Genomic DNA, 115343 nt, shown 5'->3' on the forward strand with positions numbered 1-115343 from the left:
AACTTGGATGTCAGGAACACGGCTACAGTGAGGATACCGATCATGATAAGCATAATCCAGGCCATTGCTGAAGCATAACCCATATTGTTAAACATAAAGGCCTGACGGAACAGATACAGCGAGTAGAGCATTGTACCGTCCATTGGACCACCCTCTCCTTTGGAGATGATGTATGCAGGCACAAAGGTCATGAAGGCACCGATGGTTTGCATGATCAGGTTGAACAGGATGATTGGACTAAGCAGCGGCAAGGTGATGCTAAAGAACTTACGTATCGGGTTTGCTCCATCCACCCCTGCTGCCTCATACATCTCGGGGGAGATATTTTTGAGGCCTGCCAGAAAGATCAACATGGAGGAACCGAACTGCCAGACGGACAGCGAGATCAGCATGACCAGGGACGCATCCGGATCACCGAACCAGCTGATTGGCCCGATTCCGATAGCCGTCAATGCACTGTTGATAACCCCTTCATTACTGAAAAGGTTACGCCACATGATCGACACCGCCACACTACCACCAATAATGGATGGGAGATAATACAACGTACGGTACGTTCCGACCATACGGGAACCGGTATTCAGGATCATGGCAACGAAGAGTGCGAAGACCAGTCTCAGCGGAACACCAATGAAGACATACAGGAATGTTACCTTAACCGAGTTCCAATACTTCGGGTCTTCAAAAAACATTTTGGTGTAGTTGTCCATCCCAATCCACCGGGGAGAAGTGAACAGGTTATAACTTGTGAACGACATGTATAAGGACACAAACATCGGGATCAGCGTAAAGCCCAGAAAGCCGATAATAAACGGACTAATAAATGCGTACCCGGTCAGGTTTCTGCGCAACGACGAATACTGCCTCAACGGAATGAACCTCCTTTATTGATCTGCCTGCTTCCGACAAACGGGGATGCACAATTGGACGGGGAAAGGCCCCCGCGGTTAGCGAGCAGCCCCAGTCCCGTCATCCCGGGTGGGATGAGCAAGCAATCATTCAACTGTTATTTATTGTTGGCCAGAACCGCTTCGGCGTTTTTACGGAATGTCTCCGCAGCCTGTTCCGGTGTAATTCTGCCAAAATTCAATTCCTCAACAGCATCTGCCAGAGACGCAATGACTTCAGGTGAACCCACTGGTGGTGGCGGGCTCATTGGTGATGCTTTTGGCTCCATGGCTGCTACAAAGTCAAATACCTGTTTCGTTGGCTCACTCAGTTCAGGTGCAATGGCATCCTTGATTGCGCCGGAGATCGGCACACCGCGCTCACCCTTGATCAGCTTGTTGGCTTCCACGTCATTCACCCAGAAATCAATGAACTTGGCCGCTTCTTCCTTCACTTTCGAGTTCGAAGTGACTGCCCAGTACATACTTGGCTGCATGTAGAGACCCTTCTCCATATCCGGTCCAGGCATAGGAGCAAATTCCAGTGGACGGTTAGCAACTTGCTGTACGGCTACGAACTGGTTGGACCATTGCCAGATTCCGATCCCTTTGCCTTTGACCAGATCGGATTCCTCAATAATCCCCTTCGTCTGGTTAGCGATATCCGGTGATGGTGCCGCTCCTTGTTCGATCATGCGACGCATCAAACCGAAAAACTCGACAAACAGTTTATCATCGTCATATCCAAGTCCCGTACCTTCAGCATTGTAAAGTGACAGGCCTTTGGTCCGCAGGAAATAGTGGAAGAAAATATCCGGAGCTACCCCGCCATCCAAGTACAATCCTTTTTCTGCGGCTTGTTTACCCAGCGCTTCGTAAGACTCCCAAGTCAGATTTTCCGGGAATGTATCTACTCCTGCCTTTTTGAGCAGTGCCGGGTCATAATGAAAGCCCAGTACGTTAACCCCGGCAGGTACACCGTACTGCTTGCCGTTGATTACGCCAGTACTGATGACGTTTTCGGAAACATCATCCACCTTGATCTGATTGCCAAGGTAAGGAGCCAGATCTTCCAGCTGACCATTTTGTGCATATTGGCTGATGTAGGAAATATCCATCTGAACAATGTCTGGCAGCTGGTTCGCTGCGGCTTGTGGAGCGAGCTTTTTCCAGTAGTCATCAAACGAGGCATACTCGACGTCAATTTTGACGTTCGGATTTTTCTCTTTGTACAAGTCAATGACCTTCTGCGTGTATTCGTGACGTGTATCCGAGCCCCACCACGCGATACGCAGCGTCACCGAGCCATCCGCGGATGTTCCTCCCGATCCTCCATCTGAGCTGCACGCCGCCGTAAATACCAGCAGCATAGCCATCATCAGGAATATTGCCTTTTTCACCATGCCAATCTCCCCTTTTTGTGTGGATATGGTTATGTGAACGGGTTATCCTCGCCTTTCTGATAACGCTTTCACAAACTTGATATTGTCATTTTCGCAAATGTACGACCAGAGTTGAATACACAAATCCGTCTTGTTGGTTCAAAAAACAGAGGAGGACAACATTCACCCTTCACGGTGTTGTTTGTCCCCCTCATACAACGTCCAAGGAGCTGCAATTCATTGTTATATGCCGGATCTTCTGTATTCGGTTGGTGTCATGCCGGTCCACTTTTTGAACACCTGACTGAAATATTGCGAATTACCTCCGAAGCCGAACAGTTCCGCAAGCTCGAATACCTTTACATCCCCGCCTCGGCGAATGTGCTCACATGCACGCTCAATGCGCAGACGATTCACATAGTTGGAGAAGTTTTCTCCTGTTACTTTTTTGAAAATTTTCCCCAGGTAATCCGGATTCATATACAGCATTTGATGGGCAACACCATTCAGTGAAAGATCAGCCTCACCGTAGTGTTTATCTACAATATCCATCATCTTCTCCACGGCGGAAGACTGACGGCTTATATGATTTTTATAATAACCAGAGGTCAGATTGGCTGTGCTGTTGGCGATAAAAGACTTCAGTCCGGACAAAGTATCCATGTGAGGAAGCTCTGCCATCCGCTGCGTAAACTCCGTGGCCTCTTCAGGTGGACAGACATGAATCATGGCCGAATAGAGCTGAACAACATAAGATCGGGTGACCTCAATATCAAGCTGCTGCCCGGCTAAGCGCTCAAACAGGCGATCAACTTCGGCACTGGCTTCCTCGCTATTACCCGACTTAATCAGTTGGCACAATTGTTCGGCATCCTGCTCGGCATGAACGCCTTCACATTCCCCGGCAATAGCTACATCATTCTTCGTGATCAACTTACCTTCTCCGATGAAAAAGCGATGGTTCAGACATTGCAGCGCCTCACGATACAGACGCCGTGACTGGACCATGTGGTCCGCTTCGCTAAGTGCAGCCGTCACTTGTAACTTATAGAGCCTGGTAAAAGCCGCTCTCACTTCCTCAATTCTCTCCCTTAAGTCAGCGTAATCAGCTGAATCTTCAAGCAGAATCAGCAGCTTGCCTTCAATGGTTGTGCTTAATAAGACATACGGCAGCAGATCGCTGGCAATGTTCTTGATGGCAAACAAATGACTGTAGTCATGTTCGTCCGAGATATGGAACAATAACAAGCGAACTTGACTTGCTTCAAGTTTCAGATCGAAGAGTTCCTGATAATATTCCAGATCGACCGGACCATATGTCCGATTGGTCATGAATTCGAGCAAAAATTGTTCTTTTACATGAGGAAGTACCCTCTGCAGCCGCTGCTTCATCTCCCCAGCCACATGCTCTTTTACCTGTGCATCCTGATGCTCTTGAAGCAGTTCCGACAGGGCATCATGTATCTGATTTTCATTGCAGGGCTTCAGCAAGTAATGCTTCACGCCATATTGCATGGCCCGGCGGGCATATTCAAACTCTTTGTACCCGGACAGCATGATAAACCGAAGCCCAGGGTAGGCTTCAGAAGCCTTTTCTATAAGTCCTAGTCCATCCAAACCCGGCATGGATATATCGGTGATAATAATATCAGGTCTGGAATGCCCGATTTTGTCCAATGCCTCAATCCCATTCCTGGCGGTGTCCACCAATTCAGTACCGGCTGCCGCCCAATCCACCACTTGGGAGATCCCCTCCAAAATCACACGTTCGTCATCTACGAGCATCACTTTGTACATCGTCATCGTCCTCTCTGATCCAAGGTATTCTGATCGATACTACGGTCCCGGCACCGGGATTGCTGCTCATGACCATACTGCCCTCCTCACCGAAGGTCAGTCTGATCCGTTCCTGGATGTTGGATAAACCTATGCCTTGCCCTCTTGTCTGAATGCGCCCTTCCTGCAATTGCTCCAAAAACTCCGGGGTCATGCCCGGTCCGTCATCCTCTACTTCGATGATAATCTTGTCATCTTCTGCTCTAGCTCGAATCCGAATTTTGCACGGGTGTATACTTGGTTCAAGCGCATAGTGAATGGCATTCTCCACCAAAGGCTGTAACGTTAGCTTCGGAAGACGTGCACTCCCCACCTCAGGAGCAATATCCATATCAAAATCAAGCCTTTCCTCAAATCGTGTGCGCTGAATGGTCACATAACTGCGGACGATATCCAGCTCCCTTTCCAGCGTGATCCACTTCTCGGACATATTCACTGAACTGCGCAGCAGGAAGCCGAGGGCCTCGACCATTTCGGAAATTTGCCGCTGCTTCTGCACTTTGGCCAGCCAGTTAATGGACTCCAGCGTGTTATAGAGAAAATGCGGATTGATTTGTGCTTGAAGCGCTTTCAACTCTGTCTCCCGAATGACCAGCTGCTTCGCATAATTCTCGTCAATCAGTTCCCTGATGCGCTGCAGCATCATTTTGAATGTACGATGGAGCAGCCCAACTTCATTTTGGGAAGATACCGGAACATTGCCCAGAGCAGCCTCCTCCAGTTTATCCAGATCACCCTTTTCAATGTTGCGCATCTTCTTAATCAACTGGGCGATCGGCTGTGTAATGCTTCGAGACAGCTTAGCTCCAAATACAAGTGCCACCAGCAAAATCATAAAGAAAATGACAGTAACCAACTGTTTGACAAACTGTATTTGCTTAAACATCTGGTCAAACGGCGTCATATAAAGGTACACCCAATCCGTATAGGATGAATGCGCACGGGCGACGAAGTTCCTTCCCTGTTCAAACATCGCAATCCCGTAAGGCTGGGTACGCTTCAATTCGGATTCCAACTCGGAATCGGTCACTGACGATTGGGTGGGATAGATGACTTCACGCCCATCGGTAATCAACAGCTGTGAGTCCTCTGCGGGATGCTGCATCTGGTCCTGAACAATACGATCCAGCCGTACACGGATAATCAGTGTTCCCAGCTTCTCCAATGTGAAGGCTCCACCAGTGAAGGACTTGACCTGCCGCACGGATATGAGCCTCGCTTGCTGGTCTCCGCTTGTATACCATGCATTGGATCCTGAATATTGCTGTCCGAGTGCAATCAGTTCTGTCTGCATGGACTCCGATATTCCCTCACGGTTTCCCGCAGCCATAACGTTATGATCATTATCGATAAATATCATGGAATAGATGTACTTCTCTGATCCAGCATATGCGACAAGTCGGTTGGTTATCTTTTTGAGCAGCCCGTTTTTCTCGTATCCGGATTCTGCCTTATCCAACTGCAGAAGATACTGCTGGAGCGCCTCGTCCGACATGACCTTGAAGGAAAGATTGGCGATTTCGCGCAGCTGATTCTCGATGCCCACGGAAGACATATTCAGTACCTGGGACGACTTCTCATAGATTTGGCGATCATAGATTCTGAATACGTATCCTAGGACAGAAACATAAAACGTGAAACTGATCAGCATCAAAAATCCGATGAGAAGAATGGTTTTGTGATGGATCGGCAGCGATGTGAAAGCGTTTTTAATTTTTCTCATCCAAAGCGCTCCTTTGGCCCCGCGAAGGGTGCAGGCAGGTGTGAGAGTCTCGTTCTACTGTAAGTTATTTTCATATTTACACATCCATGGGCAGATGACAAGTCATATTTATGCAACATATAGCGTCCTATTCAAAGGCACTGAGAAAAGAAGCCGGATTGATCGTCAGATCAAACCGGCTTCTCGAATAAAATAACTTCACATTGGTTTACGGATTAACAAATACCGTCTTCAACTTCGCAACATATTGCACATCAAAGCCAAGACCTTCAGCTACCATGGCCAGTGGCACATACGTTTTGGACTCCTTGCCCACCTTGTTCAGGAACGCAGGTGTATCTACGGCAACAGATGCGCCATTCACCTGAACCGCACTTGCACCAATCTTCACAGCTACCTTACGGTCTCCGTATGTAATGGTTGCCGTGGAGGTTTTATTGTCCCAAACCGTGGTAGCCCCTACAGCGTTCACGATATCCTGAATTGCCACAAAATTTTTCCCATTGCGAATGATGGGTTTATACGGCGTGTTCAACGTTTTGCCGCTAACGATGATGTTCATCGGTTCACCTGCTGCAGGCGCGGTCAGTTTTGTATAATCGCCCCAGATCGTTTCTGCAAAGACCTTGGCGATCGCTTCGTATCCAAACTGATTCGGGTGAAAATCACGATCCTTGATCATATGTGTCATGGTTCCCTCACCGCCAACAAACTCCTTGGCTACATGTGCCACTTTTACATCCATCCCCTGTGCGGTGAATTGGGATGCAATGCCGTCAATTGTTGCCGTAAAACCTTTGGATGCTTCCATGAGCTTGGCATATAATGCTTTACCCGCTACTTCAGGCATAGGCTGGTACTGGTCGGCAATGACAATTTTAGCGTCGGGATTAATGACATGAATTGTATTGATTACCTCGCTAACATTCGCGGTATACGCTGCCAGCAGCGCCTTCACCTTAGCTTCCAATTCCGAGTCACTAAGGGTACCGGCTGTACCCAGCAGTTCGGATACATCATTGCCTCCAATGGTAATCGCGATGAGATTGGCTCCTGCTACGCTTTCGCGGATTGCAGCTATGTTGGCTCCCATCTGCCCCGCTCTTGGATCTGGCAAACTCGGCTGAATGGCTTCAGATGTCAATGTTTTGCCTTCATTTATTGCAGAGATAAAGTTCTTCAATCCAATGCTCTTCAAGCCGGCTATACCATAGTTATCCACCTGAATACGACCATGGAGCAGCCCTTGCTCCTGCAAGCGCTCTACATAACCATAAGGCAGGCCCTTAGCATTCGGCTCGTATCCTACCGTAATAGAATCTCCCAAAGTGACGATTCTGAACTCCTTCGTTACAGCTGCAGCATCCTTCTTCACATTGGCGGCCGCGGTTGTTGTGCCGGCAGGTGATGTGCTGGTGCTTGTATCCGCTGCATGTGCCGGTAATGCCGTTGATGCAAGCAGCATCATTCCAGCCAGCATGCATGCTGTCAATGCAGCCGACGTGTTATTCCATGTACGTGTACGCTTCATTCGTGGGAACACTCCTTTTTCTCACATCTATAAGATAATAACTTGAACTTTATTACACAGATTCTTCTCCGGTGGCAGAAGTTCACCCTATTTCTATTCTAGCATTAAAAAGTAGAGATGTCGTATGAACATCAGCCTGCTCACAAAACAACAGACTCCCCTCTGTGGGAAGTCTGTTAAACCTATAGTCATGACTTGTGTTCACTTGTTACAACGATGGTTTAGTGGTCTTTCTTTTCCGTTTCTGCGGAGTTATTTTTCTCGGCAGAACGTTCCAGATAACGATCATAGCGATCGTCCACTTCACGAGCTATACTTCGGTACATCAACGTTTCCTGGACAATCGGGTCCGTTTCCGTCTGAATGCGCACCTCATATTTGGGAGGAATCAGCTGGCGTTCACGCTTGTCCGCGTCGCCGGACTCTTCCATCTCCCCTTCAGTCAGCATTTCACTCAAACGTCGTTCCAGTTCCTTGGATTCATCCATCGTTCATCGCTCCTTCAATTAAGTTCACTCCAGGCCGGTTGCTTTGGCTTGCTTGAGTACATCTGTCAGTGCATCATGAATCTTGCCGTTCGTGGCAACCACATGACTGACCGACAACTGATAAGGCGTACCGATCGTATCGGTGACCTTGCCGCCGGATTCCTCAACGAGTAGTGCTCCTGCCGCAATATCCCACGGTTTCAGTCCGACTTCGGTGTATGCACTGAGGCGGCCCGCAGCAACATAAGCCAAATGCAGGGCTGCCGATCCACCTGCACGCAGGCTGCGTACTTGTGGTGCAAGCGCCTGTACAGCAGCCATATTGATTGGGAGGGCATAACTGGTATCTGCCGGGAAGCCAACTGCGACCAGGCTCTGGCCCAGGCTCTGTTCATTGGATACAGCCATTCGGTTGCCGTGGACGTATGCACCTTTTCCTTTTTCAGCTACAAACAGTTCATCTCTGGAAGGATCGTAAATGACCCCTACAATGACCTCACCATGATGAGCCAAGGCGATAGACACTGAATAAAACGGAAATCCATGGACAAAATTCGTTGTTCCGTCCACTGGATCCACGATCCAAAGGAATTCTTCTTCCTGAGCCTCTTTCAGTGCTTTGGCTGAAGCTTCCGGTCCCGGTTCAACACCCTCTTCACCGAGAATGGCATGGTCGGGAAAGTGGGTAAGAATCAGGCGGCGGATCATCTGCTCCGCTCCTTTGTCCACTTCGGTCACAAGATCCTGCGGCGAATATTTGGTTCCAGGCTCGCCTATGGTTCCGAGACGGCTCTTGATCCATTCACCCGCTTTGGAAGCTGCATTAATGGCAACAGCAGTATAGCTTTTGCTCGTCACGACATAAGGTGTTTTTTCCTTCTCATTCAAAGCGTTCACTCTACTTTCTATATCAATCTACGAAAAGTTAAAATACTTGTTAAAAGTATACGCCTCACTGGTTGTAAAGTTTCTTGCTGCCCAGGCCCCTTTTGACTCTAGGGATGGATAATGACTGTAGATTCGTCGACCCATTCCACGCCTTCTTCATGGTAGAAGGCCAGCTTCTGCATGAGCTGCACCAGTGCTTCATCCTTGCGCTTCGCCTCGATCATGACATCAAGTTCCGGCGTATCTGCAGCAATATGACGCAAAAAGGATAACAGAGGCTCTACTTCAACGCCATCGGCATGCCCACGGATATCCTTCTCGCTCTTCGGACTGGATACGTGAATTTTCGGCGGTAATGGCCGGTCTGCAGGGGAATCCGCCTGTGCCAGCGGCGACTGCCACGTCTTCCATATGTCAGGCCACAAATCCCATGGCTGTTCGCCTTCATTATTGACCCACTGATGATGAATATCCAGCACCATCGGCAGTCCCAGATGCTGACATACGGCCAGCGTTTCGGGAACGTTGAATGTTTTATCATCATTTTCGAGGGTCAACCGTTCCTGGATATCCCGATCAAGCTTCAGAAAATTTTCTTCAAAGCGCAGCGCTGCACTAGGCTTGTCCCCGTAAGCACCACCAATATGTATATTATTCTTGGCAGTGGCATTCAGTCCCATGGCATCCAGCATCCGCACATGATGACGAAGGTCACGCATGGAGTTCAGGAGCACTTCCTCCCGCGGCGTACTTAGAACGGTAAAATGGTCCGGATGGAAGGATACGCGCATTCCGTTCTCCTTCACAAAATCACCAATGGCAGCAAAATCGGACTGGAGGGCCGGGAATGGATCCCAATCCATCAGATCCTCATGTGTCGCCAGTGGAATTAATTTGGAAGAGAAACGATATACATGAATATGGCTGCCCTTGTTATGTCTAAGCAATCGTAACGTATTATGCAAATTCTCGGCCGCAATCCGTTCCAGCTTGCGAATGGCTGCCTCCCTGTCATCAATTTTCTTGAAGCTGGCCATAGTCATCGTGCGGGAAGGAGATGCATTCTCGACCAGCACAGACATCGCCACATAACCAAAACGTACAAGCATGGTGTTCTTCCTCTCTATTAGGGCGGAATTCCTGCCTGGCATCTGCAGCCGTCAGGTTTTCCGGTCACTGTATATAACCAAGTTTTACCCTAAAAGAAAGTCCGTAATCGCTCGCCTTACAATTCCGTTCATTGGTCCCATATGATGAAGTAAGGTTTATCCCTGTGCCTGCTCACCAAAGAACATTTCGTCCGCAAGTGCAGTCTGAACACGGGATTCTTCCTCGTTCAGCTTGCGAATGAGCTGCATCTCCACTTCCGTTACTTCCTGTCCTTGGAAGTTGATCTCTGCAATGGAAGCAACGATCTTGACAATGGCTACAGCCACGTTTTCAGGCGTATAGGCAATAACCTTCTGTCCGGTCGGAAAGACCCGGAAGCCCTGTTTCACCATTTTGCCGCGGCCGTATTCCAGCAGTTCAAACAGCTCCTGCTCGCTCTTGAATTTGCATACGGAATTGAATTCAGTCTGAAATCCCATCCATACCCCTCCTTGAATAGTCTCCTACGTTAAAGTGTGACTAGAATTTCAACATTAGAAATCTAAGCCTGCACGCCGTTCTCATAGTTCAGCGCTTGCTTGCGGTTGTAACGCTCCAATGCCAGCTCAATCATGCGATCCAGCAGTTCCGCATACGATACGCCCGTTTCACGCCACAGCAACGGATACATGCTGTACGGAGTAAAGCCAGGCATTGTGTTTACTTCATTAATAAGCAATGCACCATCGGATTTACGAATAAAGAAATCTGCCCGGGAAATACCATTGCCTTCAATCGCACGGAATGCCTGCAGGGCTGCCTCACGGATACGATCAGCGGCTTCAGAATCCAGCGGAGCGGGAATCAGCATCTGTGATTGGCCATCAATATACTTGGCTGCATAGTCATAATATTCACCAGAGGATACGATTTCTCCTGGCACGGAGGCCATCGGCTCATCATTGCCAAGTACACTCACTTCCACTTCCCGTGCCTCAACAAACTCCTCAATAACAACCTTCGTGTCGTATCGCAGTGCAAATTCGACGGCCGTCTTCAGTTCATCCCGGTTGCGTGCTTTTGAGATCCCTACGCTGGAGCCGAGGTTTGCCGGTTTGATGAAACACGGGTAACCCAGCTGTTCCTCCACTTGCAGAATCATGTCGTGCTCAGTCTGCTTCCACTGGGTCGCATTAAAATAAGTAAAGGCACATTGGTCGATTCCAGCCTGCGCAAACAGTTTTTTCATGACCACTTTGTCCATACCGCCTGCTGAAGCCAGTACACCTGCACCCACATAAGGCATATCCGCCATCTCGAACATCCCCTGGATCGTACCATCCTCACCAAACGTGCCGTGCAGCAGCGGGAACATAACGTCCAGTGCATCTTCCCCGCCATACAGACGTGCAAACAATGCGTTCAGCGCTTCCTGGGTTCCACCTGCTGCCTGCTCCAGCTTCAGATCCTCAATCTGCGCGAATGGCGCGTGCATCACAGATCCCTTTTTCCATGTCCCCTGCTTGGAGATATAGAAGGGAACCAGTTCATATTTTTCATAATCAAAAGCGTTCGTTACAGCAAACGCCGTTTGCAGCGATACTTCGTGTTCCCCTGATTTTCCGCCGTAAACGACGCCAACTGTTAATTTATCCATGCTCATGCGTAACCTCCGATTATCTGTGCATGATGCCGTCATACCTGTATAATCAGCATCAATTTTATTCTTGTCTTAGGGCTTATTTTACACGGAACTGAATGTCCACGTCACCAAATCCCTGTATATCTTTCTTCATTAGAACTCATCTGCAATATGAAAAAGCCGGTACACCGTCCGCTCCGTCCAAGCGTAAGAATCCCGGTAATCCCAATAGCGGTGACGACTGCTGACCGTATGTGCATTGACAAGCGGCATGCCTCCCGCATCAAAGGCCGTCACAACAGTACTATGCTGAAACCTGCCGTCTCCGTCCCAATCGTAGAGAATGACATCGCCAAGCATCAGCTGTTCCGGACGATCCACTTCGGTTGCTGTCAGTCCCCAGCTGCTGCTTCCCAGATAACGCTCCAAACTGTTGGATACGGCCCAGCTGTAGCTCCACATTTCAGTGCTGTTTACATAGCCTTTGTACCACCAGCCCGCTTCTCTTCTACCAGTATAGTGGATGGGTGCTCCCCCTGCAAAGAGACATTGGGAGACGTAATTGGTGCAGTCTACCTCGAATTCCTCAAATGCGGGGTTTCCCGCATTCCACCACCGATCTGCATAAGCAACAGCCAGGTCCCGCCGGTATATTTGCTGCCTGGAACTTCTTCCCTGGCCAAGCACTTCCCTGTTCAGGAGCGGCCGATTAATCGCCTGTACAAAATCCGCTTGCTGAAAGGGTCTCCCTTCCCCTGCCGGACGCCGCTCCGGAACTTCTCTTTCGACCCGTCCAATCATCCAGGTTCCACCCTGCCTAATAAAGGTCAACCGTTCCCGCTCAATCCGATCCTCCCGGTGGGTGATTCCACTCTTCTCGTAGAAAAGCCTGCTATAGAGTTGAACATCCACCACCGACTCTTCCGGACCTTCCGTAACCGTTCGCACAAGCTTGGCACTGGTCTCGCTGCGAAGAGGCACTGCACGCCGTTTACGATACCAATCGTCCAGTCTGGCCATACGCTCTCCCCGCTCCAGCACAAATGCCGGATCCGTGACAATCCTCTCGCTCGTCTGCGGACGATAGTCGATTTCGCATCGGTTGTACTGGTTCACATAGGTGTATAAGGCACTCTTCCATTCCCTTTCCAAGCCTGTGTCCCCCTTTGGCACTTGAGTTCTCTCTGGAAAATTCAGCTGTGCATACTACTATAATTCATATGAGACGTATACCGGTTGTATGTGTTCCGCTCAAGGATCGAGTGCCGAAAATTGGAGACTTGGACAGCAGGAAGTATCGTAACAAGGCAATATTCACGAAAACGCCTTCATTGTTCGTAAAGCTTGTTTGGACAGGCAAAAAGCCCTTTACGTACGGAGGTGAAAACGGTATACTTAATACTAAAGTTGCAATTATGAAATTACGTTTCATCTGATGAAACTACGAACAAGGACACGGAACGATGAAGGCCTGTTCTTCCACTTAAATGAACTTTATCTTCATCTCACCGACACATTTTAAGGAGGTACATGTATGTCAGCCAAGAACCATTTCTCCGCAGCCCGCAGTCTTGAGGTCGGAGGCAAGTCTTACCGCTACTACAGTCTCGATGCTCTTCAGGAAGGCGGCTACGGCGACCTTTCCAAGCTTCCCTTCTCCATTAAAGTGCTGCTCGAAGCAGCAGTTCGTCAGTTCGACGGACGCGCGATTACCGAAGAACATGTGAAACAACTTACCGGCTGGGCAGAAGGCCGTGACAATAACAAGGAAATTCCGTTTATCCCTGCACGTATCGTCCTGCAGGACTTCACTGGTGTACCGGTTGTCGTGGATCTTGCTGCGATGCGCGATACGGTGAAAAAGGCAGGCGGCGATCCAAAACAGATCAACCCGCTCGTGCCAGTTGACCTCGTTATCGACCACTCCGTTATGGTTGATGCATTCGGAACCAACGACGCTCTCGACTACAACATCAAGGTCGAGTTCGAGCGTAACGAAGAGCGTTACCGCTTCCTGCGGTGGGCACAAACGGCATTCAACAACTTCCGTGCTGTACCGCCATCCACAGGGATCGTTCACCAAGTTAACCTGGAGTACCTGGCTTCCGTCGCTGCAACCAAAACGGTTGACGGCGAAACCGTTGTGTTCCCGGATTCCCTCGTAGGTACGGACTCCCACACCACCATGATCAACGGACTCGGCGTTGTTGGTTGGGGTGTTGGCGGAATTGAGGCCGAAGCAGGAATGCTTGGCCAGCCACTGTACTTTGTAACCCCTGACGTTATCGGTTTCAAATTGACAGGCAGCCTGAGCGAAGGCGCAACAGCTACGGATCTGGCACTCACTGTCACTCAAATGCTTCGTAAAAAAGGCGTAGTCGGCAAATTCGTCGAGTTCTACGGTCCAGGCCTGGCCAATATCAGCCTTGCTGACCGTGCGACCGTTGCCAACATGGCACCGGAATACGGCGCTACAATTGGTTTCTTCCCTGTCGATAGCGAGACACTGAACTACATGCGCAGTACAGGACGTTCCGACGAGCAAGTGGATCTGGTTGAAGCTTATTACAAAGCACAAGGCATGTTCCGTACTTCCAGCACGGTTGATCCAGAATTCACAGATGTAATTGAGCTGGATCTCGCTTCCGTGGTACCAAGTCTCGCAGGTCCTAAGCGTCCACAGGATCGCATTGAACTGACGCAAATGAAAGAAAGCTTCAACAGCATCATTCGTACTCCGGTCGATAAAGGCGGATACGGACTGAGCGATGAGAAGATTGAAGAAACAGTGCCTGTGAAGCACCCAGACGGTTCCACTAGTGAACTGAAAGCAGGCGCGGTTGTTATTGCGGCCATCACAAGCTGCACCAACACATCCAACCCAAGCGTTATGCTCGGAGCGGGTCTACTTGCGAAAAAAGCGGTTGAGCGCGGTCTGACCAAACCAGGCTACGTGAAAAGCAGCTTGACTCCAGGTTCCCTCGTTGTTACCGAGTATCTCGAAAAATCAGGCCTGAACGTATACCTCGACCAGCTCGGATTTAACGTTGCGGGTTATGGCTGTGCAACTTGTATCGGTAACTCCGGTCCACTGCCAGACGAAGTAAGCGAAGCGATTGCCGAAAACGATATGACTGTAGCGGCTGTATTGTCCGGTAACCGTAACTTCGAAGGCCGTGTACATGCTCAGGTAAAAGCCAACTATCTGGCTTCTCCTCCACTCGTGGTAGCTTACGCTCTCGCGGGTACGGTCAATATTGATTTTGCTACCGATCCAATCGGTTACGATACGAATAACGAGCCAGTCTTCCTGAAAGACCTCTGGCCTAGCTCCGAGGAAATCAAGGATGCCATTGCAAGCTCACTGAATGCTCAGATGTTCCGCAACAAATACGAAAATGTATTTACAGCCAATGAGCGCTGGAATAACATTCCTGTACCGGAAGGCGAACTGTATGAGTGGGATCCAAACTCCACCTACATTCAGAACCCGCCATTCTTCCAAAACCTTGGCGACAAGCTGACTGATATTGCAGACATCCGCTCTGCACGTGTTATGGCCTTGCTTGGTGACTCCGTAACAACGGACCATATCTCTCCAGCAGGTAACATTGCTACAACCAGTCCAGCCGGATTGTACCTGAAAGAGCATGGCGTTGAGCGCAAAGACTTCAACTCCTACGGATCACGCCGTGGTAACCATGAGGTCATGATGCGCGGTACGTTTGCCAACATTCGTATTCGTAACCAGGTGGCTCCGGGTACGGAAGGTGGTATTACGAAGTATCTGCCAACCGATGAAGAGATGTCCATCTACGATGCTTCCATGAAGTATCAGGATGAAGGTCAGAACCTGATCGTTATTGCAGGTAAAGAGTATGGTACAGGTAGCTCCCGTGACTGGGCGGCTAAAGGTACGTTCCTACTCGGCGTAAAAGCCGTTATCGCAGAAAGCTTCGAGCGTATCCACCGCAGTAACCTGGTGGGCATGGGCGTAATGCCTCTGCAATTCCAGGAAGGTCATGGCTGGTCCAGCCTCGGTCTGAATGGACGTGAAACGTATGACATTACAGGTCTCAACAATGATGTGAAGCCTGGACAAGAGTTGACCGTTACGGTAACCCGCGAAGACGGAACCAAGTTCGACTTCCCTGTTATCGCTCGTCTGGACAGCATGGTTGACGTAGACTACTACCACAACGGTGGTATCCTGCAAACTGTATTGCGTCAAATGATGAAAAAAGCTTAATTGCATTAACGATTAAGCTGATGCATTAACATAGAAAAGCTCCCCGCCCGTGCACAGCACGAGATGGGGAGCTTTTTTGGGTAGCTTTCGTTCAATGATCGACGTAATCTATCTCTGCATATGGGTTGATGAAAAGACGGATAACGTACGTTTTTAAAAATTGATCTTCAATGCCACTTCCGAATCATCAGGCGGTGAAGGAATGCGATATATCCCCCTATGTTTTAATTTCTCCACGTTGATCCAGTCCATGAAGTCATCCCCTCCGTAACTCCTTACAAAAACGGCGTATTCCAAATTGCCCTCATAGTTAATGGACTCTGTATATTCTGTAAACGGGTGCTTTCCCTCTATACTCTGCAAAAAATCAGAAAATTCCCTTCTCCACTCTTCCATCTGTTCTGCATATTGATCGGGGACGTAATAATAGAAACCATCTGGCGTATAGTACGAAATTTTCATTATCATTCTAATATCCTCCTACAATTACAGATTAAAGTTTCAAGATCTCCATACCTTCTTTCAGTTGTTCTGACACAGCAGTGTAATACTCAATGCCATATGCGAGTTCTTGTTTTGTTTTATGTACGAGATAATAGGAATATTTCTGCATCAGTTCAGGTCCGGTCAATTCAATAGGTAAATGAATGATTTCAACGTCCTCCCTGTCGAAATAGTAACGATACCCTCGCTCTGACCGCCCAACATTCATCACTGTTTTTATGACTAATAACTCATCACGTGTGCAGCTGTTAATCAACTCTGATCTTTTCTGTTCTAAAGCACGTACTATTTCTTTGCGGAGTTGATTCCTCTCAGCTTCAGCCATTTCACTTTCGATTTCCATGATTGTTCTCATTCTACCCGCCAAGCTTACAGCTAATGAATATAACAATAAATAGCCTCCTTTGTTAATATATAGTTTGGTAATATTTGGTCCTACTCTACACCAATAGGGTGCCCATTCGCAAACCCCTCTCAAGACTTGTGTTATCAAATCCTGATACAATGACATAAAAAAAAAAATAAAAAAGCTTCCCACCACAGTATTAGAACGTGATGAGGAGCTTAATATGATGCATGTAAGATTGCTCTATTTACTTAAGCTTAGTATCTTCCTAGTGTCCAATATGGTGTGAAGCCTCATCCAGCAGCTGCATTGTACCCATGATCAGGAATAGACATGACATGGCAATCAGCGATCCTCCGACCCATCTCGACATGACCACTCGTTCCGCGATCTGCCGGCTGGAGCCATCTGTTATACTTCGTGGGTACACAAGAAACATCAAACCTGTGCTCATCAATAGTAAAGTGACCAGGATCATAATCTCCCTCCTTATACAGGACTCTCCTTAGGATTATACTCCTTCTTCACCGTTCGGGATTCTCCTCCAATCAACAACCGTTTCATGCCGAGAGCCATTGTAAACAGAATATATCCAATCACCCCGCCTAATGTATTTAGCATCAGATCGTCCACATCGAATATGCCCATGCCAGTGAGCAGCTGTGTTACCTCATAGCCTAAACTTAGAAGTAGAGATGACAGAAATACGTTCGCCCCTGACAGCAGCTTGTTGCCCATCAGCATCGGGATAAACATCCCCAGTGGAATGAAAGCCATCACATTGCCCACCAGATGGATTGCAGTACCTGGACGATGCAGTGACAGGCTGTTCCAATCTCTTGAGATTTCCTGAAATGGTGTCAGATTGACGGTTCGTGTATGAATCAGATCCGGCTGATGAAGGAAAGCCATAAGCTGGACCTTGACTACTTCAAAGTCGACCGCCCCCCCTTTAAAGAGAATAAGCTTGGTTAGCAGATATAAATAGATGATTAACGCGGCAATCCAAAGGATTTTATGTTTGATTTTTCTCTGCCTCATGTTGAAGAACCTCCTTTGTGCAGCCTTGTTACTCCTTTACTGTGACAATGACTCCATCCCTGTTGTCTCCCGATATGTCATAATGGCCATGCTCAGGTATGTAAACGGTCGTATCCCCGGCTGCCCGGTAATAGCGGATATGATACTTCTCACCCTCCACTTCAACCATAATGTTATCTTTCTCTTTTAGCAAATCCAGATACTCTTCCAGCACCAGGTTATTCTTATACATGACAGCACTATGCGGAAGTCCGACATATCGAAAGTGCCAGGGTTCATATTGAATTCCCGTGAGACTCACCTTGTCTTTCGGATAACGTAGGATAAAACCATATTTCCAGGCATTTTTCTCGAGCCAGGCACCTTCTGGCGCTTCATCCATAGTGGTCAGCGTAGAGCCGATATCCATGGATAATCCGAGATTATGCTCACTGTGTCCTGCCGGAAGCGCGTAGTCTGATCCCTTTTCCTGATAAAGTTCATCCTGCTTGGCAAAGTCCCGATATCCGCTGCTGATGAGAAAATAACGTACTCCCTCTTCACCCGCCGCTTCAATCATCTTCTGAAAAGCTTGGGCTACCTCTCTAGAGAGCAATATGTTTTGATCCAACAATCCGTATCCACGGACCAGATCGTCCTGCTGCGCCACATTTATAATATCGGTTCTTATGCCTTCCGGATGAACCGGATAGGTTGTATTAACAAGCAGCAAGTTGCCCTTATGTACTTGATCCTGAATATTACCGGTGATGGATACTGTATACCCCGTATGGTTTTCATGCTTATCCTGAATTTCAATGATCATCTCATCCTTCTGCTGAAAAGATGCCGGCGATCTTGTCATCACATACCCGATCAAAATGATGCATAGCAAAAAGCCCCACTTCTTCATCCTTGCTCCTCCTTTACCTCGTACAATCAAGGATAGAGAAAACTAGTTAAAGAAAAAGCAGGGCATTTTTAAAGTTTTTCTTAAATTTGACGGCAAACCTCATTCCATTGCTGGAAGGCGCACCTCAAATAAGGTCCGTACCACATCACTCTGAGCCGAAATGGTCCCTTCATGCTGTTCCACAATATTTCGGGCAATAAACAGGCCGAGGCCTGTCCCACCCTCCTGAGGGGTCCGTGCACGATCTCCGGTGTAATACATATCGAAAATATGCGGCAAATCTTCCGGGTGAATATGCCCTCCATAGTTAATAACCTGAATGACGACCTGATCTGCCTCCCGGTATCCCTTCAGGTCCACATAGATGCCATCCTTGCCATGGCGTGCAGCATTAATCAGCAGGTTCTCAAACACCCTGGCGAGCAATTCTCCGTCTCCGGAGATGGTCAATTCCGACTCGATAGTTAAGCGTGTGAGCAGACGATTTTTCTCAAATACAGGATATAATTCTTCATTCATCTGTTTCAGCAGTTCGCTAAGATCCAGCCGCATTTTCTGTATCGGCAGCATGCCATAATTCATCCGGGTAATTTCAAACAAACTATCAATCAGCTTCTCCAGCCGCTGGGATTTGGTAAAGGCAATCGATGTAAAGTGTCTGACCTGCTCCTCTGTCAGTTGATCATCCTTCATGAGCAGATCCAAATACCCAAGCACAGAAGTCAGCGGTGTTCGCAGGTCGTGTGCCAGATTAACGACGAGCTGGTCTTTGCTGGTTTCGGCAAAATCCCCCCGTTCTACCGCCTCCCTTAGCTTCTCACTCGCCAAATTCACATCCTCCGCGATTGCGCCCAATTCATCCTTCGAAGAGATCTGGACTCGATGCTGGAAGTCTCCATTTGCCAAATGCCTGATCCTTGTGGAAATATCCTTGAAATAGGTCACGTAGGGCTTGGTAAACCAGAAGAAAAACAGAATGGCGAGCGGGATGAATAAAATGAGGAAGAAATAGATATCTCCAATGCTTTTCATAAAATGGCGATATTCGGCAAGCTGATCTTCTGCTCTCACACCTGAATAATAAGCCTGTAAAAGCTTGTAAATCCCATAAGTGATCGCGCCAGAGGCCAGCATGCTCAGACCCAGCAGCATAATCATGGTTGTCCGAAAACTTCTTTGTTTAGTCATTAAATGTATACCCCACGCCCCAGATCGTTTTGATAAACTTGTTCTTGTCCAGATCTTCTCCGAGCTTTTTGCGCAGGGTTCGAATATGGACCATTACCGTATTGCCGCTCTCGTAATAGGCCTCTCCCCATACCTGTTCAAAAATGCTTTCCGCGCTGAACACCTGCTTGGGGTGACTTGCGAGCAGATACAGAATGTCGAACTCCTTCGGTGTTAGTTCCACCGGTTTGCCGTAGAGTGTTACGCTATGCTGATCCGGCGCGATGACGAGTCCGCCCTTCTCCAGAATGGAACGCTGGACAGGTATAGACTGGCTGAATTGCAAGGAACGACGAAGCTGGGAGTTCACCCGGGCTACAAGCTCCATCGGATTGAATGGCTTGGTCATGTAATCATCAGCGCCCATCACGAGACCCGTAATTTTGTCCATATCCGACGTTTTGGCACTCAGGAAAATGATCGGCATGTGGTGCTGTTCCCGAATCTTGCGGGTGACCTCATAACCGTCCATGCCTGGCATCATGATGTCCAGAACGGCCAAGTCGATCACTTGCGTCTGAATGGCTTGCAGGGCCGACTTGCCATCGTATGCCTTGACGATGTGGTATCCTTCTTTTTGCAAATGCAAAGCAACCAGATCAGCGATCTCCACTTCATCGTCCGCAATCAGAATCGTAATTCGCTTCATTGCTTATCCCACTCCTATATGTGATGCTCAACAATATAACATATCTGAATCCAACATATAAATCATTGAGAGGAAACCTTTTTTATGAAATTGGACCGTTTATTAGCCATCGTTGTACTACTAATCAATCGCGGCCGTGTACAGGCCAAGGATCTGGCAGACACGTTTGAAGTTTCTGTCCGTACCATTTATCGAGATATTGATACCCTGGGCCAGGCAGGTATTCCTGTCGTGACGTACCAGGGCATGAGCGGTGGCATCGGCCTTGCGGAAGGTTACCGCCTGGATCGAAACGTGTTGACTGACCGGGATCTGGCCTCTATTGTTACCGCACTGCGCAGCGTCTCCACATCGCATACCAATGTAGCACGGGAACTGTTGATGGAGAAACTAAGCAGCATTGTGCCGGAATCCAAAAACGATGACTTTCAGGCCGACACGAATCGCTTCATTGTGGATTATTCGATGTGGACCCACCCGGAAGCGCTGCAAAACAAACTGCAAATCATTGAACAGGGACTGGATCAGCTGCGTTCAATCACCTTTACCTATTGCAGCGCCGAAGGAGCCCAAACTCACAGAACCGTCGATCCTCATACCCTTGTTCTTAAAAAGCACTCCTGGTACCTCTATGCGTTCTGTCATGAGCGTAATGAGTTTCGCATGTTCAAACTGGTCCGTATGCAGGACGTGACACTTGCTCATGGAAGCTTTGAACGCAAACCCATCAACCTGCAGGACAGGCCCTGGCAGCAGGAGTGGGCGACTCCAGGGAACACAGTTGCCATGAAAATGAGGTTCCACTCCCGTGTCCGTCATACCGCTGAAGAGTGGTTTGGCATAGAGAACGTGATCCCCGACGGCCAGGGATATTATATAAGTCAGGTGGCTTTTCCGGAAGATAACTGGCTGTACGGGTTCATTCTTGGCTTTGGCGCAGATGCCGAGGTATTGGAGCCTCTTCATATACGTGACGAGATTCGCCGAATTGCAGAACAAATCGTGCAAAATTACGCCGCCCCTTCGCAAACCTGACAGACTGATGTCCAGTTCCTCTCGGTATACTTCATCTATATTCAAGCTGTACATAACGAGGAGGAAATGATAAATGAACGTCGCGATATGCCAGAGCTGCGGAATGCCGCTGACCCCCCCTACCCAATTCGGAACGGAAGCAGATGGAAGTGCAACCCGTGAATACTGCATCTATTGCTACAAAGAAGGCATGTTCCAACAGCCCAATATTACGCTGGAAGGCATGATTGAGATGTGCACCGCGATCCTCATCGAAGAAGGTATGAATGAGGAATCAGCACGGGCAATGCTGCGCAATCAGCTTCCCTTTTTGAAACGATGGAGCCCCTCCAATCTAGAAGGAAAAACCGCATCGGCGGTAAGAAATTACGTAGATAGCACCAAACCTCATTTTACCGATAAAGACCAGTCCATCTTAACTCAACCTGTTCGATATGTTGCACTTCCTGGCAAACGCCTGGCTGGCATATCAGCCAGAACGACCAACGCGATCGAGATGAGCGGCCAAGGCTGCATTCAGGATCTGTGGAGCCGCTACTTCTCGTCAGAGCACATCCCTGCATCGGAAGCACCCCGATACGGCTGCTATACAGATTATACCGATGGTATACACGGGGAATACACCATCCTCGTAGGCCACGAGGTAGCTGCGGATGAAACGTTACCAGCTGGCATGAACTCGGTTGAATTGCCACCAGCAACATACGCCGTATTCACCTCCCGCAAGGGTCCAATGACAGAAGTTGTAGGTGAAGCATGGGGCGCCGTTTGGGGCTGGAGCCATCAGAACGAGCGAACATTCACGGGCGATTTCGAGTTATATGATGAACGGAGTATGGATCCTGCCCATGTTCAAGTCGATATCTATATTGCGGTAAAACAAGCTAGGCCAACTACAGAATAATGATAATTATCATTTACATTTCTTAATTAACGTTGCACAAGCCATCCAGCTCGTTGGATGGCTTTTTTTGGTGCTGCTCCCCTCTCTCGCCTGCAAAACACGTATAAAACGACCCCCATCCCACTTACGACAACCGACTATGGTACCAAGTTAGTTAGCTACAATGATACCTACTCTCCCAGACAATTTGTCTTATTTTCGACACAATTGACATTCCTGAAACTGGGACTATTCACTTAACACCCGATTCGATCCTCCCATATCAAACCTTGTATTTCAGGTTCTTTATTCCTGAATTTCCCTAAAACCGTTTACAACACCTGAATACGGGGTAAAATCACTACAATCCAATTGGAATTACGTCATAAATTCCCGATTTCGTCTAACAAGTCACATGTACCTATATGCGCACTTGGAACGACTACCTGTTCAAATACATAGCCCATATAAGATGAATTTAATATTTACACCCCAACGGAGAGGGCAGGACTCACTGAAGAAGCGAAGCGCTCGCCTTTATCACCGGATTTTCCCCTTAAAGAGGGAATTCAAAAAATCTGGGGATAACAGCGATCGGAAGAGGGTACTGCAATCGCAGTGTTAAGTGTAACGTTTATAGGCTCAACTTATATATCTACCAAAAGGAGGAACCAAGATGATCCGCATGCCTATTCAGCAAATGATCCCGTACCACCATCAATATCCGCGCAACACGGCGACCACTGCTCCCAAAAAGGAGAATGAGAACACTCAAGGTCTATCCTTTCACGAGATTCTGCAGCAAAAAATGGCTCAAAAGAACGCATCTCCTTCCATGCGATAAAATGAAACCTGACTGTATTGGAGTCTGATTATAGAACCGTCCTTCTGCCGTTTGGTGGAGGGACGGTTATTGGCATTGGTTTAAACGCTGTACAGTTCCCGGTCGCGTTCCTATAATGGATTAATATCCGCAGCACTCACGACTCACAAAAAGAAGCATTGGCGAAGGGGATGTCATTATGATCACAATCGGCTGTTATCACGCTCACTACTCCAACATCGCACTCATTGAAGAGGCGCTCGCCCCCTATGAAGTGGAACTTGTGCATTATGTTGATCCCGGTCTGGATCGCCTTAAGCAGGATACGAACTTCTCAGACGCTGTCATTCGAGAAAAGGTATCCCAGACATTAAAGTGGATTGCCCAATGTCATGCAGATGCGATTCTGGTCACCTGTACCCTATTCGCTGCAGTACTGGCGCACGAAGCACAGCAAGTCTCCATCCCCGTTATCGGTATTGATGATCCATTATTGCAGAAGCTGCAGCAGGATTCGCAGGAATACATTCTAGCTTTTACCAATCCTGCAACGGTTGAAGGAACGATGGCGCGGGTGAATGAAGCACTACAGCAAGGTGAAACTAACGGGCAGGCAAACGTTGTGGCTGCTTCGAGAACAAAGGCCGCATTAATTCCTGGTACATTTGAGCTGATCATGCGCGGCGATAAGGAAGGATATATGGAGGCGGTGACAACGGGCTTGCAGCAACTAGCTGCACAGTCACCAGAGAAAACCATTGTAGCTGCTCAGCTATCCATGGCTCCCGCAGCTGCCTTTGCTTCAGCAAATACGGGAAGTGAGATTTACAGCCCGCTCGCATCGCTGGCATCTTATTTGGAGCAGCAATTGAATATCGGTAGGCGTTAGTTAGGGGCCGTTCTTCTCCCAGTAGTGGAGAGAACGGCTTTTATATATCTTAGGCTGCCCAAATTGCGCTGTAATGGCGCTTAGGTTCGGGTTCGGTATTCCTCAGCCTTTTCCTGCATTCCGGCTGCCACAGCCTCATTCTCGGATAATCCTTTGTCTGCGGCAAAGGCACGAATATCCTGCGTAATGCGCATGCTGCAAAATTTAGGTCCGCACATGGAGCAGAAATGGGCCTCCTTGGCCCCTTCAGCCGGGAGTGTCTCATCGTGATAGGACAGCGCACGTTCCGGATCCAGTGACAGGTTGAACTGGTCCCGCCAGCGGAATTCGAAGCGGGCCTTCGACAGCGCGTCATCCCGGCGCTGTGCACGCGGATGGCCTTTGGCCAGATCAGCGGCATGTGCCGCAATCTTGTAAGCAATAACGCCTTCCCGGACATCATCCTTGTTCGGCAGGCCCAGATGTTCCTTTGGTGTCACATAGCAGAGCATCGACGTTCCGAACCAGCCGATCATCGCCGCTCCAATGGCTGAGGTAATATGGTCATAGCCTGGTGCAATATCGGTTGTCAGCGGACCAAGTGTATAAAACGGTGCTTCCTTGCAGATCTCCATCTGAAGGTCGACATTCTCCTTAATCTTGTGCATCGGCACATGTCCTGGCCCCTCAATCATCACCTGCACATCATGCTTCCACGCAATCTGTGTCAGTTCACCAAGCGTAGCAAGTTCAGCCATCTGGGCTTCATCATTGGCATCATAGATGCTGCCCGGGCGGAGTCCATCTCCGAGAGAGAAGGCTACATCATACCTTTTCATGATTTCACAGATTTCCTCAAAATGCGTGTACAAAAAGTTCTCCTGATGGTGCGCAAGGCACCATGCCGCCATAATGGAACCACCTCTGGATACAATGCCGGTCATCCGTTTGGCCGTCATCGGTATGTAACGCAGCAGTACGCCTGCATGGATCGTAAAGTAATCCACACCCTGCTCTGCCTGCTCAATGAGCGTATCCCGGTACAACTCCCAGGTGAGTGCCTCGGCTTCGCCATTCACCTTCTCCAGCGCCTGATACAGCGGCACCGTCCCGATTGGTACCGGAGAATTGCGGATGATCCATTCCCGGGTCGTATGGATATCCTTGCCCGTGGAAAGATCCATTACCGTATCGGACCCCCAGCGTACCGCCCAAGTCATTTTCTCCACTTCTTCTTCAATCGAAGAGGATACGGCAGAGTTTCCAATATTCGCGTTGATCTTTACGTGGAAGTGACGTCCGATCAGCATCGGTTCGCTCTCTGGATGATTAATATTGGATGGCAGAATGGCCCTGCCGCTCGCCAGCTCCTGCCGGACGAATTCCGACTCCACGCCTTCACGAATAGCTGCAAACTCCATCTCAGGGGTAATGATGCCCTGCCTCGCATAGTGCATTTGGGTGACACAGCGTCCGGATTGTGCACGGAGCGGTTTGCCGCGGAGGCCTGGATATTCTTCAGCTCCGGTTCTCTTCCCTCCAGGCTTAAGCCCGTTATCCTCCGGTTTGACGGTACGTCCCTGGTACGCCTCTACATCGTTTCGTTCTGTGATCCAGCGTGCACGCAAAGCTGGCAGGCCTGCCCGGATATCGGCGTGAAATCCGGGGTCCGTCATAGGGCCGCTCGTATCGTACACGCGCAGCGGCTCGTTATGCTCCACCCCTTGGGGTGTATTCGTGTCATGAAGGGCAATTTCACGCTCCGGTACAGCAATGTCCGGCCGTGAGCCCTGAATGTAAACTTTGCGGCTGCCGGGAAACTGTTGCACCCGTCCGGCCGCCACTGTTCTCTTTTCCAACCCCTGTCCTGAATGTTCCTGTGCCGTTGTTCTGTTGTTTGTGTTCATCGCTACCTCTTCCTCCTCGTTGGTCGTCCCATGGATGGGCCAGTTTGATCGCTCGTGCACCCGTTCCATATCATCCACGCATAGGCAAGAAAAGAGCGGCCAACTTCCGAAGAAAGAACATTACAGCGGCATAGCGCAGACAGAATCTGGCACAGGCATAATCGGGTTATACCCAACTCCAGCTCTCCCGCAAAAGAAGGGAACCGCCTCTGCTGCGGTTGATCGCTTGACACTGTATATAAAAAAGCCGGTTCCCGAGGGAACCGGCCTATGTCCATCACCCCATAACAAGCCTGATGCCAAGCTCCCTCAAGTGGAGACATGCCAAAGGCTGGATTATGCAGTGTTCGTGGTTGTATCGCCGATTACTTCCCTACGCTGGTATGATCCAGATCAGGTGCAAAGGGTCCGGAATCTCATGCGATCCCGTCTCAGTCCGGACAATTCGGACTCCCCCAGTAACGTTAACAGTTGCGGTATGTGTACCGCAGTTCCATATTCAATTCATTCCAGCCCCGCTGGGCTGTCCATTACAGACTAGCGCAAGCCAGTCAGAAATACAACCCTTTTTCTTCCAGACACGCCGGATCAGGACAACATGAGACCCATCTGCGCGGCTGCTTCCTTCAGTACAGGTGCATATTCGTGCAAAGTTTCCTGGGACAGGCGGCTAACGGGACCCGATACGGATAGTGCAGCAGCAATATTCCCCTTTCGATCCATAATAGGAACCGATACTGCAGCCGCTCCAGGCTCACGTTCTTCGTAGCTGGTCGCATATCCATTCTCCCGGATATCACCCATCTGGGCCAGATAAACTTCGGGATCGATAAATACGGGCCATTCGGGACCATTCATCAGTTCCTCCCGGTCTTCTTCCGTCGCAAATGCCATGAGTACCTTGCTGGATGCCCCTACGGATAGAGGAAGACGTACGCCAACCGGAGCCACCCGCCGGATGGCCTGATCACTCTGAACAGCCTGAATACGGATACGCTCACTGCCATCCCGCAGGTACAGACTGACCGTTTCTCCCAAACGATCTCTGAGCCGCTCCATTGCAGGAAGCAGCAAAATGGCAGGATCATCACTGCGGGACATATGAGCAGACAGCTCCCAGATTCGAATGCCGAGCCTGTATTTCTCAGTGGCCGCATCGCGAATGACGAAGCCCTTCTCCTCCAGCGTCGCCATCAGACGATGAACCGTACTTTTGTGCAAACCAATCTGGCTCGCAATTTCTGTGAGTCCAAGATCGCTCCGTGTGGTAAAACATAATAATATATCCAGCGCCCGTTCCACAGCCCGGACGGTTAGTTTGCGGTCTTCCATGGCATAATGCCCTCCTCATGTTTCATCACATGAAACTTGGTTACATAAATTATATGAGAAACGATCTCATCTGTAAACCAAAATGAGCCAAATCATGACGATAAGAAGTGTAAATATTTTCTTTTTATAAGACTAAATCCCCTGCAATTTGCACCATCAGGAAATGTTACCCATATATCTTTCGGACTATATAACAATTGCGTAACAAATGCCTCCAATCAATTGACTTTGACTATATGGAAACATACGATAAAGATATATAAGCAAGACTTTGCTGCACAGGCAAGCAAGGACATCAAGCCATATGATCTGATCTGAACTCGTTGTTATCTTCAATTGATCTGAATAAGGAGGGGCAATCATGTTTCCGACATCCCAGAGCGAAGCCCCGCTGCAAACGAAAGTGTCCGACCTGCCTTCTTCGTTATCACCGAGGCTGATCCGGTTCAAACATATTATCGTAGCGTTGCTGCTCTCCGTTGTATTTTTTCTGCTCTTTTGTTTCATTGCCTTACACGGCTATATTGCTTGGGTACTATCCAACCCGACCGTAGCTCCCGTGTTCTCCAATCCAATGCAGGCCAAGAACATGAAGTACGAGGATATCACGTTCCCGGCAGCAGATGGCAGCCGTACGATGCAGGGCTGGTATATCCCCGCAGACACGGATGTCAACAAAACCATCATCTTCAGTCATGGATATGGGGCCAATCGGGAGGAAACCTGGGTTCCCATGTATGACCTGGCTCACTATGCCCACCAGCTCGGGTTCAATGTAGTGATGTTTGACTATGGTTTCGCCTCTCAGGTGAACAAGGCAGTCGCTACAGGGGGCAAAGCCGAGTCCCAGCAATTGCTTGGTGCCATTCAGTTCGCCAAGCAGCGCGGTGCTCAGGAGCTTGTCGTCTGGGGATTCTCGATGGGCGCAGGCACAGCATTACAGACGGGGCTGCTCACCGAGAACGTGGATGCCATGATTCTCGACAGCACTTTCCTGCTAGAGCCGGATACGCTGTATCACAACATTCATAATCAGATCGATCTGCCGCGACAACCCACTTTGCAGATCATGAATCTGTTATTCCCGGTTCTGAATGGCACCGGATTACAGCAGATTCCGTATCAGGAAGTCAAAAAGAAAGACTATCCGTTCCCCATCTTCTTCATTCACGGAACGGAGGATGAGAAGGCTCCATATCCGATCGCCGAGCTTCTCGCCGCCAACCAGACGAACACCTACTCAGAGGAATGGATCGTACAGGACGCGCATCATGAGCTGATCTTCAGGGAACATCCGAAGGAGTATCTCCGCCGTGTCTCTACGTTCCTGAGTCATGTGACGAAGACAAGCAGCGACGATGTGGAAAATACCAATGCCGGAGGAGAATAAAATCTTCCGGTCATCAGAGCCCCCAAGGGGCTCTTTTTTATGCACACATAGGACAACATGGCAGGCGAATATACTTTTGGGACGATTATAAATGGTTAATCACACCGTATCCCTTGAAGGCCGATATTACATTTTAATTGAATGGAGGTTTGCCGCATATGAATTGGTCTGGCTATGGACCCTTGCTGCCTCTGCGCATTCTGGAGGAGATAAGGTTCTGGAAGGAGCAGGAGAAAGAGCATACCCTCGTTATTCGGGCACTGGTTCCCGATCTGGAGCCTACTTATGTGAAGCTGCTTGAAGAATGGGCAGTGACGTTTGAAAATACCGAGAAGGTAGCCAACCAGCTGTTGAAACAGCTGTTACCCGGAACCCATCCCCCTGCCCCTTACATCATCGGAAGCGTAGAACAGCTTGTTGCCTCTTCACGTTCACAATCGCGGGAGTTCATCAGGCAGCTGTACGTCCTGCTTGAGCAAAGTGCCGCTGTGCAAGCTGTCCCGCTCGCTAAGGCAGTCATTCTGCACTTTATCCGTGAATCGGAGTATTTCCTCGGCGTACTCGATACCTTGATTCAGCCTGGAATCATGCGGGATTCGATAAGTGATGCACCCTTTCCTTTGGATAAGTATGTTCAATTGTCAGGACGCACCGAGCGTGAAGCAGCGGAGGAGCCGTCATCCATCGCTGGGAAAACTAACGCTCCGTCAGCTCCATCAGCTCCCGCACCTTCATCTTCTTCTTCACAGGTGCAGTCTTCAGAGGTCTCCGGTCTATCGCCTTCTTCCGGTACTACAGAGAGCATCACCTTACCTTCTACACCTCCTGTGAAGGAGAGACCTGTTCCGATTGGAGGCCACACGCTGCCTCCTCTGCCCTATGCCTATAACGCACTCGAACCACATATTGACGAAATGACGATGCGCATTCATCACGATAAGCACCATCAATCCTATGTGGATGGACTCAATACAGCCGAGAAGAAACTGGCAGAGTCACGTAAAAAAAATAATTTCGAACTCGTCAAACATTGGGAACGAGAACTTGCCTTCAATGGTGCAGGCCATTATCTGCATACGATCTTCTGGACGATCATGAATCCCAGAGGCGGCGGCAAACCTTCCGGATTGCTTGCTGAACAGATCAAACGGGATTTTGGCAGTTATGAGGCATTCAAAAATCAATTCACTGAAGCCGCTAACAAAGTGGAAGGCAGCGGCTGGGCTCTCCTTGTCTGGAGTCCACGCGCTCACCGTTTAGAAATTTTACAGGCGGAGAAGCACCAGAACCTGTCCCAGTCCGACATCGTACCTCTCCTGCCGCTGGATGTATGGGAGCATGCCTACTATCTGAAGCATCAGAATGAGCGCAAGAAATATATCGAGGACTGGTGGAATGTCGTCTATTGGCCTGCGGTGGCTGAACGTTATGAAACGGCACGCAAGCTGTTGTGGCCACCCTACTAGAAACGAAAAGGGAAAAGGGAACAAGAGAAAAGAGATATCTCCAGCCGGTAGACTGCCAGATATCTCTTCTTCATTTGCAATAAAAAAAGCAAGCCTCTTGATTCAAGAAGACTTGCTTGTATTTAGATAAGGTCACTGACGCACTGACGCGTCATGCTAGACTAGGAAGCACAGCCCTCGCACGCAACATAGTTGTCCCCAACCTGTTTGCTGATGGCAATCAGATCCCCCAGCTTGATATCTTCCTCACCCGTGAACTCCAGGTCAGCAATACGTGCAACGATCAAAGCCGCAGCTTCTTCCTTGCTTGTTGCCATTTGGCTGAATTCAGACTTCTCGCCTGAAGAAACAACCTCATATTCAAATGTATATCTTAATGTTTCCATCTTGGCACTCTCCTTCCGAAATCACATCATATCATCTCTATTAACCAATTCCAAGTGTTCTCGAACGATACTAATCGTAGCGCAGTTTCATCTGCTCTGCCGTCTGCCTGACTGCCTCTCGATCAACGGACAATACGCCGTCAGTCTCAGCCATAGGGTATCGATTACGAAGCGTACGGACCAGGGAAGCGGTGTAAGCTGCTGCAGAAGGCACTCCTGCCAGCTCTTGAAGACTCGCCATGGTGCCCGGACGAACATCGGGATACCCTTCCTGCAGGCCGTCTGCTGCATGCTGATAGAACTTGCGTACATCTGCCGCCAGCTTGTCTCCTTGCCCTTCGACGATAATAAAAGCCGTTATAATATAAGCCTTGGCCTGCCTTCGCTGGGCAATACCGCAAAATTTCAGTCCGCCGACACTGACATCATAATCACCGGGGCAGAATGCACCCTCGATCTCTCCAGTTCGTGCTTGATTCGACCATGGTGTTAACGACTCGGCAATAAGAGCTGCCATCTCGCGGAAGTCATCGTGAATATTGATAGCGCGGGCCGGGTTAGGCAAAATCAGTGAAATGTTAACCACGCCCGGATGAAGAGGCACAGCCGCACCTCCCGAGGGACGAACACAGACAGCTGTTCCCTGCTTTCTCATGCCTTCCATTGCCTCTACAGCCTTGGGAAGCCGGCGATCCCGCAGACCTGCAACAAACGCGTCAGGATGACGCCAAATATGGGCAACCGGCAGATGCCCTTCGCCTACACGGCGGCACATCACCTCTTCCCATGCAAATGCCTCTAGCACACTGCTTCCATACCGAAGTAATGGGGTTTCCCAGATCTGTATACGATGCAGCCTGGATGACGAGTTGGATGGAAGCGCCTGCTCTGCTCCAGGCTGTCCGGTATTGTCTGAATTCAAAGGTACACTCATATTTGCTAACCTCCGACTAAACGAATCTGAATCAGGATAAGACAAGGAAAGGGTTTTAAACATCGCTGGATGTACACAAATGCTCATATAAATAAATAAGCCGGTTCCCAGGGAACTCGGCTTATTAGGTGAACCTTTTAATGATTGGACACGGCTTGAAAGCTTGTCCGGTTCGGGTCTTAGTCCTTAACCAGAGACAGAAACTCAGCACGCTGCGCCGTATTGTCCCGGAAGGAACCACGGACCGCGGATGTTACCGTCTTGCTGCCAGGCTTCTTCACGCCGCGGGAGCACATGCACAAGTGCTCACCTTCCACAACGACCATGACACCATGCGGTTCAACAGCCTCGTTCAGGATGTCGGCAATCTGTGAAGTGATACGTTCCTGAACCTGAAGACGACGGGTAACTGCCTCGACCAACCGAGCCATTTTGCTCAACCCGACAATTTTGCCGCTGGGTACATACCCAATATGCACTTTGCCGAAGAAGGGCGCCATATGATGTTCACACTGGCTGTAATAAACGATGTCCTTCACAATGACAAGCTCTTCATGATTCTCGTCAAACGTCACGCCGAGTACATCGCGCGGGTCCACTTCATACCCGCCAAAAATTTCTTCATACATCCGGGTTACGCGTGCAGGCGTCTCAAGCAGCCCTTCTCGCGTACTATCTTCTCCGATCAGTTTGAGGATCTGTTCCACATGGTACTCGATCTTCTCCCGATTGTCGGATACTTTTGAATTCAAATAATCTTTCACGCCAGCCACTGCCGAACGCCTCCTTTCGAACCACTTGGTGTAAGCCTTCTTTCACTTCCGCATTATGCATAATCGATTATGCAATTTGCTTGCTTACAACTATTATTTTCGGCGGCCCGAGTTTTTACGCGCAGGATGTTGCCCCGGCTGAGGCATCTTCGCGCCAGGCTGCTGGTTCTTCATCATCTGCTGGGCGCGCTGCATTTGCTTGCCATTCAGGTTATAACCCATTTGCTTCGCCATTTTTTGAAGCATGTCGGGATCACTTTGCATTTTCTCGAGTTGTTTACGCAAGTAGTACACCCCGATGAAAAATCCCCCGACCAGACCTACAATCAATGTGATAATCGGTATTACTATTTCCATCTCTTAGACACCTCTGTATGCAATCTAAAAAGCCTGATAATCCGTGTCAGCACCTGATGTCCACTTGCCTGCTTGTACACGTGTCACGGACCGGATTTCCTGAAAGTTATCATAGCATTTCCGCACGATTGGAGCAAACGGATTTTCCAGCTAATAGTTAAAAATCGGTGAACCCAAACTTCGCTTCAACCTGGGGGTAAACCTCTCATGAAGCTCCATGTAAACCTAGGTCATAACCGCCTCAATGAAAACGGTTGTTTCCTTGGCCAGATCCACCTCGACCACATCCAGATCATAACGCGTGCTTCCGCGTGCAACCCGAATGACCGGTCTGCCTGGCAGCCCCCGATGCTGCCGGACAATGACTCCAGTTTCTCTGGTGGACAGCCTGACGGCTGTTCCATTCGGATACACAGATACGCTGCGGTTAAATTCAATCAGGATGTCCCGATCCAGCTTCGTACCCGACATGGCCATCATCTCTTCACAGGCTTCATGCGGCAGCAGGCTTTGACCAGACGAGCCGTTGATCAGATTATCATAGATATTGGCGGCAGCGACAATTTTGGCAAACAGATGAATGTCCTTGCCCATAATGCCTCTCGGCAGTCCGGTACCATCCACATGCTCATGGTGCTGAAGAGCAGTATGGGCGACGAGCAGACTGAACTCCCGCTTGGACTTGATGACTTCAAACCCCCGCCAGGTATGGTGAAGGGAAGCATTCGCCGCAGAAGCGCTGCCGGGAGGCTCTCCAACTTTGCCGATATCATGAAGCAGCGCACCCACCGCCAGATCCTTCAGCTGATTGTAGTTCAAACCCAAATTGAGTCCCATCACCGAAGAAAGCAAACATACATTCATGGCATGTACGTACTGGGCGTTGTCCTTGGTTCGAATATCCGTTAACTGGACAAGCAATTCCCGCCCGTTTAATACGTCGTTCAGCAGCTTGTCTATGCTAAGGGCAACCTTTTTCGGGCTCCAGTCTTTCCCGGAGCGTACCGCCTCCAGCGTCATGCTCATTTCATTAATAATGGCCCGCTTCGTGGCTTCATCCAGAATGTCTTCTGTCTCCACGTCTTTATACGCTTCATCCTGGATGTACAGCATGGTTACGCCAATACGCTTCAGCGTATTAACCATAAATACGGTGAGCTGGACTCCCGCAGACAACAAGACTGTTCCATTGCCTGAGTACACGGTTTTGCCCAGACACTCACCCGCCTCCACACTTTCCACGTTTACATACTTCATGAACGTCCCCCGCTCTTACGATTGCTGCTCCAATGCGAGCAATTGCTCCTTGGTTTGCAGACCGCCTACATAACCTACCAGGGTTCCGTCTTTGCCGCTGATGCGGTGACAGGGAATAATGATCGGAATCGGATTTTTGCTAATGGCATCCAGAACTGCGCGAACAGCTTTGGGTCTTCCGATCGTTTCTGCAACCTGCTGGTGTGTTGAGGCCTCTCCATAAGATATATCGGACAGGACTTGCCATACTTGAAGCTGGAACGGTGTTCCGAGCAGATCCATTTCCAACTCGAAGGATTTTCGCTCCCCGGCAAAGTACTGCTGCAGCTGCTTCGCAGCTTCGCTCAGCTTCTCTTCGTTTTTCTCGTATCGGTACTCGCCAATCCAGGTTCGGGCCCATTGCTGCAGGTGAGCCTCACGTACATGAAATGCTCCAAAATCAATATGACAGAGTCCCTTTTCCGTAGCACACAGCGTAAGTGTACCAATAGGTGTCAGCACTTCATCATAAAATACCGGCGTACCATGAAGCCCTGTTACGGGCGAAGGTTTCCACGCAGCCGCTTCCTGCTTCACCGATTGTCCGGATGCATTCGAATCCGTATCGGTTGATTCATTCTTCTGTTCTTCTTGCTGCTTGTCACTCATTAGCCCAACCTGCGGCTTTTCGGGTAAGGACCCGGACGAACTGAGTCGTTCCTTGGCCTTCTGCAGCATGCTTAGTACGTTTCCATCTTGTTCGTTAGCGGCAGCTTCCCCAATTGCTCTCATTGCGTCTTCTCCTCCAATTCTGCTTAACGCCCAGGCTGCGGTTCCCCGCAGCTCGGGACGCGGATCACGCTTTAGTACCTCCGTCAGCTTCGGTACAGCGCTTTTGTCCTTGAAATTGCCGAGTGCTATCACGGCGTTACGCTGAATCGGCTTTTTACCCCGCCAGGCGGCAGAGCTCTGCCCGAAGCGTTCCTTGAACTCACGATTGCCGATGTCCAGCAGCGGTAACAACAGCGGCTTCACAATCTCCGGATCGGGCTGCAGATCGGGATGGTGGTCCCAGTTTTTGCCCCGATTCTTCGGACAGACGATTTGACAAGTATCACAACCATACAGGCGGTTGCCTATTTTCAACATGAACTCTTCGTCCACGAACCCTTTGGTCTGGGTTACAAAAGAAATACACCGCTGTGCATTCAATTGTCCCGGACCCACCAGTGCTCCTGTCGGACAGGCATCGATACATTTTGTACATTCCCCGCAATCTTCCGTTACCGGCGTATCCGGCTGGAAGGGAATGTTGGTCACCAGTTCACCAAGATAGATCCACGATCCAAACTTGGGTGAAATGATGGAACAGTTTTTGGCGCTGAAACCAATGCCTGCTCGCTGGGATACTGCCCGGTCAACAAGTGCCCCTGTGTCCACCATGCTCTCAATCATGGCCTCCGGCACCCGTTCCCGTATAAATTGAACCAGCTTGTCCATGGCTTCACGCAGCACATGGTGATAATCCCTGCCCCAGGCCGAACGGGCCAAAATGCCGCGATATGCACCAGGTTCCGACTTCGGCGGATTAACCATCTTCGATGGATATGCCACAGCGATGGCGATAAGCGAAGCAGGCTCGCCCTCCTTCAAGGCAGGACGCACCCTCTTCTCGATGTCCGGTTCTTCAAAACCGGATGCATAACCGTTGTCCCGATGCTGCTCCAGCAGTGATTTTAACGAAACAAAGGGCTCTGCCGAAGCAAAACCGACATCATCAATGCCCAGCCCGGGGGCAGCTGCCTTGATCTCCTGTTTTAACTGTTCCCACACGGAACCAGCCTGAGCTGCCCCGGTCTGTACGCTCGTCATGTTCTCTTCCCTCTCTTCTTCTCCACTCATATTCACTAAACAGTGAACGCCCGCCTCGCTTGAGAGGACAGGCGTCTATAAAGGTACACTTCCGTGTGTACCGCATTTAAATTGTGATAAGGGTCCATATATTTGACGCAAAATGAAGTCCAAAGTTTCCAAACCAACATTTTACAGTTTCTTAATCTCGGAAAACGGCCAGAAAATAAACTCGGCTTTACCAACAATCTCACTGGATGTGATACTGCCAAAGACGCGACTGTCCTTGCTTTTCCCCTCATGGCGATTATCGCCCATCACAAAATAATGATCATCCTCGAGCGTGATCGGGCCAAAATCAGGATCCTGCACCTCGGTATCCGTATACGTCTCTGCCTGCTGTTCTCCATTCACAAACAAATGGTGGTCACGTACTTCAACCGTATCGCCCGGAAGCCCAACAATGCGTTTAACCAGGAATTCCTTTTTCTCCACACCTTCACTCGGGTCCCGCAGTACAATAACGTCAAACCGGGATGGCTTTCCAATATCATAGACAATCTTGTTGACGAACAAACGATCCCGCTCGACAAGAGTCGGCTGCATGGACTGACCTTTGACCATCGACAGATTAAATACAAACAGATTCAGCAGCATCATGATCACAAAAGCAACAACGATTGTCTTCACCCAGTCCCATAGTTCTGCAGCCCAGGATTTCCCCGGCTGTCCAGACCCTGTCTGGTTGCTTCGATCTTCGGAATTCATACGCTCTGTAGAAGGTATATTGGAGTTCAAAGGGACACCTCGTTTATCAATTTTGTTCCAATAAAGGCGTTCATACTCCCTCTAAGTCTATCTTATTTGCCGGAGTGAAACAATTGGTTATGAACACCAATCACCTCAGGCATAATTCGCGGCTTAGGATCATACAAATAGAAAGGCATATCCCTACGTGGTTACGTTAAAGGGATATGCCTAATATAAAATGAGAATCTGTTTTATTTCTTTTTTAATCATTCAAACCTAGGCTTTGGACAAAATACTAAGTTTCTGAAAGGCACTTAATATTTTATTGGCGCCGTAACCCATAGCTTCATATAGAGGCATGGCTGCTTTGTTGTGCTCATCACCCGCGACCCATATTTGGCTGACTTTCCGCTGTTGGAAACGTTGTTCCATGGCCTCGACAAGTGTTTTGCCGACTCCACGGCGACGATAGTCTGGATGGACCGCAATACGGTAGATGCATCCCTGGTTGTGATCAATCGTACCGATCAAGGCTCCGACGAGGTCTCCCTCTTCTTCCGCAACCATAATCAGGTCAGAATCCCATGACAATTGACGGGCAAACGGGCCCATCGTGTTCTCATAACACTCTTCCGATAGTGCAACCTGGAGAAGCTCCGTCATCTGGCTTGCATCACTCAACTGAAAGGAACGAACGTGCATGTCTTAAATCTCCCTTTTCGTTAGCTTGATGAGGTTTTACAAAAAGGGGCTCCCCTTTTTACCAAAAACCCAATGTTCGAATAATGACAAAAAACGAGAAAATACCGCTTCTTCGTCAATTAAACCATACTTTCCGCCATAAAACACGCATTTTCTTTTGAAAGCGCTTAATTGTAACCGTTTACATCCGAATATTAATTTTTTTGTCTATTAAATCGGCTAATATCACATAAATATATTCATAATGGGTAAAATATGTTTGTTATCCCGAGTCATGCATTTGATCAACGTTGCGGGGGACTTAATAAACAAAAATGTTGCTTAATTAGCCCGGATGCGGTTTAATATTAGTGGCAAGGGTATTATTACATATGTACCTGAGCAGTTTGCATCCCTTCACTGAGTGACTCTCAGCAAGAAATAGATGGTAGTGCTTATCTTCGTCTGAATCTTGCCCGGGAGCGTTCAATTGATTGTGCAAAATGCTTAAAAAAAATTAAAATCTCAGGAGGTATTTTCACTATGGCTTTTCAATTACCGGCACTTCCTTACGCTAACGACGCTCTGGAACCACATATCGATGCACAAACGATGGAAATTCACCACGATCGCCATCACAATACTTATGTAACTAACCTTAACGCAGCTCTGGAAAGCGCTCCTGAACTGCAAGAAAAAAGCTTGGAGGATCTGATCGCTAACCTTGACAGCGTACCAGAAAGCATCCGTACAGCGGTTCGCAACAATGGTGGTGGACATGCTAACCACAGCTTGTTCTGGGAAATCATCGGACCTAACGGCGGCGGCGCTCCTACAGGTGACATCGCAGCTGCAATCGACAGCGAACTGGGCGGCTTTGACAAGTTCAAAGAAGACTTTGCAAAAGCAGCTACTACTCGTTTCGGTTCCGGTTGGGCTTGGCTCGTTGTAGGCAAAGATGGCAAATTGTCCATCACTAGCACGCCTAACCAAGACAGCCCGCTCTTCGAAGGCCTGACTCCGGTTCTGGGTCTGGACGTATGGGAGCACGCTTACTACCTGAAATATCAAAACAAACGCCCTGACTACATCTCCGCTTTCTGGAATGTAATCAACTGGGATGAAGTGAACAAACGTTACGCAGCAGCGAAATAAGACTGCCTGACAATAAGAAGAGCCTGATTCGGTCTTGATGACTGAATCAGGCTCTTTTGTTTATGGGATTATTCCTTTACTTCACCATAAGCCCCAGCAAAGTAACTGCTGAGCAGCTTCAAAAAGACATTAGGGAAGGCCAGCTTGTCCATATCCTTGGGTCCAATCCAGCGATAGATGAGCCCGTCCCCCTTGCCTGTCTGGGTCAGAGCTGAGTCAGGGGAGATATCCGCTGCTTCCGCAAGGATATCTCCGTCCAGATCGGATGCTGAGGGGGAAGCCTCCAGCACGGAAGCCTCCATCTCCTTGGCAGCCGCCTGGGTATCTGCATCATAGGCGGCTCTTGCTTCCGCAGCAATTAGCGGAAGCTCCTCACTGCCCTGGTCCTGCTCGGTGCACTTGTACACCTGCAGGTTCCAAACGATGTGGCTGAACACATGCTCCGCATGGGTAGCCAGCCCCTCCGGGCGGGCAGCGAAGCCCTCCGCCCACAGACTGCCGGCCAGCAATGCCATGGCCGGCTCATCCGCCAGCGGTCCCGCCGCCTTGCCGGCTGCGGCGGGCGCAGCCAGTACATGTGGCAGCTCCCACATGCGGGCCAGCAGGCCCGTCGCTGGGCGCTGGCGCACAAGCACTTGGCCGCGATGCTCGCCGCGGCCCTCGACCAGGGCGACCAGCCGCTGCTCAGGGCGCGGCGGCTTCGCCTTGGTCTTGACCGGCAGCGTGAGCTCCCGTCCGGCGATGCGGCCGGAACATTGCTCCATGACCGGGCAAGTCAGACAGTGCGGCGCTTTTGGCGTACATACCAGCGCGCCAAGTTCCATCAGCGCCTGGTTGAAATCACGCGCCCGCCCTTCCGGAATGAGCTCTCCGGCAAGCTCTTCCATAAGCACCCGGGTGCTGCCCTTCATAATGTCCTCATCAATGAGGAAGTATCTGGACAGAACCCGCATGACATTGCCATCTACCGCAGGCTGCGGCTGGTTGAAGGCAATACTGAGAATGGCCCCGGCTGTATACGGGCCCACCCCTTTTAATGCAAATACGGCCTGTTTATCCTGCGGCATCTCTCCTCCGTGCAGCTCCATCACCTGCTGGGCAGCTGCCTGAAGGTTGCGGGCACGGGAATAGTAGCCAAGTCCCTCCCAGTTCTTCAGCACATCCTCTTCCGCCGCTTCGGCCAGAGCCTGAACGGTCGGAAAATTGGCAATAAACCGGTTGAAATACGGGATAACCGTATCCACACGCGTCTGTTGAAGCATGATTTCCGATACCCACGTAAAATAGGGATTATTGTGACGACGCCACGGCAAGTCACGTCTGTTAATCATGTACCAATCCAGCAAATTCACACTAAAGTGTTGCTTTTGTTCCATTAAACCCATATTTCCGTCCTCTCCTGTTACCTTGCTATTCCTATTGCTCTATTCTTACCGACTATTTGTCCGTCTTCTCCACGATGGCAAAAGCTGCTGCAAGCTCTGTCTGATGCGTAATGCTGAGATGAATATCATACTGCTGGTCATATGGCAATTGAAGCCGTTCCCATGCCTGACTCGACAATGTGGCGACCGGGCGTCCCTTTTCGTCAGGAAGCACCTCGATATCTGTAAAACTCATCACACGGCCGATGCCGCAGCCAAACGCCTTGGACACCGCTTCCTTGGCTGCAAACCGGCCAGACACAAATTCAGTCATCCTTTTCCCTCGTTCAGCTGCCAATTTCCGCTCAGCCGGAGTCAAAATTCGATTCATAAATGCTTCGGCATGACGACCAGACAGCAGCTTCTGCATACGTCCGATCTCCAGTACATCGTTTCCAACTCCATATATCATTAACGATTCACCCGCTTAATCTTTTATGCTGTGTAGAATCTTGAATGGTTTCTATTTATCACTGCTCCGAACACGTATTCTATTGTAGCAGGAGGTAGAGCGAGAAGCGAGTACCTCACCGACATTCCCATTTATGTGAAAATAAGAATCGGGGAAGATATAGCTGGGCTTGCAGCTTCGTCAGATGGAAACCTGGAATGGATCATAATGGATATCATCCAACCGATACTACAGCAAAAAGAGTCACTGCCTGATGCAGTGACTCTTTTTTTCATTAACAAGCTAAATCATTCACCCTGTAAACTTTACACCAAGATTTTAGATGCCTGGGATGGCATTACGTTTATGGTGAGTGCGTGTATAGAATGACTCAAGACGCTCCTGCGCAGCAGGATCAATCTGTTTGCCTTCCAGGTAGTCGCTGTTATCCTCATAGGAAATGCCCAGTTCCTGTTCATCTGTCTGGCCTTCCCAAAGCCCTGCTGAAGGAGCCTTGTCCAGAATTTCGCGCGGAACACCAAGATATGCAGCGAGCTGACGAACCTGACGTTTGTTCAGGCTGCTCAGCGGTGTAATGTCAACCGCCCCATCGCCCCACTTCGTATAGAAGCCGGTGATGGCTTCGGAAGCATGATCCGTACCTACCACCAGCAGGTTTTCTTCAAAAGAAAGTGCGTATTGCATGACCATGCGGGTTCTTGCCTTTACATTCCCTTTGCCTTGTGGAGTCATATGACGTGGGCTGCCCATGGATTTGAAGCCTTGCTCCACTTCAAGCGCGATCTCATTGACCGCATCTTCAATATTGGTTTCCACCACATGCTTCAGGTCAAATGCCTTTGCAACCGCGTAGCTGTGATCGATATCGGATTGCTCACCGTATGGCTGGAACACTCCCAGTGTTTTGTATTCCTGGTTGTTCTCGGCTGTGAGTTCGTCTGTAGCCTTTTTGCACAACGCTGCAGCGACCGCACTGTCAATTCCGCCACTGATCGCAATAAGCAATCCTTTGGTACCGGAATTTTTCACATAGGATTTCAGAAAGTCAACGCGTTTGCGGACTTCCTCTTCTTCATTAATGCTTGGCTTAACCTTCAACTCAGCGATGATCTGTTGTTGCAAACTCATCGTTCAACACACCCCGTTTCTACATAAATGAAATTTGATGTCCAGCTTGAAAGGTCCGAATGCTTCAATAACCTTATTTGCTCAAAATGAAACGCCCCGGCATCGGTCATCCGAAGGGCGGGGCGCTCCTAGAGCTAATTAACGGCAGTAACGGTCAAATGCATTCGTGAGATCAGCCGCAATTTCCTCCGCAGAACGGTCTTCCACTTGGTGACGCTCGATAAAGTGAACGAGTTCACCGTCTTTCATCAGAGCGATGGAAGGTGAAGACGGAGGGTACGGCGCAAAGTACTCACGCGCTTTTGCTGTAGCTTCTTTGTCCTGTCCGGCAAATACCGTATACAGGTGATCTGGTGTAATATCGTGCTGAAGCGCTTGAGATACACCTGGACGACACTGGCCTGCGGCACATCCGCACACCGAGTTAATCACGACAAGTGCTGTTCCTTTAGCATCTGGCAAACTAGCTTCTACTTCCTCAGGGGTACGCAGTTCCTGAATACCCAGGCGAGTCAGCTCATCCCGCATCGGTTGAACCATATCTTTCATGTATTGATCAAATGACATCGACATTCGTTTCACTCCTTATTAATGGTTGTTCTATTATTTCGGGGAACATGTAATTGCCTAAGAATCCACAATCATCAATGCTCCGCCATACAAAACATGGATTTTAATGATGTGCTATCCCTATTATACATCGCCAAGCAATGAAAGCAAGGTTCAGACTCCGCCTGCGGTAAGGCTTCTTTCATATTATTATGTCTTGATCTCTGGCAAAATATGCTGCGCTTTTATCGTTGAAACGAAACCTTGAAGGTCGTGCCCTCGCCTTCCTGTGACTCCACCGTAATCGTTCCGTTGTGTCGTTCCACGATGCTTCGGCACATGGATAACCCGAGTCCGGTCCCTTTGGCTTTCGTCGTATAAAAAGGTTCAAACAGCTTCTCTTGCTTCGGTTGTGCTATGCCTGCACCTGTATCGTGTACACACAGCTCGACCTTGTCATCCACCATCCGCGTTTCGAGCGTCAGAACCCCTTTCTCTGTCATAGCTTCCATGCCGTTACGAGCCAGATTGAGCACTACCTGCTTGATTTCTTTCGTATTCAGGTGCAGCTTAGGCACATTATGGTCAAGCATGAGTTCGATGCTCTGTCCACGCAGATTTGCATCCGCCCATAGCAGCGGGCTCAATTCATGAATAATGTCGTGCAGCTGGGACTCTTCCTTTTCTGAGATCCGATTCTGGGCTAGGGAGAGAAAGTCATTGATGATGCTGTTTGCCCGGTCCAGCTCCTCCAGTACAATCTGATAGTAGTGATCTAGCGACTCAGGACTCTTCTCTTGCATTAATTGAAGGAAACCGCGTACAACCGCCATCGGATTCCGCACTTCATGAGTTATGCTGGCAGCCATCTGCCCCACCAGACTGAGGCGATCCACATTGTCCAGCTCGCTTCGCAGCATTTCCAGCTCAGTAATGTCCTGAATAATGAGCATGGCTCCCGTGACCTCTCTTGACCTTTCGTGTGAAAGAGAATAGATCGGCACGGTCCGTGATTGGAATACATAGGAGCCGTATCTTACGGTCATACCGTTGATTTCCCCATCCACAACCGCCTTACGTATACTGTTCTCCAATCTGTCAGCCTGCCCCTGTTCGACAAACTGGCTGACCGGGAGCCCAATCAGATTGGAAGTGGTCGTACAGGGGAGTTGATTTCTTGCTGTTTGCTCCATGGTATCATTAACAAACTGTACAGTTCCCTCCGGGTCCACTGTAGCGATGGATAATGGAACTGCGTTCAGTATTTGGTGAAGCTTTTCCGTTTCGGATATGTATTGATGATGAACTTCGGACAGATGTTGTTCAAGCCCCTGATGATGATGCATATGCTCAATCCAGAGCATACTAAAGCTGCCTGCAAAAACAGCACCAATGATGTACCCCAGCATGATGCCTATTCCTTGAGCTAGGGATAACGTAGAATTTTCATCCATCAAAGGAATGCACAGCAGGGCGGATACAATCAATTCTGCTGCGATCAACGAGCTGACCATCGTTATTTTGCGTGAACGCGTATAGTGCTTGAATCGTCTGGCCGTCAACCATACAATAGGATAGAGAAGAATGCCTGTTTGAAGGAGAAACTCGTACAAGGTATAGGGATGTCCAATAAGAAAATAAGCGATTACATGGAGAAGGGTAAGCGTGAGGCCTATCACAGGCCGGCAGTACAATATGCTGATGGTAAGAGGTATGACACCCAATGAAATGGGAACGGCCGCGGGACTCGCATAATGGGCAAACAGCAAACAGAGCAGCATGCTGGCCGCACTTGTCACTGCCAGGCTGTTCAGCATCATTCTACTACGATCTGTCTTGGCCTGAACTTGTTTGGGAAGCCCCAGATAAAAAAAGGGAATCAGGAATACCGCAGAACCTGCAAGCAGCACCTGTAAAAGAATGTCCTTTAACGCAACCACCATGCCATCTCCCTCCTCGCCCGCACATTCCCTCATGTATTTCTGATTAAAACATAGGCGACAGTATATTACAATATATCCCTTGAGACTGCATAATAGAACAGTTGCTTTCATTATAAATGGTTAAAAATGTGTACCATTTGTCCTATTATCCTGCATAATTCGATTTTTAACATCCAAGTGTACTATATATAGAAAACGGAAATAGCTGGAATCTATATGTGGTTTATTCAATTTCTTACCAGTGTTCAATTAAGAGTAATAAAGTAGACAAAATCAATGGAAAAAGAGGGTAATAATATATGTACGATGTCATTGTAATTGGTGGCGGTTCCGCAGGCTTAATGGCATGCGTTGCTGCTGCCGAGCACGGAGCCTCTGTGCTTCTGTTGGATAAGGGAGATCAACTGGGCCGCAAGCTCGGAATCTCCGGAGGCGGTCGCTGCAATGTGACCAATGCCAAAGAGACAGATGAATTGATCAGGCATATTCCCGGTAACGGGCGTTTCTTATATAGTTCATTTCAAAATCTGGACAATCAGGGAATTATGCGTTTCTTCGAAAACCTGGGTATTGCCCTGAAGGAAGAAGACAATGGAAGAATGTTCCCGGTTACAGACAAGGCCAAAACGGTGGTCGATGCTCTGGTCGGGAAGGTGGTTTCTCTGGGTGTGGAGATTCGTACCAAAGAGCCTGTCACGGAGCTGATTCATGATGGACAGCATGTACAGGGTGTCAAGCTTGCCTCGGGGAAGACCGTCAAAGCCCATGCAGTCATTGTAGCAACTGGAGGCAAATCCGTACCTCAAACCGGTTCAACCGGGGATGGTTATCCTTGGGCTGAATCAGCCGGACATACAATTACGGAACTTTACCCGACAGAGGTACCCATTGTTTCCGGTGAGAGCTGGATCCAATCCAGAGAACTTCAGGGGTTATCTTTGCGGGATGTAGGGTTATCCGTGCTGGATGCCAAAGGCAAGACTGTGATTTCGCATCGTGGTGATATGATCTTCACGCATTTTGGTGTATCGGGTCCTATCGCCCTCCGCTGCAGTCAATTCATTCGTAAGGTACAAATGAAATCCGGCAGCACTCAGGTCACGATGAGCATTGATTTCTTTCCTGATCTCACTCCAGCTGCACTGGAAAGACAGGTCCAGCAGGTCCTGGAGCAAGAGTCACGCAAGGCAGTTAAGAACATTTTGAAAGCATGGGTACCTGAACGCATGATTCCATTACTGATGAAACGTGCCGAAATCAGCGAAGAGCTGACATTCCACCATTTTCCTAAGGGCATGCTGAGCACGTTATGCGGGCTGATGAAGGCTTTTACCTTCCGCGTGGATGGCACGCGTTCTCTCAAAGAGGCATTCGTCACTGGCGGAGGTGTGCACTTAAAGGAAATATACCCAAAAACAATGGAATCCAAGCTGCTGCCGGGTCTATTCTTTTGCGGTGAGGTTCTGGACATCCACGGCTACACTGGTGGGTATAACATTACCGCTGCATTCTCTACCGGATACACCGCTGGCATGCATGCCGCAGAGTACAAAAACGCCAGTAGTATAAGATAAATAAACATGCCAAAAACAAGAAAACCTCGAAGTGCCCACATGCTGTGGGACCCGAGGTTTTTTGACTATTCATCTGATTATGCTTTTACACTGCCGGAGAATCCATCCACTGAATCGTCAAAGGTTGGGTCATCGTCCCGATTATGCAATCCTTGTTGAAGCCCACTGTTCTGATTTCCATTTGCATAACCTTCTTGCCAATCCTCGTTAATGATATGAGCCGGAATGGATATATCCTGAAATTGATCAAACCCGTCTGTTTCAGCCAGGAACGCTGCGCTTCCTCCGTGTGACTGCACAATCTCCACCGCCGACTGTATATCCTGGCGATCGGTAGGAATGTACAATTCCAGCGGCCCCGATTGATACGGCTTATATCCAAGCTCCTTCAGCGTGGCCTCCGCCGCAAGCAATGCTGAATGGTCAGAAAAATGTACCTGAAGTTCACTATCGTCCATCATTCGTTCTTTTCCTCCTCGCTACAGTTGATCTCTCCTATAGCATGGTCACTAATGGAAAACGATATGCGATTTCTACTGGAATACTTTAGCTTGAACGGGTCATTCGAATCCATCCTCCCACGGAAAGGCAGAAGAGTCCAAAGACCACAACAGCTGCTGCAACAATGACACTTAACAGCCAGCCAAGCCAGGTTATTCCCAATGCCAAACCCATGATAAGGCCCAGCGGGATAAAAAGCATCCGAACCATCGTCAATCCTGCACGGTGCAGAGCAGCCGGGTCATAGGATAGGAGCTGCACGTAGTCTGAAGTCACGAACACATCCCATGAGCGATAAAACAGCAGGGTCAGCATAATAATCAGCAAGCAGCACACGATGACATTAACGGGAAAAGGGGGAAGCATGACTGCTGCTGTGGAGAGACTACCCAGCTGCAAATACAGTTTCATCGTGGAAGAGTCTCGAAAAAAAGCTTTGAAAGCCGTTTCGGCTGTCCGGTTGGACATGGAACGATTGCGCAGAAGCCTGCGCCTTTTGCGAAAAACGACTGTTTTTGTACGAGGAACCTTCGGCTTGGACACAGACTGACTTAACATAAGCGCTGTTAGCTTCAATCGACCTCGTAAATCCTCCCGTACATCCCCCTCAAACGTGCCCTTCATCAACAGCCTCATTTGGATCAAAGTGACAAGGATAAGGATTCCGACAAAGATTCCAGCAAGCTGTCTCCAGATCTCTCCGTCCATCCATGACGTTGTACAGATCGTAAAAAGTCCCAAGGCAATCGCGGCAGGGATGAGTCGAATCCAGCGTCTCCATCCGGTATTTCGCACCTTAATGATGTGCAGAGCGATCGCCTGAATTGAAGCTACTATACCAAACCAGAGCGCAAGGAGCGCGATAGGTGTAAATGACATGTCATAAACACGAGACCACAAGGGTGCGGTCAAGGCCGTAATCACAATCATTTTGCCCAAATGCAGCAAACAGGCCCGGAAAAGCCCTTGCTTCATTAAGGTCCGCATCCATAATGGTCTTGATTTCAGAAACAGCATGTCCGCTTCTTCCACAAAGATCAGTACACCGCCTGAAAGCATAACGATATCGATCAGCCCTGTCAGGACAGGTACAGATAGTTCAGTCGCCCATGTTGGCAGCGGTTTGGTCCATAAACTCGAAAACCACCCAATCAGATACAGCAGCCCCGGAACCAGCAGATACAACCATACGGTCCAGTCCACTGCCAACTTCAGATTATTTAACTGTCCATTGAAATGCTCTCGACGCCTGCGTCTATATAAACGAATTGGTGTATATCGCTCAGAGTTTCCCATCCCTCTATTCACCTCCCTGACTAGGATGTCAGTATATCAAAACAGTCGAATAAGGATAATTCGGGCTGCCCGGCGACAGCGCGAATCTCATCCAGCGTGCCTTCAGCGGCCGATCTGCCTGCTGCAATCAGTACAAACCGGTCACAGATCCGTTCCGCTGTATCAAGTACATGCGTGGACATTAACACCCCTGCCCCGCGGCGGCGTTCCTCATCAAGCAGCTGCAGAAAATCCTTCGTTGCGCGCGGATCCAGTCCAATAAAAGGCTCATCTACAATATATACATCAGGTGAGGCCAGGAAGCCGATCATCAGCATCATTTTCTGACGCATGCCTTTGGAAAAACTGCCGGGAAGATCATCGCGTACATGATCCATACCGAAACGAACCAGCAATTCCTCCGCTCTCGCAACAAATTCCGCTTCCTCCATTTCGTACGCCGCTGCCGCAAGATCAAGATGCTCCCAGAGAGTCATATATTCATAAAAGACAGGCTGCTCTGGGATGTAGGCATATCTGCCCTCTCCTCCAATTGCAATCTCAAACTCGGCATGCTCCAGCAAGCCAAGCATCGTTTTGATGGTCGTGCTTTTGCCCGCCCCGTTTGGACCAATAATACCTACCAGTTCACCTGGATACACCTGGATTCGGATGTTTTGTATCGTCGACTTGCCTGCTTCATATCCTGCCTCTGCTATATGTACGTCCAGTATGGACTGCTTCGATGTTGACTCCTCAATTTCGATCTTCATGGCCTTCACTCCCTGGTTAATGACTTGTCCAGTGTGTTCTCCATTATTGTAATGGAGTTATTAGCTTTGTGTTTGATCATTTTGAGCATCTTTAATGAATTAGAGGTGGACAATGAAAAACCTTTAAACACACAAAAAAAGCAGGGGTTCCGGAGCCCCTGCTTTTTCATGATTATCCAGTGGAAAATCATCTTACCGATTACAACCCAACACCGTTGTGATTTCGCTCGTGGACACATTCTGGTTATGATGGTTGTCAATTAAGTACTGACACAATGGTGCTATTCGCTTACAGCCACTGCCTCACTCGCCACCGTTACATCCATCTTTTTCGATCTGCGTTTTAATACATAGACCAATCCCAGAAGTGTCATTAAAATACCTGAACATACAAAGGCCGGGATAACACCAAACGATGTGACCAGAAATCCCCCTACAACTGGACCCATAATATTGCTTGCTGTCATGACGCTGCCAACAGTCCCAAATACACGCCCCGTCATCGCTTCGGGAGTCCGTTCCTGCAGCAAAATTTGAAAAGGCACCACGGCGAACCCAATTCCGATTCCTGCCAGGGCAAACATCGATATCAGCAGAAGGTTGGCACCCAGACCAGCATGCGGCCATACGCCGACAACAACTCCAGCTGCACCAATGACAAGCCCCGTTATCGATGTGCCCAGCCCCATCTTCAGCACATGTCCTGCTCTTTTCCACTTCCTCACACTCATGGCTGCAATTAACGTTCCAACCCCACTGGCACCAACGCACCACCCCAGCAGATCACTCGAAATTCCGGGCAGCTGTCTGAACAGGACAACGGTCTGGGAATCAGCAAATTGCAGGAACAGAATGGCGGATGCCAGCAAAATGAGAGAAGACCCTACCTGTGGAAGTGAAGCAAGCATACGAACGCCTTCCAGCGTATCCCTCAAGAAGCCACCTTTCTCTCGGGATGAAATGCCCCTTATTTCTTCTCCCTTACTTTCTTGTACGGACGGTCTTACAGATTGGATCACCCGCTTACCCGGAATCCACAGCAAAATAATACCCGAGATGAGAAACGAGGCTGAATCCAGAATAAAACACCAGGTAATCCCAAAGGCTGCCACAAGCAATCCGCCAAGCGCAGGACCTATAATTTTGGACATCTGTTCGATCACCGAGCTGATGGAAACGGCTTGAGCCAGCTGCCCATGCGGCACAAATTCCTTCAACTTCCCGTTCTTGGCGGGTGAGAATACGACATCGAATAACGATTTGAGAATAAGCAATACGTATACATGCCAGATCTGATCGGCAAAAATGAACCCAGCAACAATCACGACTCGTGCACCGTCCGCCGCGATCATCAACCATTTCCGATTCATCCGATCCGCCAGCGCACCTGCAAACGGCCCTGTTATCAGCACAGGCAGTGCCGCACAAAGTGTAGTAAACGTAATTTCCCACGGCGTAGCATTCCAACGTATTCCCACCAACGTCAAGATTGCCAACAAATGCAGCCAGTCGCCCAGATTGGAGATGGCCTGTGCCACCATCAGTGTTACAAACGGACGGTTATGCTTCAGTCCGCTTTGTCCCTTCATTGTCATTTCCATTTCGTTTCTCCTCCACTTGCCGGAATTGTTGATATGGCTTTAATTATATAAATTGGAACTTATTCCAACCTCCTTCCGGAGACGGAGAAGAGCCAACATCCGAAGGATGAACTTTCTCAGGTGCAGGCTGCCTTGGAGAAGGACGAATGCTTAAATTTTAAATGCTAAAAATGCAGATCTTGTGACATATCGCATGTTTTTCGTGGAAACAGAAGCTTACAATAAGGACATGGCGACAATCTGAATCGTCAAACGTAACCTACTCAACCCTATATAAGTTGAATATATCGTTTACATGTTAATCATAACGAAGAGGACAGAAAAAACCTGGAAAAGCAACGTGTTCACCTTTATCACCGGATTTTACCTTTGAAAAAGATTCAAAAAGATCTGGGGATAACAGTGATTGGAGGGTTGTTCTGTCATCGTAGTGGTAGATAGTAACCTTATTATTTCAACTTATATCACTAAAATGAAAAGGCGGGATCAGCATGCTGGAATTACAAGAAATCGGAACCGAACGTTCACTTCATCTGTACCGCACCTTGGCCAAAACATTCAAGAGCGTGAATGAACACGCTGTATCCGGTAGCAAAGTGCACGGCTTCAACCCTACGGCATACGGGGTGCTGGAAGTACTGTATATGAAAGGGGCCCAGCCGATTCAACAGGTAGGCGCACAACTTCTGCTGCAGAGCGGGAACGTAACCTATGTCATTGATAAGCTGGAGCAAAAAGGGCTTTTACATCGCAAACACTGTCCACAGGACAGAAGGATTATATTTGTGGAGCTGACAGAGGAAGGTCACCGGACCATGGATGATATCTATCCAGGTTATGCACACAAGATCGATCGTGCAGTCAGTGGTCTGAGCGAGAGTGACAAGACATTGCTGTCTGAGTTGTTGGAAAGGCTTGCGCTTGGCGCAGACCGTCTATCCGCTAATGGTTGAAGAAATAACCAGGATGAATAGTGAAAAATAAAATAACCGGTTTCGCCCTTCTGCGGCGTAACCGGTTAATGCTGTGGAATCAACCCTACCTTATCCATATCAATACGGCGAGAACAACGATAACAAGGCCTCCGGCTGTTATTATGCTCGGCGCTTCCTTAGCTTACCAATCCATTTCAATATATATTGCCAAAACAAATAAACAAACGTAACGATCAGTACATATACATATGGCCCTGTATGCCGAAAAGCATCCATCCTGAGTACGAAGATTGCGAATAGAAGACCACATCCCGTCCCCAACAGGAAATAAGCTACAATTACATAAATCAACCTTGTACCAGCTCCCTTCATTTTCATTGAAGCAAGCACAGGATCGATGAACAGGGAGAAAGGCAGAATGAGGAATAGCATCGTTGCTGCATTGATCAGCAAACTTATGATCCATATATACCAAAAAGGATAGTAATACGTACCTTCTGCTCGTTCCGCCAAAGTCACCACTCTTGAAATCCCAACGTACAAAGAAATGGTTATGACGGTCAGCAAGGCTGCAAATAATTTAATGGAAAATGGCATGAACCAATTAGATTCAGTCCTTGGCTTATTCAATACACCTCAGCCCCATTCATATCAGATAACTCCATCTGGTACGGCGAAAAGTTAAAAACCTACTGTAAATTATATCAAATTTCCATTTGGAACCAACAAAAAAAGCAGCTGATCACAGCTGCCTTCTTGTGAAAATCAATGCTTTATCTCGTTGTGCTAATCAACAAAGTATTCGTCTTATGTACCGCATGGGTTCGACAATCACTTCCCGGCAACCTTGGCCTGTTTTGGCATTCCTGCCCCTGCCTCTGCCTCTTCCGGTACGATTAGACGTTTGCGTAATGCTAATGTGGTTAACCAGGATACAATCGCGATGACGAACATGATGACAAACAGGGAATGCAGACTGCCTTCCAGCACATTCCGAAGCAATGCCCATTTGTCATCCGACAAAGCAGCGTCCGTATGCGGTGCGAGCAGCTCATTCAAGTCACTTTCGGAAATGCCGGCATCGGCCAGGTGCTGTTCACTGGATAATTTCGATATCCGGTAGTTCAACCATGTGCCAAATACGGCCGCGCCAATCGTTTGTCCCAGAGTACGCATGAACGTATGCAGTGCCGTTGAAGATCCGCGTTCCTGATATCCTACAGAGGACTGTGCAATGATGGTGAATATCGTAAACGCAAATCCAAAGCCAAGTCCGTAAATAAAGGTCAAAATAAACAGCACGGCCTGCGGGGATGTTCCCCCTACCAGGAAAAGTCCTCCCGAGCCAATCGCGATTCCGGTCAATCCAATGAGTGCAGTCAGACGTGACCCGATTTTCATCAGGAGACGACCCGCCAGCACGCTACCGATTAACCAGCCTACGGACATCGGCGCGAGCAGCAGTCCGGATTCAGTCGCGTTGCCTCCGCGAACGCCCTGTACCCATAACGGTAAATAACTGGTCAGGCCGATCATCAACGTGCTGGTGAGCAGTCCCGCAATATTGGCAACGCGGATGTCCCGAATACGGAACAGATGCAGTGGAACCATTGGCGCCTGGGCTCTTTTCTCAACGACAAAGAATAAGATCATGAATACAACAGCAACTGCACTCAGCCCCAAAATGAGCGGAGAGCTCCAGGCATAATACTGCCCGCCAGCTGACAACACAAAGAGCAATGCCGTTATGCCCACCGTGAAGGTCAGCGCACCGATGTAGTCGATTTTGGCGGTACGAGGTGAGATGTCTTCCTTCAAATAACGAAATACAAACCACATGGCAAGCAGGCCAAATGGCACGTTGAATCCAAAGATCCACTGCCAACCGAGATTGTCGACAAAGTAACCGCCAAGCAGCGGCCCTGCCAGGGAAGATATGCCCCACACCGAACTGATCCAGCCCTGAATCTTGCCTCGTTCTTCAATTCGGTAAATGTCTCCAATAATCGTAAACGTAACAGGCACAACCGCTCCTGCCCCAATCCCCTGAATGGCACGAAAAATAATCAGCTGCTCCATATTCTGTGAGAAGCAGCACAGCAATGAACCGAGCAAAAACAATGCACAGCCAATCAGGAACACGGGCTTTCGGCCGTACAGATCACTGATCTTGCCAAAAATGGGCGTGCTGACAGCCATCGTGAGCAGATAAGCGGTAAAGATCCAGCTAAGCAGCTGCACACTTCCCAGCTCACTGACAATCGTTGGTCCCGCCGGACCAATGACCGTTCCTTCAATCGCCGACAAAAAGGTTGCCAGCAACAATCCCGCCAAGATGAAACTGCGTTTCAAACCTCCGGTTGTATTCACACAAACCCTTCTCTCTTTGTTCTCTATATAAGTAAAACAATCATTTACGCTTCCCACTCCGGGTCAGAACAATCTTTCGATCGCTGTTATGATGTAAATAAAAAATTAAACTTATATATTCTCTGTTTATTTTTTATGCTTGCGAAGCCACTCATCATACAGCAGGGAATACATCACCATATCCTTAAATCCGGTGGAAGTATGCTGTACCTGACGCAGCAGACCTTCCCGCGTAAAGCCGTTGTTGATCAGGAACTCTCCCGAGGCGGCATTTCTTGGATCCACCAATGCTTCAATCCGGTTAAGCCCCATGGTCTCATACCCGAAAGGCAGCATCACCGAGAACACTTCGGTCATATATCCATGCCGCCAGTAGTCACGACCCAGCTCGTAACCAATCTCTCCGCGGAATGCGCCTTCAAGCTGCCATGTATTGTATCCACAGCTGCCGATAAGACGGCCTGTTTCCTTCAGTTCGATGCCCCAGCGAATCGCCTCCTCTTCCCCTGCCATATGATTAAGCAATCCAATCATATCCGCAGCTTCACTTGTCCCGATCATCGGCGCCAGATTCATATAACGGGTCACCTCCCGGTCTGACCAGTATGCGAACATCTGAGCCGCATCCCGGCGGCGCATTTTGCGCAGACGAAGTCGTGCTGTCTCGAGTTCGGGAATTCTCCCTTTAGATTTATACATGAAAAGACACTCCGATCCGATCCATCTCTGCAGACCATAAGATTCAATAGTCATCTAAACATAACCTGCGCCGAATGGCAACAGTTCAGTCATCGGTTAGATATCAAAAAAACCGGGCCGCAAGGGTCCCGGTCTTGTTGTACGTATGATTCAATCGAGCTGTCCGTAACAGCTTGTCCTGCCAGAGTTTCATCTTCAGGCGGTTGAAGCCTTCTTATCCGCTCCCAGCAGCTCATCGCTGACCCGGCCAAGCACAGCCGTAATTTCCTTATACTCTTCAATGCCTGTCCCGGTCAGGCTCCACTGGTCGCCATGGGCGGTCAGGAAGTTCTCCTGCGTGAGATGTTCAAGCTCCTGCTTGATCTCCCGCTCGCCAACACGATAGCCGCGCTCCTCCAATAGAGGCAGTGCGTCACCAACGGTTAAATCCTGATTTTGGGCCAAATATAGAAGATGAATCCGTACAAAAAGATTCTGTACCTCTGCGTGCATAATCCAAACTCCTTCCAGGGTTATAGCCCTCCGTGATTGCTAAGTAATTACCCCGTGCGAGAAGCTGAGAAACAGGATGAATTTACAGGGGTTTCCCCTTCTTAATCAACATTCTACCGAAATCCTCCGCTTGACTAAAGGCATGCACTGCACTATCTTGAAAATAAGTACCATTTTTGCTCGGGAGGGTGATTCACCATGTTTCAAGCTGTTTCCTATGAAGGAACACGAAGCGAGCAGCACACCGCCGTCCTGGGACAGTTAAGTGCTCTGATCCGCGATGAACCAAGCGCCATTGCCAATCTGGCAAACGCTGCGGCGCTGCTCAATGTATTTTTAACCGATACCAATTGGGTTGGATTCTACCTGTATGATGGCAAAGAACTTGTTCTTGGTCCGTTCCAAGGGCTGCCTGCCTGCATCCGTATTCCGCTCGGACGCGGGGTGTGCGGCACATCTGCGGCGGAACGACGTACACTCGTTGTAGACGATGTTCATGCTTTCCCAGGTCATATCGCCTGCGATGCCGCATCGAACAGTGAAATTGTCGTGCCCATTATCAAAGACGGCGAATTATACGGGGTGCTCGACATCGACAGCCCGATCAAAAACCGTTTTGACGACGAAGATCGTATTTTCCTGGAACAGGCCGTCAAACTGCTCACAGAGCAGCTGTAACCACGGTTCTGCCGAAGGTCATTGTACCTATAATAAGCAGGTTGTTACAGCAATACGTACTGAAGATAGCCAAAAAGCACAGACCAGTAGTGGTCTGTGCTTTTTGGCTTATGCCTTTACATCCATGTTCTGCTCGCCCATGGTTACTCTATGCATTTAGGTCAATTCCTGTTCCGCTTTGATCATCATGCCGTCTCGCAAAAATTCAGCCAGCTTCGGATGATAACCGTCGTACATTTGGCGGAAATTTTGATGCTCCACATACAGATTGCCCAAATCACGATAGATTTCGGCAGTAGGCGTGTAGTAATCCTTGACCCATTCGAGATGTCTGCCAATGATGTGCTGAACTTCCGGGGATTCAGGTGTCAGGCCATCTTCGATCGCCCGCTGCAAGTCCCGGTTGATTCGGTCTATTTTTTCCTGGGAATCCAGGTAATCTTCTTTGGTTTTGAGTTCCCCGTCATAAGATACGGCTGATTCAGATTGTGCTGGATGCCAGTTTTTCGTTATGACCGGTTCATGGCTCGGTGACTCCGTTGAATCAGGCAGCATACTGTGATGCCCTTTTTTGATAAAACCCTGATACAACTCCCGGACCTCAAGCTCATACTCTCCCTGCAAATGGGAAATGGTTTTGTCCAGAGTCTGGATCAAGCCATGCAAATGCAATGCTTTCTCGAGCAGCTGAATGCGCTGCTGCTGCATCATATGAATGATATCATGATGATCTTCCTGCAGCATGGAGCCGATCTCTTCCTGTTCCACTCCCAGCTCCTTACAGAACAGAATCTGCTGGAGCTTCAACAGCTCCGGTTTCTCATAATAAACTTCATTCTGGTCTCTACCTGCAAATGCAGGTGTTAGCCAACCTGATTTTACATATTGGCTCAATTCATTCAGACTGATACCGGACATGCCGGATACGTCCGCCATGGTATACGCCATTCGCAACACCTCCTGTCTACACTGCATTATGATTCAGGGTTATTCATACTGCTTTTATGTTGATTGAGTTAGGTACAAGATTGGGACAACAATTAGTGCATTGTTTTGCGGTATGTAAAGTATTTATACCCTCCTGATGGGATGTGAACCGGGGGTCAGTAGGGAAATCGAAAGTGTTTTCACTATTTCCTATCGATCCATACAGAAAAAGCCCCACACCAACTACATTGGGTGCGGGACCTTATTACTTCATATTAGACAGTGCAAAACAGCCTGCTTTACAAACATCCTTAATTTTTATTGAACATGACAAACTTGAGTTCTGTCATTTCTTCAACAGCGTATTTGACACCTTCACGTCCCATACCGCTCTGCTTCACACCACCGTATGGCATGTGATCAACCCGGAACGTAGGAATGTCGTTGATCATGACCCCTCCAGCCTCGATATGATCAGCTGCATGCAGTGCAGTATGGATATTGTTCGTAAAAATACCTGCCTGAAGCCCATAGATGGAATCATTCACGTGCTCAATGCCTTCTTGGACCGAACTCACAGTGTTAATAACAACAATCGGTGCAAAGACTTCCTGGCACGACACCTTCGCATCACGCGGCACGTTAACGAGTACGGTTGGACGCAGCACGCCTCCTTCGGCCTCTCCTCCTGCGGCGACCGTAGCTCCTGCCTGTTTCGCTTCGTCGATCCAATCCAGGGTCCGCTTTACGTCTTTGGCTGTAATGAGTGCCGAAACCACAGTATCCGGGTTCAGCGGATCTCCTGTCACGACTTGTTTCGCTGCTTCCGCGAATCGGCGTATGAATTCGTCTGCAATGGCACTGTGTACATAAATGCGCTGCAATGAAATGCATACCTGACCCTGATACGTAAAGGCACCTGTCACACATCTTGGGACCACTTTGTCCAGATCCGCATCCTGATCCACAATGACAGCTGCATTCGATCCAAGCTCCAGCGTTACCCGTTTCAATCCCGCCTGACTGCGAATGCTTGTCCCTACCGCTGGGCTGCCCGTAAATGTAATATGGGCTATGCGCGGATCGGATACGAGCACATCACCAATCGTTTTGCCATCCCCACTTACCACGTTTAATGCACCATCCGGCAACCCGGCTTCCTGAAGCAGGTTCGCGATATAGTAGGCAGACAACGGTGTCTGCTCAGCCGGTTTCAGAACGATGGTATTGCCTGCTGCAAGGGCAGGTCCAACCTTATGTGCCACCAGATTCATCGGAAAATTAAACGGCGTAATCGCCCCGATGACACCCAGAGGCTGTCGCATGGTATATCCGATGCGCCCTTCACCGCCCTTGGCTGCATCCAGAGGAACGGTCTCCCCTGTGAGCCGCTTCGCTTCTTCTGCGGCAAAACGGTACGTTTCCACCGTACGATCCACTTCCGCAAGCGCAGCCGTGATTGGTTTGGCCGCTTCCAGCGCAATCACTCGTGCCGCCTCTTCCTTCCGCTCTTCCAGCAGGGTGGAGAGCTTGTAAAGGATGTCTGCACGCCGGTGAGCAGGCATGCTGCGCATCTCCTTGCCGGCCTGAACGGCAGCTGTTATGGCTGCTTCTGCCTCCTCCGCCGAAGCGGTAGACACTTCCGCCAATGTTTCTCCGGAATACGGTGCCTGAAGTGCCTTATATTCTACTGATTCCGTGGGTTTACCACCGATAAACAGATGTTGTTTTTTCATTATTGAATCCTCCAATCCATCATTGCTGCAAGTTTGACCTATGAAGTTACAGCGGGTCAAGTTCATGACAGAACAATCTTGTGATCGCAGTTATCCTTTATCTATTTATACACCACAGCAGCATCTTCAACCCAGCCTTAATTCCGGCAGTGCCCTATTTCACCGTTAATACCGGGCATGCTGCTTGTTTCAATACACCGTGGCTGACACTGCCAACGACGATTTCTGCCAGCACGCTTTTGCCGCCAGTACCCATGACAATGAGGCTGCACTCTCTTTCGCGCGACACCCGGCAGATCTCGTTTACCGGGTCCCCGGCAATGAGCAGTGTCTCATAAGGGATAGAATGTCCGGACAATAGCTGTTCTACCGGTGCAATAATATGCTGCCCTTCTTCCGCAATTCGTGCTTCCAGATCTACTCCCAGAGCCGGCTCATTCAAGGATACGGAAGGATTCACATGCACAATAATCAATCTGGCGGGATGCTTCAAACTTGCAGCTAAGTCAACAGCTGTTTCCAATGCCTTATGCGCATGATCCGACCCATCAACAGCTACTACGATTCGTTCCAGCATTTCAATTCCCCCATCCATTAATGTGTAATTGCTGCATCGATATCACGCAGATGTCTACGGCGTACAAGCAGAACCACGACACCAACCAGTACCATCAATGCGCCAAAATAAAACGGTGTTTCCGGCAGGAACCATTCCGACAATTTACCTGCAAGCCAAGGTGCCAGCGCACCGCCAAGGAAACGTACGAAGCTGTAAGCAGCCGAAGCAACCGAACGTTCAACCGGAGCAGCCTCCATAACAGCCGTCGTAATCAATGTGTTGTTGATACCCAGGAATATCCCGGCAACGATAACAGCAACAATGACAGTTGTGGACGATCCCATGACTGTACCCACGGCCATAACAATGAGGTCAATCGCAAACAGGGTCAGCATCACACTCATGGAAGGAACCGAGCCGAATCGACGCTGCAGTCTTGGTGCCACGAATACAGACGTGATTGCAAGCATGAGGCCCCAACCGAAGAACACATAACCAAGTCCATGCTCATCCAGGTTCATGACATAAGGTGAATAAGCCATCAACGTGAAGAAACCAAAGTTATACAGAAAGGCCGTAATCGCCAGTGTTTTCAGAGATGGATAACTCAGCGCCTTGAACGGATCGGACAGGGAACTGCGTGTTTTCGGCTTGGCCATTTTGGGCAGCATAAACGTAATGCTGATAAAGGCAATCATCATCAGGACTGCAACCCCATAGAATGGACCACGCCACGAGATGGAACCAAGCTCACCGCCAAGCAGTGGACCTACGGCAATCCCAAGACCCAGTGCGGCTTCGTACAAAATAATCGCTTTGGCCGTCCCTGAAGTGGACAGACCAACAATCGCAGATAACGCTGTAGCGATAAACAAGGCATTACCTAGCCCCCAGCCTCCGCGGTAACCAACCAGGGCACCAACCGTATCTGATGTTCCGCCCAGAGCGGAGAAGATGACGATAAGTAAAATCCCGCTAAGCAGCGTCCATTTCACACCGATCCGGCTGGAAACAACGCCAGTAATCAGCATGGCAATCCCGGTTACGGCGTTATAGCTCGTAAAGAGTAGGGAAACCTGGCTTTTGGATGCATGCAGCTGATCTGCAATGGCAGGCAGGATGGGGTCAACCAATCCCAGTCCCATAAATGAAATGATACACGCGAAGGCGACAGCCCATACAGCCCGTGGTTGGGACAGTAATCCTCCGCGTGATGACGGCAGTTCGTCAGGTAAGGATGGTTCTCTTTTCATACATGATACCTCCTGGTTATGAATTGAAATTTGATTGTAATACATGAAATTTTCATTTTACTTTCAAAAGCAAGTGAAACAAAACGGCACAAAATGACACCGGATCACCCGGTGCTTGCACGATTTCGTTTGTATGGAGTGATGTGTTGCTCCCTTGCTTATCCGTCTTCGGGATGTTCCATAGATTCATTCTTCTGTAATCGCTGAATCCCGTTCTGCACCCGTTCTCGCAATTCCTCCAGCTCTGCCTGTACGGCATGAATACTCTGCAGTTTCTGTTCAATTAACTGTAGTTGACCACCCAGCGTTTCATCCATACTCGTGAGTTTTTCAATCCGTTCCTTCACTTCGGTTGTCTGCTGGTAATCAAATCGCTGCTCATTCAGCACATCAGCCGTTGCGATATACGTATGCAGTTCCTGTAGAGAGAAGCCAAGCACTTCCTTGGCACGGACAACCTTTTTCAAATAGTCGATATCCGCTCTCGTATACAGCCGCGTGCCACCGTCCGTCCGCTGAGGTGAAGGCATGACACCAATCTCTTCGTAATACCGGATGGTACGCTTCGTCAACCCACATTCCTTGGCTACGTCGTCGATCTTATACAAGCTCATTTCCTTCACCTCACTTTTTATATGTCTATAATATTATGTACTTAATTATATATAATTATAACGTTAACGTCAACGTTAGATTTTAGCCACAGCAGCGCCATGAACCTCGCCGAACACAAAAAGACCCGCCTCCGCGGATCCTCTGCCTCTATCTTTTTTACATCGAACAACGAATTTCTATGATGCACCTTGCTCGCTTTGCTTCCGCTTCTGAGCATGCTGTACTTCCTTTAAGCGCCCTTCCACTTTCGTAAACAGTCTGAACGTGTAGAACGCAACTGCAAACAGACTGAGTACGAGAGCCTGTACATCGGTAAACCAGAATCCAAGAATACCAAACACCGTAATAATGACCCCAAACTGCATCATCAGGTTGGCGCTGTAACGCTGAGCTTCGTCCCATAAATCGGGATCGCTCATGGCGCGCGGGGTACGATAACCATATATGCCATTAATCTTTTTCGGCGGTTTTTTGAACAGCATTAATCCCAACACAAAATAGCACACTCCGCATATTAACCCTACAATTGCTCCTGCCAAGTTGTTCTCCCCTTCTCTTCAAACGTGCCTCTAAACATGCCTGCAGCCATAAAAATAAAAAAACGGCTCTACGTATATACGAAGAGCCGCGTCGTTCGTTTCGAAAACTTAAATGTTCTTTACACGCAGCACCCGCATGGCGTTCAGAACGGCCAGGACCGTTACACCTACATCGGAGAATACGGCCTCCCACATCGTGGCTATGCCGAACACTCCCAGCAGCAGGAAGATCACCTTAACGCCCAAGGCAAAACCGATATTCTGCCAGACAATCATTCGTGTCCGCTTCGCAATACGGATTGCGCTTGCCAGTCGGGATGGCTCATCCGTCATGATGACCACATCTGCTGCTTCGATGGCAGCATCAGACCCGAGTCCTCCCATAGCTACACCTACATCCGCACGAGCCAGCACTGGTGTATCGTTGATGCCATCCCCGACAAACACCATTTTCTCCTTGGGAGACTTGCCCGCTTCAAGTTCTTCCAGCCGTTCAACTTTGTGTTGCGGCAAAAGCTCAGCGTATACCTCATCGACTCCCAGCGCCTGGCCTACGGCTTCACCAACGGCTTTGGCATCACCTGTGAGCATGACCGTTTTGCGGATGCCAAGTGTCTTCAGTGCCTGTATCGCCGCTGCAGCATCATCCTTCACTTCGTCCGCAATGATCAAATGGCCAGCATATGCGCCTGCTTCAGCAACGTGTACCACTGTTCCCACCGTTTCAGGCTTGGTATAGAGAATACCCGCCTGTTCCATCAGTTTGGCGTTCCCTGCCAGCACCTCACGGCCATCCACACGGACTCTGATCCCATGCCCGGCAACCTCGTCATATCCTTCAACACCTTCTGTACGGATATCTTGGGCCCAGGCTGCACGAATGGATTCGGCGATGGGGTGATTCGATTGGGCCTCCGCGATCGCCGCGAGTTCCATCAGTTCACCTTCTGTACGTCCACCTTCCGGACGAATAGCCGTTACGTTGAATACACCTTTGGTTAATGTACCCGTTTTATCAAAAACAACCACTTTCACATCATTCAATGCTTCAAGGTAATTGCTGCCTTTCACCAGAATCCCGTTACGGGAAGCAGCTCCAATCCCGCCGAAGAATCCGAGTGGAATGGAAACCACCAGTGCGCATGGACAGGAGATGACCAGAAAGACCAGTGCACGATAGATCCAATCGGCAAATGTTGCACCACTAAGCACGAGCGGAGGTACAAATGCAATCAACGCTGCAAGAATAACGACGACCGGCGTGTAATAACGGGCAAATTTACTGATGAAATGTTCCGTTTTCGCTTTGCGGCTGCTGGCATTCTGCACCAGATCCAGAATCTTGGATACCGTGGATTCTCCGAAGGTTTTGGTCACTTCAATCGTCAGCATACCATTCTTATTCACAAAACCACTCAGTACATCACTTCCAGGCTCCAGTTCCCGAGGGACCGATTCCCCTGTAAGAGCAGACGTATCCACCATGGAATGTCCTGCCTTCACTATTCCATCCAGCGGGACCTTCTCACCCGCACGGACAACGATGCGATCACCGATGCGCACATCTTCCGGAGAGACACGCTTGGTCTCATCGCCAGAACCGACCAGAATATTGGCATAGTCCGGACGAATATCCATAAGCGACTGAATCGATTTGCGAGAGCGGTTAACCGCCATCCCCTGAAATAGCTCCCCAAGCTGATAAAAGAGCATGACCGCTACCCCTTCTGGATACTCACCAATGGCAAAAGCACCAATCGTTGCAACCGACATCAGGAAGTACTCGTCGAATACCTGACCCCGAATAATGTTTTTGAACGCCTGGAGAACGATATCTCCTCCTGCGATCAGATAAGCGACTACATAGAGAGCGAGCTGTGCCCATCCGTCCAGTGGGGACCAGATGGCCGCAGCAAGTAGGGCAGAGCCGGCAGCAAGCCTTGCAAGCAGCACCTTCGTCTGTCCTGCACCATGCTCGTGCGAATGCCCGGCATGCGCATTATGATCATGTGAATGACCGTGATCATGCCCGGCATGACTGTGATGATCATGCGCATGATGAAGAGCACCATGACCATGGCTATGGTGATGCGCTCCTTCATGATGATCATGGTCATGAGAATGACCTGTATGTTCGTGATAATGTCCTTCGGCAGCAGTTCCTGCATGTGTGTGCAGTTGGCCGTCCAATTGATCTCCCAGCCCAGCAGAAGCCTGATTGCCGAGCGGTAGTCTCCCTTTTTCCGAGATGCGAATGTGCGGCTCAAGCCGCAGGACCTTACGCTTCGCTTCTTCCAGAACTTGCTCATCCATATCGGAAGTTGTATGCACCAGTAAGGTTTTGGTTACGAAATTAACGGAGCAATCCGTGATACCCTTGATTTTTTTGACACCATTCTCAATCTTCAGCGCACAATTGGCACAATCCAATCCATCCAGCAGCAGTTCCCGTTTCACCTGTTCCTGACCGGTTCCCATGTGAATTCTCCCCTTTGCAGTTCGAAGCAGCATGAACATTTTAATTAAAGTTAATATATGAGCAACCATTCATATGTTTGATTAACCCTATTATATGCACGCCTAAACTGTAGTGTCAACGATCGATGATGATTTTACAGACAGAATATGCTAATAGTAATCATTTCGCTTTAGACGTTTTTTGGATATAATAGGCGTATAGTTGCTAGCATAGGCGGTGATAGGAAATGGAACAACCGGTTAAAGCGCCAGCGGATTGTGATGCGGCCTGCTCGGGAACGGAAGCGGACGTGGAGTCCATCCGCACTTCCCTTATTGATCGGGAGACTTCTTCCGAGATGGCGGATTGGTTCAAGGCGTTCAGCGATCCAACCCGACTACGTATTATTGATGCGCTGTTGCAGAAGGAATTATGTGTACATGATCTGACGGTGCTGCTTGATATGGGACAGTCGGCCATTTCACACCAGCTGCGTTCACTCCGCAACATGCGGATCGTCAAGCGTCGCAAGGAAGGCAAGACGGTGTATTATTCTCTGGATGATACGCATATTGAGCAAATCTTCCTGCAAACGCTCCAGCATATTAAACATGGCTAGGCGTAAGCCAGCCTGTTCTGACAAAGAGAACCCCCGTCTTTCGGCTGTTGCCGATGACAGGGGTTCTCTTTTGTTAAGGGTACCGTTTTCCATATGCAGTAACCTTACAGTAGATTGTTTTTATTCGGGTCATACAGACCGGAACGGCTCTTGAACCAGTTGAAGATGTGGGATACACAGACCTTAAGCACCGCATAACCCGGAACGGCCAACAGAATGCCCACCACACCGAACAGATTGCCTGATGTCAGAATGACAAAGATAATCGTGATCGGATGGATCTTGAGCGTTTTGCCCATGATCTGCGGAGAGATAAACTTGCCTTCAATCAGCTGCACAATCGTCCATACCGCCACCATTTTCAGCAGCATCACTGGAGAAGTCACCAGCGCCACAATGAGTGCAGGCGTAATGGCAATCGCAGGTCCCAGATACGGCACCACGCTGGTAAAGGAAGCGATAATGGCCAGAATCAGTGCGTAATCCAGTCCAATGATCATATAACCGATATAGAGCAGGATACCGATACAGAAGCTCACGATAATTTGCCCGCGAATGAAGGAACTAATCTGGTGATTAATGTCGTGAAGTACCTCCATGGCACCCGTACGGCTTTTGATCGGCAGAAACGATAGGATCTTCTCCGGAAGCTTCTTCCCGTCCTTAAGCAGGTAGAACAGAATAAATGGCACCGTTACAATGGATAATACCGTTTCGGTAAAAGCTCCAAGGAAACCGCCGAGTTTGTTCCAGGTGGAATTCAGAATCTCTGTTGCTTTCTCGGAGATCGTTCCCCACCAGTCCTGCCAGTTCATGTTCACCGTTTCCTGGACCTGACTGAACAGCTGACTGCCCGTAAGCTCCTCGAACTGCTGTCTGACATTTTCACTATACATCGGGAAATTGGCGATAAGCCCCATAATCTGATTGCGGAGCACTGGAATGACTGCCAATACAACAACCGTCAAAATGCCGCCAATCGCGAGGTAAAGGATCAGTATCGACCATCCGCGCTTAATCTTCCACTTTTCCATCACATCCACCAGCGGATTCAGCAGATAGTAGAGGATACCTGACAGAATGATCGGCAGTACAATCGTTTTGATTAGCACCGCAACTGGATGCAGAACAAAGGATATCTTCGTTAGCACCATCACGTTTAGTCCGACCAGCAGCAGAATCAGCAGAAATAGGACAAACTTGTTGTTCAGAAAAAACCGCTTAAACCGATCCGGCCAAATGCGGGGTTGTTCGGGTTGCTCCATGGGCATGTCTTCCTCTCTTATGTATCTGATCATGATAAAAAATAAGCTTTCATAGTGCACGCCTCATGCACATGCGAATAAAGAAACTTGTACAAGCCAACATATGTATAATGCTCTTGGTTTATACGTACGGCTCTTTTAACCGTTTCAAAATAGACCGTAATGTCATTTTACCCTAAAAAATCAGAACTGCCTCATATAATCATTGGGATGAGTTCTTGATAAGTAAAAACGGACCGCCTCTTGCGAGAGCGACCCGTTATTGAATCCAATATTCTAATCCTTGTTCATGTGCTGTTAAAGTTATGCTTTACCCGCCAATTGTGCGATCAATTCATAAGAATGCAGACGTGCCTGATGGTCATAAATCATGGATGTAATAATAAGCTCATCCGCTTGTGTCTGGGTAATAAATGATTCAAGCTGTCCACGTACCGTCTCAGGTGAGCCGTTTACGGCTGCTTTCAGCGTCTGTTCCACTCCAGCTCTCTCGCGGTCGGTCCATTTGCCTTCCATATCGGCTGGTGGCTGTACCAGTCCTGTCGTCCCGCGGATGATGTTCAGGAACTGCTGCTGCATCGTTGTACCGAGCCATGCTGCTTCTTCATCCGTATCTGCAACAACTGCATTCACACCTACAATAACATGCGGCTCCTTCAGTGTGTCGGAAGGCTGGAAGCTGCTTCGATATGTTTCAAGGGCAATGCGAGTATAATCGGGCGAGAAGTGGCTGGCAAAAGCAAACGGCAATCCAAGCCGCCCTGCCAAACGTGCACTGAAATCACTGGAACCGAGCAGGTAAATTGGGATGTTCAACCCTTCACCCGGCACCGCACGAACAGGGGCATGATAGGATGTAGCAGATGCATCGAAGTACGCTCTCAGCTCAGCCAGCAATTCCGGGAAGTCTTCTCCGCTGTTGAGATCTTTGCGCAGTGCAAGAGAGGTACGGCGGTCACTACCTGGTGCACGGCCCAGTCCAAGATCGATACGGCCCGGATACAGGGATTCCAATGTTCCGAACTGCTCAGCAATAACGAGTGGTGCATGGTTGGGCAGCATGATGCCACCGGAACCGAGACGAATCGTATTCGTGCCACTTGCCAGGTATCCGATCACTACGGATGTTGCGGAAGAAGCAATACCGGGCATATTATGATGCTCAGCTACCCAGTAGCGATGGTATCCCCAACGCTCCGCATGCTGTGCCAGATCCAGACTGTTCCGGAGCGCATCTGCGGGTGTAGCACCCACAACGACAGGAGCCAAATCCAGGATGGACAGCTTAACGTCGCTAATATGTTGTTTATGGGATGAAACTTGATTATCAGTAGTCATTATGAGAAGTTCTCCTTTGGTGAGATATATTTTTGTATATCCAGATATATAGATGTAAAAACACATAGAAATAGGAGTTACTGTATTATTCTTCGCCGTTTACATCCGGACGGAATCCCCGCCTGCTGCTGCATTCTTGCTTCCGTCCTGGCGTCCGGCTTTATAACTCGTGCTGTACATACTCGGCAAATTGACGAATGGTTTCTTCGTTGCGGCGATAATACGTCCACTGGCCCCTGCGCTCGGAGAGCAGTAGCCCGGCTTTGAGCATGGTCAGCAAATAACTGGATATGACGGATTGAGCCAATCCAGCCTTCATCTGAATGGTTCCGACACAGATCCCGCTCTTCCCTCCATCGGGATGCTGGGACAATTCCAGAGGTGAGAAATGCTGCTCCGGATCTTTGAGCCATGACAGTATCTGCCTGCGTGTCTCGTTGGACAAAGCTTTAAATATGAGTAAAGGTTCCATGGGTAAGATTATACCCCCTTTCTTGTATTTTGCAAACCAAACAGGTCGATTCATCGTCCGAATCGACCTGCCAATTGTTGCATTAGTATTCGTTAGAATTTGGTGCTTACCGTTTGCTTCACTTGCTCCAGCATGGATTGATAAGCCGCATCATCCAGATATCCGATACTGCCAAAGAACAAATGATCCACGGATTCAATGCCTACGAAATCAAAGATTCCGACATCGGAGGTCATTTTCATGCCGGCAGTCATGCCAATTTGGTCATAAATGTCACTAGGCGTTCCGTGTGTATTGATAATCAGTCCTTTTTTGCCTGTTAACAGCTTCTCGATTCCTGCTTCGCCTGAAGCATAAGCAAAACCATATGCAAATACCCGGTCAACGTACCCTTTCAAAATTGCCGGCAGCCCAGTCCACCAGATTGGGTAGATAAACGTAATTGCATCGGCATCCGTGATAAACTTCTGCTCTGTCGCAATATCCTGTGGATTCTGTCCTGCGCGCATGGATGCCGTGTCAGCTGCGCTCAATACAGGCTGAAATTCCAGGGCATACAGATCACGAACAACAACCTCATGACCTTGGGCTTCAAGTGCTTCTACAGCTGTGTTTAGAATGGCGTGATTGAAGCTGTCTGCGTGGGGATGTGCATATACGATAAGATGTTTCATAATAAAGTACCTCCAGGTTTTTGTTATATTATGTTGCAGCATAGTGGAGCAATAGATACTTACTAGACATATTCATAGATATCTATGTTTTTGTCTAAAAAAATTTTTTCTTTTTTTATAACTTATGGACAATTCCAATCAACAGACTCTCCAGTTGTTCCGCTTGCTCATCTGTCATTCCACCATAGACCATGTCCTGAATCGTTTCCGATACCTGTTCAAAAATGGGCTTCAGCTGCCGTCCTTGCTCTGTGAGGCGAATCAACGTCACCCGGCTGTCTTCCACACTCTTGCTGCGTTCCACATAACCCAGCTTCTCCAGCTTGTTCACAAGCACGGTGACTGTTGGTTGTGTACGATGGACACGTTCAGCCAGCATCTTGATGGACAGTGAATCTTCACGGTACAAAAACATCAAAATGTCACCGTGGGATGGAACAATCCCTGTAACGTCATGCTGCTCCAGTTCCTGAACAATGCGTTTGTTTACATGATCCCTAATCCTTGCGATTAGTGCAATTGCATTATATTTTGGCATGTCCTCATTATACATAGATATCTATATATAATCAAGCTTCATTTCTATAGAAGTTTTATATGAGCGTTGGCATTTGCAAAAGCAGCCCCTGCTACCTCCTTGATGTAACAGGAGATAACCGAGGCTTACTTCGGATGATTTTATTTACTCAATCCATTGTGTAATCTTGTCCAGAGGCTGCCTTGACTTTTCGCGTTTTGGTTCCTCTGCACGATAGCCAAACGCCGCCATCATCGAAATGTCCCACGCTCCATCTTCGAGCAAACCTTCTTCTTCGAGCATACGATGTACATCCTGGTAGCTGAAACCTTCAATCGGGCAAGAATCGATGCCAATAAGAGCTGCCGAGGTCATCATATTGCCGAGTGCAATGTAAGTCTGTTTGGATGCCCAATCGAATAGCGTTTTTGGGTTCTCAAGCAGACGCTGATTGTTTTGAAAATTTCCATATGCCGCACTTGTTAACTCGAACACATCATCCGGCATGCCCTTAATCTCTTTGAGCATGTACTCCGCATAAGGGGAATTATAACTTGCATCGGTCCGGGCCAGGATGACCACGAAATGGCTCGCCGTTGCCAATTGCTTCTGCGCTCCAGAGGATACTTCAGACAAGCGCTGGCGGAGCTCCGGTTTTTGCACGATCAAGAACTTCCATGGCTCGAATCCGATCGAACTCGGTGATAACCTTCCTGTTTCCAGAATAAATTCAAAATCCTCCGCTGTAATTTTGCGTGAATCGTCAAATACCTTCGTCGCATGCCGGAAATGATACGCGTTCAAAATTTCTTCCTTTTTCAATGCTTGTGTTGTAGGCTCCATGAAACTCCACGTCCTTCTCTTTTATTATTGAATGGTATGCTGACTCTCGGTGTCTTCATTATTTTCATCATTTGCTTAAGTATTAGTTTAGAATCTATAACCACAAATTAAAAGTACGCACATTATTGTTTCTCAGTATTTAAAAGTAAGTATTGTGTTGTTACAAAGAAAAAATCTGCTTCGAGAAGTTGATTATTCTCCTGGGCAGCTTGTTCCATACCTTGTATGCTTTACAATTGTTCCATGAATTCAATTTCCGAAATGACTTCATAGCCTTCATGCCGAAGCAGAGCTGATGTGACACCTTCACCTTGTACCTTGTGATTAGCGAAGTTACCATCATAGATGGCTTGTGTGCCGCAGGAAGGACTGAATTCCTTCAACACAATGCAAGTAACGTTGAGTCTTTTGGCCCATTCCAGCGTTTGATAGGCTCCCTTAATATACAGTTCTGTAACGTCCCTGCCACCTCTCTCAATCACCTGGGCTGTGCCTGCGAGCACATCCTTACCTGTACCTCCGATAACTTCTGCCGGTTCCCGCGGAGTGGAGAATCCACCGAGCAGTTCCGGACAGACCATCAAGGCCTGCTCTTGCGCTACGAGCTCCTGAATCTTCTCATCCAGACTCGCTGTTCCGTTGTAACGGCAAGCTACTCCTGCCAGACATGAACTCACCAAATATTTCATTATGCTCTCCTTATGTTCAATTCCTCAGCTATTAGGATTGTACCATACGGATTAAACTTAAAGATCTGATATTGTAATCATGGTAATGCGTGCATCTTCTTCATAACGAACTTGAATCATATTGGCCATCTCTTCCAAGCGGAATGTTGCCATGCCAATATTCTTTGTATCCCGCTCAAAGACATATTTATCAAGATCAATATCGAACATTTTTTGGATTATCGGTGCTGCATTCTGCCTGATTATTTTTTCGTCCATGTTACTCAACTTCTCAAAGTAGAGCTCATACTCCTCACCAGTTTCGAGTTCTGGAACCCCCCTCTGAAAATCCATTACAGTATATTCATTGCTATATCTCCCACCAACACTCCTTACCAAATACCGATCACCAAAATAGAGGGCCGTTGTTTCTTCAAGCTGCTTATCATTTTGAGTAAACGTTACACTTTTCAAAGCTGGTGCTGGCTCACCAGACAAGGCTTCAATCGAGCTTCTCGCATTGGTTATCAGATCTGTGGACACTGTGTCGCTACTCACTGTACCAGAAACCGAAACTGCTTCATCCCGTGTCCACTCAATGCTGCCACTGCCCTTCCCGTTCTCCAAAAATAATGTGGTGAACCATACAGGCTTCTCCTGACCCTGCTTCATCTTCACATAACGTCTGGCTGAGATCGGCTTCAACGTTGGATCACTGTTAATTCCTTTAAGAAGCCCAGGGACTTGACGCAAAAATCGGTGCTCAAGCTCATTCCCAGGCATCTCACTTCGCATATCGGCTTCAACCAGTGCTCCAGTCTTCCCATCCAGCCACATCTTGGCATACTCTGATTTATTCACGTCGCCAGCCTCGATATATACCCAGCCGGTAATTGGCCCTTTCTTAGCATAATGGACTTCCAGTTGTTTACCTAGATAGTCTCTCATCGACATAGCCACAGTTTGCTTCATCTCACTTGTTAGCAGGTTCATGCTAGGGTCATCTGAGAGCTGCAGAGCAGACACAGGATACACCCTCTCTACAATGGGCTCCAGAACCTGTCCATTCCATAAGATAGCTGCTGCTGCTGCTACCGCAACTGTCGTCACTACAACAACTTTCCGGGGACGTGAACGAGCAGTGCGACGGTTCCGCTTCATAATATGTTGTTTCTGTTTGTGATCTGGAGCATCATTGACATGTTCCTCACCCGTTTTCATCCATTCCACCTGACGAAGTACATTCTGCTTGTGCTGGTCTTGAAAAGGAGACGATGCAAACGGCTCCTTGCGGATTTCTTTTTCCCAGTCTTCATCCTTGAACCTCATCTATTTCTCTCCTCCCATTGTTTCCGCACTTTATCTTTGCCCCGTGATAACCTCGATTTCACCGTGCCTGTACTGATTCTCAGCATTTCCGCAATTTCGTTCATGGTGAGCTCATACTTCAGATGCAGCAACAAGATCTCACGAAACTTATCCGGCAGAGCCATGACGATGTCCCATATTTCATGTACATGCTCCCTACTTATTACCTCGGCTTCAGCTGATGGATGGGCATAATGTGCAGGCGTCATCTCACGAATATGTGAAGGACCCTGTTCTGATTCAATCGGTAGTGTCTCCCCCCATAAACTGCTGCGAAAAAACCTCGATTTCCGGTATGTAAATGTCGTATTCCTAGCAATGGTGAGCAACCAGGTTTTCAGGGAACACTCCCCGCGAAAGTGTTTAATCCCGGAATATGCCTGAATAAATACTTGCTGTGATATTTCGTCTGCCTGCTCTGTACTTCTGGTCAAAAAGTAAGCATAGTTCCACACATCATTCCCATAGTCATCCATCATGCTGCTGAGTGTGTAATTGTCGATCGTCTGGGCCTGGGCCAGAAATTGATATTCCAACGGATGTTCACCTCACTTAATAAGACTGTATCCATTCCGGTTTGGTTCCCGATCCGATCATTTTCTCATTTCCTTTTCTGAAATTAAATAAAATAAACCAGCAGGGTTCCAACGATCTGAACCTACTGGTTAAGCCCTCTTCAGGCTATGCCGCCTAATACTAACCATTCTAGTCAACTTACAGATAGCTCATGCTTTAACTGCAGCAATCATGAGAAACATGGGACGACGATTCTCGTCTCGCATACCCGGGAATTGATCCATCATCTCAGGCGAAGGTTTGGACTCAGCCACCTGCTGAATCACAAATCCCGCCTGGATCAGTTCATTCAGATGGGTTGCCAATGTCCGGTGGTACTTAACTACGTCCTGATTCAGAAAATTGGTAACACGCTTTCCCTCCTGATGATAGTCATCCACAGGCCAATGCATAATCTCACCTTGAGGCCCATAGTGCCAATCCTGCGCAGCACGAGCCGTGAAGATCGGATGTTCCACTGAATATACCAATGTACCACCCTCGACAAGACAAGCATGGATTTGAGCAAATACCTGATCCAACTGTTCAATGTAGTGCAGTGCAAGCGAGCTAATGACCACATCGAATTGTTCAGGGGCAAATTCAATATCTTCAATGGCCATATGCCTGTACTCAATTCGTGAATCATCCGTCATCTCCCGTGCACGCTGCAGCATATTCCCAGATAGATCCACGCCAATAACTGATCTGGCCTGCTGCTCCCGTGCGTATCGGCAATGCCAGCCAAAGCCACAGCCCAGATCCAGTACATTTTTGTCCTTTAACTCAGGTAACATGGTTCGCAGTTTATACCACTCACCTGCCGCCTCAAGCCCTTGAGTAGAACGAGCCATCTGACTATAGTTGCTGAAAAATTCTGACTCATCATATTTGTTCTGCTTCACAAACAGATCCCCCTTTATTTATTAAAAAAGATTACAGTAACTCTACTACATAAACGAGGTTTTCGAGGAAAAGTTGCCAAGCAAATTCGTCCCGTGTTATTATACAGAACGAACGTTCAGTATTATTTATCACAGAATGAACATTCAGTTTATTAAATGGAGGTTAATATGAACACGAACTGGACGCATCCCCTCGAAAGGCAATCTGTAGGAAAAGCTTTTGTAAGCTACCTTGTGCCATCCATACTTGGGATGCTGGTCATTGCTTTTAATTTTATTATCGATGGCATCATGGTTGGGCACAAACTTGGATCCACTGCGCTCGCCGGAATTGGTATTGCTTCACCGGTATACACCCTTTTTGTAGCGATGTCGTTATGGATCGGCATGGGCGGAGCTACCCTGTATTCCAACCATATGGGTCAAAGGGATATGACCACGGCCAAACAAATATACACGAAATCAATTACGATTATTCTGTTAATTACGATGGCTATAGGATATACCGCATTCACGTTCAAGGACCAACTGGTCTATGCTTTGGGTGCCAATGCAGAGACGTTTCCCTATGCCGCTGATTATATAAACATCATGCTGTTGTTCGGGTTTGTCTTCACCATTGAAAATGCCCTGACGATCTTTGTCCGTAACGACGGTGATCCCAACACCTCCATGTACGCACAGATCACATTTGCCGTAGCCAATATCGTTCTTAATTATGTAACGTTGTATGTACTCGAATGGGGTGTGCAAGGTGTGGCCATCGGTACAATCGTCTCGGCATCCTTAGCCCTGCTTGTCCTGTTGTCTCACTTTTTCAAAAAATCCAATAATCTTGTCTTCACTCGGTTCAAATGGAATACCAAACTGCTCGGAACCATTGTTCTTATTGGTTTTCCCAGCTTTCTTGCCGAACTCGGCATGTCTGTCTTCTCCATCTCACACAACATTTCACTGGACCGGATTGCAGGTACGGATGGTGTAGCATCCTTTACGGTACTGAATTATATCCATGGTGTAGTTTTACTCGCTTTTCTGGGTCTGGCTTCTGCTGCCCAACCTCTGGTTAGTTACTATCATGGAGCCAAACAGATGGCGCGTGAAAAACAAACCATTCGCATAGCCTCCAGAACGGCTCTAGCTTGTGGTGTCATACTACTGCTTGTTGTGCAATGGGGAGCACCTTACTTCGTGCAGATCTTCGGAAACTTCAGTGAGATTGTCACAAACAATGCCGTGTACGGCTTAAGAATATTTACTTTTGCCTACCTGTTTATGGGGATCAATTTTGTCATGAGCACCTATTTCCAATCGGTAGGGAATGCCAAAATGGCGATCTGGATCACGGCTGCACGTGAGATGATCATCATGATTGCATTCATTGCAGTCCTTCCATCATTCTGGGGCGTAACGGGTGTATGGCTTGCTGTTCCTCTCTCTGAGATGCTTGTTCTCGTGACCATCGCTGTTAACTATAGGAAACGTACTGTTTCGGAGAGGATTCATAGTCTGACTATTGAATAGATGTTAAATTTACAGTTAAAAGACCTGCCTAATCCATGGATTAGACAGGTCTTTCACATCATATTCAGTTGGATGTCATTGAAAGCGAATTAATTAATTCAAATTTGGGATTAACCCACTTTCCCCAACTATATTCGAATATCGAACCTGCCATTGCTGACCGTTGTTGCGTCGAGCCCATACTTGTTCAGAATTTGTATAGATCGCTATGGTACAGTTGAATGATTAACCTGATTGGATGGTGCACGAACGAATGGAAAAGGCATACTTCGAAGAAATGCATAAACTTGGGCATGATGATGAATTAAGATATCGGCTTCTTATTAGAGGCGTTAAACAATTATTAGAGAATCAGAAAAAGGAGCGCATCAAACGCACCCGATTGCTCAATCTCCGCAAGAAAAAAGAGCCTCAGGCTGCTAACTGGTCGTAAACATATAAGAAGTCACAAATAGATAAGAATTTCATCTTAAGTAAAAAAACAAATGATTTAGTGCAACATCCCCACCGGGTAGGTCCCTATTTATTTCTTAACTAAAATTGTGTTTATGAGTCATAATATAAGGAGGCCCTATTCTTATTGAATAGGGCCTCCTCTTTATTTATTTAATAGTCATTCTTATAATAATCATAATTGAATATAAAATAAAAACCACCACCGATGATCTTCGGCAGTGGTTCTTTGCTTGGCAGCGTCCTACTCTCCCAGGACCCTTCGGTCCAAGTACCATCGGCGCTAGAGGGCTTAACGGTCGTGTTCGGGATGGGTACGTGTGGAACCCCTCCGCCATCGCCACCAAACGTGATTTGTCGAAGCATGTGCTTCTTAAAATCAAAAGTGGAACTGAAAATCATACACACATTGGAGTGTTGTACCGATTTTCATTTCAGAGATCATTCTCTGAAAACTAGATCCGAAACGAAACTTGCGACTAGAACCTGCAATTTGGATAAGCCCTCGACCGATTAGTACTGGTCAGCTCCATGCATTACTGCACTTCCACCCCCAGCCTATCTACCTCGTCGTCTTCAAGGGGTCTTACATACTGGGAAATCTCATCTTGAGGGGGGCTTCACGCTTAGATGCTTTCAGCGCTTATCCCGTCCGTACATAGCTACCCAGCGGTGCTCCTGGCGGAACAACTGGTACACCAGCGGTACGTCCATCCCGGTCCTCTCGTACTAAGGACAGCTCCTCTCAAATTTCCTACGCCCACGACAGATAGGGACCGAACTGTCTCACGACGTTCTGAACCCAGCTCGCGTACCGCTTTAATGGGCGAACAGCCCAACCCTTGGGACCTACTTCAGCCCCAGGATGCGATGAGCCGACATCGAGGTGCCAAACCTCCCCGTCGATGTGGACTCTTGGGGGAGATAAGCCTGTTATCCCCAGGGTAGCTTTTATCCGTTGAGCGATGGCCCTTCCATGCGGTACCACCGGATCACTAAGCCCGACTTTCGTCCCTGCTCGACTTGTAGGTCTCGCAGTCAAGCTCCCTTATGCCTTTGCACTCTTCGAATGATTTCCAACCATTCTGAGGGAACCTTTGGGCGCCTCCGTTACTCTTTAGGAGGCGACCGCCCCAGTCAAACTGCCCACCTGACACTGTCCCCGTACCCGCTTAGGGCACCAGGTTAGAACCTAGATACGATCAGGGTGGTATCCCAACGGTGCCTCCACACAAGCTGGCGCTCATGCTTCAAAGGCTCCCACCTATCCTGTACAGATCGTACCCAAATTCAATATCAAGCTGCAGTAAAGCTCCATGGGGTCTTTCCGTCTTGTCGCGGGTAACCTGCATCTTCACAGGTATTAAAATTTCACCGGATCTCTCGTTGAGACAGCGCCCAAGTCGTTACGCCATTCGTGCGGGTCAGAATTTACCTGACAAGGAATTTCGCTACCTTAGGACCGTTATAGTTACGGCCGCCGTTTACTGGGGCTTCGGTTCACAGCTTCGGGATTACTCCCTAACCGCTCCCCTTAACCTTCCAGCACCGGGCAGGCGTCAGCCCGTATACTTCGCCTTACGGCTTCGCACAGACCTGTGTTTTTGCTAAACAGTCGCTTGGGCCTTTTCACTGCGGCCCCCTCGTGCTATTCACACTACCGGGGCACCCCTTCTCCCGAAGTTACGGGGTCATTTTGCCGAGTTCCTTAACGAGAGTTCTTCCGCGCGCCTTAGAATTCTCTTCTCGCCTACCTGTGTCGGTTTGCGGTACGGGCACCTTCATCTGGCTAGAGGCTTTTCTTGGCAGTGTGAGATCATGACCTTCGCTACTGTAATTTTCACTCCCCATCACAGCTCAGCCTTACGATGTGCGGATTTGCCTACACATCAGCCTCACTGCTTGGACAGACATCCATCAGTCTGCGTCACTACCCTACTGCGTCCCCCCATCGCTCGTAACGATTTACGGTGGTACAGGAATTTCGACCTGTTGTCCTTCGACTACGCCTTTCGGCCTCGCCTTAGGTCCCGACTTACCCTGAGCGGACGAGCCTTCCTCAGGAACCCTTAGGCTTTCGGCGGATCAGATTCTCACTGATCTTTTCGTTACTCATACCGGCATTCTCACTTGTATAATGTCCAGCGCTCCTTACGGTACACCTTCAACCCTTATACAACGCTCCCCTACCCCTGATGCAAGCATCAAGCCATAGCTTCGGTGGTGTGTTTAGCCCCGTTACATTTTCGGCGCAGAGTCACTCGACCAGTGAGCTATTACGCACTCTTTCAATGGTGGCTGCTTCTAAGCCAACATCCTGGTTGTCTGTGCAACTCCACATCCTTTCCCACTTAACACACACTTGGGGACCTTAGCTGATGGTCTGGGCTGTTTCCCTTTTGACAATGGATCTTAGCACTCACTGTCTGACTCCCGGAAGTAAGTCTATGGCATTCGGAGTTTGACTGAGCTTGGTAACCCTTGCGGGCCCCGCACCCAATCAGTGCTCTACCTCCACGACTCTGTTTTCCGAGGCTAGCCCTAAAGCTATTTCGGGGAGAACCAGCTATCTCCGAGTTCGATTGGAATTTCTCCGCTACCCCCACCTCATCCCCGCACTTTTCAACGTGCGTGGGTTCGGGCCTCCAGTGCGTGTTACCGCACCTTCACCCTGGACAGGGGTAGATCACCCGGTTTCGGGTCTACGTCCACGTACTATGTCGCCCTATTCAGACTCGCTTTCGCTGCGGCTCCGGCTCTTCACCTTAACCTTGCACGGGAACGTAACTCGCCGGTTCATTCTACAAAAGGCACGCCATCACCCCTAAAATGGGCTCTGACTTCTTGTAAGCACACGGTTTCAGGTTCTATTTCACTCCCCTTCCGGGGTGCTTTTCACCTTTCCCTCACGGTACTGCTTCACTATCGGTCGCTAGGAAGTATTTAGCCTTGGCAGATGGTCCTGCCGGATTCATACGGGGTTTCACGTGCCCCGCACTACTCGGGATCCGTCTCGGAGGGAACAGACTTTCAATTACAGGGCTTTTACCTTCTTTGGCGGGCCTTTCCAGACCTCTTCGTTTAACCGGTTCCTTTGTAACTCCATGTGAGACGTCCCACAACCCCAGAGAGCAAGCTCTCTGGTTTGGGCTGTTCCGCGTTCGCTCGCCGCTACTGACGGAATCACTATTGTTTTCTCTTCCTCAAGGTACTTAGATGTTTCAGTTCCCCTGGTATGCCTCTGCATAACCTATGTATTCAGTTATGAGTAACTGGATATTACCCCAGCTGGGTTTCCCCATTCGGACATCCCCGGATCAAAGCTTGCTTACAGCTCCCCGAGGCAGTATCGTTGTTCGCCACGTCCTTCATCGGCTCCTAGCGCCTAGGCATCCTCCGTGTGCTCTTAGTAGCTTAACCAAATGCTCCGGTTTCGACTTCTCACTTCCCTTGGTTTGCTTGCGCAAATCCAAAAGTCGTTCCAATTCGATACCATCGCAAAGCAGTTTTCGCTAATATTTGAAACTTGTTTACACAAGTTCAGCTAAAAGGAATGTTCTAATTCGCAATTTTCGTTTCGATATCTAGTTTTCAAAGAACAAGCTCCATGCAAAAGCAAGCTGTTTTGAGAGTTTGAGCTCTCAAAACTGAGCAACGAGTGAGTAAGTTTGCAGCTAAGCTGCATATTTGAATGTTTCCGCTACGGGAAACGATTCTCCATAGAAAGGAGGTGATCCAGCCGCACCTTCCGATACGGCTACCTTGTTACGACTTCACCCCAATCATCTATCCCACCTTCGGCGGCTGGCTCCTTGCGGTTACCCCACCGACTTCGGGTGTTATAAACTCTCGTGGTGTGACGGGCGGTGTGTACAAGACCCGGGAACGTATTCACCGCGGCATGCTGATCCGCGATTACTAGCAATTCCGACTTCATGCAGGCGAGTTGCAGCCTGCAATCCGAACTGAGACCGGCTTTTTAGGATTCGTTCCACCTCGCGGCTTCACAGCCCGTTGTACCGGCCATTGTAGTACGTGTGTAGCCCAGGTCATAAGGGGCATGATGATTTGACGTCATCCCCACCTTCCTCCGGTTTGTCACCGGCAGTCACCTTAGAGTGCCCATCCGAAATGCTGGCAACTAAGATCAAGGGTTGCGCTCGTTGCGGGACTTAACCCAACATCTCACGACACGAGCTGACGACAACCATGCACCACCTGTCTCCTCTGTCCCGAAGGAAAGCCCTATCTCTAGGACGATCAGAGGGATGTCAAGACCTGGTAAGGTTCTTCGCGTTGCTTCGAATTAAACCACATACTCCACTGCTTGTGCGGGTCCCCGTCAATTCCTTTGAGTTTCAGTCTTGCGACCGTACTCCCCAGGCGGAATGCTTAATGTGTTAACTTCGGCACCAAGGGTATCGAAACCCCTAACACCTAGCATTCATCGTTTACGGCGTGGACTACCAGGGTATCTAATCCTGTTTGCTCCCCACGCTTTCGCGCCTCAGCGTCAGTTACAGCCCAGAGAGTCGCCTTCGCCACTGGTGTTCCTCCACATCTCTACGCATTTCACCGCTACACGTGGAATTCCACTCTCCTCTTCTGCACTCAAGTCATCCAGTTTCCAGTGCGATCCGGGGTTGAGCCCCGGGATTAAACACCAGACTTAAATGACCGCCTGCGCGCGCTTTACGCCCAATAATTCCGGACAACGCTTGCCCCCTACGTATTACCGCGGCTGCTGGCACGTAGTTAGCCGGGGCTTTCTTCTCAGGTACCGTCACTCCTTGAGCAGTTACTCTCAAGGACGTTCTTCCCTGGCAACAGAGCTTTACGATCCGAAAACCTTCATCACTCACGCGGCATTGCTCCGTCAGGCTTTCGCCCATTGCGGAAGATTCCCTACTGCTGCCTCCCGTAGGAGTCTGGGCCGTGTCTCAGTCCCAGTGTGGCCGATCACCCTCTCAGGTCGGCTACGCATCGTCGCCTTGGTGAGCCGTTACCTCACCAACTAGCTAATGCGCCGCAGGCCCATCCTCAAGTGACAGATTGCTCCGTCTTTCCAGCTTTCTTCAGGCGAAGAAAGCAAGTATTCGGTATTAGCTACCGTTTCCGGTAGTTGTCCCAAGCTTGAGGGCAGGTTGCCTACGTGTTACTCACCCGTCCGCCGCTAACCATCAGAGAAGCAAGCTTCTCATCAAGTCCGCTCGACTTGCATGTATTAGGCATGCCGCCAGCGTTCGTCCTGAGCCAGGATCAAACTCTCCAATAAAGATGAATTTCAGCAGCGCGGTTAGACGCTATGAAAATCATCTGAAGTATTGAAAAGAGCGATTAGCTCATTTTGAATCTGACGAGATTAAAAATCTCATTTTCGCTTCAAAATCATACAGTCAGATGACTTGTACCGATTTCTCAGCTTTTCGATCTTACAAGTAAGATCGTTACTCACTCGTTGTTCAGTTTTCAAAGATCAAACGTTGTTCGCATCCGAGTGTTATTCTCTTCAGCAACTCTTATATATTATCATGTCCCAACCAATTTAGCAAGCATTTTTTTAAGTTTCTTTCGAAGCTTTTCAGTTTGCTTACCGCACCATGTTTCTCGTGTTTTCTTGGCCGGAAAATTAATATATCATGTATCACAATATCTTGTAAAGTGTTTTATAAAAATAATTTGTACATCGGATATCATGATGTTTTTCAAACTTCCACATTTTCTAACCTTGGACACGAGTATAAATCAGCCCTCCATATATCTTGTCTTTCTTCTATATAAACATAACAACCCTCCCGCTTCTACTCAGAAGTGAGAGGGTTGTATCTAGTAATGATATAATGTTATTTACGTTCTACAGTATAACCCTTATCTTCAAGCAGCTTCACGATGCCGTGCTCACCCAGGTAGTGGGCAGCCCCTACAACGATAAAGTACTCCTCTTTCTTATCACTCTTCAGGAATCCATCAATCTTGTCAGCCATGCCGATGTTACGGTCGATCAGCATTGCTTTGTTGTACTCCTCGTTATCAGAGAAGTTATTGGTCAGATCAAGCAGCTGCTCATCATTACCCGTTTTCCACATCTCAGCCATTTGGTTCACACTATCATCAAGAACATCGAAGTTGTCTAATGTTGCTTTCAATGTTTCCTCTTGCAGCTCTTTGGAGAAGTCGTTAAACATGCCCAGTTGGGACTCGTACGATTCTAGCTCGATAATAGGGAGTTTGCTCTCAATGGCCTTTTGAATGAAATACAAATCCACGCCCGCCGAAGCTTCATATCCAGCCGTCGCCGACTTCAGGCTAGCAAGTGTACTCTCTGCAACCCAAGGCTTGAATGCATCCAGGGCATTAGGCTCGAGTCCGTTTTTCTTCAGGATATCCCCCAGCTTGGTATAAGTCTCGCTTGAAACATGATCCTTGAGCGTTGTTCCATCCTGGTAAGATCCCAGATCCAGAATCAACTTCTGTTGTGCCTCATCAGCCGCTTTGCTGATGTCGATCTCCACGCCCAGGTAATCCGCTTCAGCAAAAGCTTCTTCAAATTCCTCGCGCAATGGATAGAAACTATCATCAGCAATATGCATGGATCCTACCAGATATACCGTGTTTCCATTGCTCTCTACTTCCCACATGAAGCCGCGGCCACCCGTTTGTGCAGCTGTTTCCGCTCCCTTGGAGACAAGCAAAACGGTACGCGTCTTCGCATCCCAGTTTACTTCATAGCCTGCAGCGTCCCCAACAATACGAATCGGTGCATAGGTTACGCCATTAATGCGTGTAAGCTTGCTTTTAAGTGTAATCGTTTTGCCGTCCACCACAGCCGTAATTGTATCATCTGTCGCAGTCGTCAGCTTCACGTCCATTGCTTCAAGCGTGGAGCGAAGCGGAACCAATGTTGTTCCCTTGTTATTCATTGGTGCCCCTACAGTGTACTCTACTGCCTGGTCATTGACTTTAACGGAAGTTTCTTGAGGTGCTGCCATTGCCGGTACCGCTGAAGCGAGTAAACCAACCGAGATGGTGAGAGACAAGAGCATGCGTTTCCAGTTTTTCATATTATGTATCTCCTTTAGATATATAGTAGGATAAATCTATTCGTTCAAAGACATACATCATTTTTACGATAATAGACTGAGAGGGTTCCACCTTTTTCCTGAGATGGCCCCCTTCTCCCTTTTAATAGTTACTTCTTAATTCCAGCCACCCAAAGCCCAGCAACAGCAATATCAGCAGCTTAAAGTTTAATCAATTTAAATTTTGTAAGCTTTCATTGCCTTAAAAAGTTCCTTGAAGGTTGGACGCTTACCATACATCAACACACCCGTGCGATAGATTTTGGCAGCCAGCCAGCCGAAGATAAAGATCGATACGACCAGAATGGCCAAAGACACTAGTATCTCCCATGTTGGAGCAACTCCTGCCCCGATTCGCACCAAGATAGCCGTAGGCGAGGTAAACGGTATGAAACTGGCCACTTTTAATAGCAGAATATTCGGTGTTGCGATACTGAAGATGGCAATATAGAAAGAAACCAATGAAAGCATCGTAATCGGCAGCACCGCTTGACCCAGTTCTTCTGTACGGCTAACCATCGAACCAATTGCAGCAAACATCACTGCATATAGGAAGTAACCCAGGATATAGAAGATTAGTCCATATACAATAACGGCGATGTTTACATCACTCAGGTTCAAACTGAAATCACTCAGGACATCACGGTTGTGAGGAAGCAGCACATTTCCTGCAACCACCGCACCGAAGATACCGATCTGAAGCATACCTACCATAAATATCCCGATGATTTTACCAAACATCTGACTCAGTGGAGACACGCTGGTAATCAAAATCTCCATAATGCGGGAACTCTTCTCCGCCGTGATTTCGGATGCGATCATATTACCTGTCATCATAGTAGATGTGAACAGAAGGATGATCAGCAGGTATACCACAATGTAGTTAATCGGGCTCATGCCATTCTCTGACCCTGCATCTGCTCCAGCTTCTTCAGCACTCAAGCTTTGCTCACTAACCTTAACAGGTGTATTAATCAATTCCTTTTGCTCAGCCGTGAGTACGTCCTTCACAACGACATCCAGCTTCACACTCTGCAGCGCTGCTTCTATAGAAGCAATAATCTGAGGGGACACCTCTTCTGTTGAATACAGGATCGGCTGTGGGAACTCCTGTCCTTGGGCCGCTTCAAACTTCAGATACCCATCAGTAAGTCCGGATTCCGCATCTGCTTTCAGCGCAGCTTCATCTTTAGTACCATCAGCAATGAATCGGTACGCCTGATCTCCTTGTGCGGACGAGAACTTCTCCAGCTTCTCCGATACTTCCGGCTGTCCCGCACTTAGAAGCCCAATATTTACAGGATGGTCTCCTGCAGCTCCACCACCGATAGATCCACCGTTAAACAAGGTAATGAAATAAGGTACATTAAGTCCGATTGAAATTAAAAGTGCAAGCACAATGGTCGTAACTACAAATGATTTCGTTTTGACTTTGTTTTTGAACGTAAATCCGATGATCGTTCCCATTTTATTCATTCGACTCACCCACCTCACGAATAAAGATTTGGTTAAGCGTTGGTTCTTTGATCTCAAAATGCTCTACAGTCGTCTGATTCATAGCGTGCTTCAATATCTCCTGGGCAGCCTCAACCTGTGCAATATGAATAAGATATCCGCGCTCGTTCCGCTCCACCTTATTCACACCGGCCAATTGCTCCAAACCATCCACATTGCCAGTGGTATTCAGGGAAACCTGTTCACGCGGATAGCGGCTCTTGATCTCCTTGATCTCTCCCTGAACCACGGTATTGGAGCGATGTAGAATTGTTATCTGACGACAAAGTTCTTCAACATGCTCCATGCGATGTGTCGAGAACAGGATAGCTGTTCCTTCATCACGCAATTCCTTAACAGTGGATTTGAGCAATTCTACGTTTACTGGATCTAAGCCGCTAAACGCCTCGTCAAGAATAAGAATCTGAGGACGGTGCACCACCGCAGCGATAAAGCCCATCTTTTGCTGGTTACCCTTTGATAACTCCTCAATCTTTTTGTCGTAATACTCAGGGACCTCGAATCGATCAAGCCAGTATCTTAGGCTTTTGTCTGCATCCTTACCATTCATGCCGCGAAGACGAGCCAAATAATTGATCTGGTCACTGACCTTCACCTTGGGATAAAGTCCGCGTTCTTCCGGAAGATAACCCATGATCTGCTGCAGCTCGGTACTATAAGGCTTGCCGTTATATCGTATCTCTCCACCATCGGGATGAATCAGACCAAGTACCATGCGCATCGTTGTTGTTTTACCGGCACCATTGGCACCCAGCAATCCATAGATTTCTCCTTCTTCCACATTAAGCGTAACACCGTTAACAGCCGTCTTATCTGCATATTGCTTGACTACCTGCTTCAGTTCCAATCTGTTCATCATCTATCATCCTCCTTCGTTTATCTCCACAGTGTCGGAGCGTACCCTGCAATCCAGTATTGCAGCACTTCGTCCAGCTCCAGGTTCCGGATTTTCATGATGCGGTTACCCGCAAGCTCCAGCCTCTCCTGCGCTTCAACTACCCGGGTCGTAATCACCCGCATGGCTCCAGCCTCCTGCTTCGACTCAACAGCCCCCGGTATACTCTCAGGTCTTAGATCGCCTTCGTACCAGATTTCTCTCCATTGATCGAGCACGACATCTTTTTCCGCCATTCCAAGTGACTGGCCGCGGTGCATCAGTACGATGTAATCCGCCAGACGCTTCACTTCATCTGCTATATGTGTTGCTATTAAAATGGTGGTATCCCCATCCGCCATGAAATTGCGGAACTGCTCAACCATGACCTTCCAGGCAAATGGATCAAGCCCAGAAGAAGGCTCATCCAGCAGGAGCAGTCTCGGCCGTGCAGCAAGCGCAGCCGCTATTTCGAATTTGCGACGCTCTCCTTTGGACAACTTCTTCAGTTTTACGTCATAGGGAACATCCATATCATCCATTAGCTGGTTGAACAGCTTAGCATCCCAACGGGTATACCAATGTGCCCGGAATCTGGCAGCTTCAACAGCGGTTATATTGTCTTCTTCCGAACCTCCACCGTCTGCAACAAAACCAATATGCTCTCTCAGCTCTGTAGGAAGCTCACCTTCGTAATGCTGTCCGAACCACATGATCTGACCGGAATCCGGTAGTACTACCCGCTGAAGCATATTCAGAAGCGTGCTTTTCCCCGAACCGTTATGTCCCAATATGGCGACCACGTATCCCTCGGGAATGACGAGATCAATAGGGCCAATGATTCTACGCTTGCGCATTTTGGATACACCGTTTAGCTGAACCGCAATTGGTTCCATGTGTGGTCACCCCTTACTCGGATAGTAGATCGACTGCAAAATCTCTTGAAACAATCCTGCTATTTCCTCTTCACTGCATCCAACGGATTTACCAGACTGCACGGCTGCCTGCAACGCTTCTCTTGCTGCTGTCAATTTGTAGTTCTCCCGATCTCCTGCATCAACCTTGGCTACAAACGTCCCCGTACCCTGCTTTGTTCGAAGTAAGCCTTCATTCTCCAGATCCTGGTAAACCCGGCGAACAGTAATCACGCTGCAATTCAACGAACCTGCAAATTCGCGAATGGATGGCAAATGCGTTCCCTCCCCCAATTGACCCGTTATAATTAAAGATCTTAGCTGGTTTTCAATTTGGTGATATAAAGGTTCAGCACTATTTTCATTAATTTGAATCGGTATATTCAAGCCCTGCACCTCACCCTCGCGTACACTTCAGTTCACTTGCACGATAGTGCCGGTTATCCTCGATGTCGTTCTATATTTGACTTACCTTTAACTTAAATCCCGCTTCGATAACTTCCTTAGTGTTAAGCGACTAAGCAACCATAACACCGCAAATCCCAATATTAGCGAGCCCCACATAAATGGTGATAACAACCCCCAGGTTTTGCTGATTTCTACGGCATATCGCAATCCGTTCCCGCCCATCATTCGAATAAAAATTGCGATAAGGACAATCACGGGTATAAACAGCATGCTGATTAACAAATACTTTTTGCCAGTGTGCAAAAACTCTCCAAAGATATAGAACCCTGTGATCAGAACCCCATATCCTGTACATGTTAGGGCAAAGGCCAAATATTGATCCCATCGGAACCCTTCCAGATGCATCACGGAGACATACAATGCGCCATAGTAGAATATGCCATTAAAGATAAAGGCCAGCAATGCCTGCTGAATGCGTCCCCACATGACGGTTTCTGCCGAGATGGGAAGTCTGCGATAATAGGTCAGCATCTGTGTATACGAATCTTCTTGTATGTAGCGGAAAGAGCGTCTAGAGAAGATAAATCCCTGAAATGGAATCATAAGCATGAAGTAGGAATCGGAAATCGTGTTGAGTAGATTTTCCTCTCTCTGTCCATATAACATGACACCACCCATAGCTCCAACGTAGACCATAAACATCGCAGACCATAACCATTGAAGACGATCCTTATTCCATTCACTCCGGGTTAGCCACCAAGCTTGCTTCCAATCATTCATAACATTGCCTGCCTTTCCATCTCACGCTTTACTGTGCAAGCCGTGTCCACTGTGTTTACTGTATATATCAATATACACAGTATACAGACCTTCAATTCGTACCGTCAACCTTTTTTTCCTGAATCAGGAATTTAGCAGGGGTTTATCCCCTCAGACACTGAGATGATGCAGTATGAAAGGCAGGCGTAAGGCAGTTACCACGATATTCGTTCAACAACTGCTTCGAACTAAAGGTGTGCATGCAAAAAAAGAGAGCTGACTCCAATATTGTGCGAACACAAATCGGAAGCAGCTCTTTCATTTTTCCGGCACCTGTATGCAGAAGAGGTCTACCTTTTAAACCAGATCGTAGCCGCTTGGCAAACTGCGACTACTGCGGATGGCACGAATTTGAGCCAGTGTGAGACGTTGATTGGTGGAGATGAGAGATTCCACGTCATTTCCGCGGATCAGATCATCCAGATCTCTCAGATTCGTATTACCCCGAAAGACTCGAAATCCGCCTTGGAAATTTGGTCTCGTAAACACTACCAGCGTTGCATTCGAACTTGTTGAGAAAAAGCGCAGGCTCTCTACCCCACCCAGAATGTTGTCCAGGTTGCGGAGTCCCGTGTTGCCACGGTAAATCCGGCTTCTCCCTCTGTAATTCTCCTCTGAATACACCGTGAGACGTGGATACGTTTGACTGACTTGGACTGTTTTTTTCATGTTTTGTTCCCCCCTCTGGATCTCATTCTATGAACGGATGTGAGAGAAGGTATGGACGAATCAACCGATAGATTCATCCATTTTCATATTTTCATAGGAAACGATCTTTAATCTACACCCCAAGAATGACTTCCCATACAGGACGTGTATGCCCGCCAGGATAAAGGAGATACAATAAAACGTACACAATGACGCCAGTCAGTGCACTGCTGAACCAGATCATCGATGTAAATCGTCCCCAGCGGCGATGGGTTGTGAACTTCTTTTTGAATCCCAGCACCAGGGTAGAGATACCGAAGACCGCAGCTGCTGTGGCGAGAATAATATGAAAGATCAGAAAGATTCGATAGAAGATCTCCATCTCCGGATCACCGCCCCAAGCGGTATTTCCTACAAATATCGTTCGGGACATGTAGATGATAAAGAATAGCAGAGCCGCGACAGCTCCCGCTATCATCATGGACTGATGAGCCTCCTTTTTGCCCCGAACAATTAACACCCAACCGATCCCAACCAGTACAGCGCTAATCACAATGAAAGAAGTACTGATCGTAGGTAGCAAAAAATGCATATCCATCGTGTGTTCCCCCTCTTGTCTGAACATAACTAAGGTTTATTTCGCAGGATTAAGCGGTCCACCTGAACGTTCTACAGGATACGGATCATCATCATCTTCGCGTTTTTCCTTGCGGTACCATTGAAAGAAAACATATGCCAACATGGATACGAAGATACCCTCCTGAATAAACTTCATCACAATACCACCCACCTGCTGATCCTCTTTGGCAGAAGACAGGAAGTTAAAGAAACCTGGACCTCCGAATGTACGCAATAATGCCGAGGAGTCCCCTGACACACAATATCTCATTGCTTCCGCCCATACGGCCGGATTGCTATACGTTGCATATAATGGCTCGGACGCAAAAATAATCAGGCCGCAGGCTGGTGTTAACAGCACCATATTAAGAAAGATAAATCCAATCTTCGACAGTCCTGACGCCTGTCTTGCCTCCGGCAGCGGATTAAGAAGTGTCCACCACATGAGCATAGAGGTCATAAAGAGAACCAAGTAATACAGTCGGTGAACCGTAAAATTCAGCATGACATAGTCATGGACAACGGGCAGATGATACAGCGAAAATAAACCATTAAAGAGTAATGCCGCGACAATCGGATGAGCTAAAAAGGATAACTGCCGCGCTGGCAGCCACTGAATGATCTTTCGCCACACCCAGAGAGGCAGCCCTTTCATCAATAAAGGTTGGAGCAACCAGATAAGACAAAGCCATGCTTACCATGTGAAAACTGAACATGACGTGCCCCAGCAAATTAAATGGTCCAGCCTGGGCAAGATAGAACACGGCCAGACCTGTAATAAACATGATTTTCTGTGCAGCGTTAGCAGGTTCTGCATCAGTAACCCTTTCACTTAACGGACCTACGACAAACAGATACACAGCTGCAATGAGCAAAAATAACGCAAGAATGAAGGGACTCCATAAATCGTTGAAACTGAAGTATTGCAACCCGAGCATACGGGAAACCTCCCGGTGACCTGATTTGGTTGTAGCCTTAAACCATCTTTCCATTCCATCGCCTAAAAGGGGAAAAGACGGCGGCACTGCGCCGCCGCCATCTCATTTACCACCAAACCCAATAGAGTGCCATAATGATGCACGTGAATGCTACGAAAAATCCGAAAGCCATAAACAGGATGGGCATCAGATGGCCTTTATCCTTCATGTGCATCCAGTATCCCAGCTGGACAAACACCTGAAGAATGGCCATAACCACCAAAAGAATGATGGTAAAGGATGTATTGACGCCCCCTGCCTTAACAGCTGCAAACGCAATGAGTGTCAAGATGATGGAGAATATAAACACAACGACATGCTTCTGCGGTCCTTCTGTCCGGTGACGATGTTTCACAGGTTGTTGATCACTCTTATCCTGTACCGACATGTGTTAACCCACCTTTCCGAGCAGGTAGACGACCGTAAAGATAAACACCCAGACCACGTCAATAAAGTGCCAGTACATTGCGGAGACGTATACCTTTGGTGCAGTTACGACCGTTAATCCTTTTCTGAACAGCTGCCCGATAATAAGTCCGATCCACAGAATACCGAATGCAACGTGGGCTCCATGGAATCCAACCAGCGTGTAAAAAGCGGAGCTGAATGCACTGGTGGTCATACCGAACTCTTTGTGCACCACATATTCATAGAACTCATAAATTTCAATACCAAGGAATCCAAGGCCCAGCACTACCGTAATTCCGAGCCAAAGTGCCAATGCACTTCGGTTGCCCCGATGCATGGCCTGGATCGCAAATACACTTGTCAGACTGCTGACGAGGAGTATGAAGGTCGCTGCTGCCACAAGCGGCAGATGGAACAGTTCGTTCGCCGATGGCCCTTCATTCGTCTGGCCACGAAGAGCCAGGAAGGTTGCGAAGAGTGTACCGAACAATACCGTCTCGCCGCCAAGGAACAACCAGAAGCCAATAAGCTTGTTGCGTCCCTCCAGCGTTGCTTTCTCCGGTTCATGCGGCAATTGGCCACTTACCGGTTCGGCATGTGAAGTTGTCATGTTCTAACCCCCTTCTCATCCTGATCCTCGGGCTCGATATGCCAGCCATGGTCATCATAAAGTGAACGCATTGCCATCGCTCCGAATGTAATCAGAAGGCCGATAATAACCACAATATAATTATTGAAAAGTCCGTTCATAAAGGCATTGCCAAAATCGTCTTTGCTGAACATCAGGCCCAGTCCGGCAATGAAAATACCGACAGACATGATAAACGGCAGCGGTGTTGCAGATGGCATATGAATCGAACCTACCGGTTCAGCAGGAGTCATCTCCGTGTGTCCTGCCATCTTTTCCTTCCAATATGCATCGATTCCGCGAACAAGCGGAGTCTGCTTGAAGTTATATTCCGGCGGTGGAGACGGGATGGACCATTCCAACGTACGCCCATCTTCCCACGGATCATTTGGTGCATTCACCGGTTTTCTCGTTGTAATGACGATGTTCACAAGGAACATAATCACCCCGACACCCATCAGGAATGCTCCAACGGAGCTGACCAGGTTAAGCAGGTCAAAGTCCTGATTCGGCAAGTATGTAACGATCCGGCGCTGCATCCCCATGAGGCCGAGGAAATGCTGCACGAAGAAGGTTAATTGGAAACCGATCATGAATGTCCAGAATGTCCATTTACCAAGTGTTTCGCTCAAAACGCGACCGAACATCTTCGGCCACCAGTAATGCAGGCCCGAGAACAATCCAAGAACCAAGCCACCAACGATTACGTAGTGGAAGTGGGCTACGACAAAGTACGTATCATGGAACTGGAAATCAGCTGGTGCAGATGCGAGCATGACACCGGTGACACCACCCATGACGAAGGTTGGAACGAATCCGACAGCAAACAGGTTCGCAGCCGTAAAGCGGATCTGTCCACCCCACATCGTAAAGAGCCAGTTAAAGATCTTGATCCCTGTCGGTACAGCAATCAGCATGGTTGATATCGAAAAGAGTGCGTTGGCCACATTGCCGAGACCCGTTGTGAACATGTGGTGTGCCCATACCATGAATCCAAGGAAGGCAATCAGGATGGTTGCAAACACCATGGAGCTGTAACCAAACAATCTTTTACGTGCAAAGGTCGGAATAACTTCCGAGATAATTCCAAACGCCGGCAAGATGAGTATGTACACTTCCGGGTGTCCGAAGATCCAGAAAATGTGCTGCCAGAGTACAGGGTTACCACCATTTGCGACATCGAAAAAGTTGGCTCCCAGAATACGGTCAAACGTCAACAGTACTAATCCCACCGTGATGGCAGGGAATGCAAAAAGGATAATGGCTGAAGTAATAAATGTTGTCCATGTAAACATCGGCATCCGCATATAGGACATGCCGGGTGCACGCATCGTAATGATCGTGGCGAGAAAGTTAATACCGCCGATGAGTGTTCCTAGACCAGCTATCTGTAGACCAATCGTATAGAAGTCCACACCATGGGTTCCGCTGTACTCACTACTGGAGAGCGGCGTGTATGACGTCCAGCCTGCATCAGGCGCCCCGCCCATGATCCAACTCAGGTTCAGCAGCAGTCCACCAAACAGGAACGTCCAGAATCCTAGTGCATTAATAAATGGAAAGGCGACGTCCCGGGCACCAATCTGCAAAGGAACAACAGCATTCATAATGGCAAATATGATTGGCATGACACCAAGGAAGATCATCGTTGTTCCGTGCATCGTAATCAATTCGTTGAAGACCTGAGCCGATACAAAACTATTCATCGGCTTCATCAGCTGAATCCGGATTAGAATGGCTTCAATACCGCCAATCCCGAAGAAAAATCCACCTGCAATTAAATAAAGAATAGCAATCTTTTTGTGATCGACGGTGGTGATCCAATCCATCAAGCCCCTGTACCGCTTGACGCTATGAGCATGAGCCAAGGTAGTGTACCCCCTTCTTCGTCCTTGCTGTTCTATTCATAGTCCAATTTGTAGTTGGCTAGATATTCGGCAATTCCGTCGATTTCTTCATCCGTAAGGCCAAGATCTTTTGGATTCGGCATCGTATTGCCTGGCTTCACGGATTGTGGATCATGGAGCCATTGTTTCATGTTATCCAGCACCGGATTACCTTCTTCCTGTCCCTCACGCTGGTTCAGCAAAATACCTGCTACAGCTTCCTTGCCGCCGATTCCTGTGAGATTCGGGGCAACAGGTCCGCCCTGATCGCCAACTGCGTGGCAAGAGAGGCAGTTCGTTTTGAATTTTTCAGCAAGCTGTGTATCTTCCGGCAGCACTGCCGGTGCCTTCATCTCATTAACCCATCTGTCAAAGGATTCCTGGCTGACTGCTTTCACTTTGAATTCCATAAAGGCATGCGACCTTCCGCATAGCTCCGCACATTTCCCGCGGTAAACGCCTTCATTAGGTGCTGAGAAACTAAATCTGTTTACTGTTCCATCCGGGTTTGTGTCCATTTTGCCCGCAAGTGACGGCACCCAGAAGGAGTGAAGCACGTCCGCGGTTTTTAATTCGAATGCGATTTTTTTGCCGGTCGGGATGATAAGATCTTGAGAGGTGGTAACATCATATTGAGGATAAGTGAATTCCCACCAATACTGATGTGAGGTAACTTTGACCTGAATTGCATTTTTGTCCTTGGACAAATCTTCGCCTTGGGCAAAGATCGTCTGAACTGTCGGTACGGCCAGTACAATAACCAGCAATAACGGAATGGCTGTCCAAATCACTTCCAACTTGAAATTGCCTTCAACCTGTTCGGGAACCTCATTCTGCCCGGCACGTCTGCGAAACCGGATCAGCACATACGCAGCAATGGCAAATACAATGATGAGCACTACGATCATAATCGTAATGGACAGCTTCATCAGATCATATTGGCCTTGTGCCACAGGACCCTGAGGTTTCATTACCGACAAGTCTTCCCGCCCGCATGCGGATAGCAGCAAAGAGAACACCGCCAGCAAGGGGAGAATTCGCTTTGCAACCTGCCACTGTTTCATCATTGATCTACCCCACTTTTTTAACATTTTCGTAGATTACCGTTATCGTTCGAAGTTTAGCCTGATAAGGTCACTTCAGCCCGATCCGCATAATCCTGTCCGTCATACAGAACGCTTCCAAAAATAACGCTTCCAGAACCCACTTCATTTCCTCCAAAGGGCATGTCTGCGCATTCTTCCAATTCATTCTATATGGTTCAATCACTTATTAAATATAAGTTGAGGGTATGATTTTGTCAATCTTTGGACACATGTTCACAAATTGTTCACTTATGTATAAAAACCGCACCACAACTTAGTTTGCAAACGATTTCAGTTATAAATGCAAACCTCTTAATTTGAAAATATTTGCCATATTTCGGCGATTTATCGTGAATTCTCAGTGACTTTTCTCACGTGAAAAACATGCAGTATTATGCAAAAGAATACGAGCTTTTCTCAGCTTCCTTTTTTCCCAGCTTCTACAGGGCCAAATCCTACACTCTGTTCTTATTCTCATCGATGAACTAGCTTTGGCGTCTGACCCTGCATGTTGGCTTCACTCCTAAACGATCATTTGAACAAACCTTACCAGCCTATCAAAGGACTTACGTTCCATCGGTTAGTATAAGCGGTCCATCTCGGGTTATCGCAATTGTATGTTCATACTGGACTCCCCATGTTCCGTCGACCGTCCGGACAGTCCATCCATCTTCATCCCAGAAGACGGCTCCTGAACTGCCTCTCGTAAATATGGGCTCAATTGTAATAACCATGCCTTCCGTAAGCATCATGCCGGTCCTGCGTTTACCATAAGGCAGTACGTTGGGTGGTTCATGAATATACTGCCCAATCCCATGACCAATGAGCGGCTTAACAATGCCATAGCGGTACAATCTCGCAGTTCGTTCAATCGCGTTGCCGATATCCCCCAGCGTATTTCCTGGTACAGCCTGTGCTATAGCCCGGTGGAGGGCCCTTTCTGTGCGTTTCATCAGCTTGCGAATGGATCTGCGTTGTTCGCCAATTCCGTAAGTCCATGCCGAGTCAGCAAGCCAGCCATCCTTGTTTACCACCATATCAATGGTCACAACATCCCCTGCAACCAATTCCCGTTCATCCGGGAAGCCGTGACAGACAACTTCATTCACTGAAGCACAAGTCGCATACGGATAGCCCTTATATCCCTTTTGCTCCGGAGTGGCCCCTCGTTCGGCCAGAAATGCCTCTACCCGTCTGTCGATCTCACCTGTGGTTATGCCAGGGGTAAGCCATTGTTCAATATGCTCGTGGCAGCTTCGCAGAATCCGGCCTGCTTCCCGCATGTAGCCAATCTCTTCTCTTGTTTTCAAAATAGGGTCCACATGCATTCATCCTTCCTGCCTATGTGTACTTCCATGTATATGCAGAAGAAATGCCACACAGCCCAAAAGTGACGCAATGCTTCATGTCCTTTCATTCCAGGAGTAAATCCCAGGACAGCAAAAAAAACCGTCTGCCGGAGCATATCGCCCGGGAGACGGTTCTATTCATATCGGAACAGTATAATTCAATGATGTGTTTCAGGACACGGAAGAATCCATCTTGACAAGCTCGTGCTCGACCACAGAAGTCAATTCTTCCTCATATCCACCCGTAATCCGGTATTTTCTCACGTACTCCTTCACGAATTTTTTTGGATCCTTAGGACGGAAAATCCGAGTCATTTCCCTCAAACTTTCTTTGACCTCATTGTGACCTTTCGTTGCCATTGTAATTCCCTCCCAAAACGTTGAAAGTGAATGCTCCGTTTAGAGAACGCCGAATAAGTCTTAAATGCCATCCATGAAGTTGTGTGCGCGGCTTAAAGCAAGCTTTAGGTCGGGAACCTCGCTGAAAGCAAGTACCTGACACTATAAATACCCGATATGATTCAGTTTGAATCATAATCTTATTGTAGCATATTCGGGAGTATGTTACGACTTGACGATTTTGCTTATTATTTATAACGGTTTTTACGCCCAAAAAGTTTAATCCCGAATCATATTTTATGAATATGTCCCTTCTGTACGGAATTAATTCTATCCAGCATAACACGGAACTATTCGGGGGATATTATCACGGACAACCCATACAGTTAAATTACTGGTATCAAAGGAGGCGCTGTTTCATGGACCGCGAAGAACAGGATATGCTGCCCCTTTCGCATGAAAAGGTGGAAGTCGACGGAGTTTACATCAATGAAGCGGGTCGCGAGGAACATCTGCACCGTGGTCAACATTTCCCGGCTGATCCGGTTCTGGGCAAATCGGAATGGAAGCTGACGGAGTTCATGTTTGAGAATCATCACGAAGGCCGCACGGACGAACGTCTGGTACCCAAAGAGAACGATACCGATAAAATCGGCAAAGTTACTTCTCCACGCAGAAACTTTCAACGAAAAGATCTTTAAATTCATTAAAGCTTAATGATTCTCTCGCAAACATGACTGGGGCACATCCAAGCCATACCTATGGCTGGTGCGCCCTTGTTTTTTTATATAGCTCCCTTACACCGAAGTAAACTTGCTAGCCTGCGCCTCTCAGATCATTTAACAGAATTCTCTGAGAACGTTGTTCCAGATCACGAAACTCTTCGTTAAACCTGCGTTCTCTGGTCGGATCAGGTTTGTATGCAGGAACTATCGCCCAATGCTCTCGAATCAAATCAATTCGATTTTTCATCGGAGGATGGTAAGAACGCTTTTTCATCATAGCGCATTTCTTGAAGACGCTGAAGCCGAAGGATCTCCTGACCAGGAACAGCAGCCATCCGATTTCTGAACTCGTCATACAGTTCCTTGTTATATTGATATTCCGCAACCTGTTCAGCAGTAAGGAAAAAAAGTCCTTCCATTTCAAACTTTAGAAACAGGGACAACACCGCTTCACTCCCAGCTGTCTCTGAAGCCTCATGATCTGCAATATAGAATAATCGGTGCATCTCTTGCCGCATGCTTTTGATCAGTAATGCATAAATACTGCTGATTATAGCAAATAACAGGAGACGAAGTATGATGAGCGGAAACACAACCCAGTATAAAAGTCCGCTTCCTTGAGGATCTACAGTGTCATACCATGAATCCAGCACATGCTTGGCTCGCTCAACCAATGAGCTGTTTGAGATGTTCGGGTGAGCAAAATGGCTCATTTGTTGACTGATCACCGCTATTTTCTCCTGCATTGTTAATGCTGCAAGAAAGGGAACACCGAGCACAATGGCTCTCTTGTTTCTTTTCAGATGCAGTATGTATGCATCGTATTCTTCATTAAGGATAATCATATCCACAGGCGGTACATTCATACGATCTCCAATTTCATCAACCATGCCATATAGTTCGGGAAACTCGTCTCTTCGAATTGCCCTGCCTGGCAGACGCTTGCGATAAGGTAAGATAATCGTGATCCATAGTAGCACCATAACATTTGCTAATATAAATAACCATGAGGAATGGGTTGAATAGAAAAAGATGGCCATACCCAGAATCGCAAAAGTTGATCCATGAACGATGATTGCCAACAAATAGGTATATATCCTCTGTTTACTGAAGGGAAGCCTTCGATCAACGCTATATTTGAATTCTTCGAATAATCGGTCAGTCGACTTTTTCTTTAGTCCTTTATGTATAAGTTCCTCAACCGGCTTCCCTTCTTCCTCGTCAATATTCCAGTTACACTCCTCACACCAGGTGACATACCCTGGATTTACTTTCATCCAGTGTCCACATTCCAGACACTTCTCATATTCGGTTTGATCCAAAACCACTTCCACTCCTCGGCTTCGCTATGTACGGCTAATATCTTGTTCATTTGGTGCTGTCATCTCTAGTTTCCTACTCTTGTCTCCTATGAACGTTAACCTCCTCCCCTAAGTATTCCGTTATGAGACTCATTCAGCCTAATCCCATAAAGGTCTAGGGCAGCTTGTAAGTCTACTATATAATTCGGGATATTATGGAATATTTTGAATATGAAAAAAGTATCAAACTGCAATGTGCAACTATGCACATTACCTCAATTAGAATCTTACTTCCTACGCCACCTCTAAGTTTCCTTGCCTTGTGTTTACTAGTAACATTCGTTGCTAAACCCGGTTCAGTTCTGTCCACTTTCTTCATACCTTAGAGAAAAAGGACAAAGGAGGCTGGACCGGATGTCCCCCATGAAATCCTCAAGCGGCCTGGATGAGAATATCGCCGGCATGCTCTGTTATCTGTTTACCTTCGTAGGTGGAATCGTCTTCCTGGCCGTGGAGAAACGCAGCCGGTTTGTACTGTTTCACGCTCTTCAATCCGTTACGGTCTTTGGCATTATTATGATCGGCCATGTTTTGTCGGCATTTCTGCCTCTATTCGGACCTCTGGTCGCATCCTTGTTATCACTGCTGGGAGTCGTCGTATGGATTATCATGGTCGTCACCAGCTTGCAGGGAAAATGGCTGAAACTGCCTTGGGTAGGGGATTTTGCTGAAAAACAGATGAGACATCTGTAGATTTATTCTTAAAATAAAACAAAAACATCCGAATCACTGCTCTCGTGCAGCGATCCGGATGTTAAGGTGGTATATCATTTATTCCGTGAATGAATCATGCCATTAACTTCATTCATTCATCACGTAACTTATTTATCTTGTGAGTTAACATAGCATCCTTTCCGGATACCACCTAACCACATCTACATATTTATGCTAATTTCTCTGTCTCTCCAAGAATCACATCTGCCTGCTTCTCAGCCATTTTCGCAGCTGTCGCCCTGGTTCCGAGGCCATTAAACAGCAAATTCATAAAGATGGCGGTAAAGCTGCCGGCAATGATTCCGTTACCCAGCATAATTTGTGCCCAGTCCGGTGCACCCGCGAACAGCTCAGGCACAACCGTGACACCCAAGCCCATGCCTACGGAACAAGCGATAATAAACAGGTTCTCATGCCGATTCAGATCGACCTGGCTGCCAATGATGCGAATACCGGATGAAACAACCATCCCGAACAGCGCAACCATCGCTCCGCCCAATACAGAACCGGGTACAAGCTGTGCAAGTGCTGCAATTTTCGGTACGAATCCGATCACGACCAGCAAGCCGCCTGCTACCACGATGACATCCCGAGTTTTAACACGGGTCATCTGTACAAGCCCTACATTTTGTGAATAGGTGGTATATGGGAAAGAGTTAAAAATCCCTCCAAGTACGATTGCGAGCCCTTCCGCTCGATACCCCCGGGCCAAATCTTTAGAGGACAGATCCTTATCCAATATTTTGCCGAGAGCCATAAATACGCCTGTCGATTCAGCTACGCTCACAATGGCCACCAGAATCATCGTCAAGATAGGAACAATCTCAAACGTTGGCGTACCAAAGTAAAATGGCTTCACCATATGGAACCAGCTTGCTTCACGAATCGGGGCAAAATTAACCTCGCCCATAAACCCGGCTGATACCGTACCGGCAAGAAGACCAACCAGAACGGCGATTGAACGGATAAATCCTTTCGTGAAACGAGTCATAAGAATAATAAACACCAATACACCGAAGCCGAGTAGCAGATTCGTCCCGCTTCCGAAGTCTTCCGATCCCTGACCGCCTCCCAGATCTCTGAATGCTACAGGAATCAGTGTCAGACCAATAATGGTCACGACCGAACCTGTCACAACCGGCGGAAACAGACGGATCAGTTTGCCGAACAGCCCCGAGAATAACACTACAAAAATCCCTGACGCAATGACCGCCCCGTAAATGGCAGACACCCCGCTGTTCAGACCAATCAAGATCATTGGAGATACCGCTTGGAACGCACAGCCGAGCATAACGGGCAGCCCAACTCCAAAATAACGATTACCCCATACCTGCAGCAGCGTTGCCACACCGCAAGCCAGCAGGTCAATGGCAATCAAATACGTCAGCTGTTCCTGAGTGAAGCCTAGTGCATTACTAACGATAAGTGGTACGACTACCGCTCCCGCGTACATCGCAAGGACATGCTGCAGACCAAGCGAGAACGTTTTGATAGGATGCCGGTGCCGCTGGAAAATTCGCTCGCGTGCCATATTAGTTTGAGCCCTCCTCATCCGCAAATGTGACCTGTCCATCCGACAGGGCCCCAATGCGAACCAGCGATTCCACACGGTATCCAGCTTCTTGCAGCAAGCGGCCTCCCGGCTGGAATGCCTTCTCTATGACAATACCGATACCGACCACTTCAGCTCCGACCTGCTCAACGATGCGCGCCAGACCAAAGGCCGCCTCACCATTCGCCAGAAAATCATCAATGATCAGCACACGATCGCCAGGCTGCATGAACTTCTTGGCTACCGTAATTTCATTCGTTTCCTGCTTGGTGAATGAGTACACCTTCTCAACCAGAATGTCTTCTGTTAGTGTGAGCGATTTCTGCTTCCGTGCAAAAATCAGCGGCACATTCAGTTCCAGTGCAGTCATGATGCCCGGTGCAATCCCGGACGATTCAATGGTAAGCACCCGCGTAATGTTCTCTCCGTCGAACCGGCGGATGAATTCCTTGCCCACTTCCTTCATGAGAACCGGGTCCATCTGGTGATTCAGGAATGAATCCACTTTGAGTACTTGCTCAGACAGGACGATTCCTTCCTGTCTTACTTTGTCTTTTAACAATTGCATCGTGATTCTTCCCCCTGTGTGCCCTCTATACAGGCAGCCAGCATGTCCATCTCCGACGGTAAAAAAGCAAAAAGCCCGCCTTTTCACACGCTGCGGAAAAACCGGAGACGGGAAAAGACGGGCTTGTACTTATCAGGACAAGCCGTATCGAATACTGCATATACGCATGGATATAATGGACATCCATATATGGGGAACCCCATAGGCTTACATCTTCAGTCATTATCTGAAAAGGTAGCCCAACCATAGCGATCATGCAGATCTTTCCCGTAGTCCGATCATTCCGGTGATCGGGTAGAGACATGCAGGCCTATTCCTGCACATATACGAGTAACGGCATATTTAATTCATTTTTGACTCCAAGATTCGTTACAATATATGATCGCGAACCTGAATATAAAAGTGTAAACGTAACTGACAATGTTAGAAGTATACCGAATCGGCGGCGTGAAATAAAGAAGTATTTTCATGGAAATTGTGAAAACATGTCTTAATCTGTAGACAGGGGGTGATTGGAGCGTGATTTTTTTGTACAATATGATAACGGATGCGCGGCCTACACTATGAATTTATTGGTTAAAGGAGATTGCAGAGATGAAAGGCATACTTAAGGAGTTTAAGGAATTCGCCGTACGCGGCAACGTGATTGACCTGGCAGTCGGTGTCATCATCGGGGCTGCTTTTGGTAAAATCGTCACGTCCCTCGTGAATGATATCATCATGCCCCCTGTCGGAAAGCTGCTTGGTGGCATTGATTTCAGTCAGAAAATCTTTAATCTGGATGGGGATATGAGAACCGCCAGCGGGGAGAAAATCACAACATTGGCTCAAGCCAATGAGGCAGGCGCTACAGTCATCGCCTACGGTCAATTTATCAACATACTCATTGATTTCCTCATTGTTGCATTTTGCATTTTCATGCTCGTCAAGGGCGTCAATTATATTAAAAGCAAAGAGCACAAAAAGCCCGAGCCGAAAAAAACAACCAAGGCCTGCAAGTACTGTCTATCCGAAATACCGGCTGCAGCTACCCGCTGTTCACACTGTACTTCAGAGCTGGAGGCGGAAGGCAGCGGCGCTCCCGCTTAGTCAACAGTTTAACTCCTGTTTCACCCTTTTTATGTAAGGAAATCGCTCGACATGAAAGGTCTCACCCTGGATGGAGGTGGGGCCTTTTTTTCATGATAACCATGAGCAATGAAAGCTGCTGAAACCTATACTCTCTTATTACATTCCTTATGGACTAGAATCGGCGCGGCAGCAGATGCTCCAGAATCGACTTCAGATCCTTATCTTCCTTGTATACTTCTTCCCCGGTATCGAGTTCGGTTACCCGAATATATTCAAAGTTTGCCGAAGCATCAACTGGTTTAAACAGCAATTGCGCTTCATCTTCGAGAAGTACATTGAATCCCATATCCTTAAACATGGTCGTCAGCTGGTTGTTGGCCGGTTCCTGACCTTGCCCGACAAAAATAAGTCCTCTTAGACTTTTACGTTCCTGTGGTTGCGGATAGATAACCTGAAAGTGTACAATGCATTCCATACGTTCGTTCCCCTTTCATTTAAAAAAATACTTTGTGAAATTTTGAACTTTAAAACTTGCTATATAAGGAGATACGTATCATGACCCCAGAACGTTTCGACATTTATGATGATCAGCAAAATTGGATTGGCACAGAGCTTCGCAGTGTGGTGCATGCCAAAGGCTATTGGCACCGATCATTCCACTGCTGGATCGTGCGTGACGATGGTCATCAGCGTATGGTTCTTTTTCAGCGTCGCCGTGATATCAAGGATACCTTCCCGGGTTGTTACGACATTACAGCAGCGGGACATCTCACTGCGGGTGAGCAGCTTGAGGAGGCAAGTCGAGAACTGGAGGAAGAACTCGGCGTACATGCTCCTTTTAAATCCCTGTCTTACCTGCTCACTGCCAAGCAGCAGCTGCAAGGCGAGGTTCGAGGTGTACCATTTATGGACCGGGAATTCAGCTCGGTATACGGCCTATGTCTCAACCAGCCACTCGAGGCTTACACCCTGCAGGCCAGTGAAGTGCACAGCCTATATGAAGCACCACTGCATGATCTGCTCGCCTTGTTTCGTGGGGAAACGGATACGATTCAGGCCACTGGAGTACATGCGGAACAGACTTCTACCCTGGATTCTTCGTCTCTCACTCCGGGACGTCATACTCGCACAATCCATGCTTCGGAGTTCGTGCCCCATGGGACAGAGTATTATATTGGCGTACTCGAAGCTCTATATGACGTGCCCAAAGGCTGATTCATCATTTACTCAAAATCGAGTCTTGTACTTATAACTCCAGTTTCTCAAAATTGGTATGACTTCATACCTTAACTCTAACTCAACAGGACAGCGGTGCCGTGATGAACATCACTGATTTACTTCAAAACACAAAACAGGCGTCTGCCTTCATGGCAGCGCCTGCTCTGTTATAGTCTTCGATTGTTCGGATATTTGCTCTGTTCCAGCGAACCAGGTGAGATCCTCAGCATCCTATGCTCAGCCCTGATCTCCTGCCGCAGGAACAGACCAATAACGTGCGGACAGCTGTTCAAAACGGCGTCCATAGCGGGACTCTAGTTCTTCACCCATATCCTGTTCCAATTCGTACAGTACCAATTCCTGCGCAAAATGATTCAGCAGCAAACCTGTCATGACGGGATGTTCTGTTACAACAGCCTGAGTTGCACAGGATTCCCCACGCATCCCCAGCATGCACCAGCGCCGATCAACGACAATAGAGAACTTTCTCCCGTTTCCTTTACCGTACAGAGGATGCCCAGGCCACGGTGCAGGCTGATCCAAGATCCCCTCGCCACCATCACATGACCATAACAGCCTAACACCCCGATCCTCTGCCTTTTTCAGGAGATCATGCAGCAATTCGGCTTCCTCACGCCAAATGTCCACGACAATCTCATGTTTGGCCTCTGCCAGCTCACGGCTCAGGTTATCGAATACATTTTTGTCCCCTTCGATATTGTAAAAGACCGGTTTCTCAGGTTCATGCTGTGGCATGCTGCTCTGTACATACTCAAGAGAAGCACGCATCTGCCCGGAGATCATTTGAGTCATCTCCTCGGGCTTCAGTACACTGTATTTCGCAGGTTCTCCGGCACTGCAGCGCAGAAATCCGCGTTGCGAGAGCCTCTGCAAGGTGGAATATACATTGGAACGGGACACGCCCAGTCGCTTCGCAACCTCATAGCCGGAGGCCGAACCTTGGCGCGCGAGTTCCACCATAATTTTGGATTCCATCTCGGTAAACCCGAGATGATTCAGATGATGCAGCAGTTGGTCCATATTCCCGTCCCCCCATGCTGTCAGCAACCACACTGCCCTACCTTACTGTGGCAGTGGTCCTACTGCATCAGATCTGTTCCGCACCACAGCGCGGGCACCATTTGGAGCCTTTGGGCAGCTCGGATGCACAAATCTGGCATTTCACCATCTCCCGTGGTACTTCAGTCTGTACGTCAACCGTGTTTACGATCGGATTATTCTCTTTCCAGTAACGGATACGTTCATCGAGTTCCTGCTGCCTTTCCCGTTCACGCAGCATCTCTTCTTCCCGGCGGCGTTCCCATTCTGCATCAAACGCCTCCTTCTCCTCCTGCGTGAATTCGGTACTGTTATATTCGGATTCGGTCTCCAGATCTGCGATGGACGGAATTACCGTATGATAAGGTTCAGTTTCATCCGCTTCATCTTGAATTGTTGTCGTTTCCTCATAGAAAGGGCGTTCCGCACTTTGAGCCACTGCCGCTTCTTGTCGCACAGATGCCGGACCTGCAGTTGATGCTGCAGACTTGAATTCACCCAGTTTACGTCCGCATTTCGGACAGAAATTCGCATCCAGTGAAGCAACGTGCCCGCATTCGCACAACCGCTCATTTTTGAGTTCGGCAATTTTGCTGCGCAAACCATCAATTTCATCCTGCAGTTCATCGCACAGGTGTGACAGATCAACCATTTCTTTTTCGGCGCGCGTCATATCCTGTGCACGGTAACCCTCATAGAAGATGCGACCCATATCTGTAAAATGGACTTCCTGTTCCTGCTGCAAGCCCACGATTTGATTGTTTATTTTCCCAATTTCAACAGCATGCTGTGCACGCTCCGTTGCTTTGTTCGCTCCGTTCTTGATTCGTTGAAGCAATTTCATGACATCTCCTCCTCTGTCCCGTCAGACGTTGAACCCTTCGGGTTCAACTGCAATTTGTTCTTTAATTTTTAATTTTCATAGTATATAACTTATACGATATCATGCCAAAAAGTTGCGCATACGCGCGTGAGTGCCCGTTTTCTGCCGATGCTGGATGAATTCGGGGGCTTTCGTCAGGACCATACGTTCGGGTATAATGAAGCTTTGGCCCGACATAACCGCCGATGTAGGCGACTAACTCTATCATACCAATTTACATTGTGATTGTGAAAAGGGCAAATGGTTTACTTTTAAGCGGGATAGTCCTATCCCTGAATGCATACAGAGGTGGATGAAACATGTTAAGTCCGAACTCAACGTTCTACGCCCGTCCGCTCGGTGTCACTCCGGCGGCATCCCTGCCCCAGTCCCCGTCTGCTCCACTGGAGACCAGTCGGCAGCTCGTGGGCGATGATCATCAGGATGCGCCTTATTTCCGCTCACTGGAAGAGGCAGGCATCCGTCTGAACGGGCCACAAATATCAGCCGTCCGTCACGGCAAAGGTCCCCTGCTGACTCTCGCCGGAGCCGGGTGCGGCAAAACGACCGTACTGGCAGCCAGAGCCGGTTATCTCATGGAAGTCAGCGGCGTTCATGCAGGCAGTATCCTGCTCGTGACATTTACCAACAAGGCCGCTGCCGAGATGAAAGACCGGATCGCATCACTGCCAGGTATTCGCCCAGCAGCCGCACGAGCGGTACAGGCTCGCACGTTCCATTCCTTCGCCCTGACACTGCTGCGTCATTACGGCGTGCAGGAAGAGATCTTTGGGGAACCACGTGCCCAGCATACCGTTATCAAAATGCTTCTTCGGCAGTACGGCATGAGTGAGGCCTTCCAACCCGAAAGTCTGCTGTCCATGCTGTCTGCATGGAAGATGCAGGGCTCCGAAACAACCGACCTTCCTGATAAATCGCAGGAGGAACGTGATGCCAAACGGGTCCTCCTCGGTTACGAGAACTGGAAACGAGAGCGTAACAAGATGGATTTTGACGATATCTTGCTGCGGGCTGCTTCCCTGCTTCGTGATCCCGCCGTGCTGAAGCCGCTTCAGCAGCGTTTTCAGTACATTATGGTCGATGAGTTCCAGGATACGAATAAACTGCAATATGAAATTGTGCAAAAGCTCGCTTCGGCCCATCGCAACCTGATGGTTGTGGGTGACGACGACCAGACGATCTATACGTTCAATGGAGCGCGCCAGGAATCTATTCTTGAATTCGATAAAGTTTACCCCGGGGCACGCATCGTGACGCTGGATATTAATTACCGCAGTGATGCACGCATCCTCGGACTTGGCAGTGAACTGGTGGCCCGCAACAAGCGAAGACGGGATAAGCGGCTGCGTGCAGCCGGTCACCGCGGAGACGCGCCACGCTTCGCCACGCCTTCGAACGCAGAGGAGGAAGCAGCCTGGGTCGTGAACCAGATCTGTCAGCAGGTTGAGGAAGGATTGCACACCTATCGCGATATTGCGATCCTGCACCGAACAGCCAGCAGCAGCCGGGCCGTATTTGAGCAGCTGGTATTGAAAGATGTTCCGTTTGTTCAGCATGGGGCTTCCCCGGTATTCTACGACCAGTCCCTCATCAGGCCCCTGATGGATCATATGCGCCTTTCCCTCAATCCACGCGCTGTAGATGCTCTCCCAAGTGCACTTGGACCACTGTACGTATCCCGTGATGCCGGGCTCGAGTGGATTCAGCGCAGCGAACAGCAGCAAGCCAAAAAGTATCCGCTGATCCATCTGGCCAAATGGGACAAGCTAAAGCCCTTCCAGCAGGAACAGGTCAAGGAACGCATCAAGCTGATCAAGTCGCTGCACAAAATGAAACCGGTCATCGCCATCCAGGAAATGCGTCGCCAGTTTTATGACAAATATATGGAAAGCGGCGATCCCAGCATCTTCACCCACTACAAGGAAACGATGCTGGAGACACTGGACGAATTCGAAGCTGCAGCCAAAAAGTTCGAAACGGTAGAAGAGTTTATAGCGTTTGCCGATGAGCTCTCCCGCAGACACCGTGAAATGGAATCCCTGCGCCGCTCCCAAGACAGCGATGCAGTGCAGCTGATGACCATACACCGGGCCAAGGGACTTGAATTCCCATGCGTATACTGGATCGGTGCCAGCGAGGGCATTGTGCCTCACAGTACAGCCCTGCGGCAGGATATCCCTGAAGATCAAAAGGCAGCTCTTGCAGTTCAACAGACCGATACGGAGCTGGATATGGCTCTGGAAGAAGAACGACGGCTCGCTTATGTTGCGATTACAAGGGCGAAGAAGTACTTATACGTCACTTCTCCGGCCAGTCATCACGGGAAACCGGCAGACGTATCCCGCTTTTTGCTCGAAGCCTTCGGGCTTGAGGTTCCAGACAAACGTAAAGAGCGCGACGATAGCCGAACAGGCCATTCAGCTTCATATGGCAAAGGCAATGGACAATCTGCCCGCTCTGGTACTCGTTCCGAGGGCCGGGATGTGGTACATCGTCGTGCAATCAGCTACAGTGATCGTGACCATGACGTGCACAACGAACGTGACGAGGATCGCCTCAGTGAACGTCGTGGCAGTGGACAAATTCGCAATCATAAGGCGTTCAGCACGACAGGTATTCATCAGGGAAGTCAGGTTGCCCCAGCTTCATCCGGTTCAGGATCATCGTCCTCAGGACGTTCTGAACGCACAGAGACGGTAGCGATCTGGAAATGCAGTTCATCTACCTGTAAGGCATGGCTTCGTCAGAAACCCGCCGTACCTTCTGCAAAAGCAGCTAAACGGGCAGCAGTCGGACCGCCTCCATGCCCCCTGTGTTCAGGATCCATGGAAGCTGGAACACGCGAGGTGCCTGTAACTGGACGGGCAGGACGATAAGCAGCACCTAGAAGGCATGAATCTATATAAAATGCCAGATTGGCGGCAAAGCCTATCCACAATGGTATATTGGTGGATAGGTTTTTTCATGTCATGCCGTTTGCATTACTGTAGACGGGATTGATTTTTTCGAACAGGGTCGGTTGGAAGGCAAAGGGAATGGATGGGGAATTGTAATCGAGCAGTCTCATGAATAGGCACGGGTGAACGGCTGTGCTCGTTTCAGGGCGCTTACTGCTGTTTATTAACAGTAGAAGCGTCTTTTTTCCATTTTAGAATGGAGGTTGGATTATGCAGGACCGTAAAACGCATTATTTTGTATCCGTAACCCATAACCTCATTGAACAGACTCAGAATGAATCAACACCATTTGAAGTTGTGGTGGATGATGAACAGTTAAATCGGCTGAAAGACTTGATGAAAGTGCTGGAGGACGACGATGCCTATACGCTGCAGCGCGCGCCTGTACCCTACAAATCAGCAGATCATGACGAAGCAACCGAACAATTCTCGGATGGTATGACATTGCTGTACAGTTTCCTGTACGACCACGGAACTCCTGATACCCGGCAAGCGATTGAGAGCATGAATGTGCTGCCAAGGCTGCAGGATACGGACTACGATGACCCCGGGTATGAGAACTCTCCAATGAACAAATGACACAGTCAAAAGCATGCGATGCCGCACGATGCGGACCCGCATGCTTTTGTGTGATCGGAACACTCCATCAAACGCTGCGATAAAATTAATCCAGACGAATCTCCTGCCCTTTCTCAGCAGACTCATAGATTCCACATAACATCCTGGTCGAAGCTACCCCGTCCGCAATCGGGCTGATCGGTCCGGTCCCGTTTAAGCAGCAGTCCACAAAGTGATCAATCTGATTCTGGAATGCACTATGAATATGCAGCCCTGTATGATCTGTTTGCGGCTCGATATTCAGGATTGTGTTGTGTTTTTCCGTAACAATCAGTGTCTCAGGTTCAAGTTCAAAGCCTCCGCGTTCACCGTACAATTTGACATAGGATTCCTCCCCGCGAGCATGCAAGGTAAAGCTCACATCCACTGCGAGCGAAGCTCCATTCTCGAAGCGAATCAGTGCGTTTGCCATATCTTCTACGTTATTCACGGCGGAACTGTAATCTGCTGCCTTGTAGAAAGAAAGGTCTTCGATATGAGCACGATTGCCCAGCTTCCGATAGGTGTTCCCACTTACCGAAACAGGTTTCGGCCGGCCCATGAGGTACCAGCATTGGTCGATGATATGTACGCCCAGATCAATAAGAGGACCTCCACCAGAGCGGTTCTTGTCCGCGAACCAGCCTCCGGGATTGCCCAGACGGCGAAGTATGGATGCCTTGGCATAATACAATTGACCAAACTCCCCTGCATCGATAAATTTCCGCAGCATCTGCATATTGTTGTCGAAGCGCCGCACAAATCCAACGATGAAGGTACAGCCGCTTTTCTTCACGGCCTCCTCGATTCGTAAGGCATCTTCCACATTCGTTGCCACAGGCTTCTCCAGCAGCACATGCTTGCCCGCCTCCAGTGCCGCGATGGCAAATTCGGCATGCGTATTGTTCCATGTACAGATGCTGACTGCATCCACGTGCGGGTCCTTTAGCATTTCCCTATAATCGGTGTAGACGGACTGTGCATCATATTTCTGAGCCGCAGCTGTTGCGCGCTGTTCGTTCAGATCACAGATGGCATAGATGACAGCATTCTCGTTTTTGGCATAGCACCTCATATGCAGATCCGAGATGGATCCGGTGCCGATCATTCCGATGTGCAGCATTTTGCTTGTACTCATCTTCGTCCTCCCTTCCCTTTTTCCGGAAGCTTCATGATCTCTCTAGTCTGCCCGCAGCATGCCTCTGTAAATACCCGGTGTAGAATTTTCGATCTTCACGGCACCCAGTGTCCGGGCATAAAAATCCACTGGCCCTGCCGATCCAATGATCGCATAGCCATATCCATCTGCCTTCATGGCGTGCATGCAAGCGAGCAGCAACGCTGTACCCACACCTTTGCCCCGAGCATCCTGATTCACCCCTGTTGGGCCGAAAAAGTTGCGGCATGTCGCTTCGTAACAGGCGAAGCCTATCATTTTTCCATGTTCGAGGGCAATATAACAGGATACGGGCTGGCGTGCAAAGGATACATCACACTCATCTACCCAAGGCTGGCTAAAATGCAATCCAACCCAATCCAGCACGAGCTGCTTCTCCGGGGCGATGGCTCTTCGGATGACGATGGAGGATTGCTCCAGTTTTTTCAAACCACTCTCCTGCTCCGGTAAATCGTAGAGTGCTACCAACATATCGCTCATTTAATCCATTCCTCTCCTCATTGAATGTGATGCTGCTCTTTTTCAAACAACGAAGCGAACAGGAAGCGGACCACAGGTTGTACCACTCACCTGAAATTTAACCGTATCCCGCTGCCTGTAACCTGCAAATTGCCACATGTTGCAAATAATGAGCTGACACGCCACTCACATGACCGAGCATTCAGGTGCAACAATTTACCAAGTTGTCCCGTCTATAAGAATAAGCGCGGCCCTAATTAGGAGTTTACCGCGATATAACCAAGATTAGAAGGGATGAACAACAATGAACAACAACATGAAAAAAGTAAGTGCCCTAATGGTCCTCTCCTTGGCCCTAAGCGGAGGTGCAGCATACGCAGCAACACTGGACACTACACTGTCCGGGAATCAAACTTCCGTAACTGTAGATCATTCATTGTCTGAAGCTGTAAAAGTGTCCGTGAACGGCACAGCGATAGCTGATGGCTATTGGAATAAGGATGGCAAGGAAGCCATGATCGCACTGCGTGATCTCACGGATGCACTGGGTATTGAGTTGAAGTGGAACAAAGAGAACAAGTCGGCTGAGCTGACAAAAGGTAACCTTTGGACACTGGTCATGGCAGACAAGGATCAGTATTCCATCAATAAAATGCTGCTTACACTGGGAACTGCCCCTCAAATCACCGATGGTAAAATGTTTGTACCCGCCTCTTTTGCAGAAAAGGTACTACATACCCAAGTAAATACAACGGGTAACCAAGTCACAATTACAAATGAAGAGGACGTGAAAGAAGTTACGGAGCGTGGTGTCATTACTGGCATGAACCCGGATACGAAGTATCCATCCATTCATATCGGGGGTACAGGTACCGAGGGTCTGGTACTTAATCTGGGCGAGGATACAGTCATCAAGTCAGCAGATGGCAAGGAGATCGAACTTACTGATCTGACCATTGGCATGACCGTAGAAGCTGTGCACGCACCAATCATGACCATGAGTCTTCCACCGCAAACACCGACCTACGAAGTGACTGTTGTGGATACCGTTGCTAAGGAATCCGTTACGAAATCGGAAGATGTTCTGGGTACTTCGGGTACTATTGAAAATGTAAGAACTACGAAAGAACAAGGGACTCAAATCGAGATTTCGGGCATTCGCTTGACCGAAACATCGCCTGACCATGTCATCCTCAACATTTCGGAAGATACCAAGCTGGTCAACCAAAAAGGTGAGGCCATCAAAGCAGAGGAACTGACGAAAGACGCGAAAGTCATTGGATTCTATAGTCCGATGCTGACTCGCAGCCTGCCTCCGATCGGAAATGCCTGGAAAGTGGTCGTGGATACTTCGGGTGCAGAGATTGTGCCGTTTCAATAAGCAGGAGTTGTCACAGGTTTATTAAATTAGACCGATTAAACCTATAACGTTCCCATTGCAAAAAATAACCTTACCCGATCTGTTCTTTTACAGACATGGGATAAGGTTATTTTCCGTTCTTGCTATGTAGCCTTTGTTTATTCGGCTTCTGGATCACTTTCAATAATGGCTTCAACTTCAATCTCAACCATTAACAGGGGATCAATGAGTGCACTCACCTCAACCATAGTGGCTACAGGCTGGATCTGCCCAAAGAATTCGCCATGGGCCTTGCCTACTTCCTCCCAGCGGGAGATATCCGTCACAAACATGCGGGTTCTTATCACATGCGACAAGTCTGCTCCCAGTTCATTGAGCGCCTTCTCAATCGTTTGCAAAACAAATCTGGTCTGGGCGTAAGGATCACCCGCTCCCACTACAACGCCATCCTGCATGGCTGTCGTTCCTGCCACCTCAATCCGATTCCCTACTCGGATAGCCCGGCAATAGCCCACAAGCGGTTCCCATGGGGAACCGGTAAAAATCTGCTGTTTACTCATTGGGTCCTCCCTCGCTCTGCTTGTCATATTCCTGAATAATCTCTGCATTATAACAGTCCGGGCTCAATCTGGGTACCAGAAATTAGGTAATCGGAAGTTATAGAGGCACGAAAAAAAGTCCCGTGTACGTAACCAGCTGCTATGCAACCAGCCACGTTTACAGGACTTTTGTTTTATTTAGGCATTCAAGCACAAATCTAAATATGCTGCATATTCGGCTTACAGTTTAATATTGGCCTCATCAAAGTATTCTTCAAGGGTCAACCCGCTCTTCACAATGTCCGGAGCCAGATCGGTTCCGACATACCGGATGTGCCAAGGCTCGTAGACGTAACCCGTGATATCTTCCTCACCCTTAAGATAGCGAATAACGAAGCCATAGTCTGCAGCATGTTCTGCCAGCCACTCGCCTTCTTTGGAGGTACCAAACACTTCTTCCAGGGCATTACCTACACTCGGGCTGGATACGTCGATCGCAAGACCCGTCTGATGTTCACTTCTGCCTGGCTTAGAGCTCACACGATCTGTATATTCTTGTCCTTTGGTCTGCACATTGTTGTTGTAGATGGAAACCTGGCGTTCATATGAACGGTATCCAGACACCGCACGCAGCTCGATCCCGTCCGCCTCAGCTCCTGCAAACAGCTTCTCCAGCGCCTCTGCAGCTTCCTTCCGCATGTGGCGCTTCTCGTGAGGGCCATCGAAGGAAAATGGCACATTCGGCTCTACCAGATCGCTTGGCTCATAGCCTTCGGGCAGACTGCGCTGCTTGTTCACAATGACCGTCATGGACTCCTCATTGGTAACAACAGATTGGCTGTCAATCGTATTTTGCATCGCACTGATGCTTCGCTTCTCCATCAGAGGATCATCCGCAGCTGTCCCATTCCCAGCATCTGAAGAGTCCTGCTCTTCATCCGCAGAAGCATTGCCGGAATCCCCGTTCTCACCAGAGGATGGCTGATCTGTCCCGCTGCCGTCTGTCTTGTCGCCGTCATCTCCAGTGTCCTCGGTAAAATGCACCGTCGTTCCGTCTGCTTCCTGCTGTGTACCGCCTGCCGCATTCAGATTCTGATTTTCCTCTGATCCCGAGCCATCCTGGCAGGCGGACAGCAATGCTCCGCATATCATAAGCGAGGACAGTAATACCGCCATATGGCGCTGTCTTCCTGGTCGTGATTTCATCTAAAAAACTCCTATCGCAATATAATCATTAAAAAAATAAAATACGCTTCGGGGCATTTCATCCCCTGCGACAGTATACATCAAATTGCAGTGGAGCTCCACCGCTCCAAGCTTACTGGCAGGGAATAGCCTTCATGTGAAAAGGGGCGCACGGCATATACGGCCATTTTTCGGACTTTTAGGGCATCATCCCAACGTTTAATCAGCAGATCCAGATTAAAGTCAGGATTGATATCCTTTCCAACCATGCTCGCCATAAGGCCATCTCACACAGACAAATAAGCGAGGGTGATCCAAGATCTCCCCCGCTTCATGCCTGTTATGATTTGGTTGCCGGGCTGTCCTTCTTCTTCTGGACAGCCTGCCAGATCCGCGCAGCTACACGCTCGCGAATCATGGTCAGACCTGCTGCCACGGGTACTCCCGGCAGCAGCGCGGCCAGTTCCGGCGTTGCCGGGGGCTTGCCCGGCTGCGCCAGCCGCACCTGCACCGCGCCGAAGCCGGGGCCTGGCTGGTGCATGGCACCGTCTGCGGCAGCCTCGGCGATCCACTCGCCGACGGCTGCGCCGCCTTCGCCGCCCCGTGCCTGCGGGCGGCCCGCCGTTTCCGCTGCGCGGCCCGCGCCGCTTGGATCATGGGCCAGTTCCTCTGCCCATGATCCAAGCACGCCGGCAAGCAGCGCTTCGCGCGGCAGGCCGGCGTGCGCCAGCTGCAGCAGCGGCTCGGCCGCGAAGCGCGCGGCGACGGCGTGCTCCGCAGCCGCAGCATGCGCGCAGTCTGCGCGGCCGCAGGTGCATGCCGCAGCGGCCGGCGCAGCAGGCAGCAGCCCCGCGAGCTCCGCCGGGGCAGGGCCGCCGCGAAGCAGCGCGTACAGGGCCAGCGGCCGATTGCGCAGCTGGGCCAGCACGGCCTCGCAAGCATCTTCGCTGAGCTGCGGCAGCGTACCTGTTACCGTGAACAGGCTGGCATCTGTTCCAGCCTGCTCCGCGGCTGCTGATGCGTTCTGACGCGCCTCAGCAGCTTGACTTATCCCCGCTGTCCATCCACCGGGGGACATATGCAGCTCCACATTCCACTTTTCGCTCATAACCTTCCCCCTTCTCATATGATCGCCCACCAATATACTTGTCAAGCTTATAACCACGTCTCACCCTGTAGCGAGATCAGCCCACGCAATTCATCATCAGACATTTCGGTCAGCCAGTTCTCCCCGGAGCCAACCACCTGTTCGGAAAGTGCCTTCTTGCTCTCGATTAACTCATCTATGCGTTCCTCCAGCGTACCCTGGCAGATCAACTTGTGAACCTGCACATTGCGGTTCTGCCCAATTCGGAACACCCGGTCCGTTGCCTGATTCTCCACCGCGGGATTCCACCAGCGATCATAGTGGATGACATGGCTGGCACGCGTCAGATTCAGACCTACCCCACCAGCCCGGAGGGATAGAACGAATAGTGATGGGCCCTCGCCCTTTTGGAATGTCTCCACCATCTCGTCCCTCTGTGCCTTGGACACGCCGCCGTGCAGGAAATACGGTTCTTCCTCATAACGCTGCGTAAGGCGCGATACCAACAGCTCGCCCATTGCCACATATTGAGTGAAAATGAGTGCCGATTCCCCGTTGTCACGGATCGCATCAACCAATTCCAGCAAGCGTTCCATTTTGCCGGATGCCTCCACTTTCGCATGATCCTTGCGGCTGCTGTCTGCCAGTACCGGATGGTCGCAGATTTGCTTCAGTTTGGTGAGCGACGATAATACAATCCCTTTGCGGGCAATGCCGTTTCTGCCATCCAGTCCACCCATTAGGTCATCGACCACACGTTGATATAGGATCGTCTGCTCCGGTGTCAGTGAGCAGTATGATTTCAGCTCCAGCTTCTCCGGCAGATCCTTGCGGATGTCCGGATCGCTTTTGAGCCTACGCAGCATGAACGGCGAAACAAGCCGGTGAAGCTCCCGCAGGGACGTGCTGTTTTCTTCGGATGTCCCCATTCCGGTGTATCGCTGGCGGAACGATGAAGCCGTTCCAAGATATCCAGGATTGAGGAATTGGAAAATGGACCACAGCTCACTCAAACGGTTTTCGACCGGTGTACCGGTCATCGCAATCCGGTGAGGCGCCGATAAGCGCATCACGCTCTGTGCCTGCTTGGTACGATAGTTTTTGATATACTGCGCTTCATCAAGGACCACGGTTGACCAGTGCAATGATGCAAGGTCAGGTCCGTCCCGGCCAGCCAAATGATAGGTCGTCAGCACGATATCATGTGCCTGTGCCTCGGCCTGAAACGCACTGCCATGAAGCCGCTGTCCCCCATGATGGATGTACAGAGACAGATTTGGCGCGAATCGTTTGAGCTCACGCTGCCAGTTGCCAAGCAGAGAGGTGGGACAGACGATGAGTGCTGGCAAGTTGACTGCCTCTGCAGGTACAATCTCGCCAGACTCCGATGGATCACCTGAACCATACATTTCATTTTCACGTGCTTCTTCCACCGCTGCCTGCTGTTCCTCATGTTTCAAGTCGAGCAGGCACGTGATCACCTGAATCGTCTTCCCGAGACCCATATCATCCGCGAGGCAAACTCCGAAGCCAAGCTCACGCATCGCAGACAACCATTGATAGCCGCGCTCCTGATATGGCCGGAGTTCCCCATGCAGCTCCGCGGGCACTTGCCGCGGTTCGATACTGCGAAGCACCTGTCCGTCCAGCAGGAAGGAGAGCAGGCCTTCGGATTCTGCACCAAAGACGGATAATCCCTTCCAGGCTGCATCCTCGCCTTCCTCTGCAGCCAGATGAAGCCATTCAGATAAAGGCATGTATTGTTCTTCTTCTTTTTTCATATAACGCAGAACCTGGCGAATCTCCTTCGTGTCGACTTCGATCCATTCGCCGCGGAACATCACATAAGGTACCGAAGCTTCTGCTAACGCAGCAAGCTCCTCCGCTGTAACAGGTTTGCCGTCCAGCATCGGTTCCGCCTTGAAGGCAACTAGTTGTTCCATTCCCAGAGCATTCGGAGCGCCAGGCGCCCGTTCCGTTCCACGATTGAGCATCTGCAAACGCAGCCCGGCTTTACGCCGACCCGCACGACTCCAGCGGGATGGCATAAGTACGGTTATTCCTGCCTTCTGTAGACGCGGAACCGCATGAGTTAAAAACTCAAAAAAGGACTGCTGCTCCAACTTTATCCCTTCCGGGCGAGGTTGAAGCAGTGCTATTTCCAGTTCAGGTGCCAGCTCACTGGCATGACCGAGGGCCATGAGCAGCTGCTCTGCTGCGGATACGTAGCGCACCTTTCCCCGATCCAGGTCCCGGTCCGGATGAGCCCAAATGGTTCGTGCAGGCAATCTCAGCCCAGCCTCCTGTGCACTATCTGCCCAAAAGGTGATGCCCCACAACGTTTCATGCTCGCCAAGAGGCGGTTCAAGCCGAAGCACCAGCTTCAGTTCCCCTTCAGCAGGGGCAGTTTCCTCACTGCCGATTACCGGCATCCCTGTGCCCCCTGCTTCTCGCAATGTCTCGATCAGCTCTGCCATTTCCTCCGTTGGCCCCTGTACAGTCACGGGACGGAACATCGAGATCAGGCTGTTCCACCACAGTTCGGCTGCAGGAGAAGATCCGCGCCGAAACGGGGTGCGGTATCTTGACAAGTCACTGTCCATCCCTTCCAGTTCTCCTGTCACGACAGCATGAATCATGCCGCTCATGAATGAAAACAGGACAGCAGCCCCTGCCTCCTCCCGAGATTCCGGCTCGGAGGAAGCGTATGCACCAGGTGCAGACAAACCGATTGGCGGCATGGCTTCCGCCAGTTCGCGGAAACGTTCCACATCTGCTTCCTGAGACAGACGAGGTCGCCATACCCCTGTCAGCGTTTCTTGTCCCGTCCGTCGCCGCGCCCCAGTCTTAGCAGCAAATTCGGCAGAAGGAGCAATCTCTCCGCGCAGCAGCAGCTCCTGTGTGAACTGTGCTGCTTTTATCCAGTAGCGAATCTCCTCACCTGCCTGAATCCCTGCGGCCTTCAATATGCTGTCATCCCAATGAAGCAGCAGTTTAAATGTATCTTTGGGCGAGATCGCAAGCCCTTCCAGCGTCCGTCCAAGCAATTGGCGCCGCTTCGTACTCTTGGCTTCCGCAGCATTACGCATCGGATTGGGCCAGCGCAGCTCCGCAAGGCGAAGAGCGGCAGGCTGAAACAGACGACCTCCGTCGCCAAAATTCAGCCTCCTTACCACGTGAGTCCACGCATCCACACGCGGCTCCGATGTTTCACCGGAAAAACAAAAAAATACGTCACCAAGCCATACTCCATACAGCGATTGCATCATTACAGTCTCCCGTCATCCCTTCGCATTGTTACTCTCCATCATATACGAAAATGCCCGGATTTAAAAACCTTTACGCACAAAAATTGCTTTATTCATCTCCTGGTACGCTCCTGATCACTTCAATTCGCATAAAAAAATGTTCCTTTTCCCCTGAACGGGATTAGGAACATTA

General features: G+C 48.8%; 106 protein-coding genes, 3 rRNA genes, 1 pseudogene and 2 riboswitches (1 of these 112 running past the window's edge). Of the genes and pseudogenes, 21 read left to right on the plus strand and 89 right to left on the minus strand.

Annotation, left to right across the window (positions count from 1 at the left end; translation table 11 throughout):
- From ABIC22_RS06410 to ABIC22_RS06460, 11 genes are all read right to left on the minus strand, one after another.
- On the minus strand, nt 1–869 hold the 5' portion of the coding sequence (locus ABIC22_RS06410; RefSeq protein WP_260503776.1) for a carbohydrate ABC transporter permease. Its footprint begins 34 nt before the window's first position; 869 of the gene's 903 nt are visible here — the first part of the coding sequence; the start codon lies at nt 867–869; the stop codon falls past the left edge of the window.
- A gap of 137 nt (nt 870–1006) precedes the next feature.
- A complete protein-coding gene (locus tag ABIC22_RS06415; RefSeq protein WP_127540714.1) occupies nt 1007–2290 on the minus strand; it encodes an ABC transporter substrate-binding protein in 1284 nt (427 codons plus the stop codon).
- A gap of 222 nt (nt 2291–2512) precedes the next feature.
- Entirely contained in the window at nt 2513–4066 is a 1554-nt protein-coding gene (locus ABIC22_RS06420) for a response regulator transcription factor (protein ID WP_354479470.1), read from the minus strand.
- Complete coding sequence (locus tag ABIC22_RS06425; protein ID WP_127540716.1) at nt 4041–5828, minus strand: sensor histidine kinase; 1788 nt, start codon at nt 5826–5828, stop codon at nt 4041–4043. Before ABIC22_RS06425 ends, ABIC22_RS06420 begins: the two co-directional genes overlap by 26 nt.
- 208 nt (nt 5829–6036) lie before the next feature.
- Nucleotides 6037–7359 (minus strand): stalk domain-containing protein, encoded by a 1323-nt coding sequence (locus tag ABIC22_RS06430; RefSeq protein ID WP_354479473.1) that lies wholly within the window; start codon nt 7357–7359, stop codon nt 6037–6039.
- A gap of 221 nt (nt 7360–7580) precedes the next feature.
- Nucleotides 7581–7847: a hypothetical protein gene (locus ABIC22_RS06435; protein WP_154896860.1), complete on the minus strand. Its 267-nt coding sequence runs from the start codon at nt 7845–7847 to the stop codon at nt 7581–7583.
- 24 nt (nt 7848–7871) lie between these two features.
- Nucleotides 7872–8735 (minus strand): inositol monophosphatase family protein, encoded by an 864-nt coding sequence (locus ABIC22_RS06440; RefSeq protein WP_483312530.1) that lies wholly within the window; start codon nt 8733–8735, stop codon nt 7872–7874.
- A gap of 107 nt (nt 8736–8842) precedes the next feature.
- Complete coding sequence (gene uvsE, locus ABIC22_RS06445; protein WP_354479479.1) at nt 8843–9844, minus strand: UV DNA damage repair endonuclease UvsE; 1002 nt, start codon at nt 9842–9844, stop codon at nt 8843–8845.
- 156 nt (nt 9845–10000) lie between these two features.
- Nucleotides 10001–10324 (minus strand): hypothetical protein, encoded by a 324-nt coding sequence (locus tag ABIC22_RS06450; RefSeq protein WP_354479482.1) that lies wholly within the window; start codon nt 10322–10324, stop codon nt 10001–10003.
- A gap of 62 nt (nt 10325–10386) precedes the next feature.
- Nucleotides 10387–11487, minus strand: a complete 1101-nt coding sequence (locus ABIC22_RS06455; RefSeq protein WP_154896862.1) for a D-alanine--D-alanine ligase — start codon at nt 11485–11487, stop codon at nt 10387–10389.
- Nucleotides 11488–11619: 132 nt separating this feature from the next.
- Nucleotides 11620–12618 carry an amidase domain-containing protein gene (locus tag ABIC22_RS06460; protein ID WP_354479485.1) on the minus strand — a complete coding sequence of 333 codons (999 nt, stop codon included), beginning with the start codon at nt 12616–12618 and terminating at the stop codon, nt 11620–11622.
- A 382-nt stretch (nt 12619–13000) separates the two neighbouring features.
- On the opposite strand from ABIC22_RS06460, the gene acnA reads away from it, so the two are divergent.
- Nucleotides 13001–15715 carry an aconitate hydratase AcnA gene (gene acnA, locus ABIC22_RS06465; RefSeq protein WP_354479488.1) on the plus strand — a complete coding sequence of 905 codons (2715 nt, stop codon included), beginning with the start codon at nt 13001–13003 and terminating at the stop codon, nt 15713–15715.
- Nucleotides 15716–15868: 153 nt separating this feature from the next.
- Here acnA and ABIC22_RS06470 read toward each other — a convergent pair whose 3' ends face one another.
- The 7 genes from ABIC22_RS06470 to ABIC22_RS06500 form a co-directional block, all read right to left on the minus strand.
- A complete protein-coding gene (locus ABIC22_RS06470) occupies nt 15869–16183 on the minus strand; it encodes a hypothetical protein (RefSeq protein ID WP_354479491.1) in 315 nt (104 codons plus the stop codon).
- A gap of 25 nt (nt 16184–16208) precedes the next feature.
- Nucleotides 16209–16610: a hypothetical protein gene (locus tag ABIC22_RS06475; protein ID WP_354479494.1), complete on the minus strand. Its 402-nt coding sequence runs from the start codon at nt 16608–16610 to the stop codon at nt 16209–16211.
- 223 nt (nt 16611–16833) lie between these two features.
- A complete protein-coding gene (locus ABIC22_RS06480; protein ID WP_354479497.1) occupies nt 16834–17043 on the minus strand; it encodes a hypothetical protein in 210 nt (69 codons plus the stop codon).
- Nucleotides 17044–17054: 11 nt separating this feature from the next.
- Nucleotides 17055–17606 (minus strand): VanZ family protein, encoded by a 552-nt coding sequence (locus ABIC22_RS06485; RefSeq protein ID WP_354479500.1) that lies wholly within the window; start codon nt 17604–17606, stop codon nt 17055–17057.
- 28 nt (nt 17607–17634) lie between these two features.
- A complete protein-coding gene (locus ABIC22_RS06490; RefSeq protein WP_127540735.1) occupies nt 17635–18498 on the minus strand; it encodes a M15 family metallopeptidase in 864 nt (287 codons plus the stop codon).
- Nucleotides 18499–18597: 99 nt separating this feature from the next.
- Nucleotides 18598–19686, minus strand: a complete 1089-nt coding sequence (locus tag ABIC22_RS06495) for a HAMP domain-containing sensor histidine kinase (RefSeq protein WP_354479503.1) — start codon at nt 19684–19686, stop codon at nt 18598–18600.
- A complete protein-coding gene (locus tag ABIC22_RS06500; RefSeq protein ID WP_127540739.1) occupies nt 19679–20374 on the minus strand; it encodes a response regulator transcription factor in 696 nt (231 codons plus the stop codon). The genes ABIC22_RS06495 and ABIC22_RS06500 overlap by 8 nt, the downstream gene beginning before the upstream one ends.
- Before the next feature lie 84 nt (nt 20375–20458).
- Between ABIC22_RS06500 and ABIC22_RS06505 the strand changes: the two genes are divergently transcribed.
- The 4 genes from ABIC22_RS06505 (at nt 20459) to ABIC22_RS06520 (ending at nt 24004) form a co-directional block, all read left to right on the plus strand.
- The gene (locus ABIC22_RS06505; RefSeq protein WP_354479506.1) at nt 20459–21409 is read left to right on the plus strand and encodes a helix-turn-helix transcriptional regulator; all 951 of its coding nucleotides are present in this window, start codon (nt 20459–20461) and stop codon (nt 21407–21409) included.
- A gap of 73 nt (nt 21410–21482) precedes the next feature.
- Nucleotides 21483–22313 (plus strand): zinc ribbon domain-containing protein, encoded by an 831-nt coding sequence (locus ABIC22_RS06510; protein WP_354479509.1) that lies wholly within the window; start codon nt 21483–21485, stop codon nt 22311–22313.
- Between the two features lie 655 nt (nt 22314–22968).
- Complete coding sequence (locus ABIC22_RS06515; RefSeq protein WP_164764361.1) at nt 22969–23136, plus strand: hypothetical protein; 168 nt, start codon at nt 22969–22971, stop codon at nt 23134–23136.
- A gap of 178 nt (nt 23137–23314) precedes the next feature.
- On the plus strand, nt 23315–24004 hold the full coding sequence (locus ABIC22_RS06520; RefSeq protein WP_354479512.1) for a hypothetical protein: 690 nt from the start codon (nt 23315–23317) through the stop codon (nt 24002–24004).
- Nucleotides 24005–24084: 80 nt separating this feature from the next.
- Here ABIC22_RS06520 and thiC read toward each other — a convergent pair whose 3' ends face one another.
- Together thiC and ABIC22_RS06530 are read right to left on the minus strand one after the other, a co-directional pair.
- Complete coding sequence (thiC, locus tag ABIC22_RS06525) at nt 24085–25890, minus strand: phosphomethylpyrimidine synthase ThiC (protein WP_354479515.1); 1806 nt, start codon at nt 25888–25890, stop codon at nt 24085–24087.
- Nucleotides 25891–26243: 353 nt separating this feature from the next.
- Nucleotides 26244–26357, minus strand: a riboswitch (TPP riboswitch).
- Nucleotides 26358–26478: 121 nt separating this feature from the next.
- Nucleotides 26479–27222 carry an IclR family transcriptional regulator gene (locus tag ABIC22_RS06530; protein WP_095293204.1) on the minus strand — a complete coding sequence of 248 codons (744 nt, stop codon included), beginning with the start codon at nt 27220–27222 and terminating at the stop codon, nt 26479–26481.
- 361 nt (nt 27223–27583) lie between these two features.
- On the opposite strand from ABIC22_RS06530, the gene ABIC22_RS06535 reads away from it, so the two are divergent.
- Entirely contained in the window at nt 27584–28612 is a 1029-nt protein-coding gene (locus ABIC22_RS06535; RefSeq protein WP_154896871.1) for an alpha/beta hydrolase, read from the plus strand.
- 158 nt (nt 28613–28770) lie between these two features.
- Nucleotides 28771–30078 carry a Fe-Mn family superoxide dismutase gene (locus ABIC22_RS06540; RefSeq protein WP_354479519.1) on the plus strand — a complete coding sequence of 436 codons (1308 nt, stop codon included), beginning with the start codon at nt 28771–28773 and terminating at the stop codon, nt 30076–30078.
- A gap of 161 nt (nt 30079–30239) precedes the next feature.
- Here ABIC22_RS06540 and ABIC22_RS06545 read toward each other — a convergent pair whose 3' ends face one another.
- The 8 genes from ABIC22_RS06545 to ABIC22_RS06580 form a co-directional block, all read right to left on the minus strand.
- Nucleotides 30240–30464, minus strand: coding sequence for a hypothetical protein (locus ABIC22_RS06545; RefSeq protein ID WP_095293207.1), 225 nt, complete (start codon nt 30462–30464; stop codon nt 30240–30242).
- A 70-nt stretch (nt 30465–30534) separates the two neighbouring features.
- Complete coding sequence (locus ABIC22_RS06550) at nt 30535–31398, minus strand: lipoate--protein ligase family protein (protein ID WP_354479522.1); 864 nt, start codon at nt 31396–31398, stop codon at nt 30535–30537.
- Between the two features lie 179 nt (nt 31399–31577).
- Nucleotides 31578–32171, minus strand: a complete 594-nt coding sequence (gene folE / locus ABIC22_RS06555) for a GTP cyclohydrolase I FolE (RefSeq protein WP_095293209.1) — start codon at nt 32169–32171, stop codon at nt 31578–31580.
- 93 nt (nt 32172–32264) lie between these two features.
- Nucleotides 32265–32528, minus strand: coding sequence for a YneF family protein (locus ABIC22_RS06560; protein ID WP_095293210.1), 264 nt, complete (start codon nt 32526–32528; stop codon nt 32265–32267).
- A gap of 225 nt (nt 32529–32753) precedes the next feature.
- Nucleotides 32754–33785 (minus strand): HD-GYP domain-containing protein, encoded by a 1032-nt coding sequence (locus tag ABIC22_RS06565; protein WP_354479526.1) that lies wholly within the window; start codon nt 33783–33785, stop codon nt 32754–32756.
- Between the two features lie 15 nt (nt 33786–33800).
- Nucleotides 33801–35636, minus strand: a complete 1836-nt coding sequence (gene queG / locus ABIC22_RS06570) for a tRNA epoxyqueuosine(34) reductase QueG (protein WP_154896874.1) — start codon at nt 35634–35636, stop codon at nt 33801–33803.
- 171 nt (nt 35637–35807) lie between these two features.
- Nucleotides 35808–36413 (minus strand): signal peptidase I, encoded by a 606-nt coding sequence (lepB, locus tag ABIC22_RS06575; RefSeq protein ID WP_246058576.1) that lies wholly within the window; start codon nt 36411–36413, stop codon nt 35808–35810.
- 228 nt (nt 36414–36641) lie between these two features.
- A complete protein-coding gene (locus ABIC22_RS06580) occupies nt 36642–37067 on the minus strand; it encodes a GNAT family N-acetyltransferase (RefSeq protein WP_095293213.1) in 426 nt (141 codons plus the stop codon).
- 522 nt (nt 37068–37589) lie between these two features.
- Between ABIC22_RS06580 and ABIC22_RS06585 the strand changes: the two genes are divergently transcribed.
- Nucleotides 37590–38201 carry a superoxide dismutase gene (locus ABIC22_RS06585; RefSeq protein ID WP_153976821.1) on the plus strand — a complete coding sequence of 204 codons (612 nt, stop codon included), beginning with the start codon at nt 37590–37592 and terminating at the stop codon, nt 38199–38201.
- Nucleotides 38202–38269: 68 nt separating this feature from the next.
- Here the strand turns inward: ABIC22_RS06585 and mutY are convergent, their stop codons facing one another.
- The 5 genes from mutY to ABIC22_RS06610 all read right to left on the minus strand — a co-directional run bounded on the left by mutY (nt 38270) and on the right by ABIC22_RS06610 (nt 43657).
- Complete coding sequence (gene mutY / locus ABIC22_RS06590; RefSeq protein WP_354479530.1) at nt 38270–39586, minus strand: A/G-specific adenine glycosylase; 1317 nt, start codon at nt 39584–39586, stop codon at nt 38270–38272.
- 52 nt (nt 39587–39638) lie between these two features.
- Entirely contained in the window at nt 39639–40037 is a 399-nt protein-coding gene (acpS, locus tag ABIC22_RS06595) for a holo-ACP synthase (protein WP_127540765.1), read from the minus strand.
- Nucleotides 40038–40355: 318 nt separating this feature from the next.
- Nucleotides 40356–41165, minus strand: coding sequence for an ammonia-dependent NAD(+) synthetase (gene nadE / locus ABIC22_RS06600; protein ID WP_127540767.1), 810 nt, complete (start codon nt 41163–41165; stop codon nt 40356–40358).
- A gap of 138 nt (nt 41166–41303) precedes the next feature.
- Complete coding sequence (locus ABIC22_RS06605; protein ID WP_095293217.1) at nt 41304–41738, minus strand: BrxA/BrxB family bacilliredoxin; 435 nt, start codon at nt 41736–41738, stop codon at nt 41304–41306.
- 221 nt (nt 41739–41959) lie between these two features.
- Nucleotides 41960–43657 carry a two-component system sensor histidine kinase NtrB gene (locus tag ABIC22_RS06610; protein WP_354479534.1) on the minus strand — a complete coding sequence of 566 codons (1698 nt, stop codon included), beginning with the start codon at nt 43655–43657 and terminating at the stop codon, nt 41960–41962.
- 299 nt (nt 43658–43956) lie between these two features.
- Between ABIC22_RS06610 and ABIC22_RS06615 the strand changes: the two genes are divergently transcribed.
- Entirely contained in the window at nt 43957–45231 is a 1275-nt protein-coding gene (locus ABIC22_RS06615) for a BaiN/RdsA family NAD(P)/FAD-dependent oxidoreductase (protein WP_336784310.1), read from the plus strand.
- A 77-nt stretch (nt 45232–45308) separates the two neighbouring features.
- Here ABIC22_RS06615 and ABIC22_RS06620 read toward each other — a convergent pair whose 3' ends face one another.
- From ABIC22_RS06620 to ABIC22_RS06635, 4 genes are all read right to left on the minus strand, one after another.
- Complete coding sequence (locus tag ABIC22_RS06620; protein ID WP_354479537.1) at nt 45309–45692, minus strand: hypothetical protein; 384 nt, start codon at nt 45690–45692, stop codon at nt 45309–45311.
- A gap of 85 nt (nt 45693–45777) precedes the next feature.
- The gene (locus ABIC22_RS06625) at nt 45778–47028 is read right to left on the minus strand and encodes an ABC transporter permease (RefSeq protein ID WP_354479539.1); all 1251 of its coding nucleotides are present in this window, start codon (nt 47026–47028) and stop codon (nt 45778–45780) included.
- 20 nt (nt 47029–47048) lie between these two features.
- Nucleotides 47049–47780, minus strand: a complete 732-nt coding sequence (locus tag ABIC22_RS06630) for an ABC transporter ATP-binding protein (RefSeq protein WP_354479542.1) — start codon at nt 47778–47780, stop codon at nt 47049–47051.
- A gap of 281 nt (nt 47781–48061) precedes the next feature.
- Nucleotides 48062–49381 carry an MFS transporter gene (locus ABIC22_RS06635; RefSeq protein WP_354479545.1) on the minus strand — a complete coding sequence of 440 codons (1320 nt, stop codon included), beginning with the start codon at nt 49379–49381 and terminating at the stop codon, nt 48062–48064.
- A gap of 491 nt (nt 49382–49872) precedes the next feature.
- On the opposite strand from ABIC22_RS06635, the gene ABIC22_RS06640 reads away from it, so the two are divergent.
- Nucleotides 49873–50334: a MarR family winged helix-turn-helix transcriptional regulator gene (locus ABIC22_RS06640; RefSeq protein ID WP_354479548.1), complete on the plus strand. Its 462-nt coding sequence runs from the start codon at nt 49873–49875 to the stop codon at nt 50332–50334.
- A gap of 141 nt (nt 50335–50475) precedes the next feature.
- On the opposite strand, the gene ABIC22_RS06645 is transcribed toward ABIC22_RS06640, so the two are convergent.
- The 4 genes from ABIC22_RS06645 to ABIC22_RS06660 form a co-directional block, all read right to left on the minus strand.
- Entirely contained in the window at nt 50476–50829 is a 354-nt protein-coding gene (locus ABIC22_RS06645; protein ID WP_127540783.1) for a hypothetical protein, read from the minus strand.
- 318 nt (nt 50830–51147) lie between these two features.
- A complete protein-coding gene (locus ABIC22_RS06650) occupies nt 51148–52668 on the minus strand; it encodes an MDR family MFS transporter (RefSeq protein ID WP_354485879.1) in 1521 nt (506 codons plus the stop codon).
- Nucleotides 52669–52812: 144 nt separating this feature from the next.
- Nucleotides 52813–53385 carry a GNAT family N-acetyltransferase gene (locus ABIC22_RS06655; protein WP_127540787.1) on the minus strand — a complete coding sequence of 191 codons (573 nt, stop codon included), beginning with the start codon at nt 53383–53385 and terminating at the stop codon, nt 52813–52815.
- 195 nt (nt 53386–53580) lie between these two features.
- Nucleotides 53581–53877, minus strand: a complete 297-nt coding sequence (locus ABIC22_RS06660; RefSeq protein ID WP_095293227.1) for a hypothetical protein — start codon at nt 53875–53877, stop codon at nt 53581–53583.
- Nucleotides 53878–54075: 198 nt separating this feature from the next.
- Here ABIC22_RS06660 and ABIC22_RS06665 point away from each other — a divergent pair, with 198 nt between their 5' ends.
- The gene (locus ABIC22_RS06665; RefSeq protein ID WP_095293228.1) at nt 54076–54555 is read left to right on the plus strand and encodes a GAF domain-containing protein; all 480 of its coding nucleotides are present in this window, start codon (nt 54076–54078) and stop codon (nt 54553–54555) included.
- A gap of 156 nt (nt 54556–54711) precedes the next feature.
- Here the strand turns inward: ABIC22_RS06665 and ABIC22_RS06670 are convergent, their stop codons facing one another.
- The 7 genes from ABIC22_RS06670 to ABIC22_RS06700 all read right to left on the minus strand — a co-directional run bounded on the left by ABIC22_RS06670 (nt 54712) and on the right by ABIC22_RS06700 (nt 62662).
- Nucleotides 54712–55503 (minus strand): MerR family transcriptional regulator, encoded by a 792-nt coding sequence (locus ABIC22_RS06670; protein ID WP_164764363.1) that lies wholly within the window; start codon nt 55501–55503, stop codon nt 54712–54714.
- Between the two features lie 290 nt (nt 55504–55793).
- Entirely contained in the window at nt 55794–57218 is a 1425-nt protein-coding gene (locus ABIC22_RS06675; RefSeq protein WP_354479553.1) for an aldehyde dehydrogenase family protein, read from the minus strand.
- A 154-nt stretch (nt 57219–57372) separates the two neighbouring features.
- Entirely contained in the window at nt 57373–57795 is a 423-nt protein-coding gene (locus tag ABIC22_RS06680; protein WP_354479555.1) for a universal stress protein, read from the minus strand.
- A gap of 17 nt (nt 57796–57812) precedes the next feature.
- Entirely contained in the window at nt 57813–59030 is a 1218-nt protein-coding gene (locus ABIC22_RS06685) for an MFS transporter (protein ID WP_354479559.1), read from the minus strand.
- A gap of 158 nt (nt 59031–59188) precedes the next feature.
- Nucleotides 59189–59644 carry a MerR family transcriptional regulator gene (locus ABIC22_RS06690; RefSeq protein WP_354479562.1) on the minus strand — a complete coding sequence of 152 codons (456 nt, stop codon included), beginning with the start codon at nt 59642–59644 and terminating at the stop codon, nt 59189–59191.
- A gap of 177 nt (nt 59645–59821) precedes the next feature.
- A complete protein-coding gene (locus ABIC22_RS06695) occupies nt 59822–60184 on the minus strand; it encodes an SdpI family protein (RefSeq protein ID WP_095362087.1) in 363 nt (120 codons plus the stop codon).
- A 108-nt stretch (nt 60185–60292) separates the two neighbouring features.
- A complete protein-coding gene (locus ABIC22_RS06700; protein WP_354479565.1) occupies nt 60293–62662 on the minus strand; it encodes a heavy metal translocating P-type ATPase in 2370 nt (789 codons plus the stop codon).
- Between the two features lie 227 nt (nt 62663–62889).
- Between ABIC22_RS06700 and ABIC22_RS06705 the strand changes: the two genes are divergently transcribed.
- Nucleotides 62890–63261 carry an ArsR/SmtB family transcription factor gene (locus tag ABIC22_RS06705; protein ID WP_095362085.1) on the plus strand — a complete coding sequence of 124 codons (372 nt, stop codon included), beginning with the start codon at nt 62890–62892 and terminating at the stop codon, nt 63259–63261.
- A 104-nt stretch (nt 63262–63365) separates the two neighbouring features.
- Here the strand turns inward: ABIC22_RS06705 and ABIC22_RS06710 are convergent, their stop codons facing one another.
- From ABIC22_RS06710 to ABIC22_RS06755, 10 genes are all read right to left on the minus strand, one after another.
- Nucleotides 63366–64526 (minus strand): AI-2E family transporter, encoded by a 1161-nt coding sequence (locus tag ABIC22_RS06710; RefSeq protein WP_095362084.1) that lies wholly within the window; start codon nt 64524–64526, stop codon nt 63366–63368.
- 303 nt (nt 64527–64829) lie between these two features.
- Nucleotides 64830–65864 carry an LLM class flavin-dependent oxidoreductase gene (locus ABIC22_RS06715; protein ID WP_127540803.1) on the minus strand — a complete coding sequence of 345 codons (1035 nt, stop codon included), beginning with the start codon at nt 65862–65864 and terminating at the stop codon, nt 64830–64832.
- A gap of 160 nt (nt 65865–66024) precedes the next feature.
- On the minus strand, nt 66025–66336 hold the full coding sequence (locus ABIC22_RS06720; RefSeq protein ID WP_127540805.1) for an ArsR/SmtB family transcription factor: 312 nt from the start codon (nt 66334–66336) through the stop codon (nt 66025–66027).
- Between the two features lie 92 nt (nt 66337–66428).
- Nucleotides 66429–67010: an NAD(P)H-dependent oxidoreductase gene (locus ABIC22_RS06725; RefSeq protein WP_354479569.1), complete on the minus strand. Its 582-nt coding sequence runs from the start codon at nt 67008–67010 to the stop codon at nt 66429–66431.
- Nucleotides 67011–67125: 115 nt separating this feature from the next.
- Nucleotides 67126–67548 carry a MarR family winged helix-turn-helix transcriptional regulator gene (locus tag ABIC22_RS06730; RefSeq protein ID WP_154896893.1) on the minus strand — a complete coding sequence of 141 codons (423 nt, stop codon included), beginning with the start codon at nt 67546–67548 and terminating at the stop codon, nt 67126–67128.
- Nucleotides 67549–67692: 144 nt separating this feature from the next.
- The gene (locus tag ABIC22_RS06735) at nt 67693–68370 is read right to left on the minus strand and encodes an NAD(P)H-dependent oxidoreductase (RefSeq protein WP_354479571.1); all 678 of its coding nucleotides are present in this window, start codon (nt 68368–68370) and stop codon (nt 67693–67695) included.
- Nucleotides 68371–68600: 230 nt separating this feature from the next.
- The gene (locus ABIC22_RS06740) at nt 68601–69059 is read right to left on the minus strand and encodes a 2-thiouracil desulfurase family protein (protein WP_354479574.1); all 459 of its coding nucleotides are present in this window, start codon (nt 69057–69059) and stop codon (nt 68601–68603) included.
- A 57-nt stretch (nt 69060–69116) separates the two neighbouring features.
- Complete coding sequence (locus ABIC22_RS06745; RefSeq protein ID WP_354479577.1) at nt 69117–70367, minus strand: hypothetical protein; 1251 nt, start codon at nt 70365–70367, stop codon at nt 69117–69119.
- On the minus strand, nt 70364–70942 hold the full coding sequence (locus ABIC22_RS06750; protein ID WP_127540817.1) for an RNA polymerase sigma factor: 579 nt from the start codon (nt 70940–70942) through the stop codon (nt 70364–70366). Before ABIC22_RS06750 ends, ABIC22_RS06745 begins: the two co-directional genes overlap by 4 nt.
- A gap of 189 nt (nt 70943–71131) precedes the next feature.
- On the minus strand, nt 71132–71866 hold the full coding sequence (locus ABIC22_RS06755) for a class I SAM-dependent methyltransferase (protein ID WP_127540820.1): 735 nt from the start codon (nt 71864–71866) through the stop codon (nt 71132–71134).
- Nucleotides 71867–72034: 168 nt separating this feature from the next.
- Here ABIC22_RS06755 and ABIC22_RS06760 point away from each other — a divergent pair, with 168 nt between their 5' ends.
- Both ABIC22_RS06760 and ABIC22_RS06765 read left to right on the plus strand, forming a co-directional pair.
- Complete coding sequence (locus ABIC22_RS06760; protein WP_354479581.1) at nt 72035–73390, plus strand: MATE family efflux transporter; 1356 nt, start codon at nt 72035–72037, stop codon at nt 73388–73390.
- A 253-nt stretch (nt 73391–73643) separates the two neighbouring features.
- On the plus strand, nt 73644–73823 hold the full coding sequence (locus ABIC22_RS06765; RefSeq protein ID WP_354479584.1) for a hypothetical protein: 180 nt from the start codon (nt 73644–73646) through the stop codon (nt 73821–73823).
- A 251-nt stretch (nt 73824–74074) separates the two neighbouring features.
- On the opposite strand, the gene rrf is transcribed toward ABIC22_RS06765, so the two are convergent.
- The 18 genes and pseudogenes from rrf to ABIC22_RS06855 form a co-directional block, all read right to left on the minus strand.
- Nucleotides 74075–74191: ribosomal RNA gene (rrf, locus tag ABIC22_RS06770) — 5S ribosomal RNA — on the minus strand.
- Between the two features lie 145 nt (nt 74192–74336).
- Nucleotides 74337–77263 (minus strand): 23S ribosomal RNA (locus tag ABIC22_RS06775).
- 303 nt (nt 77264–77566) lie between these two features.
- A 16S ribosomal RNA gene (locus ABIC22_RS06780) occupies nt 77567–79118 on the minus strand.
- The 16S, 23S and 5S rRNA genes sit together here, the layout of an rRNA operon.
- Nucleotides 79119–79686: 568 nt before the next feature.
- Nucleotides 79687–80904 carry a TraB/GumN family protein gene (locus tag ABIC22_RS06785; RefSeq protein ID WP_354479587.1) on the minus strand — a complete coding sequence of 406 codons (1218 nt, stop codon included), beginning with the start codon at nt 80902–80904 and terminating at the stop codon, nt 79687–79689.
- Between the two features lie 195 nt (nt 80905–81099).
- Nucleotides 81100–82398 carry an ABC transporter permease gene (locus ABIC22_RS06790; RefSeq protein WP_127539237.1) on the minus strand — a complete coding sequence of 433 codons (1299 nt, stop codon included), beginning with the start codon at nt 82396–82398 and terminating at the stop codon, nt 81100–81102.
- The gene (locus tag ABIC22_RS06795) at nt 82391–83293 is read right to left on the minus strand and encodes an ABC transporter ATP-binding protein (protein WP_354485881.1); all 903 of its coding nucleotides are present in this window, start codon (nt 83291–83293) and stop codon (nt 82391–82393) included. The genes ABIC22_RS06790 and ABIC22_RS06795 overlap by 8 nt, the downstream gene beginning before the upstream one ends.
- A gap of 20 nt (nt 83294–83313) precedes the next feature.
- The gene (locus ABIC22_RS06800; protein ID WP_154896623.1) at nt 83314–84207 is read right to left on the minus strand and encodes an ATP-binding cassette domain-containing protein; all 894 of its coding nucleotides are present in this window, start codon (nt 84205–84207) and stop codon (nt 83314–83316) included.
- Nucleotides 84208–84213: 6 nt separating this feature from the next.
- Entirely contained in the window at nt 84214–84612 is a 399-nt protein-coding gene (locus ABIC22_RS06805; protein WP_354479591.1) for a GntR family transcriptional regulator, read from the minus strand.
- 87 nt (nt 84613–84699) lie between these two features.
- Nucleotides 84700–85413 (minus strand): hypothetical protein, encoded by a 714-nt coding sequence (locus ABIC22_RS06810; RefSeq protein WP_127539235.1) that lies wholly within the window; start codon nt 85411–85413, stop codon nt 84700–84702.
- 336 nt (nt 85414–85749) lie between these two features.
- Entirely contained in the window at nt 85750–86121 is a 372-nt protein-coding gene (locus tag ABIC22_RS06815) for a hypothetical protein (RefSeq protein WP_127539234.1), read from the minus strand.
- A gap of 112 nt (nt 86122–86233) precedes the next feature.
- Nucleotides 86234–86698, minus strand: coding sequence for a DUF420 domain-containing protein (locus ABIC22_RS06820; protein ID WP_354479593.1), 465 nt, complete (start codon nt 86696–86698; stop codon nt 86234–86236).
- A 36-nt stretch (nt 86699–86734) separates the two neighbouring features.
- Nucleotides 86735–87656, minus strand: a pseudogene (gene ctaG / locus ABIC22_RS06825) (cytochrome c oxidase assembly factor CtaG).
- A 106-nt stretch (nt 87657–87762) separates the two neighbouring features.
- A complete protein-coding gene (locus tag ABIC22_RS06830) occupies nt 87763–88083 on the minus strand; it encodes a cytochrome C oxidase subunit IV family protein (protein WP_095291893.1) in 321 nt (106 codons plus the stop codon).
- Between the two features lie 3 nt (nt 88084–88086).
- Nucleotides 88087–88713 carry a cytochrome (ubi)quinol oxidase subunit III gene (locus tag ABIC22_RS06835; RefSeq protein ID WP_095291892.1) on the minus strand — a complete coding sequence of 209 codons (627 nt, stop codon included), beginning with the start codon at nt 88711–88713 and terminating at the stop codon, nt 88087–88089.
- Nucleotides 88710–90560, minus strand: coding sequence for a cytochrome c oxidase subunit I (gene ctaD / locus ABIC22_RS06840; RefSeq protein ID WP_483312580.1), 1851 nt, complete (start codon nt 90558–90560; stop codon nt 88710–88712). Before ctaD ends, ABIC22_RS06835 begins: the two co-directional genes overlap by 4 nt.
- Before the next feature lie 71 nt (nt 90561–90631).
- Nucleotides 90632–91684 carry a cytochrome c oxidase subunit II gene (gene coxB / locus ABIC22_RS06845; protein ID WP_153976779.1) on the minus strand — a complete coding sequence of 351 codons (1053 nt, stop codon included), beginning with the start codon at nt 91682–91684 and terminating at the stop codon, nt 90632–90634.
- A gap of 584 nt (nt 91685–92268) precedes the next feature.
- Nucleotides 92269–93030, minus strand: a complete 762-nt coding sequence (gene map, locus ABIC22_RS06850) for a type I methionyl aminopeptidase (RefSeq protein WP_095361486.1) — start codon at nt 93028–93030, stop codon at nt 92269–92271.
- 192 nt (nt 93031–93222) lie between these two features.
- Nucleotides 93223–93411, minus strand: a complete 189-nt coding sequence (locus ABIC22_RS06855; protein WP_017690840.1) for a hypothetical protein — start codon at nt 93409–93411, stop codon at nt 93223–93225.
- Nucleotides 93412–93809: 398 nt separating this feature from the next.
- Here ABIC22_RS06855 and ABIC22_RS06860 point away from each other — a divergent pair, with 398 nt between their 5' ends.
- Nucleotides 93810–94091 carry a transposase gene (locus ABIC22_RS06860; RefSeq protein ID WP_095361487.1) on the plus strand — a complete coding sequence of 94 codons (282 nt, stop codon included), beginning with the start codon at nt 93810–93812 and terminating at the stop codon, nt 94089–94091.
- Between the two features lie 254 nt (nt 94092–94345).
- Here ABIC22_RS06860 and ABIC22_RS06865 read toward each other — a convergent pair whose 3' ends face one another.
- Nucleotides 94346–95437, minus strand: a complete 1092-nt coding sequence (locus tag ABIC22_RS06865; RefSeq protein ID WP_354479602.1) for a M48 family metallopeptidase — start codon at nt 95435–95437, stop codon at nt 94346–94348.
- A 393-nt stretch (nt 95438–95830) separates the two neighbouring features.
- Here ABIC22_RS06865 and ABIC22_RS06870 point away from each other — a divergent pair, with 393 nt between their 5' ends.
- Nucleotides 95831–96169: a DUF4870 domain-containing protein gene (locus tag ABIC22_RS06870; RefSeq protein WP_095291885.1), complete on the plus strand. Its 339-nt coding sequence runs from the start codon at nt 95831–95833 to the stop codon at nt 96167–96169.
- A gap of 190 nt (nt 96170–96359) precedes the next feature.
- On the opposite strand, the gene ABIC22_RS06875 is transcribed toward ABIC22_RS06870, so the two are convergent.
- Both ABIC22_RS06875 and ABIC22_RS06880 read right to left on the minus strand, forming a co-directional pair.
- The gene (locus tag ABIC22_RS06875) at nt 96360–97721 is read right to left on the minus strand and encodes a nucleobase:cation symporter-2 family protein (RefSeq protein ID WP_354479605.1); all 1362 of its coding nucleotides are present in this window, start codon (nt 97719–97721) and stop codon (nt 96360–96362) included.
- A gap of 1 nt (nt 97722) precedes the next feature.
- The gene (locus ABIC22_RS06880) at nt 97723–98310 is read right to left on the minus strand and encodes a xanthine phosphoribosyltransferase (protein ID WP_095291883.1); all 588 of its coding nucleotides are present in this window, start codon (nt 98308–98310) and stop codon (nt 97723–97725) included.
- Nucleotides 98311–98560: 250 nt separating this feature from the next.
- A riboswitch (purine riboswitch) is annotated at nt 98561–98660 on the minus strand.
- Between the two features lie 244 nt (nt 98661–98904).
- Here ABIC22_RS06880 and mscL point away from each other — a divergent pair.
- Nucleotides 98905–99399, plus strand: coding sequence for a large conductance mechanosensitive channel protein MscL (gene mscL / locus ABIC22_RS06885; RefSeq protein ID WP_183525444.1), 495 nt, complete (start codon nt 98905–98907; stop codon nt 99397–99399).
- Between the two features lie 154 nt (nt 99400–99553).
- Here mscL and ABIC22_RS06890 read toward each other — a convergent pair whose 3' ends face one another.
- On the minus strand, nt 99554–99856 hold the full coding sequence (locus tag ABIC22_RS06890) for a hypothetical protein (protein ID WP_354479608.1): 303 nt from the start codon (nt 99854–99856) through the stop codon (nt 99554–99556).
- A gap of 80 nt (nt 99857–99936) precedes the next feature.
- On the opposite strand from ABIC22_RS06890, the gene ABIC22_RS06895 reads away from it, so the two are divergent.
- Entirely contained in the window at nt 99937–100596 is a 660-nt protein-coding gene (locus ABIC22_RS06895) for an NUDIX hydrolase (protein WP_354479611.1), read from the plus strand.
- Between the two features lie 240 nt (nt 100597–100836).
- Here ABIC22_RS06895 and ABIC22_RS06900 read toward each other — a convergent pair whose 3' ends face one another.
- Both ABIC22_RS06900 and ABIC22_RS06905 read right to left on the minus strand, forming a co-directional pair.
- On the minus strand, nt 100837–101640 hold the full coding sequence (locus ABIC22_RS06900; protein WP_354479614.1) for a TrmB family transcriptional regulator: 804 nt from the start codon (nt 101638–101640) through the stop codon (nt 100837–100839).
- A gap of 67 nt (nt 101641–101707) precedes the next feature.
- Nucleotides 101708–102502: a zinc ribbon domain-containing protein gene (locus ABIC22_RS06905; RefSeq protein WP_154896613.1), complete on the minus strand. Its 795-nt coding sequence runs from the start codon at nt 102500–102502 to the stop codon at nt 101708–101710.
- A 338-nt stretch (nt 102503–102840) separates the two neighbouring features.
- Here ABIC22_RS06905 and ABIC22_RS06910 point away from each other — a divergent pair, with 338 nt between their 5' ends.
- Nucleotides 102841–105417: a UvrD-helicase domain-containing protein gene (locus tag ABIC22_RS06910; RefSeq protein ID WP_354479618.1), complete on the plus strand. Its 2577-nt coding sequence runs from the start codon at nt 102841–102843 to the stop codon at nt 105415–105417.
- A 291-nt stretch (nt 105418–105708) separates the two neighbouring features.
- Nucleotides 105709–106077: a hypothetical protein gene (locus ABIC22_RS06915; protein ID WP_127539224.1), complete on the plus strand. Its 369-nt coding sequence runs from the start codon at nt 105709–105711 to the stop codon at nt 106075–106077.
- 85 nt (nt 106078–106162) lie between these two features.
- Here the strand turns inward: ABIC22_RS06915 and ABIC22_RS06920 are convergent, their stop codons facing one another.
- Both ABIC22_RS06920 and ABIC22_RS06925 read right to left on the minus strand, forming a co-directional pair.
- Nucleotides 106163–107233: a Gfo/Idh/MocA family protein gene (locus tag ABIC22_RS06920; protein ID WP_354479621.1), complete on the minus strand. Its 1071-nt coding sequence runs from the start codon at nt 107231–107233 to the stop codon at nt 106163–106165.
- Between the two features lie 42 nt (nt 107234–107275).
- On the minus strand, nt 107276–107752 hold the full coding sequence (locus ABIC22_RS06925; RefSeq protein ID WP_127539222.1) for a GNAT family N-acetyltransferase: 477 nt from the start codon (nt 107750–107752) through the stop codon (nt 107276–107278).
- A gap of 283 nt (nt 107753–108035) precedes the next feature.
- On the opposite strand from ABIC22_RS06925, the gene ABIC22_RS06930 reads away from it, so the two are divergent.
- Nucleotides 108036–109112, plus strand: a complete 1077-nt coding sequence (locus ABIC22_RS06930) for a copper amine oxidase N-terminal domain-containing protein (RefSeq protein WP_354479625.1) — start codon at nt 108036–108038, stop codon at nt 109110–109112.
- A 137-nt stretch (nt 109113–109249) separates the two neighbouring features.
- On the opposite strand, the gene ABIC22_RS06935 is transcribed toward ABIC22_RS06930, so the two are convergent.
- The 5 genes from ABIC22_RS06935 to ABIC22_RS06955 all read right to left on the minus strand — a co-directional run bounded on the left by ABIC22_RS06935 (nt 109250) and on the right by ABIC22_RS06955 (nt 115171).
- Nucleotides 109250–109651, minus strand: a complete 402-nt coding sequence (locus ABIC22_RS06935) for a RidA family protein (protein ID WP_354479628.1) — start codon at nt 109649–109651, stop codon at nt 109250–109252.
- 219 nt (nt 109652–109870) lie between these two features.
- A complete protein-coding gene (locus ABIC22_RS06940; RefSeq protein WP_354479630.1) occupies nt 109871–110836 on the minus strand; it encodes a M15 family metallopeptidase in 966 nt (321 codons plus the stop codon).
- Nucleotides 110837–110916: 80 nt separating this feature from the next.
- Nucleotides 110917–111093, minus strand: a complete 177-nt coding sequence (locus tag ABIC22_RS06945; RefSeq protein WP_164764301.1) for a hypothetical protein — start codon at nt 111091–111093, stop codon at nt 110917–110919.
- A 62-nt stretch (nt 111094–111155) separates the two neighbouring features.
- A complete protein-coding gene (locus ABIC22_RS06950) occupies nt 111156–111923 on the minus strand; it encodes a hypothetical protein (RefSeq protein WP_354479633.1) in 768 nt (255 codons plus the stop codon).
- Nucleotides 111924–111970: 47 nt separating this feature from the next.
- Nucleotides 111971–115171 (minus strand): DEAD/DEAH box helicase, encoded by a 3201-nt coding sequence (locus tag ABIC22_RS06955; RefSeq protein ID WP_354479636.1) that lies wholly within the window; start codon nt 115169–115171, stop codon nt 111971–111973.
- Nucleotides 115172–115343 lie beyond the last annotated feature (172 nt).

Origin of the sequence: Paenibacillus sp. PvP094, assembly GCF_040546835.1 — a bacterium.
Taxonomy (GTDB): domain Bacteria; phylum Bacillota; class Bacilli; order Paenibacillales; family Paenibacillaceae; genus Paenibacillus; species Paenibacillus illinoisensis.

Excerpts from the sequence above, each read along its gene's own strand:
- ABIC22_RS06490 (WP_127540735.1), bottom strand. The coding sequence starts at position 18,498 with ATGAAGAAGTGGGGCTTTTTGCTATGCATCATTTTGATCGGGTATGTG.
- ABIC22_RS06480 (WP_354479497.1), bottom strand. The coding sequence starts at position 17,043 with ATGATCCTGGTCACTTTACTATTGATGAGCACAGGTTTGATGTTTCTT.
- ABIC22_RS06940 (WP_354479630.1), bottom strand. The coding sequence starts at position 110,836 with ATGAAATCACGACCAGGAAGACAGCGCCATATGGCGGTATTACTGTCC.
- ABIC22_RS06740 (WP_354479574.1), bottom strand. The coding sequence starts at position 69,059 with ATGAAATATTTGGTGAGTTCATGTCTGGCAGGAGTAGCTTGCCGTTAC.
- ABIC22_RS06725 (WP_354479569.1), bottom strand. The coding sequence starts at position 67,010 with ATGAAACATCTTATCGTATATGCACATCCCCACGCAGACAGCTTCAAT.
- ABIC22_RS06860 (WP_095361487.1), top strand. The coding sequence starts at position 93,810 with ATGGACCGCGAAGAACAGGATATGCTGCCCCTTTCGCATGAAAAGGTG.
- ABIC22_RS06495 (WP_354479503.1), bottom strand. The coding sequence starts at position 19,686 with ATGACTAAACAAAGAAGTTTTCGGACAACCATGATTATGCTGCTGGGT.
- ABIC22_RS06565 (WP_354479526.1), bottom strand. The coding sequence starts at position 33,785 with ATGAAGTATGTAAACGTGGAAAGTGTGGAGGCGGGTGAGTGTCTGGGC.
- uvsE (WP_354479479.1), bottom strand. The coding sequence starts at position 9,844 with ATGCTTGTACGTTTTGGTTATGTGGCGATGTCTGTGCTGGTCGAGAAT.
- ABIC22_RS06870 (WP_095291885.1), top strand. The coding sequence starts at position 95,831 with ATGTCCCCCATGAAATCCTCAAGCGGCCTGGATGAGAATATCGCCGGC.
- ABIC22_RS06615 (WP_336784310.1), top strand. The coding sequence starts at position 43,957 with ATGTACGATGTCATTGTAATTGGTGGCGGTTCCGCAGGCTTAATGGCA.
- ABIC22_RS06875 (WP_354479605.1), bottom strand. The coding sequence starts at position 97,721 with ATGGCACGCGAGCGAATTTTCCAGCGGCACCGGCATCCTATCAAAACG.
- ABIC22_RS06620 (WP_354479537.1), bottom strand. The coding sequence starts at position 45,692 with ATGATGGACGATAGTGAACTTCAGGTACATTTTTCTGACCATTCAGCA.
- ctaD (WP_483312580.1), bottom strand. The coding sequence starts at position 90,560 with ATGGATTGGATCACCACCGTCGATCACAAAAAGATTGCTATTCTTTAT.
- ABIC22_RS06820 (WP_354479593.1), bottom strand. The coding sequence starts at position 86,698 with ATGGATATGCATTTTTTGCTACCTACGATCAGTACTTCTTTCATTGTG.
- ABIC22_RS06705 (WP_095362085.1), top strand. The coding sequence starts at position 62,890 with ATGGAACAACCGGTTAAAGCGCCAGCGGATTGTGATGCGGCCTGCTCG.
- ABIC22_RS06415 (WP_127540714.1), bottom strand. The coding sequence starts at position 2,290 with ATGGTGAAAAAGGCAATATTCCTGATGATGGCTATGCTGCTGGTATTT.
- ABIC22_RS06950 (WP_354479633.1), bottom strand. The coding sequence starts at position 111,923 with ATGAGCGAAAAGTGGAATGTGGAGCTGCATATGTCCCCCGGTGGATGG.
- ABIC22_RS06790 (WP_127539237.1), bottom strand. The coding sequence starts at position 82,398 with ATGAATAAAATGGGAACGATCATCGGATTTACGTTCAAAAACAAAGTC.
- ABIC22_RS06915 (WP_127539224.1), top strand. The coding sequence starts at position 105,709 with ATGCAGGACCGTAAAACGCATTATTTTGTATCCGTAACCCATAACCTC.
- ABIC22_RS06585 (WP_153976821.1), top strand. The coding sequence starts at position 37,590 with ATGGCTTTTCAATTACCGGCACTTCCTTACGCTAACGACGCTCTGGAA.
- ABIC22_RS06505 (WP_354479506.1), top strand. The coding sequence starts at position 20,459 with ATGAAATTGGACCGTTTATTAGCCATCGTTGTACTACTAATCAATCGC.
- ABIC22_RS06430 (WP_354479473.1), bottom strand. The coding sequence starts at position 7,359 with ATGAAGCGTACACGTACATGGAATAACACGTCGGCTGCATTGACAGCA.
- acpS (WP_127540765.1), bottom strand. The coding sequence starts at position 40,037 with ATGATATATGGAGTTGGAAACGATGTACTGGAGATCGGACGTATGCAG.
- ABIC22_RS06720 (WP_127540805.1), bottom strand. The coding sequence starts at position 66,336 with ATGGAACCTTTACTCATATTTAAAGCTTTGTCCAACGAGACACGCAGG.
- ABIC22_RS06435 (WP_154896860.1), bottom strand. The coding sequence starts at position 7,847 with ATGGATGAATCCAAGGAACTGGAACGACGTTTGAGTGAAATGCTGACT.
- ABIC22_RS06935 (WP_354479628.1), bottom strand. The coding sequence starts at position 109,651 with ATGAGTAAACAGCAGATTTTTACCGGTTCCCCATGGGAACCGCTTGTG.
- mutY (WP_354479530.1), bottom strand. The coding sequence starts at position 39,586 with ATGGGTTTAATGGAACAAAAGCAACACTTTAGTGTGAATTTGCTGGAT.
- ABIC22_RS06455 (WP_154896862.1), bottom strand. The coding sequence starts at position 11,487 with ATGAGCATGGATAAATTAACAGTTGGCGTCGTTTACGGCGGAAAATCA.
- ABIC22_RS06485 (WP_354479500.1), bottom strand. The coding sequence starts at position 17,606 with ATGAGGCAGAGAAAAATCAAACATAAAATCCTTTGGATTGCCGCGTTA.
- ABIC22_RS06930 (WP_354479625.1), top strand. The coding sequence starts at position 108,036 with ATGAACAACAACATGAAAAAAGTAAGTGCCCTAATGGTCCTCTCCTTG.
- ABIC22_RS06605 (WP_095293217.1), bottom strand. The coding sequence starts at position 41,738 with ATGTCGATGTCATTTGATCAATACATGAAAGATATGGTTCAACCGATG.
- ABIC22_RS06500 (WP_127540739.1), bottom strand. The coding sequence starts at position 20,374 with ATGAAGCGAATTACGATTCTGATTGCGGACGATGAAGTGGAGATCGCT.
- ABIC22_RS06710 (WP_095362084.1), bottom strand. The coding sequence starts at position 64,526 with ATGGAGCAACCCGAACAACCCCGCATTTGGCCGGATCGGTTTAAGCGG.
- ABIC22_RS06795 (WP_354485881.1), bottom strand. The coding sequence starts at position 83,293 with ATGAACAGATTGGAACTGAAGCAGGTAGTCAAGCAATATGCAGATAAG.
- ABIC22_RS06580 (WP_095293213.1), bottom strand. The coding sequence starts at position 37,067 with ATGCACGTTCGTTCCTTTCAGTTGAGTGATGCAAGCCAGATGACGGAG.
- ABIC22_RS06660 (WP_095293227.1), bottom strand. The coding sequence starts at position 53,877 with ATGCACGCAGAGGTACAGAATCTTTTTGTACGGATTCATCTTCTATAT.
- ABIC22_RS06690 (WP_354479562.1), bottom strand. The coding sequence starts at position 59,644 with ATGAGCTTGTATAAGATCGACGACGTAGCCAAGGAATGTGGGTTGACG.
- ABIC22_RS06800 (WP_154896623.1), bottom strand. The coding sequence starts at position 84,207 with ATGGAACCAATTGCGGTTCAGCTAAACGGTGTATCCAAAATGCGCAAG.
- ABIC22_RS06635 (WP_354479545.1), bottom strand. The coding sequence starts at position 49,381 with ATGGAAATGACAATGAAGGGACAAAGCGGACTGAAGCATAACCGTCCG.
- thiC (WP_354479515.1), bottom strand. The coding sequence starts at position 25,890 with ATGAACACAAACAACAGAACAACGGCACAGGAACATTCAGGACAGGGG.
- ABIC22_RS06550 (WP_354479522.1), bottom strand. The coding sequence starts at position 31,398 with ATGAGTGTACCTTTGAATTCAGACAATACCGGACAGCCTGGAGCAGAG.
- ABIC22_RS06700 (WP_354479565.1), bottom strand. The coding sequence starts at position 62,662 with ATGGGAACCGGTCAGGAACAGGTGAAACGGGAACTGCTGCTGGATGGA.
- nadE (WP_127540767.1), bottom strand. The coding sequence starts at position 41,165 with ATGAGTTTGCAACAACAGATCATCGCTGAGTTGAAGGTTAAGCCAAGC.
- ABIC22_RS06670 (WP_164764363.1), bottom strand. The coding sequence starts at position 55,503 with ATGGCGTATACCATGGCGGACGTATCCGGCATGTCCGGTATCAGTCTG.
- ABIC22_RS06640 (WP_354479548.1), top strand. The coding sequence starts at position 49,873 with ATGCTGGAATTACAAGAAATCGGAACCGAACGTTCACTTCATCTGTAC.
- ABIC22_RS06735 (WP_354479571.1), bottom strand. The coding sequence starts at position 68,370 with ATGGAGCCTACAACACAAGCATTGAAAAAGGAAGAAATTTTGAACGCG.
- ABIC22_RS06665 (WP_095293228.1), top strand. The coding sequence starts at position 54,076 with ATGTTTCAAGCTGTTTCCTATGAAGGAACACGAAGCGAGCAGCACACC.
- ABIC22_RS06530 (WP_095293204.1), bottom strand. The coding sequence starts at position 27,222 with ATGGAAGACCGCAAACTAACCGTCCGGGCTGTGGAACGGGCGCTGGAT.
- ABIC22_RS06955 (WP_354479636.1), bottom strand. The coding sequence starts at position 115,171 with ATGATGCAATCGCTGTATGGAGTATGGCTTGGTGACGTATTTTTTTGT.
- ABIC22_RS06470 (WP_354479491.1), bottom strand. The coding sequence starts at position 16,183 with ATGATAATGAAAATTTCGTACTATACGCCAGATGGTTTCTATTATTAC.
- ABIC22_RS06685 (WP_354479559.1), bottom strand. The coding sequence starts at position 59,030 with ATGAAAAGAGAACCATCCTTACCTGACGAACTGCCGTCATCACGCGGA.
- ABIC22_RS06765 (WP_354479584.1), top strand. The coding sequence starts at position 73,644 with ATGGAAAAGGCATACTTCGAAGAAATGCATAAACTTGGGCATGATGAT.
- ABIC22_RS06540 (WP_354479519.1), top strand. The coding sequence starts at position 28,771 with ATGAATTGGTCTGGCTATGGACCCTTGCTGCCTCTGCGCATTCTGGAG.
- ABIC22_RS06830 (WP_095291893.1), bottom strand. The coding sequence starts at position 88,083 with ATGTCGGTACAGGATAAGAGTGATCAACAACCTGTGAAACATCGTCAC.
- map (WP_095361486.1), bottom strand. The coding sequence starts at position 93,030 with ATGCATGTGGACCCTATTTTGAAAACAAGAGAAGAGATTGGCTACATG.
- ABIC22_RS06900 (WP_354479614.1), bottom strand. The coding sequence starts at position 101,640 with ATGGACCAACTGCTGCATCATCTGAATCATCTCGGGTTTACCGAGATG.
- ABIC22_RS06420 (WP_354479470.1), bottom strand. The coding sequence starts at position 4,066 with ATGTACAAAGTGATGCTCGTAGATGACGAACGTGTGATTTTGGAGGGG.
- ABIC22_RS06760 (WP_354479581.1), top strand. The coding sequence starts at position 72,035 with ATGAACACGAACTGGACGCATCCCCTCGAAAGGCAATCTGTAGGAAAA.
- ABIC22_RS06610 (WP_354479534.1), bottom strand. The coding sequence starts at position 43,657 with ATGGTGGTTGCGTTAAAGGACATTCTTTTACAGGTGCTGCTTGCAGGT.
- ABIC22_RS06520 (WP_354479512.1), top strand. The coding sequence starts at position 23,315 with ATGATCACAATCGGCTGTTATCACGCTCACTACTCCAACATCGCACTC.
- ABIC22_RS06630 (WP_354479542.1), bottom strand. The coding sequence starts at position 47,780 with ATGAAGATCGAAATTGAGGAGTCAACATCGAAGCAGTCCATACTGGAC.
- ABIC22_RS06560 (WP_095293210.1), bottom strand. The coding sequence starts at position 32,528 with ATGGAAATAGTAATACCGATTATCACATTGATTGTAGGTCTGGTCGGG.
- ABIC22_RS06675 (WP_354479553.1), bottom strand. The coding sequence starts at position 57,218 with ATGAAAAAACAACATCTGTTTATCGGTGGTAAACCCACGGAATCAGTA.
- ABIC22_RS06515 (WP_164764361.1), top strand. The coding sequence starts at position 22,969 with ATGATCCGCATGCCTATTCAGCAAATGATCCCGTACCACCATCAATAT.
- ABIC22_RS06745 (WP_354479577.1), bottom strand. The coding sequence starts at position 70,367 with ATGAGGTTCAAGGATGAAGACTGGGAAAAAGAAATCCGCAAGGAGCCG.
- ABIC22_RS06810 (WP_127539235.1), bottom strand. The coding sequence starts at position 85,413 with ATGAATGATTGGAAGCAAGCTTGGTGGCTAACCCGGAGTGAATGGAAT.
- ABIC22_RS06510 (WP_354479509.1), top strand. The coding sequence starts at position 21,483 with ATGAACGTCGCGATATGCCAGAGCTGCGGAATGCCGCTGACCCCCCCT.
- ABIC22_RS06910 (WP_354479618.1), top strand. The coding sequence starts at position 102,841 with ATGTTAAGTCCGAACTCAACGTTCTACGCCCGTCCGCTCGGTGTCACT.
- ABIC22_RS06785 (WP_354479587.1), bottom strand. The coding sequence starts at position 80,904 with ATGAAAAACTGGAAACGCATGCTCTTGTCTCTCACCATCTCGGTTGGT.
- ABIC22_RS06890 (WP_354479608.1), bottom strand. The coding sequence starts at position 99,856 with ATGGAATGCATTGTACACTTTCAGGTTATCTATCCGCAACCACAGGAA.
- ABIC22_RS06925 (WP_127539222.1), bottom strand. The coding sequence starts at position 107,752 with ATGAGCGATATGTTGGTAGCACTCTACGATTTACCGGAGCAGGAGAGT.
- ABIC22_RS06730 (WP_154896893.1), bottom strand. The coding sequence starts at position 67,548 with ATGCCAAAATATAATGCAATTGCACTAATCGCAAGGATTAGGGATCAT.
- ABIC22_RS06535 (WP_154896871.1), top strand. The coding sequence starts at position 27,584 with ATGTTTCCGACATCCCAGAGCGAAGCCCCGCTGCAAACGAAAGTGTCC.
- ABIC22_RS06835 (WP_095291892.1), bottom strand. The coding sequence starts at position 88,713 with ATGACAACTTCACATGCCGAACCGGTAAGTGGCCAATTGCCGCATGAA.
- ABIC22_RS06815 (WP_127539234.1), bottom strand. The coding sequence starts at position 86,121 with ATGAAAAAAACAGTCCAAGTCAGTCAAACGTATCCACGTCTCACGGTG.
- coxB (WP_153976779.1), bottom strand. The coding sequence starts at position 91,684 with ATGATGAAACAGTGGCAGGTTGCAAAGCGAATTCTCCCCTTGCTGGCG.
- ABIC22_RS06715 (WP_127540803.1), bottom strand. The coding sequence starts at position 65,864 with ATGACTACTGATAATCAAGTTTCATCCCATAAACAACATATTAGCGAC.
- mscL (WP_183525444.1), top strand. The coding sequence starts at position 98,905 with ATGAAAGGCATACTTAAGGAGTTTAAGGAATTCGCCGTACGCGGCAAC.
- ABIC22_RS06545 (WP_095293207.1), bottom strand. The coding sequence starts at position 30,464 with ATGGAAACATTAAGATATACATTTGAATATGAGGTTGTTTCTTCAGGC.
- ABIC22_RS06855 (WP_017690840.1), bottom strand. The coding sequence starts at position 93,411 with ATGGCAACGAAAGGTCACAATGAGGTCAAAGAAAGTTTGAGGGAAATG.
- ABIC22_RS06945 (WP_164764301.1), bottom strand. The coding sequence starts at position 111,093 with ATGGCGAGCATGGTTGGAAAGGATATCAATCCTGACTTTAATCTGGAT.
- ABIC22_RS06425 (WP_127540716.1), bottom strand. The coding sequence starts at position 5,828 with ATGAGAAAAATTAAAAACGCTTTCACATCGCTGCCGATCCATCACAAA.
- ABIC22_RS06920 (WP_354479621.1), bottom strand. The coding sequence starts at position 107,233 with ATGAGTACAAGCAAAATGCTGCACATCGGAATGATCGGCACCGGATCC.
- ABIC22_RS06680 (WP_354479555.1), bottom strand. The coding sequence starts at position 57,795 with ATGCTGGAACGAATCGTAGTAGCTGTTGATGGGTCGGATCATGCGCAT.
- ABIC22_RS06905 (WP_154896613.1), bottom strand. The coding sequence starts at position 102,502 with ATGAAATTGCTTCAACGAATCAAGAACGGAGCGAACAAAGCAACGGAG.
- ABIC22_RS06655 (WP_127540787.1), bottom strand. The coding sequence starts at position 53,385 with ATGTATAAATCTAAAGGGAGAATTCCCGAACTCGAGACAGCACGACTT.
- ABIC22_RS06625 (WP_354479539.1), bottom strand. The coding sequence starts at position 47,028 with ATGGGAAACTCTGAGCGATATACACCAATTCGTTTATATAGACGCAGG.
- ABIC22_RS06450 (WP_354479482.1), bottom strand. The coding sequence starts at position 10,324 with ATGGGATTTCAGACTGAATTCAATTCCGTATGCAAATTCAAGAGCGAG.
- ABIC22_RS06895 (WP_354479611.1), top strand. The coding sequence starts at position 99,937 with ATGACCCCAGAACGTTTCGACATTTATGATGATCAGCAAAATTGGATT.
- queG (WP_154896874.1), bottom strand. The coding sequence starts at position 35,636 with ATGACGAGCGTACAGACCGGGGCAGCTCAGGCTGGTTCCGTGTGGGAA.
- ABIC22_RS06880 (WP_095291883.1), bottom strand. The coding sequence starts at position 98,310 with ATGCAATTGTTAAAAGACAAAGTAAGACAGGAAGGAATCGTCCTGTCT.
- acnA (WP_354479488.1), top strand. The coding sequence starts at position 13,001 with ATGTCAGCCAAGAACCATTTCTCCGCAGCCCGCAGTCTTGAGGTCGGA.